This is a genomic window from Variovorax atrisoli (genome assembly GCF_014195185.1).
In the GTDB taxonomy this organism is placed as follows: Bacteria; Pseudomonadota; Gammaproteobacteria; order Burkholderiales; family Burkholderiaceae_C; genus Variovorax; species Variovorax atrisoli.
In genome coordinates, this window is record NZ_JACIBG010000004.1 from 113,902 (window position 1) to 226,228 (window position 112,327).

A 112,327-nucleotide genomic window follows, 5' to 3' on the forward strand; every position below is an offset into this window, starting at 1 on the left:
GCGCGCGTCGAAATCGGCGAGCACCGCGGGCAGCTGCAGTTCGCGCTGGGCCATGCGCCGGGCGATCAGCGGGTAGCCCAGCACGCGCTCCAGTTCGATGCGCATGGCGGCGGTGGCGAGCCAGCACAGCTCGCCGGCAGCCAGCCGGGCGGCCAGCGGGGCCCAGGCGGGGTCTTCGAAGACCAGCAGGTCGAGCGCGATGTTGGTGTCGATGACGACGGGGCCGGGTTCTGTCAACGTCATGGAATGTTCAGGAAACGCCGCCGATGTTGCACCATACGAGGTCGGCGTCAGGTCCATGTCGGCCCGGTACGCGAAAATACCCTCCTGGACACACCCTTCTTCGACCACGCCTTCCTTCATGAAACGAATACCGCTGCTTTGCCTTGTCCTGCTCGCCTCGGCGGGTGTCCGGGCCGAGTGGCTGACCCTCACGGGCACGCCCGGGGACGCCGCCAGCAGCTATGTACAGGTCGACCCGAGCAGCATCGAGGTGGACGGCTCGTACCGCACCGTGGCGCTGCGCATGAATCTGAGCGAAGGCCGCCTCAACCGTGACGGCGTCAGGTTCCGCTCTTTCCAGGGCGTCGCCATGGTCGATTGCGACGCCCGCAGCGCCCGTTATGTGAGCGCAAGCTACTTCTCGCTGCCCAATTTCGTGGGTGAACCGGTCCAGGTGAAGCATTTCGAGGAAGGCGACGTTCGCCCGGTAACGCTGCCCGGCGCGCCTGCCGAACTGGCCGCGCGCACGGTCAATGCGGCGTGCGCCGTGCGGCCGAAGCAGGCGCCCAGGTCCGAGGGCGGGGGCGGCGAATCACTTCCGCGCTGAGCCCGCGACCATGTCGAAGCGGAACAGGCGGCATTCGATGGGCCCGTTCCACATCGGCACGCGGCGCGATTCCTTCAGCCGCATCAGCTTCGGCAGCTTCAGGTCGGGCGTGAGCACCCAGGCGGTCCAGCCGGCGTAGTTCTTCTTCCAGTGGGTGGCGAGCTGCGGGAAGAAGTCGCCGCCGTCGCCCTCGGTGGACTGCGCGGCCTCGCGCGCGCCAGGGCGGCCTCCTCCCCCTGCGCCAGCGACGCCGCCCACGGCGATGCGCTCGCCGTACGGCGGATTGAGCATGATCACGCCGCCGCCCTCCACGGGCGGCATGCGCTGCAGGGCATCGCCGCCGCGGAACTCGACGCCCTGCGCCACGCCGGCGCGCTCGGCGTTGCGCTGGGCGAAGTCGACCATGCGGTGCGACACGTCGGAGCCGAACACCGGGGTGCCGCCGCCGGCCACGGCCCGCTCGGAGTCCGTGGCCTCCTGCCTGATCGCCGACCAGACGTGTGCCTGGAACGGCAGCAGCTTCTCGAAGCCGAAGCGCCGCAGCGATCCGGCCGCGATGCCGCGCGCGATCTGCGCCGCCTCGATGGCGATGGTGCCGCTGCCGCAGCAGGGGTCGTACAGCGGCTGGCCCGAGACTTCACCGGTCTCGGGGTTCCACCAGCCGCTGGCAGCGAGCATGGCGGCGGCCAGGGTTTCCTTCAGCGGGGCGTCGCCCTTGTCCTGGCGCCAGCCGCGCTTGAAGAGCGGCTCGCCGCTGGTGTCGATGTAGAGCGTGCAGGTGTCGGTGGTCAGGTGGGCGAACACGCGGCAGTCGGGCCACTGGGTCTCGATGCTCGGGCGCACGCCGTTGGCCTTGGCGCGGAAGCGGTCGGCGATGGCATCCTTGATGCGCAGGGTGGCGAAGTTCAGGCTCTGCAGCGGGCTGTGCTGGGCGGTGGTTTCGATCTTGAAGGTCTGCTTGGGCGTGAACCAGATTTCCCAGGCCACGCCGCTGGCGAGCGCATAGAGGTCGTTCTCGCTGCGATAGGGCCCGTGGGCCAGCTCGACCAGCACGCGCTGCGCGAGGCGGCTGTGCAGGTTGAGCTTGAGGCCGTCGCGCCAGCCGGCGCGCACGCGCACGCCGCCGCGCAGGGAGAGCAGGTCTTGCCCGGCGCGGCCGGTCAGGGCGTGCACCTCCTGGGCGAGGAATTCCTCGACGCCGGCGGCGCAAGGCAGGAAGAAGGAGAGATCGTTCACGGAAAACTGGCACCGGGGAGCCCGAAGCCCGACTAGGGGACTCCATTGTCGCCGCGTCACGGGCCTTCTCTATATAGTCGATTCGCCGATGACTCCCACCCCCGCCCCTTCGCCCGCACCGGCCGCCTCCGGCAGCGGCGACCGCTTCGCGATCCAGTGCGAGGTGCTGCGGCTGTCGATCCGCCCCATCGGCCCGGTGCTGCTGGCGCAGTACCTGCTGAACTGCGGCGTGGCGGCGCTCTTCGCCTGGCAGGTGTCGCTGGCGCGCGCGCTGGTGTGGATCGCGCTGATCACCGGGGTGACGGTGATGCGCGGCTTCTTCCCGCAGCGGCTGCCGGAGCCCTTCACGCCCGCCACCCTGCGCGAGGCCCAGCGCACGCACACGCTGCGCACCGCCGTCTGGGAGCTGGCGCACGGCCTGGCCGGCGTGCTGCTGTTCGACCCCACCCGCGCCGACCTGCAGCTGCTGCTGGGCCTGATCGTCATGGGCATGACGCTGTCGTCTGCCTTCTCGGTGTCGTTCTACACGCCGGCCACGCAGCTGGCCATCACGCTCCTGCTGGCGCCGATCATCGTCGTCGGCCTCTGGCTGGGGGCGCCGGTGATGGCTGCGGTGGCCGTCATCGGCATCGGCCTGACCGCGATGATGTGGAAGCTGGTGGCCGAGCGCTCGCGCCAGCTCGAGGAGAACATCGGCCTGCGGCTCAACGAGCACCGCCTGCGCGAGCAGGCCCTGGCCGGCCTGCGCGCCTCCGAGCAGGCGCAGGCCGAGCGGCTGCGCTTCTTCTCGGCCGCCAACCACGACCTGCGCCAGCCGGTGATGGCCATCGGCCTGCAGGCCGAGGTGCTGCGCCAGCAGCTGGACAGCGGCGCCGGCATCGAGGCGGTGCAGCGCACGGTGGGCTCCCTGGCCCGCGCCCAGCAGGCGCTGGAGGGGCTGACCAACCAGCTGCTGGAAATCGGCAGGATCGAGGCCGCGGTCGATCCGCTGCGCCCATCCAGCGTGGCGCTGGCGCCGCTGCTGCACGAACTGGCGCGGCAGGCGGGCGAGGGCCGGGTGCTGGTGCGCTGCCCGCCGGATGCCCTCGCCTGGAGCGACGCCGTCTCGCTGCGCCGCGTGCTCGCCAACCTGGTCGACAACGCGGTCAAGTTCACGCCACGAGGGCGCGTGCTGCTGGCGGTGCGGGAACGCAGCCGCGACACCGGCCGCGCCTGGCGCGTGGAGGTGCGCGACAGCGGCATCGGCATTGCGGCCGAGGCCCAGCAGCGCGTGTTCGACGACTTCGAGCAGATCGGCAACGTCGAACGCAACCTGCAGCGCGGCCACGGCCTGGGGCTGGCGATCGTTCGGCGGCTGGCGGCCCACCTGGGCATCGAGGTGACGCTGCGCTCGGCGCCCGGGCGGGGCTCGGTGTTCGGCTTCGAGCTGCCGGCCGCGCCCGAGGGAGCGGTGGCGGCCCCGTCGCCGACCGTGCCAGACAACGACAGGGCCGATGCCAATGCGGCCAGCCCGCTGCGCCCCGGCCTCGCCGTGCTGGTGGTGGAAGACAACGCGGTGGTGGCCGACAGCCTCACCGCGCTGCTGCGGCAGTGGGAGGTCGAGCCGCGCGTCTACGCCAGCGCGGCCGAAGCGCTGGCGCTGGCCGACCTGCAAGCGCTCGACGCTGCCCTGTGCGACATCCGCCTGCCGGGCACGCTCGACGGCATCGCGCTGGCCGAGAGGCTGCAGCGGCAGAAGCCCTCGCTCACGATCGCGCTGATCTCGGCCGACATCAACGAGGCGACGCAGCGGCTGGCGGCCGAACGCGGCTGGCATGCGCTGCGTAAGCCGGTGCAGCCGCAGGAACTGCAGCGCATGCTGCTGCGCGCACAGCAGCAACAGCAGCTACCGCAACAGCAACGGGCGCACGGCTGAGGCCGCCGCAGCGGTGCGATCTGGCACAACGCGTGCTCCGTGCTTCGGGATATGCTCCGCGCACAGGCCGCCGCCCTGCCCCCGATGTCCACCGACATGCCCTCCCCCTCTCCTGCCGCCGGTACGCCCCGCCTGCGCTACGACCCGTTCGCGATCGCGCTGCACTGGCTGCTGGCTGTATTGATCGTCGGCTCCTTCGGCGTGGGGCTCTACATGACGGGGCTGCCGTTCTCGCCGCTGCGGCTGAAGGTCTACAACTGGCACAAGTGGGCGGGCGTGACCATCCTCGCGCTGTCGGCGCTGCGGCTGCTGTGGCGGCTCGGGCACCGGCCGCCCGCGCTGCCGGCGGACATGCCGGGCCTGCAGAAGGCCGGCTCTCGGATCAGCCACACGCTGATGTACCTGCTGTTCTTCGCCGTGCCGCTGTCCGGATGGGCCTACAGCTCGGCCATGGGCATGCCGGTCTCGTGGTTCGGGGTGCTGGCGCTGCCCGACTTCATGGCCGTCGATCACGATCTTGCCGAGGCGGTGCTGCAGCCGCTGCATCGCAACTGCGCCTTCGCGCTCGCGGGCATCACGCTGCTACACGTGGCGGCGGCGCTCAAGCACCACTGGATCGACCGCGACGGTCTGCTCAAACGGATGTGGCCGGGGCCACGACAGGAATCTGCCGGATCATGAACTCACTTCCTTCCCGCCTTCTTTGCCGCGGTCTTTCGCGGCTTCTTCCCCCGCTGCTGGCGCTTGTGGCGGCATTGCCGGCCGGCGCCGGCCCGGCCGCGCCCCCCGCCGCGAAGCTGGTCGCCGACAAGAGCCAGATCGTGTTCGTCACCAGGCAGATGGGCGTGCCCGTGGAAGGCAGCTTCAGGAAATTCGACGCGCAGGTGGCCTTCGACCCGAAGAAGCCCGATGGCGGCAGCGTCGCGCTGCAGATCGACACCGCCAGCGCCGGTTTCGGCGTGCCGATGAGCGACGCCGAGCTGCCCAAGCAGCCCTGGTTCGACGCCGCGCACTTTCCGCAGGCGAGCTTCCAGTCGAGCGCCATCAAGGCGCTGGGCGAAGGCAGGTTCGAGATGGCGGGCAAGCTCACCATCAAGGGCGTTGCCAGGCAGGTGACGGTGCCGGTCAGCATCGCGCCTGCACCGGGGAGCAACTACTCGGTGGCCACCGGAAGCCTTACGATCCAGCGGCTCGACTACAAGGTGGGCGAAGGCGAATGGACCGACACCTCGGTGGTCGGCAACGAGGTGCAGGTGCGCTTCAGGTTCACCCTCTCGGGGCTCGGGCCGCTGTGAAGCCGCAGCCCCATCCTTCCTCGCGCGGACATTCCGGATTTCTTCTTTCCTCTCTTTCATGACTCAGGCAGACAACGCCATGAAAAAGCTCCTCCTCGCCACGGCCCTGTCGGCCGCCGCATTCACCGGCATCGCCAACGCACAACAACAAGTGCAGCTGCCATCGGAATTCGCGCCAGCCGCCGCCGCCAAGCCCGCGGGCGGTCCGGCCAGGAACGCCAACTACGTGATCGACCCGACCCACACCTTCGTCATGTACGAGATGGGCCACTACGGCACCACCACCAACCGCGGCCGCTTCAGCACCAAGGACGGCTCGGTGCAGATCGACGGCACCGGCACCAGCGGCAAGGTCGACATCACCATGGACATCAGCTCCATCAACACCGGCGTCGACCTGCTCAACCGACACGTGCAGAGCAAGGACTTCTTCAACGTGGCCGAGTTTCCGACCGGCCGCTTCGTGGCCGACCGCATCGACTTCTCCGGCGACAAGGTGGTCGACGTGCCCGGCAGGCTCACGCTGATGGGCCAGACCCGCCCGGTGACGCTGAAGGCCGTGCGCTTCAACTGCTACCTGAGCCCGCTGATCAACCGCCAGGTGTGCGGCGGCGACTTCGAGACCACCGTGGAGCGCAGCGACTGGGGCATCACCTGAGGCCTGAACTTCGGCTTCGAGAACAAGGTGAAGCTGCTGGTGCAGGTCGAGGCGGTCAACGTGCAGTGACGGCCTCGCGCCGTACGAAGAAGCAGAACGAAAAGAAGGAGACACGGCCATGATCGACACCACCCTCGCCCTGCTCGGCATCGCCGGCGCCATGACCGTGGGCGCGATGAGCCCGGGCCCCAGCTTCGTGATGGTGGCGCGCACCGCGGTGACCTCGCGCGCCGACGGCCTCGCCGCCGCGCTCGGCATGGGCGCGGGCGGGCTGGTGTTCGCGATCGCGGCGCTGGCGGGGCTGCAGGCGGCGTTCCTCGCGGTGCCGGCGCTCTACCTGGCGATCAAGGGACTCGGCGGGGCGTACCTCGTGTACCTGGGCGTGCGCATCTGGCGCGGCGCGCGGCAGCCGCTGGCCGTGGCGCAGGAGGCCGGCGATCCGGCGCAGCGCCTGCAGGGACGCGGCAGGCGCACCTTCCTGCTGGGCCTGGCCACGCAGGTGAGCAACCCGAAGACCGCCGTGGTCTACGCGAGCATCTTCGCGGCCTTCCTGCCGCGCGAGGTGCCGCTGGTGCTGGCACTCGCCGTGCCGGCGGTCATCTTCTGCATCGAGGCGGGCTGGTATTCGATCGTGGCGCTGGCGCTCTCGTCGGCGGCGCCGCGTTCGGCCTACCTGCGCTACAAGGTCTGGATCGACCGGGCGGCAGGCGGCGTGATGGGACTGCTGGGCCTGCGGCTCGTGTGGTCGGCCGTGCGCGGCACCTGAGGCTGCGCGGCTACAGGAGGCTCTCCGGCGTCAGCGGGGCCAGTATCTCGAGCATGGTCCGGTCCCAGAAGCGGGAATCGGGCTCCTCGGTCAGCACCGTGAGCTTGCCCGCATCGTCGCTGACCCATTCGATGCGCGACTCGTTGCTGCCCTCGGCGAAGCGCAGCCTATAGGCGCCCTGCTGCTTGAGCACGTCGATGAGCTTCAGCGCCTGCTGGGCCATCTCGGGGCTGCGGATGAAAAGGCCGATCTCGGTGTTGTGCGTTTCCGAGCGCGGGTCGAAGTTCATCGAGCCGACGAACAGAATGCGCCGGTCGATCACCGCCGACTTGGCATGCAGCCTGCCCACCGAGGTGCCGAAGAGGCCCAGCCTCACGCTGCTGCGGGTGCGGTTGGTGCTCAGTTCATAGAGGTCGGCGCCCAGCTTGAGCATGTCGGGCCGGTAGCGGCGGTAGGCGGTGTGCACCAGCGGCTCGTCGGTGGCGGCGAGCGAGTTGGTGACCACGCTGATCTTCACGTTGCGCCCTCGGATCTCGCGCATCACCTCCAGCCCCGAGGCGCCGGGGATCAGGTAGGGCGAGACGATCGTCACTTCCGAACGCGCGCGCCGCATCTGCTCGACCACGTTGTAGCGCACGCTGTCGACGTCCAGCAGCGGCACGCCGCCATACGAGGCGGTCTTGCCGATCACGCGCTCGGGCGAATCGGCATAGGCTTCGGCGGTGGTCCAGATCAGGCCGAGCTTGCCGGCGTCCAGGTCCTCGGCCATCGGGCTGTAGCCCAGCAGGTCGTTGGGGGCGGGCTTGGGCGGCGGGGGCGTGGTCTCGGGGCCGGTGGCGAGCTCGAAGCGCTGCTGAAGCTCCTCGCGCGAGAGGCTGCTGCCCACCACCGACTGGATAGGCCGCACGTAGACGCTGTTCCAGTACTGGTCGAACAGGCTTCCAAGGCGCGGGACCAGCGCGCCGGTGACGAAGGTGTCGAGGTCGATGAAGTTCTCGCCCGAGGTGCGCCTGAAGTACTGGTTGCCGATGTTGCGCCCGCCCGCCACCGCCATCGCGCCATCGGCGATGAACAGCTTGTTGTGCATGCGGCGGTTGACGCGGCTGAAGTCGAAGAGCGAGGCGGTGAAGCGCTTCAGCAGGCTGCCGCGGCCTGCCGGGAAGGGGTTGAACAGGCGCAGCTCCACGTTGGGCGTGGCGGCCAGGCCCAGCAGCAGTTCGTCCTCGCCGGAGGTATAGAGGTCGTCCATCAAGAGCCGCACGCGCACCCCGCGCTGGGCGGCGTCGCGCAGGGTGCGCAGCAGGTAGCGGCCGGTCTCGTCGTTCTCGATCTGGTAGTACTGCACGTCCAGCGTGCGCTGCGCGCGGCGCGCGAGCTGGATGCGGGTGTCGAAGGCGAAGTCGCCGCCGGGCATCAGGCGGAAGCCGCTCAGGTCGGGGTCGGGCTGGGAGGCCAGCGCGATCCTGCCGAGCGCCGTGTCGGCCGAGACGGCGATGGTCTTGGTGGGCGGGCGCGGGGCCTCGTCGGGCAGCGTGGCGCAGCCCGTGACAAGCAGCACGAGCAGGGCGAACACCGCAGCCACCATCCAACGCCACGCGAGCCCATTCCAGGAACACCGCGGAACCGGCTCCGCCGGTCCGCAGGTGTTGCCCCCTGCAAGGGGGTTGGCGAAGCGACACGAAGTGCGCATAGCCTGGGGGTGTGCCAGTTACAAGGCTTTGCGCAGGTTGGCGGGCGCGATGCGCAGCGCCTCGCGGTACTTGGCGACGGTGCGGCGCGCGCACTCGATGCCCTGCTCCTTCAGCATCTCGGAGATCTGGCTGTCCGACAGCGGCTTCTTCACGCTTTCGGAACCGACGAACTGCTTGATGAGCGCGCGCACCGCGGTGCTCGACGCGTTGCCGCCGGTCTCGGTGCCCAGCGCCGAGCCGAAGAAGTACTTGAGCTCGACCGTGCCGAAGGGCGTGGCCATGTACTTGGCGGTGGTCACGCGCGAGATGGTCGATTCGTGCAGGCCCAGCTCGTCGGCGATCTCGCGCAGCACCAGCGGGCGCATGGCGAGCTCGCCGTGCACGAAGTAGCTCTTCTGCCGCTCGACGATGGCGTTGCTCACGCGCAGGATGGTGTCGAAGCGCTGCTGGATGTTCTTGATGAACCAGCGCGCCTCCTGCAGCCGCTGCGACAGCGCCTGGCTGCCCTCGCCCTTGTGCGACTTCAGCGCGCCGGCATAGATGTCGTGCACCCGCAGGCGCGGCATCACGTCGGGGTTGAGCATCACGCGGAACTTCACGTTGGTGCCGCGGCCGGTCTTGGTGACGATCACGTCGGGCACGATGACGTTGCGCTCCACGTCGACGAAGCGCCGGCCCGGCTTGGGCTCCAGCCGCGCGATGACCTGCAGCGCCGAGCGCACCAGCTCCTCGCTGCTGCGGGTGAGCGTGGCCAGGCGCTTGAAGTCGCGGCGCGCGAGCAGCTCCATGGGCTGCTTGCAGATGGCCAGCGCCGTCTTGCGGACCAGTTCCTCTTCCTCGGTCTCGTCGTCGCTCGCCATGGCGCGCAGCTGGATGCTCAGGCATTCGCCGAGGTCGCGCGCGCCGACGCCGGCGGGCTCCAGGCTCTGCAGCAGGCCCAGCGCCACCTGGAAGTGGTGCACGAGGTCGTCGAATTCGTCGTTGTCGTCGCCCGCCAGGCCCGAGGCCAGCGCGGGCAGCGAGTCTTCGAGGTAGCCATCCTCGTTGAGCGATTCGATGAGGAAGCGCAGCGCGGCGCTGTCGCTCTCGTTGAGCCGCAGGCTCAGTGCCTGGCGGTGCAGGAAGGACTGCAGCGACTCCTGGCTGCGCGCGAGCTCGGTGGCATCGGCGCGCTCGTCGTCGCCGGCGTTGTTCTGGCGCGCGGGCGCGTCGCTGCCCCATTCGCTGTCGTCAGGCGCCATGTCGACGGTGCCATCGCCTTCCCAGTCGGGCTCGCGCTCGGCGATCTCGGCGGCGGGGCCGTCGGCGTCGGCGACTGCCGTGCCTTCCGTGGAAGAAGTCGCGCTGCTGCTGCTCGCGGCCGAGGGGGCGAAGTCGCCCTCGCCGTCGGCGCCATCGCCGCCGTCATCGCGAGGGACCGGCGCGTCGGCGGTGTCGAGCCCGAATTCCTCGCGCACGGCCTCCTCGGCGGTGCGCTCCAGGAACGGGTTCTCGTCGAGCATCTGCTCCACTTCCTGGCTCAGCTCGAGCGTGGAGAGTTGGAGCAGCCTGATCGACTGCTGCAGCTGCGGCGTGAGCGCCAGGTGCTGCGAAACGCGAAGGGACAACCCCTGCTTCATGAGAAGACGGCTCCCCCCGAGGCAGCACGCCGCGCGCCACGCCAGTTCCCTGCCGGGAGCGGGCCGGCCGCTTCGGGCGGCCGTGCACACCAGCCCTCGCGAAGGGGCTCCACGCGCATGGCGACCACGCTTGCCGTTGACCCTCGCAACATGATCACATCCGGAAGTGCTCGCCCAGGTACACCCTGCGTACCTCGGCGTTGTCGACGATCTCCGAAGGCGTGCCTTGTGCCAGCACGTGCCCGTCGCTGATGATGAAAGCGTGGTCGCAGATGCCCAGCGTCTCGCGCACGTTGTGGTCGGTGATGAGCACGCCGATGCCGCGCTCCTTCAGGAAGCTGATGATGCGCTGGATCTCGATCACCGCGATCGGGTCGATGCCGGCGAAGGGCTCGTCCAGAAGAATGAAGCGCGGCTGCGTGGCCAGGGCGCGCGCGATCTCGACTCGGCGGCGCTCGCCGCCCGACAGCGCCATCGCGGGCGAATCGCGCAGGTGGTCGACGCGCAGGTCGACCAGCAGGTCGGTCAGGCGCTCCTCGATGTGCTCCTTCGACAGGGGAACCAGCCTGCCTTTCGCGTCGGGCTCGCTCTGGAGCTCGAGCACGGCGCGCACGTTCTCCTCGACCGTGAGCTTGCGGAAGATCGAGGCTTCCTGCGGCAGGTAGCTCAGCCCCATGCGGGCGCGGCGGTGGATCGGCATGTGCGCGATCGGCTCGCCGTCGATGGAGATGTCGCCGGCGTCGGCGCGCACCAGCCCCACGATCATGTAGAACGAGGTGGTCTTGCCCGCGCCATTCGGCCCGAGCAGCCCGACGACTTCGCCCTTCTGCACGTCGAGCGAGACGTCCTTCACGACGGTGCGGCTGCCGTAGCTCTTCTTCAGGCCGCGCGCGACCAGGCGGCTGCCCGGTGTGCCGCTGGCGTCCTGGGTTCCTGCGGATTCGATCACTTGCGCGTGTCTCCCTGGTCACTGAGCGTGGTGCTCGGGCGCAGGCCGGCGCCGGGAGCCGGGGTGGGCGCCGGCGCAGGGGCCTTGGCACCGCCGGCCGGAGCCGGAGCGCCCGGGGCCGGCGCGGTGGCGGCCTTGGGAGTGAGGATGGTCCGGACGCGGCCGCCAGGGGCCGAGGCGTTGACGGCGGTGTTCGGCGGCACGGTCGAGCCGTTGACGGTGTAGGTGTCGTTGCTCTGGTCGTAGACGATCAGCGCGCCCTGGCTCTCGTCGTTGGGCGTGGCGCCCAGCAGGCGGCGCATGACGGCGTTGCGGATGAACTTGACGTTGTCGGCGCGGCTGTCGTACTCGATGACTTCCGACTCGCCCTCGATCCACTCGTCGGGCGCATTGCGCTTCTGCTTGTAGTAGGCCCGCTTGCCGGGCGCCGCAGTGACCACGCCGTACTGGTAGCCCTCGGCGTCCTGGCGCACATCCAGCCGCGCGCCACGGATGATGATCGTGCCCTTCGTCACCAGCACGTTGCCGGTGAACACGCTGGTCTGCTTCAGGTCGTCGTAGCGCATCGCGTCCGACTCGATGTTCATCGGCTTGGAGCGGTCGGCGGTCTCGGCCACGGCGCCCGACGCGAGGCCTGCCAGCAACAGGGCGCCGGCGGCCAGCCGGCCGATGCGACGCAGGAAGGAGGTGGTGGGGTGAGAGTGCAATGTCATAGAGGCACGAAACTTGCTCGGCATTGTATGCGGCTGCGTGCTCCTGCCCCGCCCGCACAGATGAAAAAGCCCGCCTAGGCGGGCTTGACTTTCTTCCCGGCTTCATGCCCGAACACCGCGGAACCGGCTTCACCGGGCCGCCGGTGTTGCCCCCTGCAAGGGGGAAGGCGCGCGACACGAAGTGCGCGAAGCCTGGGGGTCAGCCCTTCTTGGCCTCGCCGATGAGATAGTTCACGACCTGAAGCACCTTGGTCATGTTGCCGGCGGTCTCGCCGTCGACATACCAGCGGCCGGCCACGGCCATCGCCGGCACGCCCGCCACCTTGTAGGCGTCGGTCAGCTGCGAGGCGCGCTTGGCCTTGCTGGCCACGCCGAAGGAGGTGAAGGTTTCCTTGAACTTGGCGGCGTCCAGGCCGTTGGCGGTGGCCCAGGCGATGATGTTGGCGTCGCCGTTCACGTTCTGGCGCTGCGCGTGGATCGCGTTGAACACCTTCGGCTGATACTCGTCGACCTTGCCCATGGCTTCGAGCGTGTAGTACAGGCGCTGCTTGGCCTCGACGTCGTTGCCCACGAAGGGAACGGGAATGCGGCGGAAGGAGACTTCCTTCGGGATCGTCTTGAGCCAGGCCTCCAGCGACGGCTCGAAGTCGTTGCAGTGCGGGCAGTTGTACGAGAAGAACTCGACCACCTCGACCTTGCCGGCGGGCGCGTCGACCGGCACGCGCTTGTCGAGCACCAGGTACTCGGAGCCGGCCTTGGGCACACGCGCCTGGGCGTGGGCCGGGTTGACGCCCAGGGACAGCAGCCCGAGCGAGGTTGCGGCCAGCGAAAAGTCACGACGTTTCATTGAAAGAGCTCTCCAGTTATTACGGCAGACTGAGCCGGCGCGCGGCGGGGAGTTCCCCCGCATCCGGCGCGCCCGAGGCTGTGGATGGTGGCGGCAAACGCCGCGCGGCGAAGTTTGGGGGCTATTCGTGTCGGTTGCCGGGCAGATGACGCCGCTCAGCGCTGCACGCGGACCAGCGCCGAATCCATGCCGCCGCCGTCCAGCCGTTCCTTGAGGCGGTCGGCGTCGTCCTTCTTGTTGAAGGGGCCGGCGCGCACGCGGTAGACGGTGCGGCCCGCCTGCTCGCGCTCGGTGACCTTGGCCTCGACGCCCATGAGCGACAGCTTGGCGCGCTGGGCCTCGGCATCCTCGGTGGTGCGGAAGGCGCCGGCCTGCACGAAGTACATGAAGGGATCGAGGCCCGAGCCGCTGCTGCCGGCGTTGCTGCCACTGCTGCTCGGCGCGGCCGACGCGGTGGTCGTGCTGCCGGAGCCGGAGACGCTGCCCGACCGGGCTCGGGCCAGGTCGCCCAGCGGGTCGTTCGACGGCGGCAGGGCGTTGGCCTCGGCCGGCGTCGGTGCGGTGCGCGGCGGCTTGGGCGCCACCACCACGGGCACCGGCGGCGCGGTGCCGGGCGAGGCGCCGCCGGGAGCGGCGGCGGTGTTGCCGGTGGCGGGCTCGCCGGTGATCGGGTTGACCGGGCCTGCCGGGGCGGCCGGCGTCGCCGGCTTGGGTGCGCCGGCCTTGCCGGCCAGCGGCGCGTTCGGGTCCCAGTCGCGGTTCTTGCGGGCCTCGGCCTCGTCCTGCTCGGCGCCGCCGCGCTGCGTCTTGGTCACGAACGGGATCGGCACCTTGGTCACGTAGACCGCGATGCCCAGCGCGACGCCCAGGCCGAGCACCAGCCCGATGATCAGGCCGATGACGATGTTGCCGCGTTGACTTCTTGTCTTCTTCATGGTGAGGGGGTTCACATCTTGCTCGGTGCACTGACGCCGAGAATCGCGAGGCCATTGTGCAGCACCTGCGCGGTCGCGGCGACCAGCGCCAGGCGGGCCAGCTTCACCTTCTCGTCGTCGACCAGGATGCGTTCGGCGTCGTAGTAGCTGTGGTAGCTGGCGGCCAGTTCGCGCAGGTAGAAGGTCACGTCGTGCGGGGCGAAGTCCTTCGAGGCGGCCGTCAGCATGGCCGGGTATTTGGCCAGCACCAGCATCAGCGCCTGGGCGGCCGGGCTTTCCAGCGGCGACAGGTCGACGTCCTTCAGCGATGTTGCGTCGCCGCCCCAGCCGGCAAGCACCGAGCAGATGCGCGCATGGGCGTACTGCACGTAGTAGACCGGGTTGTCGTTGTTCTTCGTCACCGCGAGGTCGACGTCGAAGGTGTACTCGGTGTCGGGCTTGCGGCTCAGCAGGAAGAACCGCACCGCGTCGGTGCTGGTCCACTCGATCAGGTCGCGCAGCGTGACGTAGCTGCCGGCGCGCTTGCTGATCTTGACCTCCTCGCCGCCCTTCATCACGCGCACCATGGTGTGCAGCACGTAGTCGGGGTAGCCCTCGGGGATGCCTTCGCCCACGGCCTGCAGGCCGGCGCGCACGCGGGCGATGGTGCCGTGGTGGTCGGTGCCCTGGATGTTGATGACCTTGTGGAAGCCGCGCTCCCACTTGGCGATGTGATAGGCGACGTCGGGCACGAAGTAGGTGTACGTGCCGTCCTGCTTCTTCATCACGCGGTCCTTGTCGTCGCCGTAGTCGGTCGACTTCAGCCACAGCGCGCCGTCCTGCTCGTAGGTCTTGCCGGCGGCCACGAGCTTGCGCACGGCGTCCTCGACGCGGCCGCTGGTGTAGAGGCTGGACTCGAGGTAGTACTGGTCGAAACGCACGCGGAAGGCCTGCAGGTCCAGGTCCTGCTCGCGGCGCAGGTAGGCCACGGCGAACTCGCGGATGGCGTCGATGTCCTCGATGTCGCCGCTGGCGGTGACTTCGCGGTCTTCCGACTTGACGGTCTTCTTCGCCTTGAAGTCGGCCGCGATGTCGGCGATGTAGTCGCCGTTGTATGCAGCCGCCTTCTCGCCGCTGGGCCACTCGGGGTCGCCCGGCTTGAAGCCGCGCGCGCGCAGCTGCGTGCTGTTGGCCAGGGTCTGGATCTGCACGCCGGCGTCGTTGTAGTAGTACTCGCGCCAGACGCTCTCGCCCTGCGAGGCGCGCAGGTTGCAGATGGCGTCGCCCAGCGCCGCCTGGCGGCCATGGCCCACGTGCAGCGGGCCGGTCGGGTTGGCCGAGACGAACTCCACCAGCACCTTCTCGCCGGTGGCCGGCTGTTGGCCGAAAGTATTCCCGGCCGACAGCACCTCGCGCACGATCTGCTGCTTGGCAGCCGTCTTCAGGCGGATGTTGAGGAAGCCGGGCCCGGCGATCTCGATGGCGTCGACCCACTGGGCGAACGCGGGGGTCGCGAGCAGTGCGGCGCGCAGCTCCTCGCCCAGGTCGCGGGGCTTGCGCCCCAGCGGCTTGGCGAGCTGCATGGCTGCCGTACAGGCGAAATCGCCGTGCGCGGCCATCTTGGGCGACTCGAACGCGGCCTTGGGGCCGGCGCCGGGCGAGAGGGATTCGAGCGTGTTCGCGAGCGCCGCGAGCAGCTCCTGTTTGACCAATAGCATCCTGAAATTTTACCGGGGGCAAACCCGGGATCAGTTGACGATGGTCATCCGATCGTTGCCTTGCGCCGTTACGATGGTCGGCCCCGAGGCGGGGAACCTGTCACAACTCAACCTAGCGAGGACACATCACCATGAAGAAGCTCCTTTCCCTGCTTGCACTCGGTGCCTGCCTTTCCTTCGGTGCAGCACAGGCTCAAGACAAGGCCGCCGCGCCGGCCGCCGCACCCGCGGCAGCAGCCCCCGCCGCCGGCGCAAGCTGCGAAGCCAAGGCCGTGGACAAGAATGGCAAGGCCCTCGCCGGTGCCGCCAAGGCCAGCTCCATCAAGAAGTGCGAGAAGGAAGCCAAGGCCGCCGCCGCTCCCTCCTGCGAAGCAAAGGCCGTGGACAAGAACGGCAAGCCGCTGGCCGGCGCCGCCAAGAACAGCTTCGTCAAGAAGTGCACCGCCGACGCGGCAAAGGCCTGATCGGCACCGCGCTGGCTGCAAAGCCATGAAGGAAGGCCCGCGAAAGCGGGCCTTTTGCTTTGCGCGGCCGATCCCGGGCTACTTGCCGAAGCCGCGCGCCAGGAACACCGCCACCAGCGGGATCAGCGCGATCAGGTGCGCCTGGACCATCACCAGCTTGCGCGTCTTGACGATCTCGGCCTCGGGCGGCAGCTTGCCGGTGGCGCGCAGCGTCTTGCGCCAGCGGAAGTACGTGAGCGTCGGGAAGATCGACAGCACGCCCACGATGATGAAGAGCCCCAGCTTCACGTGCAGCAGCGGGTTGGTCCAGTACCAGGCCGTGCCCTTCACGCCCCACCAGGTGCGCGCGATGCCGGTGGCCAGCACCGCGATGGCCGCGATGCCGTAGACCATGTCGACCTTGGCCAGCCGCTCGACCACCGCCGCGTTGAGCCACTGCACGCGGCACAGCGCGGCCTCGCTGGAGATGAAGACGACCATCGTGAGGATGGCGAGCAGGTGAAGGTACGCAAGGATGGCTTCCAGGGTCATCGGTGGAGCTTTCAGGATGGCTCGCCCCCAAGGCTGCGCGCACTTCGTGTCGCTTCGCCACCTCCCATCCGGGGGCGACACCCGAGGCCCGGCGAAGCCGGTTCCCCGTTGTTCCGCGAAGGACCTCGGCGGCTGTCAGCGTGGGGGCGTATCAGCCGGATTTCAAATGTGAACAGATTGTGCAGCCGTTGGCTGAACTCAGGCCCTTCCGCCCCAGAAATCCGGGTTGCCGTACTGCTCCTTGAGGAAATCAAGCCACAGCCGCACCCGCAGCGGCATGTGCTTGGCGCCCGCGAACACCGCGTAGATGCCGTTGGGCGGCGCCGCGAATTCCTCCAGCAGCGGCACGAGCAGGCCGGCATCGATCTCGGCCTCGACCTCCCAGGTGCTGCGCCACGCGATGCCGTGGCCGGCGAGGCACCAGTCGTGCAGCACCTGGCCGTCGGAGCAGTCGAGCGGGCCGCTGGGACGCAGGTGGATCAGTTCCTGGTTGCCCTCCTCGTTGACGACGCGAAAGGCCCAGCCGCGCGTCTGCGAGGCGTCGCTCGACAGCGTGAGGCAGGCGAAGCGCGAGAGCTCGCCCGGGTGCTTCGGCTTGCCGTGGCGGCGCACGAACTCCGGCGTGGCGACGCAGCGGCGGCGGTTGTCGGCGAGCCGCACGCTCACCAGCGACGAATCGGGCAGGTCGCCCACGCGCACCGCGCAGTCGAAGCTCTCGCCGGTGACGTCGACCACGCGGTCGCTGAGGTTCAGCGAGATCGTCACCTCGGGGTGCAGCGCATGGAAGCGCGGCACCAGCGGCGCGACGTGGCGGCGGCCGAAGCCCGCGGGTGCCGTCACGCGCAGGTGGCCGCTGGCCCTGAGGCCGCCGGCGCTCACGCTGGCCTCGGCATTGGCGAACTCGGCCAGCAGGCGCTGGCAGTCTTCGAGGAAGGAGCTGCCTTCGTTCGTGAGCGTGATGCGGCGCGTGGTGCGCACCAGCAGCTTGACGCCCAGGCGCTCCTCCAGCGCATCGAGCCGGCGACCCATGATCGCGGGCGCCACGCCCTCGGCCTTGGCCGCGGCCGTGAGGCTGCCGCGCGTCGCGACCGAGACGAAGGATTCGAGTTGCTTCAGGCGGTCCATGGGGCGGGAACTATATCGCCCGCCACCCGGAGAGCGCCTGCCTATTCCGGCCGGACGCCCGCCTCGCGGACTGCCGCACCCCAGCGCGCATGCTCGGCCTTGATGTACTGCGCCGCCTGCTCCGGCGTGCCGCCCACGGGCGTGCTGCCCTCGGCCAGCAGCTGCGAGATGGTCGCGGGCTTGGCCAGCGCCTTGTCGACGGCGGCGCTGAGCTTCTTCACGATGTCGGCGCTGGTGCCGGCCGGGGCGACGAGCGCCTTCCAGTCCACCGCCTCGAAGCCCTTGTAGCTCTCGGCCACGGTGGGCACGTCGGGCATCACCGGCAGGCGCTTGGCCGAGGTGACGGCCAGCGCGCGCAGGCGCCCGCCCTTCACCATCGAGAGCGCGCCCTGCGGCGTGGCGAACATGTAGTCGGTCTGGCCGCCGAGCAGGTCGGTGATGGCAGGAGCCGCGCCCTTGTACGGCACGTTGAGCACCTTGAAGCCCGCGCGCTTGGCCAGCACCTCGCCGGCCATGTGGCCCAGCGTGCCGGTGCCAGCGAGCGCCTGCCGGATCTCGCCCGGCCGGGCCTTGGCGGCGGAAACCAGGTCGGCCAGCGTCTTGAACGGCGCGTCGGCGCGAACCACCAGCACCACGGGTTGCGACGCCACGACCGACACCGGTACCAGGTCCTTCAATGCGTCGTAAGGCATCTTCGGGAACAGCGTCGGGTTGATCGCGAGGTTCGCGGTCTGTCCCAGGCCGATGGTGTAGCCGTCGGGCTTGGCCTTGGCCACCACGTCCATGCCGATGTTGCCGTTGCCGCCCGCGCGGTTGTCGACGATGAAGGTCCACTTGGTGTCGTCGGCGAGCTTCTGCGCGACCAGCCGCGCCACGATGTCGGTGGCGCCGCCGGGCGTGTAGGGAACGATGAGCCGCACCGGCTTGTCGGGCCAGGCGGTGTCGGCAAGGGCGGGGGCGGCGTTCAGCCATGCGGCGGCCGCGGCGCACGCCAGCAAGGCGCGCCGTGCATTGAAAAACATGAGGTCAGTCTCCGAGTGTGATGTGTCTTGCCTGGAGCGCAGCGATGTCCTCGTCGCTGTAGCCCACTTCCTTCAGCAGCTCATGGCCGTGCTCGCCGATGCGCGGCGGCTGCAGCCGGATGCCCGGGCGTTCGCCGTCGAGCGTGAACGGCATCAGCGGCACGTTGGCCATGCTGCCGTCGTTCATGCGCACCGGCGCGAGGCCGCCGGTGGCGTTGAGGTGCGGATCGTCGAACAGCTCCTGCGGCCGGGTGATGGGCGCGAAGGGCAGCTCGTTCTTCTCGAACACCGCGGCGAGCTCCGCGGCGCTGTGGTTCGCGAGGTGCGAGCGCAGGATGGGCATCATCCATTCGCGCGCCAGCACGCGGTCGTTGTTGGTCTTCAGGCGCGGGTCGGCCAGCATCTCGTCCAGGCCGAAGGCCTTGCAGAAGATGGCCCACTGCTTGTCGCTCACGGCCGCCAGGAAGATCTGCTCGCCGTCCTTCACGGTGAAGACGTCGTACACCGCCCAGGCCGAGATGCGGCTGGGCATCGGGTCGGCCGCCTTGCCGGTGGCGGCGAACTGCATCATGTGCTGCGCGACCAGGAACACGTTGTTCTCGAACAGCGCCGACTGCACCTCGCAGCCCTTGCCGGTGATGTCGCGCTGGCGCAGCGCGGCCATCGCGCCGATGGCGCCGAACATGCCGCCCATGATGTCGTTCACGCTGGTGCCCGCGCGCAGCGGGTCGCCAGAGCGGCCGGTCATGTAGGCCAGGCCTCCCATCATCTGCACCACCTCGTCGAGCGCGGTGCGGTGGTCGTAGGGGCCGGGCAGGAAGCCCTTGTGGCTCACGTAGATGAGGCGCGGGTTGAGCTTGCTGAGCGTGTCGTAGTCGAGCCCCAGCTTCTTCATGGTGCCGGGCTTGAAGTTCTCGCTGACGATGTCGGCAGTGGCGATGAGCCGCAGCGCGGCCTCCACGCCCTCGGGCTGCTTCAGGTCGAGCGCGATGCTCTTCTTGTTGCGGTTGAAGGTCGGGAAGAAGCCCGAGCCCGAACCCAGCAGGCGGCGGGTGTTGTCGCCCTCGATGGGCTCGACCTTGATGACCTCGGCGCCGAGGTCGGCCAGCAGCAGGCCGCAGGTCGGGCCCATGACCATGTGGGTGAACTCGACGACGCGGACGCCGGCGTACGGCAGGGGGTTGGCTTCAGACATGTTGTGCGTTGTGTTCCTGGACGAAGCCCTTGGGCAATCCGGCTTCCGGGGTCATGCCGTAGACCGGCTCGCCGGGCAGGCCGGCCATGAGCGGCGCGCGCGCCGCGATGAGTTTCTGGATGTCGATGCCGGTGCGCACGCCCATGGCCTCGAACATGAAGACCAGGTCTTCGGTGACCGCATTGCCCGAGGCGCCCGGCGCGTAGGGGCAGCCGCCGAGACCGCCCAGCGAAGCGTCGAAGGTGCGCACGCCCTCCTCCCAGGCCGCAAGGCAGTTGGCGATGCCGAGGCCGCGCGTGTTGTGCATGTGGGCCGCACCGGCGTGGCTTCCGATCTCCGCGCGCAGCCGCCTGAACAGGCGGCGCACCTGCGCGGGGTTGGCGTAGCCCACGGTGTCGGACAGGCCCGATTCGTCGGCACCCGCCTCGATGCACTGCGCGGCCAGGCGGATCACGTCGTCCTCGGGCACCAGGCCCTGCAGCGTGCATCCGAAGGCGGTGGAGATGCCGGCCTCCAGCTTCACCTGCGGCGCGATCTCGCGGCGCAGTTCGGAGATGGCGCGCACCTCATCGACCATCTCGGTGGGCGTCTTGCGCACGTTGGCCAGCGAATGCGCCACGCTGGCCGACACCGGCATGGTCAGCTTGTGCACGCCGGCCTCGAGCGCGGCCTGCGCGCCCTTGCGGTTGGGCACCAGCGCCATCACCACCAGGCCCGGCAGCGTGACGGCGTGGCGCACCACCTCGGCGGCGTCGGCCATCTGCGGCAGCAGCTTGGCGGGCACGAAGGAGGCGACCTCGATCTCGCGCACGCCGGCCGCGTAGAGCGCGTCGATCCAGCGCAGCTTGTCGGCCGTGGGCATGGTGGCCTTGACCGACTGCAGGCCGTCGCGCGGGCCGACCTCGCTGATGAGGACGTCGGGGGTTGTCATCGGATTTCGTCTCCTTGGGCTTGACTGTTCCGTCTTACAGAACTACATTCCATTAAACAGAATTAGACCGTCGATCCGCCTCGACTGTCAAGCCGAGCCATTCCCTGCGCCTTCCTGCCATGCCCCGCAAAGCCCAGACCGAATCCGTCTCCGATCTCAATGCCGCGCCAGGCGGCGCGGCCGCGGTCGACCGCGCGCTGAGCCTGCTGTCGGCCTTCCGGCCGGGCGACGAGGCGCTGTCGCTCGCGCAGTTCGCCGAGCGCACGCAGCTCTACAAGAGCACCGTGCTGCGGCTGCTGGCCTCGCTGGAGCATGCGCGGCTGATCCGCCGGCAGGACGACGGCCGCTATGCGCTGGGCATGGAGATCGCGCGGCTGCACGGCCTCTACACGGCCTCGCAGTCGCTCGACCGCATCGTGCTGCCGGTGCTGCGCGCGCTGGTCGCGGCCACCGGCGAGAGCGCGGCGTACCACGTGCGGCAGCCGCAGGGCGACAGCTGGGTGCGGCTTTGCCAGTTCCGCGTCGATTCGTCGCATGTGGTGCGCGACCACGTGCGCGCCGGCGACCTGCTGCCCAACGACCGCGGCGCGGGCGCGCGGGTGCTGATCGCCTTCGGCCCGCAGGACGAGCTGCCGCGCGGCGCGAAGGAGCGCAAGCTCTACGACACCATCCGCGCGCAGGGCTGGTGCGCGCTGGTGGGCGACCGCACCGCCGAGCTGGCCGGCATCTCGGCGCCGGTGCTCCATGCCGACGGCAGCCTCGCGGCCGCGGTCACGCTCACCATGCCCACGCACCGCTACGACGAGGGCTACATCGAGCCGGTGCGTGCGGCAGCGAAGGAGCTCAGCGGGCAGGTCTGAGCAGGCGACCGGTCAGCGCAGCGCGGCCAGCACCGCGCGGTTCTGCTCGGGCAGCCCGATGCTGACGCGCAGCCACTCGGGCAGGCCGTACGGTCCGAGCAGCGAGACCTCGATGCCGGCGGCCAGCAGGCGCGCATGCACCGCCTGCGCATCGCCGACACGCACCATCAGGAAGTTGCCGGACGAGGGCACGTATTCGAGGTCCAGCGCCTCGAAGCCGGCGGCGAGCTGGTCGCGCCCGGCCGTGTTGAGCTCGTAGGTGCGCGTGAGGAAATCCGCGTCGCCCAGCGCGGCCACTGCGGCGGCCTGGGCCGGCGTCGTTACGTTGAAGCGCGGGCGCTGCGCGTTCATGCGCGCCGTGAGCCCCGGCTGCGACACGCCGTAGCCGATGCGCAGCCCCGCCAGCCCGAAGGCCTTGGAGAAGGTGCGCGCCACGATCAGGTTGGGCAGGCGCCGCACCCATTCGATGCTGTCGTAGCGCTGCGCGGGCGCGAGGTATTCGGTGTAGGCCTCGTCGAGCAGCACCGTCACGTGCGCGGGCACCGACTGCAGGAAGGCCAGCAGCGGCGCGGCGTCGATGAAGGTGCCGGTCGGGTTGTTGGGGTTGGCGACGAACACCAGCTTCGTGTCCTCGCCGATGGCCGCGCGCATCGCGTCGAGGTCGTGGCCGAAGTCGCGCGACGGCACGACAGTTGCGTGCGCATGGGCATGCGCGGCGGCCTGCGCGTAGACGATGAAACCGTACTGCGAATAGACGACGCCCTCGCCCGGCTTCAGGCTCACCTGCGCCGCGAGCTCCAGGATCTCGCTCGAACCGCTGCCCAGCGTGATCCAGTCGGCCGGCACGTCGAGTCGGGCGGCCAGCGCGTTCTTCAGCGCCGTGCCGTTGCTGTCGGGGTAGTTGCCGGCGCCCGCGAGCGCTTCGGCCGCGGCGCGGCGAGCCGACTCGGGCATGCCCAGGGGGTTTTCGTTGGAGGCCAGGAGGATCATGGAGGCTGGGCGCTGAAATCGCGGATTTATTTAAGAAGTTAAATATATCCGGCAGCTTCGGCCTTCTTATCAGTGCCTACCCTTTGCACTCCTTGGGGCCGTCCGTCGATTACCTCTATTTTTGTCACGGATAAATCCCGATTCAGGCTCTTACTCGCCAGCAAAGTATCGAATAAAGTTCATCCCAGGATTGCATCTTTCTCAAGGAGAAACCCACATGACCGCCCGCACCAACGCCCACGGCCTCCAGGTCGCGACCGAGCTCCATCGCTTCATCGAGGACAAGGTCCTCCCCGCCAGCGGCGTGGCCAGCGACGTCTTCTGGAAGGGCTTCGACGCCATCGTCCACGACCTCGCGCCGAAGAACATCGCCTTGCTCGCCGAACGCGACCGCCTGCAGGCCGAGCTCGACGCCTGGCACAAGAAGAACCCCGGCCCCATCGCCGACATGCCGGCGTACCGCGCATTCCTCGAGAAGATCGGCTACCTGCTGCCCCAGCCCAAGGGCGTGAAGGCCACGACCGCGAACGTCGACTCCGAACTCGCCCTGCAGGCCGGCCCGCAGCTGGTGGTGCCCATCCTCAACGCGCGCTATGCGCTGAACGCGGCCAACGCCCGCTGGGGTTCGCTGTACGACGCGCTCTACGGCACCGACGCCATTCCCGAGACCGGCGGCGCCGAGAAGGGCAAGGGCTACAACCCGGTGCGCGGCGCCAAGGTCATCGAGTTCGCGCGCAACGTGCTCGACCAGGCCGCACCGCTGGTCAACGGCTCGCACAAGAACGCCACCGGCTACAGCGTGAAGGACGGCAAGCTGGTCGTCGCGCTGCAGAGCAGCAGCACCGGGCTGGCCGACCCGTCCCAGTTCGTCGGCTACCAGGGCGACGCCGCCGCACCGTCGTCGGTGCTGCTCAAGCACAACGGCATCCACCTCGACATCCGCATCGACCGCTCCACGCCCATCGGCAAGAGCGACGCCGCCGGCGTGAGCGACCTGGTGCTCGAGGCCGCGCTCTCGACCATCCTCGACCTGGAAGACTCGGTGGCCGTGGTCGACGCGGCCGACAAGGTGGTCGCGTACTCGAACTGGCTGGGCATCGTCGAAGGCACGCTGACCGAGGAAGTCACCAAGGGCGACAAGACCTTCACGCGCGGCCTGAACCCCGACCGCGAATACACCGGCGCCGACGGCAAGCCCCTGAAGCTGCACGGACGCTCGCTCATGTTCCTGCGCAACGTGGGCCACCTGATGACCAACCCGGCCGTGCTGTACGAAGGCGGCAAGGAGATTCCGGAAGGCATCCTCGATGCCGTGGTCACCACCACCATCGCCACCATCGACCTGAAGCGCAAGGGCAACTCGCGCACCGGCAGCATCTACATCGTCAAGCCGAAGATGCACGGCCCCGCCGAAGTGGCCTTCGCCAACGAACTGTTCGGCCGCGTCGAGCAGCTGCTGGGCCTGCCCGCCAACACCGTCAAGCTGGGCATCATGGACGAGGAGCGCCGCACCAGCGTGAACCTGAAGGCCTGCATCGCCGAGGCCGCCGCGCGCGTGGCCTTCATCAACACCGGCTTCCTCGACCGCACCGGCGACGAGATGCACACCGCCATGCAGGGCGGCCCGATGATCCGCAAGGGCGACATGAAGTCGAGCGCGTGGATCGGCGCCTACGAGAAGAACAACGTGCTCGTCGGCCTGTCCAGCGGCCTGCGCGGCAAGGCCCAGATCGGCAAGGGCATGTGGGCCATGCCCGACCTGATGGCCGCCATGCTCGAGCAGAAGATCGGCCACCCCAAGGCCGGCGCCAACACCGCCTGGGTGCCCTCGCCCACCGCCGCCACGCTGCACGCTCTGCACTACCACCAGGTCAACGTGACCGCGGTGCAGCAGGAGCTGGAGAAGATCGACGCCGACGCCGAGCGCGACAACATCCTCAACGCGCTGCTGCAGGTGCCGATCGCCGCCGAAGCCAGGTGGACCGCCGAAGAGCGCCAGCAGGAGATCGACAACAACGTGCAGGGCATCCTCGGCTACGTGGTGCGCTGGATCGACCAGGGCGTGGGCTGCTCCAAGGTGCCCGACATCCACAACGTCGGCCTGATGGAAGACCGCGCCACGCTGCGCATCTCCAGCCAGCACATCGCCAACTGGCTGCTGCACGGCGTGGTCACCAAGGCTCAGGTCGATGAGACCTTCCAGCGCATGGCCAAGGTGGTCGACGAGCAGAACGCCGGCGACCCGCTGTACCAGCCGATGGCCGGCCACTTCGACACCTCGGCGGCCTACAAGGCGGCGCAGGACCTGGTGTTCAAGGGCATCGAGCAGCCGAGCGGGTACACGGAGCCGCTGCTGCATGCATGGCGCCTGAAGGTGAAGGGCGAGGCCTGATCTCCTTCGCCGGGCCGGCGTCGCGCCGGGCCTGACGCACGCACGAACGGCGCCCTCGGGCGCCGTTCTGCATGATGGGCAGCCTGCCGTTAGCATCGACGAGGTCCTCTTCGCCTCCCGCCCTTCCTCCCCGATGAACACGAACGCGGCATCGCCGCCTCCGCCGCGCTGGTCTTCCTCCGCGGCCGCCATGCTCGTGGCCCTGGCCACCGCCTTCGCCCTGAGCCAGGCCTTCCGCACCGTGGGCGCCATGATGGCCACGCCGCTCACCAGCCACTTCGGCCTCACGCCGCAGCAGCTCGGCACCTGGGCTGGCACCTTCCATTTCATGTTCGGGATCATGCAGCTCGCGATGGGCGTGTCGATCGACATCTTCGGCGTGAGGCGCACGGTGCTGACGGCCTTTCCGCTGGCGATCGCGGGCGCGGCGCTGTGCGCGATGGCGCCAAACTTCCACGCACTGTTGCTGGGTCAAGCCCTGGTCGGCGTGGGCTGCGCGCCAGCCTTCCTGGCCTGCACGGTGTTCATCGCGCGGCACTTCGATGCGTCGCGCTTCACCGCGATGTCGGGGCTGGTGATGAGCCTGGCGGGGATGGGCATCCTGTTCACGGGCACGCCGCTGGCGCTGCTGATCGAGGCTTCGTCATGGCGCGTGGGCTACGCGGTGCTGGCGTCGTTCGCGGTGCTTGCGTGGATGCTGATCTTCTGGCGCGTGCGCGAACCTGCGCGCGCTGCAGACCACGTGCCCGCGGGGCGGGCCGAGCGCCAGTCGCTGCGCAAGGCCGTGCGCGAACTTCTGCCGCTGTTCGCGATGCCGCACACGCTGGGGCTGCTGTGCTTCGCCTGCGTGTCGTACGCGGCCTTCATCACGCTGCGCGGCCTGTGGCTCGGCCCGGTGCTGCACGAGCGGCACGGCCTCTCGCTGGTGGCGAGCGGCAACGTCGCACTCGTGATGACCGTCGCCGGCATGATCAGCCCCACGCTCTTCGGCCGCATGGACCCGGGCGGCGCGCGGCGCACGCGCTGGATGATGGGCTGCGCGCTCGCGGGCACGCTGATGTTCGGCGCGATGGCGCTGACGCACTCGCGCATGGTCGACATCGGCCTGCCGATCGTCTACGGCCTTCTCTCGGGCTACAGCGTGCTGCAGTACGCGTACACCAAGAACGCCTACCCGGCCGCGATGACGGGACGCGCGATGGCGCTGATGAACATGGCGATGTTCCTCGGCGTCTCCCTGATGCAGTGGACCACCGGCGTGGCCGCGTCGTGGGCCGTGGCGAATGGCGCCGAGCCGTTCCGCGCCGTGTTCCTCACGGTGGCGGGCATGCTGGCTGCGGGCAACCTGGCTTTCTTCCTGCTGCCGCGTGCATCCGCACGGCCGGCGGCGCAGCTCAGCGCTTGATCGCCAGCATCAGCACGCCGCCCGCGATCATCGCCACGCCCGCCCATTCGCGGCCGGAGGGTCGCTCGCCGAGGAACATCACGGCGAAGAGCACGACCAGCACCACGCTGAGTTTGTCGACCGGCGCGACGCGCGAGGCATCGCCCACCTTGAGCGCGCGGAAGTAGCAGACCCACGACGCGCCGGTCGCGAGCCCCGAGAGCACGAGAAAGAGCCAGGTGCGCGGCGACAGCTGCAGCGGATTGGTCCACTTGCCGGTGGCGTTCACGAACACGAGCAGCACCGCGAAGATGACCACGGTGCGCACCAGCGTCGCCATGTCGGAATCGACGCCGGCCAGGCCGAGCTTGGCAAGAATGGCCGTCAGCGCGGCGAAGACGGCCGACAGGGCGGCCCAGAGAAACCAGTTGGAGGCGGCGAGATTCATCGTGCTTTCTTTCATCGGTGATGGCGCGAGCGCCTGCATCATGCGCGATGCGACTTTGCCGCTACCTGACGAACCGCTTCAGGCGTCTTCGCCCAGGCGCGCGCGAATCTCCTTGCGGCTGAGCTGGCGCTTGGTTGCGGCATAGACGTCGTCGCGCCCGTACATGGCTCGGTTGCTCGATGAGCCGAACTCCGGCCGGCCCCATGCACACGTGGTCCTGACGAAGCAGCGTCGCAGCACGTCGAAACGCTTGTCCCAGACACCCGGCGCCTTCATCGGCGGCGTGGTTGCCAAGGTGATCTCGAACCAGTCGCCGTTCACGCGGTGCCATTGCGTGAGTTCGTCGATCACGACGAACGAAAGCTCTGCCTTCGTGCCGCCGTGCTCACGCCGTCGAGCCTGTGAGAACCGGCGGTTGGGCAAGAGGATGCCGGTGACGGGGTGCACGAAAAGCTTCACACGCGAAGCCTCCTCCAGCGGCACCCGCTCACCGCGGCCCCACCACCCCGCACGCACCAGCACCTGCCCTCCATGCATCACCGCATCGCGTTCGACGAAGTCGTCGATGTGCTCGAAGATGTGCGCCTGCACGACGCTGCGTCGATCGATGCCGCTGCACAGTTCCGAATACACCTTGTCCCAGGGCCGGTGCACCTGCTTGTGCAGCCAGCGCTTGAGAGGCGCGAGGTTCTCGTTGAGTCCCTTGGGGTAGTCGTAGCCCTGCCTCATGCCCAGCCGCGAGCCGCGCTCCTTGCTGTTGCGCCACTTGCGCCCATCGCCCTGCACGCCGCCACCGCGTCGCGGCCGCTCGACGATGACCTTGTCCATGTCCTCACGCATCGTCAGTCCTCCTGCACGATGTTGCGCGCTGCCTTCTGCAGCGCCACCTTCTGCGCGCGCCGTTCGGCGCTGTGGGTGCGCAGGTGGCGGCCCGCCTTCTGGCTTGCTTCGCGGCGTGCCAGCGCGGCCACCACGGGGTTGCGAGGTGCCGCGTTCGGCACCGAAAAATAGAACCGGCCCAGACGCTTGTCGTCGTCGCGGGCCCTTCGTTGAGCACTCATGTGCACACACTCCGAAAAACAAAAAGGCCCCGGCGAATGGCTGCGCGGGGCCTTTGTCGATGGGCCTCGGCGGATGCATGGATGCACGTCCGGCCGGGGCGGTCGGTGTGCGGATCAGGTGTTCAGGAAACGGTTCATTGGATTGGTGCTGCGTCCGGGAGGTCGATCGTCGCCGGGCGCGATGTGAGCAAAGACTGTTGCTGAAAAACGAAGGGCGGATTCTGTCGAGCACGCGTTCGATGCGCAAGTGCCGCGCATCGCTTGTGTGGCGCAAAGCCTACGTGCAAGCCGATGAATCCAATCGCGCGAAGGCGACGTATCAGGTTCAAGCGCAACGCGCCTCCGAGCTGTTGGCGGTTTCCACAGAGAGCCTCGAGAACCATCCATCACCTTTCCAGGAGACTTCAATGAAGAAACTCGTGATCGCAGCCAGCGTCTCTGTCCTCCTCGCAGCCTGCGCAGGCGGCATGGGCATGAGCGGCAGCAGCAGCGGCGCATCGAACCCGATGGTCGGCGGCGCGCCGATGTACCCGACGAAGGACATCGTCGACAACGCCGTGAATTCGAAGGACCACACCACTCTGGTCGCCGCCGTGAAGGCCGCCGATCTCGTCGGCACGCTGAAGAGCCCCGGCCCCTTCACCGTGTTCGCACCCACCAACGCGGCCTTCGCCGCGCTGCCCGCCGGCACGGTGGACACGCTGCTCAAGCCCGAGAACAAGGGCACGCTGACCAAGGTGCTGACCTACCACGTGGTGCCCGGCAAGCTCGACAGCGCGGCGCTCATGAGCGCCATCAATGCAGGCGGCGGCAAGGCCATGCTCAAGACCGCGAGCGGCGGCACGCTCACCGCGACGATGAGCGGCGGCAACGTGCTGGTGACCGACGCCAAGGGCGGCACGGCGACGGTGACGATCGCCAACGTCTACCAGTCCAACGGCGTGATCCACGTCGTGAACAAGGTGCTGCTGCCGGGCTGATCGGCCGCGCTCCCGGTTTTCTTCAGCTGCGCTGCGCGGCCTCGGCCTCGTCGCGCAGCCACTGCGCGAACTCCTGCGCGTCGCGGTTGCCCGCGGCGCGCCTGGACATCTCGATGAAGTAGCCGCGGTGCGAGGCGACGCCCTCGCCCAGCGGCGCCACGAGCCGGCCGTCGCGCACCAGCTCGCTCAGCAGCGGCAGCCGGCCGATCACGACGCCCTGGCCAGCCACTGCGGCAGATACCGCATCGGCGTACTGCGTGAAGCGCAGCGTGCTCTTCATGCGCAGGTCGTCCAGCCCCATCACCTTGAGCCAGGGCTCCCAATCGGCGGTGGGGGCCTCGCTGTGGTCGGGGTACTCGACGGTGAGCAGCGTGAGCTTCGAGAAATCGGAAAGCTCGCGCAGCGATGCCGCGAGCTGGGGCGAGCACAGCGGGATCACAGACTCCTCGAACAACGCCGCCCCCACGCCGCGGCCGATGGGCACGAAGCGCACCGCGAGGTCGATTCGGCTGCTCTCCAGGTCGAGCACGTCGAGCGTGGCCGATACGCGCACGTCGACCTGCGGATGGCTGCCGGTGAAGCGCGCCAGCTTCGGTATGAGCCAGATCGACGCGAAGCCCGGCGTGGTGGTGATCGCCACCTGCCGCGGCGCGGAGCTCGCGCGCACCCGCGCGGTGGCGTCGCGCAAACGCTCCAGGCTGTCGGTGACGGCGCGCTGCAGCACGCCGCCGGCCTCGGTGAGCGACAGCGCGCGGTGGCGCCGCTCGAACAACAGCACGCCCAGGCTGGCCTCGAGCTGCTGGATCTGCCGGCTCACGGCCGACTGCGTGAGGTGCAGCTCGGTGGCCGCCAGCGTGAAGCTCAGCCGGCGCGCGGCCGCCTCGAAGCTGCGCAGCAGTTCGAGCGGGGGGAGTTCGCCACCGATGGCGCCGGGGGCTTTCGCATTCTCTGGACGCATGCAACGAGTTCCGAATGACCGTGTGCAATGGAGGGTTCATCTCACTATATTCATTCGCATAGTGAATGCAATGGAGCTTGCCATGAGCACCTCTTCCTCCCCTTCCTTCTCTTCCCCGTCTCCTTCCTTTCCAACGGTGACCTTCTCATCCATCGCCTCCCGCTTCCACGTCAGCCTGCCGAAGCGATCGGTCTTCGCCGTGCCCGACGGCGCGGGCGTGGGCATCGAATGCCGCAGCGGCTCGGTGTGGATCACCATCGACAGCGACACGCGCGACATCGTGCTGGAGCCCGGCGAGCGCTTCGAGGGCGACGACCACCGGCGCGTGCTGGTGTCTGCGCTGGAACCGTCGTGCATCACGGTGTCGGACGCGCAGCCGGCAGCGATGCCGCTGCGCTCGCGCACGGCCGGCGCACGGTCGCCATGGCGACTGCGGCCCCACGGGTTGTCCCCGGCTTGACCGGGGCCCATGCGCATCGAACCATCGATGCCATGAGTTCCGACACCACCGCACAACCCTTCATCCTCCAGGAGCTGGCCGACGGCATCGCGACGCTGACGTTGAACCTGCCCGCCAAGCTCAACCCCATCGCGCGCGACCTGCAGGTCGAGCTGCGCGACGCGCTGGAGCGCATCCGCGACGACCGCTCGGTGCGCGCCGTGATCCTCACGGGCGCCGGCAAGGCCTTCTGCGTGGGTGCCGATCTGAGCGCGATGGCACCGCCCGAAGAGGGCAAGTCGCTCGGCACGCAGACCGCCGAGTGGATGCAGAGCCTGAGCAACCCGCTGATCGAGACGCTGCGCACGCTGCCGGTGCCGGTGGTCGCGGCGGTCAACGGCCCGGCTGCCGGCGCGGGCGTGGGCCTCGCGCTCGCGGCCGACGTGACCATCGCGGCGCGCAGCGCCTACTTCTACCTGCCCTTCCTGCCGAAGCTCGGCATCGTGCCGGACCTGGGCTGCACCTGGGCCATTCCGCGCCGCGCGGGGCGTGCGCGCGCCATGGGCATGGCATTGCTCGACGAGCGCGTGGGCGCAGGCCGCGCGGTGCAATGGGGCCTCATCTGGGCCTGCGTGGACGACGAGCAGCTGCTCGAGGAAGCCAGAAGCATCGCGCAGCGCCTGGCCCGCCTGCCGGCACACGCCGTGATCGAGGCACGCGAGGCCTTCGAGGCTTCCGAACGCCACACGCTGAATGAACAGCTGCACTACGAGAGCGAGCGCCAGCGCGAGTTGATCGACCGGCCCAGCTTCCGCGAGGGCGTGAGCGCCTTCCTGCAGAAGCGCCCGCCGGTCTTCGAAAGCCGCTGACATCCCGACACCGGCGTCCACTGGCGCCGGCCCGGGGGCTGCAGGACAATGCCGCGCATGTCCATCCCCAACGCCTTCTACGCCCAGTCGGGCGGCGTCACCTCGGTCATCAACGCCTCGGCCTGCGGCGTGATCGAGACGGCGCGCCGGCATCCCGACCGCATCGGCAAGCTGTACGCCGGGCGCAACGGCATCATCGGCGCGCTGGCCGAGGAGCTGATCGACACCGGCGCCGAGACGGCCGAGGCCATCGCGGCGCTGCGCACCACGCCGTCGGGAGCCTTCGGCTCGTGCCGCTACAAGCTCAAGTCGCTGGAGAAGAACCGCCGCGAGTACGAGCGGCTGATCGAGGTGTTCAAGGCGCACGGCATCGGCTATTTCTTCTACAACGGCGGCGGCGATTCGGCCGACACCTGCTTCAAGGTGAGCCAGCTCTCGCAGTCGATGGGCTATGCGCTGCAGGCCATCCACGTGCCCAAGACCATCGACAACGACCTGCCGCTGACCGACTGCAGCCCCGGCTTCGGCTCGGTCGCGAAGTACGTGGCGGTGTCGACCATCGAGGCCTCTTTCGACGTGCGCTCGATGGCGGCCACCTCCACCAAGGTGTTCGTGCTCGAGGTGATGGGGCGGCATGCGGGCTGGATCGCGGCGGCCGGCGGGCTGGCCGCCGACCAGGGCATTCCGGTGGTGGTGCTGTTCCCCGAGATCGAGTTCGACAAGGCGCGCTTCCTCGCGCGCGTGGACGAACTGGTGAAGCGGCACGGCTACTGCTCGGTGGTCGTGTCCGAGGGCTGCCATCACCCCGACGGGACCTTCCTCGCCGAGCAGGGCACGCGCGACGCCTTCGGCCATGCGCAGCTCGGCGGCGCGGCGCCGGTGGTAGCGCAGATGGTCAAGGACGCGCTGGGCCACAAGTTCCACTGGGCGGTGGCCGACTACCTGCAGCGCGCGGCGCGGCACATCGCATCGGCCACCGACGTGCGGCAGGCCTACGAACTGGGGCAGCGCGCGGTCGAGCTCGCGCTGGAAGGCCGCAACGCGGTGATGCCGACCATCGAGCGCATCTCCGACGCGCCCTACGCCTACCGCCTGGGCAGCGCGCCGCTCGAATCGGTCGCCAACGTCGAGAAACCGATGCCGCGCGACTTCATCTCCGACGACGGCTGGGGCATCACCGAGAAGTGCCGCCGCTACCTGCTGCCGCTGATCGAGGGCGAGGACTACCCCGCCTACAGCGGCGGGCTGCCGGTGTACGCGACGCTTCGCAACGACATCGTCGCGAAGAAGCTGCCGGCCTTCGAGATTTCATGATGGCCACGGAGGCCGTCCCCGGCCTGATCGACGCCACGCGCTGCCCGCTGTGCGGCGAGCCGAACCGCTGCGCGATGGAGATCGAGCGCGAGACCGGCCAGGCGCAGCCGCCCTGCTGGTGCATGCAGGTCGACTTCACCAACGCGCCGCTCACCAACCTGCCGGAAGAGATGCGCGGACTCGCATGCATCTGCTTGCGCTGCGCGACCGGCCAGCAGCCTGCTCCGACTGCCAGGCCGTCTTCTCAAGACGACGCCTGAGGCTGAGGCTCGGGCTGGGCGGGGCTCTCGCTGCCCGGTTCCTGCTCCTGTGTCGGCTCCGGCTCGATGTCGGCGGCCATCACCATCGAGGGCGCATCGCCGGGGCGCTGCTGCGTGACCACACGGTGGATGAACTGCAGCTTGCCCACCGCCGCGCGCGGCATCACGAAGGGGTAGTAGTCGGGCTGCCCCATGCTGCGCGACAGCTCGTTGAGCACGTTGGTGAGCAGCACCCAGCCGTTGACGAAGTCGAGGAAGCTTCCCGCGTCGGGGTCGTCGGGCTGCCAGAGATCGTCGAGCGTGAAGAGGTCGCTCGTGAGTTCGACGTTGGTCGCGTCGACGCCGAAGCTCATCGCGGTGTCCGCGGTGTCGGCCATGTGCAGGTAGTGGGCCCAGGTCTCGGCCCAGTCTTCCCACGGGTGCGTGCTTGCGTAGCTGCTCACGAAGCGGTCGGCCCAGTCGGGCGGCGGGCCCTGCTCGTAGTGCGTCTGCAGCGCGGCGGCATAGTCGGCGCGCTCGTCGCCGAAGAGGGCGCGGAAGTCGTCGATCCACTGCGTGGGCTGCACGAGCAGGTCCCAGTAGTAGTGGCCGATCTCGTGGCGGAAGTGGCCCAGCAGCGTGCGGTAGGGCTCGCGCATCTCGGCGCGGATGCGCTCACGCACGGCATCCTCGGCCTCCTCGGCGTTGAGGGTGATCACGCCGTCCTGGTGGCCGGTCATCACGTGCGGGCCGCCGGGCGTGTTGCTGAGGAAGTCGAAGGCCAGCCCGTGGACCGCATCGGCGTGGCGGCTGACCACCGGCAGGCCCAGCGCGAGCAGCTGAGAGATCAGCCTGCGCTTGGCGGTCTCGAGCTTGAGCCACAGCTCGCCATTGCCTTCCACCGACAGATCGGGAATGGTGCGCGTGACGCTGCAGGCCAGGCAGTAGCCGGGCGCGAGGCCGTGGGTGTCGGGCGGCAGCTGTTCGCCCTCGCGCGCGGCGGGCACCATCCAGTTGCAGCCGGCCGGCGTCAGGAAGTTCACGCAGCGGCGGTAGGTCTTGCCGTGCGGATCGCCGAACACGGTGAAGGTGTCGGGCTGCGCGCCGCCGCCCTCCGCAGGCGCGAGCGGCACCACGCCGAGCCGCTCGATCACGTAGCCCAGCGGCGTGTGGCAGGCCAGGCATTCGCTGTTGCGCAGGAACACGGGACGCTCGCACTGGCAGCGGTAGGCGCGGCTGACGGTGGGTGCGGCCAGCTCGGCGGCGAGGGTTGGCGCAGCCGGCTCGGCGGAAAGGATCGGCGTGGTCGCTCCTTCCGCTTCTCCAGGAGCGGCGGGCTGGGCATCGGCTTGTTCGCCGGACGAAGCGTTCACGCTGTTGTTGTCTTGGTTCATCTTCTTGACGCGGAGGGGACAGCGAGGGGATTCTGGACCTGCACGCTGCGATTCCCGCCGTGCAAAGCCCGATATGCTTGTAGGACGACGGACCCGAGACATTCCGCCGCCCCCATGACCTCCCCTCCGACCCCAGAAGCCGCGAGCACGCCGGCCCCGCCCTCCATCGGCACGCTGCGCCAGCGCTATGGCGAACGCTACCGCTGGTACCTGCTGCTGTCGGTGATGGTGGGGACGATGGCGTCGATCATGTCCTCGACCATCGTCAACGTGGCGATCCCTGGCATGAGCCACCACTTCTCGCTCGGCCAGGAACGCGCGCAGTGGGTGAGCTCGGGCTTCATGGTGGCGATGACGGTGTCGATGCTCACCACACCGTGGCTGCTGTCGCGCTACGGCTACCGCCGCACCTACGTGGGCACGATGCTCCTGCTGCTGGTGGGCGGCATCGTGGGCGGCATGGCCAACGACTTCTCGCTGGTGCTGTTCGCGCGCGTGGCCGAGGGCCTGGCCGCTGGCGTGGTGCAGCCCATCCCGGCCATCATCATCCTGCGCGCCTTCGAGCCGCACGAGCAGGGCCGCGCGAGCGGCATTTTCGGCATGGGCGTGGTGCTGGCGCCGGCCGTGGGGCCGAGCATCGGCGGCGTGCTGGTCGACCTGTTCGGCTGGCGCTCGATCTTCTTCATGGTGGTGCCGTTCTGCCTCGCGTCGCTGTGGCTCGCCTACAAGTTCGTGCCCAAGACCGCGCCCGGCGGCGTGGCGGCCGCGCGCGGCGACGGACTGGACGCACGCGGACTGGCGCTGGGCACGGTCGGCACGCTGTGCCTGCTCAACGGCCTCGTGGCGCTGCGCGGCGATTCGCCGCTGCAGGCGGCGCTGCTGCTGGCGGGCGCGCTGGCATCGTTCGGCGTCTTCGTGTGGTGGCAGCGGCGGCTGGCGGCCTCGGGCGGCACGCCGCTGATGAACCTTGCGCTCTTTCGCTACCGGCAGTTCGCGATGGGGAGCGTGGTGGCCTTCATCTACGGCACGGCGCTCTTCGGCTCGACCTACCTGCTGCCGGTGTACATGCAGGTGGGGCTGCATCTGTCGGCCTCGCACGTGGGCACCATCCTGCTGCCGGCAGGCGTCGTGCTGGCGCTCACCATCTGGGGCGTGGGCCGGCTGGCCGACAAGCACCCGACCTGGGTGCTGGTGACCATCGGGCTCGCGCTGCTGGCGGCCTCGTTCGCGCTGATGATGGTGCTGCGGCTCGACAGCGCGCTGTGGCTGCTGGTGGCGTTCGCGATCATCGGGCGCATCGGGCTGGGCTTCATCCTGCCCTCGCTCAACCTGGGCTCGATGCGGCCGCTGGCCAAGCCGCTGATCCCGCAGGGCGCGAGCGCGATCAACTTCGTGCGCATGCTCGGCGGCGCGGCGGGGGTGAGCCTTTGCGCCATCGTGCTGGAGTGGCGCCTCGCAGCGCACGGCGATTCGCTGGCCAACCCGATGACCAGCCCGGCGCGGCTCGCAGCCTTCGACGAGGTGTTCGCGATGCTGGCCGGCCTTTGCGCACTGGCCGTGTGCGCGGCCTGGCAGCTGCGCCAGGCCCCCCCGGACGCGCCACGCAAGACGGGGTAAACCCCGGAGGCGGAATGCAGGCCTTTCGCATTCAATTGTTATAAGTTGTATCGCAATCAGGCCTCATGCACCGCAGACACTTCATCGCCGCCTCCGCCTCCGCCGCGGCCGTGGCCGGCTTCGGCCCGCTTTCATCCGCCCTGGCTGCCGAGAACGGCGTCACCGACACCGAGATCGTCCTCGGCCACACCGGCATCCTGAGCGGCCCGCTGGGCGTTCCGATCAAGGTGGTGATGGCCGGCGCGGGTCTGGCCTTCGACGCCGTCAATGCCCAGGGCGGGCTCGCCGGCCGGAAGATCAGGCTGGTGTCGCTCGACGACGAGCTCAAGCCGGAAAAGGCCGTCGCCAACTACGAGCAGTTGCTGGGCGAGCACCGCGCCTTTGCCTTCTTCGGCTGCGTGGGCTCGGGCACCACCGCGGCCGCAGCCAAGCTGCTGAGCCAGAGCGGCGCGCCGCTGGTGGGCGCCTACGCGGTGTCCGACTCGGCACGCGAGAAGGTCGGCGGCTCCGGCTATTTCGTGCGCGCCACCTTCGCGCGCGAGGCCCAGGCACTGGTACAGCACCTGACGACCATCGGCGTCACGCGCATCGCGGTGGCCTATCTCGACAATCCGGGCGGTGCCGAAGTCGCACAGCTTGTCGGCGAGGCGCTGACGGCGCTGAAGCTCAAGCCCGAGGCGGCGGTCGCCGTGAAAGGCGACGGCAGCGCCAACGAAGCGGCCGGCAAGGCGCTGGCCGACAGCAAGGCGCAGGCCGTGATCATGTACCTGGGCGGCGCCATCGGCGGCGAGGTGATGAAGGCCGCGTGGGCAGCGGGCGGGCGCCAGATGTTCTACGGCATGTCGATCGTGCCCGGCGACGTCACGGCCAGGCTGGTGGGCGACAAGACCAGCGGCCTGGCCATCTCGCAGATCGTGCCGTACCCCTGGAGCGAGGTCGACGCCGGCGCCAAGGAATACCGCCAGCTCGCCGAGCGCGCCAAGGTGGACATCGGCTACCTCAGCTACGAGGGCTACGTGAACGCGATGGTGATGATCGAGGCGCTGCGCCGCACCGGCCGCGACCTGACCCGCGCGAAGCTGCACGCCACGCTCAAGGCCATGAAGCTGCGCGTGAGCAACATGGAGATCGACTTCACCGGCGCCAGCAACACCGGCTCGCGCTTCATCGAGATGGTGCGGGTGACGAAGGAAGGCCGGTTTCTTCGGTAACGCTGCACGGTCCGGGCACTCGGGTTCAGGGCGCGGCGCGCCAGCGGCTGCGCGAATCGCGGTCTAATCGCAGCCATGTGCCAATTGCTAGGGATGAACTGCAACACGCCGACCGACGTGACCTTCAGCTTCACGGGTTTCGCGCAACGCGGCGGCCGCACCGACCACCATGCCGACGGCTGGGGCATCGCGTTCTTCGAGGACCGGGGGCTGCGGCACTTCGTCGACCACCAGCCGGCGAGCGAATCGCCGGTGGCCGATCTGATCCGGCGCTACCCGATCCAGAGCCGCAACGTCATCGCCCACATCCGCAAGGCGACGCAGGGCGAGGTCAACCTGCAGAACTGCCACCCCTTCGTGCGCGAGCTGTGGGGGCGCTACTGGGTGTTCGCCCACAACGGCGACCTGAAGGAATTCCGCCCGCGCCTGCACGGCAACTTCCACCCGGTGGGCAACACCGACAGCGAGCACGCCTTCTGCTGGATCATGCAGGAGCTGGCCAAGTCGCACGCGGGCGTGCCGAGCATCGAGGAACTGACGCTCACCCTGCGCGAACTGGCGCCGCAGCTCGCGAGCCATGGCACCTTCAACTTCATGCTGTCCAACGGGCAGGCGCTCTGGGCGCACGCCTCGACCAACCTCTGGTACGTGGAGCGCCGGCACCCCTTCGTGACGGCACAGCTGTCGGACGAAGACCTGGAGATCGACTTCGCGCAGCACACCACGCCCAACGACCGGGTCGCCGTGGTGGTGACGGCGCCGCTCACCACCAACGAGACGTGGACCCAGTTCGCACCGGGCGAGCTGCAGGTGTTCGTCGACGGGCAGCACGTCGGGCGCTGAGGCCGAAGCCGGTCTTTGGCCCGACGCTTTTTGGCGACATTGCAAGAAAGTATCGACGGGCAGGTTCAGAAAAGTAAACAATAACGGTTCTCATTTGCAAATTGAACCGTTCATGCCCGCTTCCTTCTTCCCTCTCCGGCCGACCGTGGTCGCAACGCTGCTCGCGCTGAATGCCGCGGCGGCCCTGGCCCAGCAGACAACCGCCACAGAGCCTGCGGGGCCGGTGGTCTCGAGCGGCGGCACGCTGTCCACCGTGACCGTCGAAGCCAGCGCCGACGCCTCGGCCGAAGGCCTGACCAAGCCCTATGCCGGCGGGCAGGTGTCGCGCGGCGGGCGGGTCGGCATCCTGGGCAACCAGGACATGATGAGCACGCCCTTTTCCAGCACCAACTACACCAACGAGCTGATCCAGGACCAGCAGGCCAAGAGCGTGGCCGACGTGCTGCTCAACGACCCCTCGGTGCGCCAGGCCCGCGGCTTCGGCAACTTCCAGGAGCTGTACGTGGTGCGCGGCTTCCCGGTTTATTCCGACGACGTCGCCTACAACGGCCTCTACGGCATGCTGCCGCGCCAGTACATCGCCTCGGAATTCTTCGAGCGCGTGGAAGTGTTCCGCGGCGCCAACACCTTCCTGAATGGCGCGGCCCCCGGTGGCAGCGGCATCGGCGGCGCGATCAACCTGCTGCCCAAGCGCGCGCCCAACGAGCCGCTCACCCGCGTCGGCTTCGGCGTGCAGACCGGCGGACAGGGCTACGTCAACCTCGACCTGGCGCGCCGCTTCGGCCCCGACGACAGCCTCGGCGTGCGCGTGAATGCAGTGCGCCGCGAAGGCGGCACCGGCGTGAAGAGCGAGAGCCAGCAGCTCAGCGCCTTCAACGTCGGCCTCGACTGGCACAACCGCAACGTGCGCCTGTCGGCCGACTTCGGCTACCAGGACTACGACCTGAAGGACGGCCGCCCGAGCCTGACGCCTTCGTCGGCGCTGCCGCTCCCGCGGGCGCCCGACGCCCGCACCAACTTCGCCCAGCCCTGGAGCTATTCGAAGGAAAAGGACAAGTTCGCCACCTTTCGCGGCGAAGTCGACATCACCGACAACATCACGGCCTGGGCCGCCGGCGGCGTGCGCCGCAGCGACGAGGACAACGTGCTGTCGAACCCGACGCTCGCCGACGCCTTCGGCAACACCAGCAACACGCGCTTCAGCAACACCCGCAAGGACCGCATCGGAACGGCCGAGATCGGCGTGCGCGGCAACTTCGCCACCGGCCCGGTGAAGCACACGGTGGTGGTCTCGGCGGCCAAGTACAGCAACGATCGCGACAACGCATACACCACTTCGTCGGCTCTCGCCCCCCTGCGCAACAACCTCTACGCGCCATACGCATCCCCCTATCCAGTCGCAAACAACGTTACAGCCAACACGCTGGACAACCCGCGCCTGACCGACAAGATCGACACCTCGAGCGTGGCCGTCGCCGACACGATGTCCTTCATGGACGACCGCCTGCTCGTCACCCTCGGCGCGCGCCGCCAGACCATCGAGCAGACCAGCTACGCCTACACCACGCTCAAGCAGTCGAGCACCTACGACAGGAGCAAGACCACGCCGGTGGCCGGCGTCGTGTTCAAGATCACGCCGACCGTCTCGGCCTACGCCAACTACATCGAAGGCCTCGTCAAGGGCAACGTGGCACCGGGCACGGTCAACGGCCTGCCCGTCACCAATGCGGGCGAGATCTTCGCGCCGTACCAGGTCAAGCAGAAGGAAATCGGCGTCAAGTACGACGGCGGCACGCTCGGTGCCAGCGCGGCGTTCTTCACCACCGACCAGCCCACCTACTACTACTCGGGCCAGACCTACGGCCTCTACGGCAAGCAGCGCAACCAGGGCCTGGAGCTGTCGGTGTTCGGCCAGCCCGCCAAGGGCCTGCGCCTGCTCGGCGGCCTGACGCTGCTGGACGCCAAGCAGAAGAGCACGCAAGGCGGCGCCACCGATGGGCTGAACGCCATCGGCGTGGCCAGGCAGCAGGCCAACCTCGGCGCCGAATGGGACGTGCCCGGCGTGCGCAACCTGTCGCTCAACGCCCGCGTGCTCTACACCTCGAAGCAGTACGCCAACGCCGCCAACACGCAGTCGGTGCCGTCATGGACGCGCTTCGACGTGGGTGCGCGCTACCTGGTCGACCTCGGCAACGGCCGCCTGCTCACGCTGCGCGCGCGCATCGACAACCTGTTCAACAAGTCGTACTGGGCCTCGGTGGGCGGAACGCAGGGCAGCAACTACCTGGTGCTGGGTGCGCCGCGCACCTTCGCGGTGAGCGGCACGATCGACTTCTGATCGATCGCCGCGGCGCGCCCGGCAGCGGCCCTGCTAGCGCAGGGTCGCCTCGAGCGCGTCGATGAACATCGCCGGCACGTCGAAGCCGGTCTGTTCGGTGATTTCCTGGAAGCAGGTCGGGCTGGTCACGTTGATCTCGGTGACCGAGTCGCCGATCACGTCGAGTCCGATCAGCAGCAGCCCGCGCGGTGCGAGCGCGCGGCCCACGGTCTCGGCGATCTCGCGGTTGCGCGGCGTCAGCGGCTGGGCCACGCCCTTGCCGCCGGCTGCCAGGTTGCCGCGCACCTCGGTGCCCTGCGGAATGCGGGCCAGCACGAAGGGTGCGGGCTCGCCGGCGATGATGAGGATGCGCTTGTCGCCCTGCGAGATCTCGGGCACGAAGCGCTGCACCATGATAGTTTCGGCGCCGTCCTTGTTGAGCGTCTCGACGATGGAGCCGAGATTCAGCGCGTCCTGCTTCACGCGGAAGATGCCCATGCCGCCCATACCGTCGAGCGGCTTGAGGATGATGTCGCCGTGCTCGGCGTGGAAGTCGCGCACGGCCTGCGCGCTGCGCGTCACCAGCGTGGGCGTGACGAACTGCGGAAACTCCATGATCGCGAGCTTCTCGGGGTGGTCGCGCAGCGCGCGCGGCTTGTTCACCACGTGCGCGCCCTCGCGCTCGGCCTGCTCCAGCAGGTGGGTGGCGTAGATGTACTCGGCGTCGAAGGGCGGGTCCTTGCGCATGAGCACGGCGTCGAAATCCTTCAACGCCTTGGCCTCGGCGATGTCGACGCGGTACCAGTCCTTCGCGTCGCCGGTAAGCGTGATCTGCTGCACCGTGGCCGTGACCACGCCGCCCGACTTCCACTGGATGTCCTGCGGCAGGCAGGCCGCGATACGGTAGCCGCGGCGCTGCGCCTCGCGCATCATCGAGAAAGTCGTGTCCTTGTAGATCTTGAAGTGATCGAGCGGATCGGCGACGAAGAGGATGTTTTTCATCAGGCGTTCTTTCTTGCGTTGCCGGGGCGCGGCGGCCGTTGGCATGGGTATCGGGGCGCGATGTTGCCGGAAGCGGCGATGTCCTTGCCGGCGGGGGCTTTTTTCTCTTCGGCCCGCCGCGGCCTGCCCGGCCGGGCAACGCGCGTCGGGGGCGATTGTGCCGGGAGCCGGAAAGCGCAGGATGGTCAACAATCCGAGCCCGATAAAGTCAACCATCCGGCACGGGAATTGCGAGTCTCCACCTCCGACAACTTCCGGAGAACCTCGTGGACACATCCATTTCGCAGGGCAGCCCTGCCCTCGATCCCGCCGCCGTGGTCGACGAATTCCTGCGCCTGGTGATGATCCCGGACCCGCAGTCGGCCTCGCGCTTCACCGCGCCCGACATCCGCATCCGCTTCACCGGCAACCGCCCCATGCACGCGCCGGCCGACACCTCGGCCTTCAACGCCAAGCGCTACGCCTGGGTCAAGAAGAAGATCGAGCGCACCGAAACGGTGGCCGGCGGCACGCCGGAGGAAACGGTGGTCTACAGCCTCGGCACGCTCTACGGCGCGTGGCCGGACGGCACGGCCTTCGAGGGCAACCGATACGTCGACCGCTACGTGGTGCGCCACGGCCTGATCGTGCAGATGGATGTCTGGAACGACAGCGCCGAATGGCTGCTGGTGCGCGCCGGCCTCGCCGTGCTGTGAGGCCACCCGCATGAGCACGCGCTGGCCCGACCGGCTCCCCACGCACGACCGCTTCGACTACCGGCCCATCACCCGGCGGCCCGACTACGCGTGGCCGAACGGCGCGCGGCTGGCGGTGTACATCGGCTTCAACGTCGAGCATTTCGCCTTCGGCGACGGGCTGGGCGCATGCATCGGCCCGGCCTCGCCGCAGCCCGACGTGCTCAACCACGGCTGGCGCGAATACGGCAACCGCGTCGGCGCGTGGCGCTGTCTCGAACTGTTCGATTCGCTCGCGCTGCCGACCGGGGCGCTCGTCAACACCGCGCTGTACGACCACTGCCCGGAGCTGGTCCAGGCACTCGTGGCGCGCGGCGACGAGCTGATCGGCCATGGCCACAGCAACGCCGAACGCCAGGGCGTGCTGGACGAGGAGCACGAGCGGGCGCTGCTGATTCGCTGCCGCGAGCGGATGCTGCGCGAGAGCGGGCAGGCGCCCGCGGGCTGGCTCTCGCCGTGGATCTCCGAGAGCGCCGTCACGCCCGACCTGCTGGCGGAGACCGGCTACGGCTACACGCTCAACTGGTGCCACGACGACCAGCCGCTGCGCATGCGCACGCGCGGCGGCGGATCACTGTGGTCGGTGCCGTACCCGCAGGAGCTCAACGACATCCCGATGATCGTCGGCCGCCTGATGGACGCGAAGGATTTCAGCGCGATGGTGATCGACAACTTCGAGGAAATGCTCGAACAGTCGCGCGCGCAGCCGCTGGTGATGGGCGTGGCGCTGCATCCTTACATCGTGGGGCAGCCCTATCGGCTGCGGCACCTGCGCACGGCGCTCGCACGGCTGGCACAGGCACGCGACCGGGGCGATATCTGGTTCACCACGCCGGGTGCGATCGCCTCGCACGTGGCGGAGCTCGAGAAGGAGCGGCCGGGGGAATTCGACTGAGCCGCGCCCGGGCTCAGATCTCGATCTTCGACCCCAGCTCCACCACCGCGTTGTTCGGCAGCCCCAGGAAGGCCGCCGCGCCGCTCGCGTTGTGGTGCATCTGCGCGAACAGCTTCTCGCGCCACGGCGCCATGCCGCTGCCCAGCGTGGGAATGACGACGTCGCGCGACAGGAAGTAGCTCGTCGTCATCTGCTCCAGCTGGCAGCCGCGCATGCGCGCGTTCTCGAGGGCGCGCGGCAGGTCGATGTCGTTCTTGAAGCCGTAGTGGACGGTGATCTGCCAGCAGTGGTGGCCCAGCGGCTCGATCTCGATGCGCTTGTCCATCGGGATCCACGGCACCTCGTGGTTGCGCACGGTGACGAACATGTTCTGCTCGTGCAGCACCTTGTTGTGCTTGAGGTTGTGCAGCAGCGCGTTGGGCACCACGCCCGGCTCGGCCGTGAGGAACACCGCCGTACCGTCGACGCGCACGGGCGGGCTCACGAACACCGAGTCGAGGAAGGACTTCAGGTCGATGGCGTCGGCGTGCTGCGCCTCGCCCATCAGGCGGCGGCCTTCCTTCCAGGTGATCATCAACGTGAAGACGAAGCCGCCGATCAGCAGCGGGAACCAGCCGCCCTCGAACAGCTTGAGCAGGTTCGACGCGAAGAACAGGAAGTCGACCACGAAGAAGACCGCGGTGGAGGCGATGCACAGCGCCAGCGGCAGCTTCCACGCGTAGCGGATCACGAAGAAGGTCAGCACCGTGGTGATCAGCATGTCGGTGGTCACCGCGATGCCGTAGGCCGCGGCCAGGCTGCTCGACGAGCGGAACATGACCACCGCCAGCACGATCGCCACGAACAGGCCCCAGTTGACCAGCGGGATGTAGATCTGTCCGGCCGTGCGCACGCTGGTGTGCTCGATGTTCAGGCGCGGCAGGTAGCCCAGCTGGATCACTTGCCGCGTGACGCTGAAGGCGCCGGTGATGAGTGCCTGCGACGCGATCACGGTGGCGGCGGTGGCCAGCAGCACCAGCGGAATCAGCGCCCACTCCGGCGCCATCATGAAGAAGGGGTTCTTCACCGCCTCGGGGTTCTCCAGCAGCAGCGCGCCCTGGCCGAAGTAGTTGAGCGTGAGCGCCGGCATCACCACCGAGAACCACGCGATGCGGATCGGGCTCTTGCCGAAGTGGCCGAGGTCGGCGTAGAGCGCCTCGGCACCGGTCACGCACAGCACGGTCGCGCCCAGCAGGATGAAGCTGGTGCCCGGGTTGTCCCACATGAACTTCAGCGCGTAGAACGGGTTCAGCGCCTTCAGGATCTCGGGGTGGTGCAGGATCTGCGACACGCCGAGCACCGCGATCGCGAGGAACCAGGTCAGCGTGATCGGCCCGAAGAACTTGCCGATGCCCGCGGTCCCGCGCTTCTGCACCACGAAGAGGCAGAACAGCACGACCAGCGTGAGCGGAATGACGTAGTGCGTGAAGTGCGGCGACACCACCTCCAGGCCCTCGACCGCCGAGAGCACCGAGATGGCCGGGGTGATGACCCCGTCGCCATAGAAGAGCGAGGTGCCGAAGATGCCGACCACCAGCAGCAGGTGGCGCAGCCTGGGCTTGTCGTGCACCGCGCGCGAGGCCAGCGCCAGCATCGCGACCAGGCCGCCCTCGCCTTCGTTGTCGGCCCGCAGCACGAGCACGACGTACTTGATGGAGACGATGACGGTGAGCGTCCAGAAGAACATCGACAGGATGCCGTAGACGTTCTCGACGGTGAAAGGCACGTGGCCGTGCCCGAACACTTCCTTGACGGCGTACAGCACGCTGGTGCCGATGTCGCCATAGACGACGCCGATGGCGCCGACGATCAGGCCGGCTGAGAGATTTTTGGGGGCTGACACGAAGTCGATGGGAAAAGGGACAGGCTGCGATTCGGCGTGTCAGGCACGCCGGGGGGTGTGACAGATGTGAACTTTAGTCCACCTGCAGGACCCTCCCGCCCTTTTGTTTCCGTTGCTGTGGGGCCGCTATTTTGCCGCCGGCGGCCATCGCCGCAAGCGGCCCCCGGGAATCATTCGTAGATTTCGGCGTCCGGATCGGTCGCTTCCATCTCGTAGCTGGCGGCCACCATCGCGAGCCGGCCGACCACCCCGTACATGTAGAAGCGGTTCGGGGCGCTGGCACCAGGCTTGGCGCCCGGCTGAGGCAAGTGCGCACTTTCGGAGAAAGCCAGCGGCACGAAGCTCGCGCCCGGCAACTTCAGGTTCTCGTCGGCGGCGCGCTCGGCATGGACCCGGTAGAAGCCGCCGACCACGTAACGGTCCATCATGTAGACCACCGGTTCGGCCACGCCGTTGTGCACGCGCTCGTTGGTGAGCACGCCCTCCTGCACGATCAGTTCCGTCGGCTCCCGCAGGTCGCGGCCGGCGGCGTTCCGCGCGGATGCCGCAGGAACGCTGGCGCCGGCGCTGCCGCGCGGCTTGCCGATCAGCGCCTCCACGTCCTTGGCGTCGCGCACCGTCACCACGCCGGGGCTGCCGCTTCCGCTGTGGCCGCCCTTGACGACCACGAAGGGCTTCTCGTTGATGCCGTATTCCTTGTACTTGCGGCGCACCTTGGTCAGCACCGCATCCACGTGGCTGGTGAGCACGTCGATGCCGCGGCCGCCCGCCACGTCGACACCCTCGGCGCGCGCGTAGATCGGGTTGATGAGCCACGGATCGATGCCCAGCAGCTTGCCGAAGCGCTTGGACAACTCCTCGTAGCTGTGCAGGTGGTTGCTCTTGCGACGCACCGACCATCCTGCGTGCAGCGGCGGCAGCAGGTACTGCTCGTGCAAATCCTCGAGGATGCCGGGAGTTCCTGCAGAAAGCTCGTTGTTGAGCAGAATCGTGCAGGGATCGAAGTTCTTGAGCCCCAGGCGGCGCTTGGTGCGCACCACCGGCTCCAGCGTCACCGTCTCGCCGTTGGGCAGCTCGATCTTCTTGGGCGACTTGATGGCCGGATCGATCGACCCGATCCGCACATTGAGGCCCGCCATGTGGAAGATGCGCACGAGTTGCGCGACGTTGGCGAGGTAAAAGGTATTTTTGGAGTGGTTTTCCGGAATGACAAGCAGGTTGCGCGCCTCCGGACAGATCTTCTCGATGGCCGCCTGGGCGGCCTGCACCGCCAGCGGCAGCATTTCCTTGGTGAGGTTGTTCCAGCCACCCGGAAAGAGATTGGTGTCGACCGGAGCCAGCTTGAAGCCCGCGTTGCGGATGTCGACGGCGCTGTAGAACGGCGGCGTGTGCTCCATCCACTCGAGTCGGAACCAGCGCTCGATGGCGGGCATCGAGTCGAGCACCCGCTGCTCCAGTTCGTTGATCGGGCCGGTCAGGGCGGTGACTAGATGCGGAACCATGCAGCGGCCTTGTTGGTTTTGTGCTTAAAGGTGGAGTGGAATTGTAGGATTTGGGGCTGGTCGCCCCAATGACAAGACCGCGCGCGGGCGCATCGGATCGACCGCTCCCATGAGAACCATCAGGTCCGGACTTCGCCCTGCCCCAGCACCACGTACTTGAGCGAGGTCAGTCCTTCGATGCCCACCGGGCCGCGCGCATGGAACTTGTCGGTACTGATGCCGATTTCAGCACCCAGCCCGAACTCGAAGCCGTCCGCGAAGCGTGTGCTCGCATTGACCATCACGCTGGCCGAATCGACCTCGCGCAGGAAGCGCTGGGCATTCACGTGGTCGCGCGTGACGATGGCGTCGGTGTGGTGGCTCGAGTAGCGGTTGATGTGGGCGATGGCCTCGTCCACGCCCGCCACCACCTTGATGCTGATGACCGCGGCGAGGTATTCCTCGTACCAGTCGGACTCCACCGCATCGACGATCTTCGCCGGCGGGTTGGCCGCGCCCAGCGCCTCGCTCTCGCGCAGGATGGCCGCGGCCGCCGGGTCGCAGCGCATTTCCACGCCCTTGGCCGCGAAGATGGCGGCGATCTCGGGCAGGAAGTCTTCGGCCACCGCGGCCGACACCAGCAGGCCTTCGGCGGCGTTGCAGGGGCTGTATTTCTGGGTCTTGGCGTTGTCGACGATGCGCAGCGCCATCTCGAATTCGGCCGTGTCGTCCACGTAGACGTGGCAGTTGCCGTCCAGGTGCTTGATGACCGGCACCTTGGCGTCGCGGCTGATGCGCTCGATCAGGCCCTTGCCGCCGCGCGGAATGATCACGTCGACGAATTCCGGCATGGCGATCAGCTGGCCGACTGCCTCGCGGTCGGTGGTCTGCACGAGCTGCACCGCATCGACCGGCAGGCCGGCCTCGCCGAGCGCCTCGGACACCAGCAGCGCCAGCGCCTTGTTCGACTCGATGGCTTCCGAGCCGCCGCGCAGGATGGCGGCGTTGCCGCTCTTGATCGCCAGGCTCGCGGCCTCGATGGTCACGTTGGGCCGGCTCTCGTAGATCATGCCGAAGACGCCGATCGGCACGCGCATCTGCCCCACGCGGATGCCGCTGGGCTGCTGCTTCATGCCGATGATCTCGCCGATCACGTCGGCCATGCCGGCGAGCTGCTCGCAGCCCTGGGCGACGGTCTCGATGACCTTGGGGGTGAGCTTCAGGCGGTCGACCATCGGCGCCGGCAGGCCGGCGGCGGTGGCGCGCTCCAGGTCCTTCTGGTTGGCCTCGGCGAGCGCCGGGCCGGCTTCGCGCAGGCGGCGGGCCAGCGCCTTCAGCGCCTTGTTCTTGCTGGCCGCATCGGCACGGGCCATGAGGAATGCGGCGGTCTTGGCTTGCAGACCCAGGGTCTGCATGTGTTCGCTTACGTTGAACGCGTTCATCGAGCTATTTTCCCACGCCGACCCGCCGCCCGGCTGGCGCAGGCCTTTTGGCGGCTGAAGCCGCCAGCCCGCTTCGACCGGAAAGCCTTCAGGCGCGCCGCGGCGTGCCGCCCGCGCTGCCGCAGGCGCGGCACAGCATCAGCGCCAGCCGCTGCAGGGCCTGCCAGCCGCTGGCGGGCCAGTCGGGCTGCTTCAGCCCCTTCACGATGCCGTCCACCACGTGCGCGGCGCGCAGCAGGCGGGCGAGCATGCGGTCGTCGAGGCGCGGCAGCACCCGCTCGAAGGCGCGCTCGCGCGGGCCCCAGATGCGGTTCTCGCGCAGCGCCATCGGCAGCGGACGGCCGGCTGCCATGGCGTCCTTCACGCGCTTGAGGGCGCGGATGTCCTCCGCGATGGCGTAGTGCACCAGCACTTCGGCCTCGCCCTCGGCCTGCAGCCCGTCGAGCATGCGCGCCACGCGCTGCGGATTGCCGGCCAGCACCGCCTCGGAGAGCTTGAACACATCGTAGCGCGCCACGTTGTTGACTGCGCCTTCCACCTGCTCCCAGCTCAGCTCGCCGGCCGGATGCAGCAGCGCGAGCTTCTGAATCTCCTGGTGTGCCGCGAGCAGGTTGCCCTCCACGCGGTCGGCGAAGAACTGCAGCGTGCGCTGGCCTTCGTCGCCCGGCATCACGCGCTGTCCCTGCTGGCCCAGGCGCTGCGCTATCCACTGCGGCAGCGCGTTGCGCTCGATGGGATCGACCTGGATGCTCGCGCCGTTGTTCTCCAGCGCCGAGAACCAGGCGCCGGTGCGCGTGGCCTTGTCCAGCCTGGGCAGCATCACCAGCGTGAGCGTGCTGTCGTTGCCGGCCGCCGATTCGGCCAGCTGCTGCAGGGCCGCGCTGCCGTCCTTGCCGGGCTTGCCCGAGGGAATGCGGATCTCGACCATCTGCTTGTCGGCGAACAGCGAGAGCGAGCCCCCGGCCGCGAGCACCGCGCTCCAGTCGAAGTGCGCGCCGGCCACGGTGTACGAGCTGCGCTCAGTGTAGCCCTGCGCGCGCGCCGCGGCGCGGATGGCGTCGGCCGCCTCCTGCGCGAGCAGCGGCTCGTCGCCGTGGATCGTGTAGAGCGGCTTCAGGCCCTTCTGCAGATGGGCCGCGAGCTGTGCGCTGGCGAGTTGCATGGAAGAAGCGAAGGCGACTGCCTCAGATTTCCTTGACCGCCGCCAGCCGGCGCATCAGCTGCTGCGCGATGTCCGACTGCATGTCGCGGAACAGCAGGTCGGCCTCGCCTTCCTTGGCCAGCGCGTTGGTCTCGTTGAAGCTCAGGTCGCGCGTCTGCGAGACGTCTCCGGCGGTCAACAGGTCCTTGCCGGCCGGCGTGCGCAGACGGAAGCGCACCCTCAGCTGCAGCTGCAGCTCGCGCACGAGGCCGGCCGAATTGGTCGAGATCACGATGCGGTTGCGGTCCTCGCCCAGGACCTCCAGGATGACGTCCGCCTTGGACGCATCCTCGGGCGGCAGCACGGTCACCGTGCCCGTGGCCCTCAGCTCGCGCCGGATCTGGTTGATCATGGCCGAGTTGCCCGACACCGACAGCGACTTGAACGCGAAGACGGGCGCCTCGCGCAGCTTGAAGCCGCAGCCGGCCAGGCCCATCGAGGCACCGGCCGCCAGCCCGAGGAGGAGGCCGCGGCGCGGCAGCGAGACATTGCGAGTGTTCATGCTTGCTTGGTTGATTGAGCCGTTCGTCCGGCGATTCAGATGACCACGTTGACCAGGCGGCCCGGAACCACGATCACCCGCTTGGCCGGCGCGCCTTCGGCGAACGCGACGAAGTCGTCGCAGGCCAGCGCGAGCTTCTCGATCTCGTCCTTCGAGGCGCCGGCCGGCACGCTGAGCTTGCCGCGCAGCTTGCCGTTGACCTGCAGCATGAGCTCGATCTCGTCCTGCACCAGTGCGTCCACGTCGACCACGGGCCAGGGCGCGTCGAGCAGGCCGCCCAGGTCCTTGTCGTAGCCGAGTTCGTTCCACAGCTGCTGGGCGATGTGCGGCGTGGCCGGGTACAGGCAGCGCAGCAGGATGCCGAAGCCCTCGCGCACCGCAGCGGCGTCGCCCGCGCTGCCGTCGGGCTTGAAGCCTTCCAGCGCGTTGAGCAGCTTCATCGCACCCGACACCACCGTGTTGTATTGCATGCGCTGGTAGTCGTAGTCGACCTGGCGCAGCACGGTGTGCACCTCGCGGCGCAGCGCCTGGGCGTTCTTGCCGAAGGCCTGGCCGGCCACGGCCACCGGAGCCACGTCGGCCTGCGAGACGCCGAAGTTCCACACGCGGCGCAGGAAGCGGAAGCTGCCCTCGACGGCCGCGTCGTTCCACTCGAGCGTGGCCTCGGGCGGCGCGGTGAACATGGTGTACAGGCGCGCGGTGTCGGCGCCGTACTTCTCGATCAGGTCCTGCGGGTCGACACCGTTGCGCTCGCTCTTGCCCATCTTGCCGACGCCGCCGTATTCGACCTTCGTGCCGTCGGCGGTGGTGCCGCCGACGATGCGGCCCTGGGCGTCGAGCACCGGCGTGACCTCGGAGGGCGGGAAGTAGTCCTTGCCGCCCTTCTCGTTGCGCGCGTAGAAGATGTGGTTGAGCACCATGCCCTGCGTCAGCAGCTTGCTGAAGGGCTCGTCGGCCTTCACCAGGCCGAGGTCGCGCATCACCTTGGTCCAGAAGCGCGCGTACAGCAGGTGCAGGATGGCGTGCTCGATGCCGCCGATGTACTGGTCCATCGGCATCCAGTAGTCGGCGCCGCCGGCCACCATCGCCTCGTCGTTCTTCGGGTCGCAGTAGCGCATGAAGTACCACGACGAGTCGACGAAGGTGTCCATCGTGTCGGTCTCGCGCCGCGCGGGCTTGCCGCACACGGGGCAGACCACGCCGGCGTGGAAGCCTTCATGCTTGTGCAGCGGGTTGCCCGAGCCGTCGGGCACACAGTCGGTGGGCAGCACCACCGGCAGGTCCTTCTCGGGCACCGGCACCGCGCCGTGCTCATCGCAATGGATGATCGGGATCGGCGTGCCCCAGTAGCGCTGGCGGCTCACGCCCCAGTCGCGCAGGCGCCAGGTGGTCTGCATCTCGCCCAGGCCCTTCTGGCCCAGCGCGTGCGCCACGGCGGCCACGGCCTCCTTGTAGGTCATGCCGCTGAAGTTGTCGGAGTTGATGGTCACGCCGCGCTGCTTGTCGGCGTACCAGTCCTGCCACTTGTGATAGTCGAAGTGCGGCTCGTCGTCGACCAGCACCACCTGGATGATCTCGATGCCGTACTTGTTGGCGAAGGCGAAGTCGCGCTCGTCGTGCGCGGGCACGCCCATCACGGCGCCGTCGCCGTAGCTGATCAGCACGTAGTTGCCGACCCACACCGGCACCTGCTCCTCGGTGATCGGATGCGTCACCGTCAGGCCCGTGGGCACGCCCTTCTTCTCCTGGGTGGCGAGCTCGGCCTCGGTGGTGCCGCCGCTCTTGCACTCCTCGATGAAGGCCGCGACCTTGGGGTCGAGCGTGGCGGCATGCGCGGCCAGCGGATGCTCGGGCGCCACGGCGCAGAAGGTCACGCCCATGATGGTGTCGGCACGCGTGGTGAACACGTACATGCGGCCGTCCTGGATGAGCTTGCCGTCGGCGCCCTTGATGTCGTGCGTGAAGGCGAAGCGCACGCCCTCGCTCTTGCCGATCCAGTTCTCCTGCATCAGCTTGACGCGCTCGGGCCAGCCCGGCAGCTTGTGCTGGGTGTGCTCGAGCAGTTCCTCGGCGTAGTCGCTGATCTTCAGGTAGTAGCCCGGGATCTCGCGGCGCTCGACCGTCGCGCCGGTGCGCCAGCCCTTGCCGTCGATCACCTGCTCGTTGGCCAGCACGGTCTGGTCGACCGGGTCCCAGTTGACGACCTGGGTCTTGCGGTAGGCGATGCCCTTCTCGAGCATCTTCAGGAACAGCCACTGGTTCCACTTGTAGTAGCTCGGGTCGCAGGTGGCGATCTCGCGGCTCCAGTCGATGGCCAGGCCCATGGCCTGGAGCTGGCCCTTCATGTAGGCGATGTTCTCGTAGGTCCACTTGGCCGGCGGCACGCCGTTCTTCAGCGCCGCGTTCTCGGCCGGCAGGCCGAAGGCGTCCCAGCCCATGGGCATCAGCACGTTGTAGCCGCTCATGCGCAGGTAGCGCGTGAGCATGTCGTTGATCGTGTAATTGCGCACGTGGCCCATGTGCAGCTTGCCGCTGGGGTACGGCAGCATCGAGCAGGCGTAGTACTTCTTGCGGCTCGCGTCCTCGGTCACGCGGTAGGCATCGGCGGCGCTCCATTGCGCCTGGGCAGCGGACTCGACGTCGCTGGGTTTGTAGCTGGGATTCATGGCGGTTCGGCAAGAGCCCGGCGCAAGGCGGCCGGGAACGCGGGATTATCGCGCCGGACTAGACTCGCCCCCAGGCCGCGCTCACTTCGCGTCGCTTCGCCAACCCCCTTCCGGGGGCAACACCTGCGGCACGGCAAAGCCGGTTCCGCGGTGTTTCGCGAAAAATGCATGCCCCCCGTTACACGCCGCGGACGAAAACACACCATGAAACTGCGCCTGAAACACCTCGCCCTGGCCCTCGCGGCCGCCGCCGGCCTCGCCGCCACACCCCTTTGGGCCCAGCAGAACGACAAGCCCCTGCGCATCGTCGTGCCCTTCGCCACCGGCGGCGCGCAGGACGTCATCGCCCGCTACCTGGGCGCCAAGCTCACCGACAAGCTCGGCCAGCAGGTCATCATCGACAACAAGGCCGGCGCCGGCGGCATCGTGGCCGCCGATGCGGTGGCCAAGGCGACCGACGGAGCCACGGTGCTGCTGGCCACCGGCGGCGCGGTCACCATCGCGCCGCACCTGCAGGCCAAGCTGCCCTACGACCCGGTCCACGAGCTGGTGCCCGTCGCCCTGGTGGGCGACACCCCCATGACGCTTTCGGTGCGCGCCGAAAGCCCCTACAAGACGGTGGCCGACGTGCTGCGCGACGCCAAGGCCAGGCCCGGCCAGGTGACCTACGCATCCACCGGCAACGGTACCGTCTCGCACCTGACCGGTGCGTTGCTGGCGCAGGCCGGCGGCGTGAACCTGCTGCACGTGCCCTACCGCGGCGCCGCGCCGGCCCTCACCGACCTGCTGGGCGGCCAGGTGGCGACCATCGTGACCAGCGTGGCCTCGATCGAGCCCATGGTCGCCAGCGGCAAGGCCCGCGTGCTGGGTACCTTCTCGCGCGCCGCGCTGCCGGGCATGGGCTCGGCCCCGACCATCGGCGATGCCACCGGCCTTCCGGGCATGGAGGTGCCGGTCTGGGTCGGCGTGATGGCGCCAGCGCGCATGCCGGCGGCGAGCGTCGAGAAGCTTTCCGCTGCGCTGGTCGAGGTGTGCAACCTGCCCGAGACGAAGCAGCGCTTCGCCCAGTTGGGCGCGGTCAACACCTGTGGCGGCGCATCGGCGCTGGGCAAGGTCGTGACCGAGGACAGCCAGCGCTGGGCCAAGGTCATCAAGCAGGGCGGCATCAAAGTTGAATAGGCTGGCTCTCCCCCAGGCTTCACGCACTTCGTGTCGCTTCGCCGGCCCCCCCGCCGGGGGCAGCAACGGTGGCCCGGCCGAGCCGGTTCCACGGCGTTCCCGAATGGAGAGGCGGCGTTGACGGTCGCGGCGAAGCGGTATCGCGTCGGCATCGCGGGCGCCGGGGCGATCGCGCTGGCCAGCGCGGCCTGGCTGCGGCGGGCGGGCCATGGCGTCACGATCTGGTCGCCGGGCGGCCGGGGGGCGGATGCCCTGCGCACGCAGCCGCTGGAAGCCGGCGGCATCGAGTCGTTCTCGGTGGGCGTCGAGGTCGCCGATGACGCGGCCGGGCTCTGCGCCGCCTCGGACGTGCTGCTGGTCGCCCTGCCGGTCAACGGCCACAGGCGCGTGATGGACGCGCTGCTGCCCTTCCTGCGCGACGGCCAGACGGTCATCGTCAGTTCGATGGCCTCGCTGTCGTCGCTCTACCTGCACGAGGCGGCGGTGCGCGCGGGCTTGCAGCGTCTCACCGTCGCCAGCTTCGGCACCACCGTGCTGACGGCGCGCCGCGAGTCGGGCACCCGGGTCCGCGTGATGACGCGGCGCAAGGCGGTCGGCGTCTCCGCGCTGCCCGGCGCACGTGTCGACGAGGCCGTCGCGCTGTGCACCGAACTCTTCGGCGAAGGCTTCTCCGCGCAGGGCAGCGCGCTCGCCAGCGCCCTGGCCAACGTCAATCCGCAGTCGCACGGGCCGCTCGCGGTCTTCAACTGGACACGCATCGAGCGCGCCGAGAACTGGCCGCAGTACCACTGCATGACGCCCGGCGTGTCGCGCGCGATCGAGGCGCTCGATGCCGAGCGCCGCGCCGTGGCGGCCGCCTTCGGCATCGAGCTCGGCCCCATCGAGGCGCACTTCGCGCGCTCCTTCGGCACCACCTCCGAAAAGCTCGCCGACATCGCCGCCGAGCTGCACGCCAAGCGCGGCGGTCCGCCCGGCCCCACGCAGACGGACACGCGCTACCTGAGCGAGGACATGCCCTACGGCCTGGCCTTCGTCGAGGCGCTGGGGGCCATCGCCGGCGTGCCCACGCCCGCCACGCGGACCATCGTGGACGCGGCCTCGCTGGTCAACGGCATCGACTACCGCCGCGAGAACGACCTCGTCGGGCCGCTGGGCCTGGCGGACGAGACCGTCGCCGGCCTGCTCGGGCGCCTATGAGGCCTCGGAGGCGTCGGTCTCGGGGAACACGGGCTCCCCGAGGTTGAGCATCAGCCGGTTGGCCCAGGCGAAGATGGCCACCGAGTGGATCAGGTCGAGGATCTCCAGCTCGCCCAGCCCCACCTCCTTGAGCTTGCGCACGTCGTCTGCCGAAACCTTGTCGGGCTCGGCGCCCAGGCGGATCGAGAACTCGACGATGGCCTTCTCGCGGTCCGTGGTGCCGGCGCCCTCGGGCTCCTCGAACACCTGCGATATCACGTCGTTGCGCTTTGCCAGCTGCTCGAAGCGCTGCGCATGCACCGAGGCGCAGTACACGCAGCCGTTGACGCGCGACTCCACCGTGGCGCCCAGTTCACGCTCGGCGCGCGGCATGCCGCCCGGCGCGAACATGATCGCGTTGAAGGCGATGGAGCGCTGCAGCAGTATCTCGGGCTGGTGCGCCAGCACCAGGAAGTAGGGCGAGGTGCGTGCCTGCGGGCTCATCTCGTCCAGCGCCGCGAGCTGCTCGGGCGTGGCGGTGTCGACGTCCACCGTGTCGAGCCACGGCTTCCACTTGAGCACTTCGTTGGTGAAGCCCTTGATGCGGATCGGAGCGCTCATTGGAATACCTTCGTGCTTCGCACTGCGGTGCGAGCTTGCTTGGGGCGGCCCGGCGCGGCGCTCATGCAGCAACCTCCAGCGCGGCCAGCGCCTTCAGGCCCGCGGCGACGCGGATCTGGTAAGACAGGTAGGCGATCAGCTGGCTCATCGCCACGATGGCCGGCGTCGACAGGCCGCTTTGGGCCAGCGACTGCACGGCAGCCTTGTCGCCCTCGATGGGGCGCTCGATCAGCTTGCCGGTGAAGGCCAGCACCGCCTGCAGGCGCGCGTCGGCCACGGGCTTGCCGGCATCGACGGCCGCGATCACGGCGGCGTCGGCCCCTTCGGCCACGAGCCGGTCGCGGTAGTGCCCGGCCAGGCTGTCGGCCTTCGAGACGCGGCAGGCGTGCAGCGCCACGAACAGCCGCTCGGCCACCGAGAGGCCTTCGACCGCAGGGGAAAACATCGCGTCATAGCTGCCCTGGGTCGCGGCCAGCACCTTCTCGCGCTGGCGGCGCAGCGCCCAGGTGGGCTGGTCCGGCGCCAGGGGGACGACGGCATCGATCACATCGGAAACGGGTGTGCTTGTCATGGTTCGCGGTTTCTCATGGGTCTTTTATCGGTCTCTTGTCGGCTTCTCATCGATTTCTCTCCTGGGGCGGCAGCGCGGGCGTCCATTCGTCGCCGAAGAGTTCGGGCTCCGCGAACTCCTGGAGGTAGGCCCAGTGCTGGTCGAAGTCCTCGCGGTAGAAGAGGCTCGCGATGCCGCTGGCCAGTCGCTTTGCGCCATCGCTGATGGCGGGAATGTCGCCCGACACCGTGCCGTGCGAGAGCGCCGCCGGATAGCAGAAGCAGTGGATGCGTGCGAGCCCCGGGCATTCGCCGGGCGAGCGCTCCTTGAACTCGAAGGCGGGGCCGAGGTCGGGGGAATCGGCCAGTTCCTGGTCTTCGTCGCCGGGGGCGGGCGTGAAGCGGTCCTTCCAGGTGCGCACGTGGGGCGCGATGGCGGCGAACTCGGGGCGGTTCGGCCAGTCGACCTTGAAGCCGGTGGAGACGATCAGGAAGTCGAATTCGAAATCGCCCCTGGGCGTCGACACCACCATGCCCTCGCCCTTCGGTTCGACCGACAGCACCGGGCAGCCGAAGTTGAAGAAGGCATTGGGATGGCGCGACACCCGCAGCGTGCTGCCGTGCGGCGGCGGCACGTTCAATACGTTGATGTAGTGGCGGATGCGCCACTTGAGCTCGTCGGGCAGGTCGTAGTGTCCGTGCGTGAGGCCAGGCACGCCCGCGCCCTTGCCCTTGTTGACGCGCGGCAGGTCGGGGCGGCGGATCAGCAGTTCGACGCTGTGGGCGCCGGCTTCGAGCGCGGTGGCGGCGCTGTCCATGGCCGAGGAGCCCGCGCCGATCACGCCCACGCGCAGGCCCCTGAGCCGGCCGTAGTCCATCTCGTCGGAGGAATGCGCCCATTTCGAGCGCGGCAGGGCGTTCACGAAGGCCGGCACCGCCGGGCCGCCGAGGCCGTCGCGCCCGGTGGCCAGCACCAGGCGGCGCGCCAGCACGCTGCTGCGTTCGCCATCGCCGGAGCGCAGTTCGAGGCGCACGCCGGCCGCGTCGGGCAGGGGCTGCACGGCGGTCACGGCCATGCCGTTGCGCACGTCCACGTTCATCACGCGGCGGTACCAGACGAGGTAGTCCATCCACTGCAGGCGCGGGATCTTGTCCAGCGCGGTCCAGGCCTCCAGCCCGAACTGGGCCTCGAACCAGGCGCGGAAGGTGAGCGCGGGCAGGCCCAGCGCGGGCCCGGTGAGCTCCTTGGGCGAGCGCAGCGTCTCCATGCGGGCCGTGGTGGCCCAGGGGCCTTCGCTGCCGGCTGGCGAGCGGTCGAAGATCACGGCGCGGATGCCCAGCTGCGCCAGCGCCACCGAGGCGGCGAGGCCGGCCTGCCCGCCGCCGATGATGGCCACGTCGATCATGGTTTCGCCACCGGCGGCCTGCCGAGCGGGCATCCAGTTGCGGGCGGGCCAGCCTAGGTAGGCGAGGTCCTGGGCGAGCCGGGCCTCGAGCGCGGCCAGGGAGGAAGGTGGGGAAACGGGATCGGGAATCGTCATTTTGAAAACCGGGAACGGCGCCCAGTGTAGAAAGCTTCGCGAAGCCCCACGCCGCGCTGCGCCGCCCCGCATGGCCGCCCCACCCGGCAGCATCACCGGCCCCACTGGCCCGGATTTCGCATGCCACAATGATTTCAGACCACAGGGACCGGCATGGCCAGCAGCAAAACCGACGGCAGCAACAGCGAATGGTGGCGCGGCGCGGTGATCTACCAGATCTACCCGCGCAGCTTCATGGACAGCAATGGCGACGGCATCGGCGACCTGCCGGGCATCACGTCCCGGCTGGAGCACGTGGCCAGCCTCGGCGTCGATGCGATCTGGGTGTCGCCGTTCTTCCGCTCGCCGATGAAGGACTTCGGCTACGACGTGTCCGACTACCGCGCGGTCGATCCGCTCTTCGGCACGCTGGCCGACTTCGACGCCATGCTGGCGCGCATGCACGAGCTGGGCCTGAAGCTGGTCATCGACCAGGTGCTCTCGCACACCTCCGACCAGCACGCCTGGTTCGCCGAAAGCCGCAGCTCGCGAGACAACCCCAAGGCCGACTGGTACGTCTGGGCCGACCCCAAGCCCGACGGCACGCCGCCGACCAACTGGCTGTCGGTGTTCGGCGGCCCGGCCTGGCAGTGGGACTCGCGCCGTCGCCAGTACTACCTGCACAGCTTCCTGGCCGAACAGCCCGACCTGAACTTCCATTGCCCCCAAGTGCAGGAGGCGCTGCTGGGCGAGGTGCGCTTCTGGTGCGAGCGCGGAGTGGACGGCTTCCGCTTCGACGCCTGCAACCACCAGTTCCACGACGCGCTGCTGCGCGACAACCCGCCGGCCACGCTGGCCTCCATCGGCGAAGTCAGCACGGTGCGCGCCGACAACCCGTACGCGATGCAGCAGCACCTGTACGACAAGAGCCAGCACGAGAACCTGGCGTTCCTCGAAGGGCTGCGCCGGCTGCTCGACGAATACGGCGCGGTGGCGCTGGGCGAGGTCGGCGACGAGAACGCGCCGCCGGTCATGGCCCAGTACACCGAGCTCGGCAAGCGCCTGCACCTGGCCTACAGCTTCAGCCTGCTGACGGCCGATCACAGCCCCGCGCACCTGCGCCACCAGGTCGAGGCGCTCGACACAGCGCTCGCGCACACCGGCGGCTGGGGCTGCTGGGCGATCTCGAACCACGACGTGCCGCGCGTCGCCACCCGCTGGAGCGGCGGCGGCGCGCCCGACACCCGCCGCGACCGGCTCTGGCTCGCGCTGCTGCTCTCGCTGCGCGGCAGCGCCAGCATCTACCAGGGCGAGGAACTGGGCCTGCCCGAGGCCGAGGTGCCCTTCGAGCTGCTTCAGGACCCGTACGGCCGCGCCTTCTGGCCCGAGTTCAAGGGCCGCGACGGCTGCCGCACGCCCATGCCCTGGACCCCTGAAGCACCCAACGGCGGCTTCACCACCGGCACGCCCTGGCTGCCGGTGTACGGCCCGCACCTGCCGCTGGCCATCGAGCGCCAGGCCGCCGACCCCGACTCGATGCTCGCCTTCAGCCGCACCCTGCTGCACTGGCGGCGCACCCAGCCGCTGCTGCGCACCGGCGCCATCCGCTTCTTCGACACGCCGGCGCCGCAGCTGCTGCACTTCGAGCGGCACGGCGACGGCGCTTCGTCGATGCAGGCAATCTTCAACTTCGGCGGCGAGCCGGCAGCGATACCGCTGCCCCACGGCATTGCTCCTGTTGTCGGACAGCCGCTGGCGGAGACATCCGTCATCCACACCGCGGACGGAAAGCGCATGCTGCAGCTGACGCCGTACGGCGTCTTCTTCGGCGCGCCCGCCGGCGAAGAACCCAGCTGAGCCCATCCAACATGCCCGTCAAGCCCCTTCCGGAGTCCGAAATCCACGCGCTGATGCGCGCCGAGCACGGCGACCCGTTCGCCGTGCTCGGTCCGCACGAGACGCCCGAGGGCCTGGTCGTGCGCGCCCTGCTGCCCGGCGCGCAGCACGTGGCGGTGGTGCATTCGCGCACCGGCTGGCCGCTGTCGATACTCACGCGCCATCCCGAATCCGACCTCTTCAGCGGCCTCGTGCCCGCCGCGGAGGCCCGCATGGGCTATTCGTTCCAGGTCGACTGGGACACCCACACCTCGCGGCTCGAAGACCCCTACCGTTTCTCCTTCGTGCTCGGCGAGACCGACGTGTGGCTGCTGGCCGAGGGCACGCACCTGCGGCCGTGGGAGCGGCTGGGCGCGCACCTGCGCGAGATCGACGGCGTGAAGGGCGTGGCCTTCGCGGTCTGGGCGCCGAACGCGAAGCGCGTGTCGGTGGTCGGCAGCTTCAACAACTGGGACGGCCGGCGCCACATGATGCGGCTGCGCCGCGAGTGCGGCGTGTGGGAGATCTTCGCGCCGCACGTGTCCGTGGGCGACAGCTACGAATTCGAGATCCTGTCGGCGCAGGGCGAAGTGCTGCGCAAGGCCGACCCCTTCGCCTTCTCGGCGCAGCTGCGCCCCGACACCGCCTGCGTGGTGCAGCCCCTGCCCGCGCCGGTGAAGATGCCCGGGGGCCGCGCCGCCGCCAACGGACGCGACGCGCCCATCAGCATCTACGAAGTGCACCTGGGCTCGTGGCGCCGCAAGAACGGCCACGAGTGGCTGGACTACCGCGAGCTGGCCGACACGCTGGTGCCGTACGCGCGCGACATGGGCTTCACGCACATCGAGCTGCTGCCCGTGAGCGAACATCCCTTCGACGGCTCGTGGGGCTACCAGCCCATCGGCCTCTATGCCCCCACCTCGCGCTTCGGCACGCCGGGCGACTTCCGCCATTTCGTCGAGGCGGCGCACGAGGCGGGGCTGGGCGTGATCCTCGACTGGGTGCCCGCGCACTTCCCCACCGACGCCCACGGCCTGGGCCGCTTCGACGGCACCGCGCTGTACGAGTACGCCGACCCGCGCGAAGGCTTCCACAACGACTGGCAGACGCTGATCTTCAACTACGCGCGCACGGAAGTCCGCAACTACCTCGTCGGCAACGCGCTGTACTGGCTGGAGCGCTACGGCGTCGACGGCCTGCGCGTGGACGCCGTGGCGTCGATGCTCTACCGCGACTACAGCCGCAAGTCGGGCGAGTGGATACCCAACGCGCTCGGCGGCCGCGAGAACCTGGAAGCCATCGAATTCCTGCGCCGCATGAACCGCGTGGTCGGCATCGAGCGGCCTGGCGCAGTGACCATCGCCGAGGAATCGACCAGCTTTCCCGGCGTCACCCGCCCGCCCGAGGACGGCGGCCTGGGATTCCACTACAAGTGGAACATGGGCTGGATGAACGACACGCTGGCCTACGCCGGCACCGACCCGGTCTACCGCAAGCACCACCACCGGCAGATCACCTTCGGGCTGATGTACGCGCACAGCGAGAACTTCGTGCTGCCGCTGTCGCACGACGAAGTGGTGCACGGCAAGGGTTCGATGATCGGGCGCATGCCCGGCGACGAATGGCAGAAGTTCGCGGGACTGCGCAACCTGTACGGGTACCTCTGGGCCTATCCGGGGAAGAAGCTGCTCTTCATGGGCGGCGAGTTCGCGCAGTACGCGGAGTGGAATGCGGATCGCAGCCTTGACTGGCATCTGCTGGAGCATGCGTCGCACCAGGGTGTGCGCAGGCTGGTGCGCGACCTGAACAACGTGTATCGGCACTTTCCGGCCCTGCATGAGCTCGACCATGAGGCGCGGGGGTTCGAGTGGATCGTGCATGACGACTCGGACCAGTCGGTCTTCGCGTTCGTGCGCCGGGCTCGCGACGGGGGGTTTGTGGTGGTGGTCTGCAACTTCACGCCTGTGCCTCGGATGGGGTATCGGCTCGGTGTTCCCTCTGCGGGGGCTTACCGGGAGATCATCAATACGGATGGGGTCGTGTATGGGGGGAGCGGTGTGGGGAACGGGGTTGTCGAAAGCTCGGCTGTTGCCTGGCATGGGAAGGCGGATTCGGTTTCTGTGGATGTGCCGCCGTTGGGTACTTTGATGTGGGTGCTGGTTTGATTTTTGGGGTTGGGTTGCTTTTCGGGGGGCTGCTCGTTGCTCTGGCTTCGTGAGACTCTGTTTGGCGGTTGCTTCCCGAGGCCGGGTCTCGGCCCGGCGGCCGACCTACTTTTCTTTGCTTCGCCAAAGAAACGTAGGCAAAAGAAAGGCGACCCTGCTGTCTGCGTCCCTTCGCTTCGCTACGGGCAACCTGCGGTGCTCGACGTAGGAGGGGGTCCGCAGAACTCGCTCCACTGCGTTGCGCTCAGACAGCTGCGGCCCTTGTCCCTCCTACGTCTGCGCTCCTCGGCGCAGCCAGAAGGGAGTTGGGCACCAAACAGGCCATCGCTGCGCTCGGCCCTTGAACAGCACGGACTGGCCTTCGCTTCGCTCGGCCACGCATCGAACCCCTGCGGTTTCACCAAACTTGACGATCCGTTCCAAGCACAGCAAGCGCGAAGCGCTTGCTGTGCCTTGGTGGCCGAGCGAAGCAAAGGCCCGTGCGTCTCCCCTCCCCTCTGGCTGCGCCGAGGAGCGCAGCGTTTCGCGGATCAGGGCTCGCAGCTGTTTGAGCGAAGCGAGTTCTGCGAGACCCCGCGAAACGCGAGCACCGCAGGTTGCCCCGTAGCGCAGCGAAGGGGTCGCAGACAGTGGGGTCGCCTTTCTTTTGCCTACTTTTCTTTGGCGAAGCAAAGAAAAGTAGGTCGCCCGCCGGGGCGAGTCCCGGCCTCGGGAAGCAACCCCCATCGAGAGCAAGCACGATGCTGAGCCCAGGCAATCAGTACCCCCTAGGCGCAACCCCCTCGCAACAGGGCGTCAACTTCGCAATAGCAGCCCCCACAGCAGAAGCCGTAGACCTCTGCATCTTCGACACCACAGGCAAGAACGAACAACAACGCCTGCGCCTCCCCACCTGCACAGACGGCATCTGGCACGGCCACCTGCCCAGCGGCAAGCCAGGCCTCGTCTACGGCTACCGAGTCCACGGCCCCTGGAACCCGGGAGCAGGCCAGCGCTTCAACCCGTCGAAGCTGCTCCTGGACCCCTACGCCCGCGAAATCGCAGGCACCTACGACGGCAGCGACCTCTTCCTCGGCCACGACCCGGCGCATCCCGAAAAGCGGGACACCCGAGACAACGCCGCCATCGCCCTCAAGGCCCGGGTAGCGGCTCCCCGCCCCTTCGCAGCACCGGGCCACGCCCGCATCGCAGCAGGCGACCGCGTCCTCTACGAACTCCACGTCAAGGGCCAGACCAAGCTCAACCCCGCGGTCCCCGCACCGCTGCGCGGCACCTACGCCGGCCTCGCCGAGCCCGCCGTGCTCGACCACCTCCAGCGCCTGGGCATTACCACGCTGAGCCTCATGCCCGTGCAGCACCGCGCCGACGAGCCCCGCCTGCTGCGCATGGGCCTGAGCAACTACTGGGGCTACAACACCATCGGCTGGTTCGCGCCCGAGGCCCGCTACTGGAGCGGCCGCCCCGGCACCACGCCCGCGGGCGAGTTCCGCGCGATGGCCGACGCGATCCACGCGCGCGGCATGGAGCTGGTGATCGACGTGGTCTACAACCACAGCGCCGAGAGCGACGAGCTCGGCCCGACGCTGTCGATGCGCGGCATCGACAACGCGCTCTACTACCACCTGCGCGAAGACGACCGCTCGCTCTACGAGAACTGGGCCGGCACCGGCAACTGCCTGAACCTCGGCGAGCCGCGCGTGCTGCAGCTGGTGATGGACAGCCTGCGCTTCTGGGCCTGCGAGATGGGCGTCGACGGTTTCCGCTTCGATCTCGCCCCGGTGCTCGGGCGCGCCGACGCACAGCGCGGCTTCGATGCGCGCGCGCCCTTCTTCGCCGCCATCGCGCAGGACCCGGTGCTGTCGCGCACGCTGCTGATCGCCGAACCCTGGGACATCGGCCCCGACGGCTACCGCCTCGGCGGGTTCCCGCCGGGCTGGCTCGAATGGAACGACCGCTACCGCGACACGCAGCGCGGCTTCTGGCTGCGGCAGGCGCATGCCGATGACCGCGCCGGGCTGGGCAGCTTCGCGCATCGCTTCACGGCCTCCAGCACCGAGTTCGCGCATCGTGGCCGCGCGCCGACGGCCAGCGTCAACTTCATCACCGCGCACGACGGCTTCACGCTGCGCGACCTGGTGAGCTACGACGAGCGCCACAACCTCGCCAACGGCGAGGACAACCGCGACGGCCACGGCCACAACCTCAGCAACAACTGCGGCGTCGAGGGGCCGAGCGACGACCCCGCGGTGCTGGCCATGCGCACGCGGCTGCAGCGGGCGCTGCTCGCCACGCTGATGCTGTCGCAGGGCACGCCGATGCTGCTGGCCGGCGACGAACTCGGCCACAGCCAGAAGGGCAACAACAACGCCTACTGCCAGGACAACGACACCACCTGGCTCGCCTGGATCGGCACCTCCGCCCCCGGCAGCGACCCGGCCGTGCTGAGCGCCTTCGTCGCGCGCCTGGCCGCGCTGCGCCGCGAGGCCCCCGCCCTGCGCAGCACGCACTGGTGGCCGGCCGAAGCGCCGCCCGACGGCTCGTTCCCCCGCATCCGCTGGCTGCGCCCCGACGGCGAACCGATGACGCCCGACGACTGGAACGGCACGGGCACGGCCCTTGCAATCCACTTCGTCGATGGGACAACAACGACGACGACAACCGCAACGACAACCTCGACGACAGCGCAGGCCGGCGATGCGATCTCATGGCTGGTGATGGTGAACGCCGGGCCGCAGGCCGTGTCGTTCACGCTGCCGCCGGGCGCGTGGCGTCTCTGCCTGGGCACCGATCCGCAGGCGGATCCGGGCGAGCACCCCCAGGCGCTGGACGGCACTGCGCAAGTGCCTTTCTCGAGCATCGGGGTTGCAAGAACGTAGAAGCCAGCCGCCCGGCACGGTGCTAGTCTCGATGCAGAAGAAACTCTGAATCACGGCGCATTCCGGCCTGGCGAACACCCAACGAACGAACAAACGAACGGAGACTCAGGATGGACAAGCCCACACCGCAAGCGCTGCCTTCGCAGCCGCAACAGCAAGAGCTTCAGGCCCACCAGCTGGTACGCCGCACCATCGCCCTGGTGCTGGCCGGCGGGCGCGGCTCCCGCCTCAAGCAACTGACCGACCGGCGCGCCAAGCCGGCGGTGTACTTCGGGGGCAAGTTCCGCATCATCGACTTCGCGCTGTCGAACTGCCTCAACTCGGGCATCCGGCGCATGGCGGTGGTCACGCAGTACAAGTCGCACTCGCTCATGCGCCACCTGCAGCGCGGCTGGAGCTTCCTGCGCGCCGAGCTCAACGAGATGGTCGACGTGCTGCCCGCGCAGCAGCGCATGGGCGACGAGAACTGGTACCGCGGCACGGCCGACGCGGTGTTCCAGAACCTGGACATCATCCAGACCCGTTCCACCAAGCACGACTACGTGGTGGTGCTGGCCGGCGACCACATCTACAAGATGGACTACTCGCTGATGGTGAAGGACCACGCCGAGCGCGGCCTGGGCTGCACGGTCGGCTGCATCGAGGTGCCGCGCATGGAGGCCACGGCCTTCGGCGTGATGGCCGTGGACGACGACCGCCGGATCACCGAATTCCTGGAGAAGCCCGCCGACCCGCCCGCCATGCCCGGCAGACCCGACACGGCGCTGGCGAGCATGGGCATCTACGTGTTCGACTCCGAATACCTCTACCGGCTGCTCGAGGAGGACAACGCGAACCCGAATTCGAGCCACGACTTCGGCAAGGACATCATTCCCCGCGCCGTGGCCGAGGGCCGGGCGCTGGCGCATCCCTTCGGCATGTCGTGCGTCACGCGGGCCTCGCGCGGGCCGGAGGCCAAGACCTACTGGCGCGACGTGGGCACGATTGATGCATTCTGGGCAGCCAACCTCGACCTGGCCTCCATCACCCCGGAGCTCGACATCTATGACACGGACTGGCCCATCTGGACCTACCAGCGGCAGCTGCCGCCGGCCAAGTTCGTGCTCGACCGCAACGGCCACCACGGCATGACGGTCAACACCATCGTCTCGGGCGGCTGCATCGTCTCGGGCTCCAAGGTCAGCAGCTCGGTGCTGTTCTCGGGCGTGCGCGTGCATTCCTTCTGCGAGATCAACGAGGCCGTGCTGCTGCCCGACGTGGAGGTGGGCCGCGGCGCGCGGCTGAACCGCGTGGTGATCGACCGCGCCTGCGTGATCCCCGACGACATGGTGATCGGCGAGGATGCCGAGGCGGACGCCGCGCGCTTCGAGCGCACCGAGAACGGCGTCGTGCTGGTCACCCGGGAAATGCTCAAGCGCCTCGCGGCCACCTGACCCGAGAGCACCCACTGACAACGATGCGAATACTCCAGGTCAGCGCAGAACTCTTTCCCCTCCTCAAGACCGGCGGACTGGCGGACATCGCCGGCGCCCTGCCCCTGGCGCTCACCGCCGCCGGCCAGGACGCGCGCGTGCTGCTGCCGGGCTTCCCGGCCATCGTGGCCGGCGTGCGCGACCTCGCGCCGGTGGCCTCCTTCGAGGCGCCCTGGGGCGAAGGCTTCGGGCTGCGGCTCGGGCACATCGACATCGACGGAACGCCCGGCATCGCGGCCTACGTGATCGACGCGCCGGCGCTCTACGGCCGGCCCGGCAACCCCTACGAGGACGCCTCGCGCCAGCCCTACGGCGACAACCACCGCCGCTTCGCGCTGCTCGGATGGGCGGCCGCGCAGCTGGCGCAGGGCCTCGATCCGCAGTGGCAGCCCGAGGTCGTGCACGCGCACGACTGGCATGCCGCGCTCGCGCCGGCCTACCTGCACTTCGCGCGGCAGTCCGGCGCGCCGCACGTGGGCAGCGTCTTCACCGTGCACAACCTGGCCTACCAGGGCATCTTCGCGCCCTGGCATTTCGCGGAGCTCGGCCTGCCGGGCAGCGCGTTCCAGATGGACGGCCTCGAGTACCACGGCCAGATCTCTTTCATGAAGGGCGGCCTGTACTTCGCCGACCGCCTCACCACCGTGAGCCCGACCTACGCGCTGGAGATCCAGACGCCCGAGCAGGGCTGCGGGCTCGACGGCCTGCTGCGCCAGCGCAGCGCAGCCTTGAGCGGCATCCTCAACGCGGTCGACGACAAGGTCTGGAACCCCGCCGCCGACGCCGCGCTGGTGCAGGGCTACCACACGCCCGAAGGCCGCCACATGGCGGGCAAGGCGCGCTGCAAGTCGGTGCTGCAGCACCAGCTGGGCCTGGCCGAGCGGCCGGACGCGCCGCTCTTCATCGTCGTGAGCCGGCTCACCGAGCAGAAAGGCCTGCACCTGGTGCTCGGCGGGCTCGACGCGCTGCTCGCCCAGGGCGGGCAGCTCGCGCTGCTGGGCAGCGGCGAGGCCTGGCTGGAGGAAGCCTTCCGCCAGCGCGCGGCGGCCGCGCCGCAGTCGGTGGCCGTGACCATCGGCTACAACGAGACGCTGGCCCACCAGATGTTCGGCGCCGGCGACGTGACGCTGGTGCCCTCGCTCTTCGAGCCCTGCGGCCTCACGCAGATGTACGGCCTCAAGTACGGCGCGCTGCCGCTGGTGCGACGCGTCGGCGGGCTGGCCGACACGGTGGTCGACAGCTCGCTGGAAGACCTCGCCAGCGGCGAGGCCACCGGCTTCGTGTTCGACCGCTTCGACGCCGCGGACTACGCCCGCGCGCTGCGCCGCGCCTTCGCGCTCTACGACCGCGGCCCCGACTGGCGCCGCGTGCGCGGCAACGCCATGCGCCGGCCGGCCGACTGGGCCACGGCCGCCGCGCAATACATCGACGTGTACCGGCAAAGCATCAAACAACCCTCTTCCGGGAGTGCCCCATGACGATCAAGGACTTCGCCTACGACCACCCCGACCGCGACGTCGCGGCCTTCAAGCGCGCGGTGGCCAACAAGCTGATCTACGCGGTCGGCAAGGACCCCGTCGCCGCCAGCCAGGACGACTGGCTCAACGCCACCTCGCAGGCGGTGCGCGACCAGCTGGTCGAGCGCTGGATGATGACCACGCGCGCCAACTACGCCCAGGACCTGAAGCGCGTCTACTACCTGTCGATGGAATTCCTGATCGGGCGCACATTCACCAACGCGCTGCTGGCGGTGGACCTGTACGACACCGTGCGCGAGGCGCTGGCCGACTTCGGCGTGGACATGGCGGCGCTGTCCGAGCGCGAACCCGACGCGGCGCTGGGCAACGGCGGCCTGGGCCGGCTGGCGGCCTGCTTCCTCGACTCGATGGCCACGCTGGGCGTGCCGGGCATGGGCTACGGCATCCGCTACGAGTACGGCATGTTCCGCCAGCGCATCGTCGACGGCCAGCAGGTGGAGACTCCCGACTACTGGCTCACGCGCGGCAACCCGTGGGAGTTCCAGCGGCCCGAGGTGAACTACCGCGTGCGCTTCGGCGGCCACGTGCAGAAGCGCGAAGGCGCCAGCGCCGCATCGGGCGCGGCCGACTGGGTCGACACGCACGACGTGCTGGCGGTGGCCTACGACACCATCATCCCCGGCTACGGCACGCAGGCCACCAACACGCTGCGGCTGTGGTCGGCGCGCGCCACCGAGGAGATCGACCTCTCGGCCTTCAACCGCGGCAACTACATGCAGGCGGTGGAGAGCAAGAACCACTCGGAGAACGTCTCGCGCGTGCTCTACCCCGACGACTCCACGCCTTCGGGCCGCGAGCTGCGCCTGCACCAGGAGTACTTCTTCTGCAGCGCCAGCGTGCAGGACCTGCTGCGCCGCTACCTGCGCAACCACAAGACCTTCGACCAGCTCTCCGAGAAGGTCAGCATCCACCTGAACGACACGCACCCGGTGCTGGCCGTGCCCGAGCTCATGCGCCTCTTGCTCGACGAGCACGGCATGCCGTGGGACGAGGCCTGGGCGCACACGCAGAAGGTGTTCAGCTACACCAACCACACGCTGATGCACGAGGCGCTGGAGACCTGGCCGGTGGAGATGCTCGGGCGCATCCTGCCGCGGCACCTGCAGATCATCTACGACATCAACGCGAGGTTCCTCGCCACGGTGACGCAGAAGGTGGGCAACGACGTGGACCTGATGCGCCGCCTCTCGCTGGTCGACGAGACCGGCGAGCGCCGCGTGCGCATGGCCTACGTGGCGGTGCTCGCGAGCCACTCGGTCAACGGCGTGTCGGGGCTGCACTCGGAGCTGATGAAGCAGTCGATCTTCTCGGACTTCGCGAAGATCTTTCCCGAGCGCTTCAACAACAAGACCAACGGCGTCACGCCCAGGCGCTGGCTGGCGCAGGCCAACCCGCCGCTGGCGGCGCTGCTCGACCAGCGCATCGGCAAGGGCTGGCGGCGCGACCTCTCGCAGCTGGAGGCGCTCAGGCCCATGGCCGCGCAGCCGGCCTTCGTGCGCGCCTTCCGCCACGCCAAGCGCGAGAACAAGCTGCGGCTGGCCAACTGGGTGGAACAGCACCTGAAGATCGACATCGACACCGACGCGATGTTCGACGTGCAGGTCAAGCGCATCCACGAGTACAAGCGGCAGCTGCTCAACGTGCTGCACGTGGTGACGCGCTACCACCGCATCCTCGACGCGCAGGCCGCGGGCACGCCGATCGACATGGTGCCGCGCGTGGTGGTGTTCGCGGGCAAGGCGGCGTCGGCCTATGCGATGGCCAAGCTGGTCATCAGGCTCATCAACGACGTGGCCGCCACCATCAACGCCGACGCGCGCGTGGGCAAGCTGCTGAAGGTGGTGTTCCTGCCGAACTACAGCGTGAGCCTGGCCGAGGTCATCATGCCGGCGGCCGACCTGTCGGAGCAGATCTCCACGGCGGGCACGGAAGCATCGGGCACCGGCAACATGAAGTTCGCACTCAACGGCGCGCTCACCATCGGCACGCTGGACGGCGCGAACGTCGAGATGCGCGAGAGCGTGGGGCCCGAGAACATCTTCATCTTCGGCAACACCGCGCCCGAGGTGGCCGACATCCGCGCACGCGGCTACCAGCCGCGCGACATCTATGAGGAGAACGCCGAACTCAAGCGCGTGCTCGACGCGATCCGCGACGGCGCCTTCTCGCCCGGCGAGCCCTCGCGCTACCAGGGCATCTACGACGCGCTGGTGAACTGGGGCGACCACTACCTGCTGCTGGCCGACTACGCGAGCTACGTGGCGAAGCAGGCGGAGGTCGACGCGCTCTACCGCGATTCGGACGCGTGGACGCGCAAGGCGATCCTCAACGTGGCGGGGATGGGGGTGTTCTCGTCGGACCGCACGATCGCGCAGTACGCGCACGAGATCTGGCGTACGAAGCCTGTGGTACTTGGCTAACCCCCAGGCTTGCCCACTTCGTGTGGCCGCCCACCCCCTTGCAGGGGGCGACACCTGCGGCCCGGCAAAGCCGGTTCCGCGGTGTCCACGAAAAAAGAGTCAGATCAGCGAGGCAGCTTCTGCGGCGCCGGCTCCGCCTCGGTCACGAAGCCGATGCGGCTGAGCCCCGCCTTGTTCGCGATACCCATCAGCGCCACCACCTTGCCGTAGGGCACGGTCTGGTCGGCGCGCAGTTGCACCTCGGTGTCCTTGCTGTCGGCAGCGGCCTTCTCGAGTTGCTGCGCCAGTTCCTCGTCGGTCACGGCCTTGTCGTTGAGGAAGACCTTGCCCGAGGCGTCGACCGACAGGCTCACGAACTTGGGTGCGTCGTTGGGCTGGCCGGCGTCGGTCTGCGGCAGGTCGAGCTTGATCGAGCTGGCCATCAGCGGCGCGGTGATGATGAAGATCACCAGCAGCACCAGCATCACATCGACCAGCGGCGTGACGTTGATGTCGGACAGCGGCCGCTGCGCCCCGCCGCCCATGGCGCGTCCGCCGCCGCCGGCGGCGCTGCCCAGTGATGTGCGACCGAAGGCCATGGTGGTGTGCCTCGCCGTGTCGGGCTAGACCGGCATCGGCCGCGCGGGCGGCGCGGCAGGCGCCGGCGCAGCGCCGAAGCTGCCCAGCAGGTCGTGCGCGAAGCCTTCGAGCTCGGCCTCGATGCGGCCGATGACGCGACCGAAGACGTTGTAGGCCAGCACGGCCGGAATGGCCACGGCGAGACCGAAGGCCGTCATGATGAGCGCCTCGCCGACCGGGCCCGCCACCTTGTCGATGGTGAAGCCGCCGGTCTGGCCGGCGATGCCCGTCAGCGCGCCGTAGATGCCCCAGACCGTGCCCAGCAGCCCCACGAAGGGCGCGGTGGCGCCGACGGTGGCCAGCAGGATCTGCCCCGCCTGCAGCCGGCGCAGCGCACCGTGCAGGGCGTCGCGCAGCACGCGCGTCAGGCGCTGGTTGCGGTCGACCGCGGCACCCAGCGTGCCGGCCGGCTCGCCCGCGGCCACGCTGCGGATGGCGGAGACTGCGGGCGACACCAGCGTGGCGCGGTCGAAGGCCTTGAGCTTGTGCTCGGCGTCGGCCAGCGTGGACGACTGCCAGAACGCCGCGATGCTGCGCAGCACGTCGCGCGTGCCGCCGCGCAGCAGCCACGCCTTCCAGAGGATGATGACCCAGCTCGCGATCGACATCGCGAGCAGCAGCGCGGCCACCGAACGGCTGACGCCGTCGCCGTGGGCCAGCAGTTCGAGCACGCTCATCGGCGGTCCTTGGTTGGTGCCGCGCGCTCAGCGAAGACCGAGCACGTCGTACATGTCGAACAGGCCTGCACGCTGGCCGGCCAGGAAGCGCACCGCGCGCAGGCTGCCCTGGGCGTAGGTGGTGCGGCTCGACGACTTGTGGGTGATCTCGATGCGCTCGCCGGTGCCGGCGAACAGCACGGTGTGGTCGCCCACGATGTCGCCGCCGCGGATGGCCGAGAAGCCGATGGTGGACGGGTCGCGCTCGCCGGTGATGCCTTCGCGGGCGTACACCGCGCAGTCCTTGAGGTCGCGGCCCAGCGCGTCGGCGATGACCTCGCCCATCTTGAGCGCGGTGCCCGAGGGCGCGTCGACCTTGTGGCGGTGGTGCGCCTCGATGATCTCGATGTCGTAGCCCGTCGCCATGGCCTTGGCCGCCATCTCCAGCAGCTTGAAGGTGACGTTGACGCCCACGCTCATGTTGGGGGCCATCATGATCGCGATGTCCTTCGCGATCTCGGCGATCTCGGCCTTCTGCGCGTCGCTGAAGCCGGTGGTGCCGATCACGGCCTGCACGCCCAGTTCGCGGCAGACCGCGAGGTGCGCGAGCGTGCCTTCGGGGCGGGTGAAGTCGATGAGCACCTGCGCGTCCTTCAGGCCGGCGCGCAGGTCGGACACGATGGACACGCCGCTGTCGAAGCCCAGGAAGGCACCGGCATCGGTGCCGAGCGCCGGGCTGCCGGCGATGTCGAGGGCGCCGGCCAGGCGCATGTCGGGCGCGTTGCGCACGGCCTCGATCAGCATGTGGCCCATACGGCCCGAAGCCCCGGCGATGGCGACGCGGCGCGGCTCGGAGGCGGAATTGGTGGCGGGGGTGGAGGTGGATTCGGTCACGCGGATTCAGTCAGTCTTCGAGGATTTTCGAAACGGCCCGAGGCGGTGAGGAACGGCCGGGGAACATCGATCGACACGAACGAAACGGACCGGCCCGGCGGCACCGCCCGCTGCCGCCGATGACCCTGGCGCGCTCAGCGCGTCGCTTCGAGCGGGGGGTAGGCGGCCGGCAGCGGCGGCAGCGAAGCCGACGCGGAAGCCTTGTCGGCATCGGCTTTCTTCTTGCCGTCCTTGGGCGCGTATTTCTTGAGGTCGTCTTCCGAGGCCTCGAGCGTGGGCACCCTGCCGGATTTCTTGCGGGTGTCGAGCGTGGCGACGAACTCTTCCTCGCTGGGCATCTCGTCGCCCTCGAAGCGGTCGAGCAGCTCGCCGTTGAAGAACACCGTGAGGTGGCGCTCCTGCGGGTCGACGCCCTGGCGGCGGATGGTGAAGACGTAGTCCCAGCGGTTGGCGTGGAAGACGTCGTTCAGCAGCGAGGTCCCGAGGATTTCCCGCACCTGCTGGCGGGACATTCCTGGCTTGAGCGCCGCGACCTGTTCCTTCGACACGAAATTGCCCTGAACCACCTCGACTTTGTAGGGGGTTACGGCAGCCAGCGCGCCACGCGTGCGCTCGGTGAAACCGCTGCAGGCACCGAGGCCGAGCGTCGCCGCGACGGCGGCAGCCAGCAGCCAGGGCCGGCGTTGGAAGATGGCAGGCATGGGAGGAAAAGGGGTAGCGATATGATCGGCCATTGTAGCGGCTGGCCTTTTCGGGGCCTTTCGCCGCGGCCCCGCCAGGGGCGCAGGAACCACCATGGCCAACATCGACGAACTCAAGAACACCGGCCTCAAGGCCACCCTGCCGCGCCTGAAGATCCTGGAGATCTTCCAGACCGGCAGCCAGCGGCACATGACGGCGGAAGACGTGTTCCGCGTGCTGCTGAACGAACATTCCGACATCGGGCTGGCCACCGTCTACCGGGTGCTGACGCAGTTCGAGCAGGCCGGCATCCTGGAGCGCAGCCACTTCGAGAGCGGCAAGGCGGTCTACGAGCTGAACGAAGGCACGCACCACGACCACCTGATCTGCACCTCCTGCGGCAAGGTCGAGGAGTTCTACGACGCCGAGATCGAGCGCCGCCAGCAGATGATCGCCAAGGACAAGGGCTGGATCCTGCAGGACCATGCCATGTCGCTTTACGGCTTGTGCGGGGACTGCGCGAAGAAACGTTGACCCCCCGGCTTTTCACTTCGCTTCGCTGCGTGTAACTCCACCCCCCGAGGGGGAGGCGCGGTCCGCCTTGGGGCGGCCCGGCGGCGGCCGCATTCCCTGGTCATTCAATCCCCGTCGCGGGAGTTCTCCATCGCCTTGTGGTGCCGCGCCACGAAGTCGGCATACGTGTCGATGCCGCGCAGCTGCAGGATCGAATTGCGCACCGCGGCCTCCACCAGCACCGCGATGTTGCGCCCTGCCACCACCTGGATGATGACCTTGCGCACCGGGATGCCCAGCACGTCCTGCGTGAGCGGCGCCGAGGGCATGCGCTCGTAGTCGCGCTCGAAGCTGTCGCGCCGCACGAGGTGCACGATGAGCTTGAGCCGCATCTTCCGGCGCACCGCCGTCTCGCCGAAGATCGCGCGGATGTCCAGCAGGCCGATGCCGCGCACCTCCAGCAGGTTCAGCAGCAGGTCGGGGCAGCGGCCCTCGATAGTGTTCTGGTTGATGCGGTAGAGGTCGACCGCGTCGTCGGCGACCAGGCCGTTGCCGCGCGAGATCAGCTCCAGCCCGAGCTCGCTCTTGCCCAGGCCCGACTCGCCCGTGATCATCACGCCCATGCCCAGGATGTCCATGAACACGCCGTGCATCGATGTGCGCTCGGCGAAATGCTTGGACAGGTAGGCGCGCAGCAGGTCGATCACGAAGGCCGACGACTCGCGCGTGGCAAAGAGCGGCAGCTGGGCGCGCTCGCAGATCGAAAGCAGTTCGTCGGGTGCGGCCTGGCCGTCGGCCAGCACCAGCATCGGCGGCTCCAGCGTGACGATTCGGGCGATGCGCCGGGCGCAGTCTTCCTCGCTGCCGCGCGTCAGGTAGGCCACCTCGCGCGCGCCGAGGATCTGCACGCGGTACGGGTGGATGTAGTTGAGGTAGCCAACGAGGTCGGCGGCCGACTGCGCGCGGCTGATGACCTCCGCATCGAACTGGCGCTCCGATGCCCCGAGCCCCGCGAGCCATTCCCAGCGGAGCGAGCCACGGAACTCCTCGAACATGGCGTCGGCGCTGATGACGGTCGGCTTCATGCGGTCAGGAGGTGGCGCTCACGCACCGGAGTTGGGAGCAGGCCAGAATACCGCGGAACCGGCCCTGCCGGGCCGCTGGTATCGCCCCGGAAGGGGAAGGCGTGCGCGACGCGAAGTGCGCGAAGCCTGGGGGCGAACACCGTTACGCGACCTGGGTGGACTGCCAGCCGGCGATCAGGTCGTGCAGGGCCGTGGCGTCGGTGCTGGACTTGATCTGCTCGCGCAGGCTGGCGTCGCTCAGCAGCTCGGCGATTTCGGAGAGGATTTCGAGATGCTTCTGCGTGGCCGCTTCGGGCACCAGCAGGAAGATCAGCAATGCGACGGGTTGCTCGTCGGGGGCGTCGAAGCCGATGGGATTGGCCAGCTGGAACACAGCGGCCATCGGCGACTTGAGGCCCTTGATGCGGCCATGCGGAATGGCGACGCCGTGGCCCAGACCGGTGGAGCCGAGGCGCTCGCGCGCGAACAGGCTGTCGGTGATGAGGGCACGGCCCAGACCGTGAAGGCTTTCGAACAGCAGGCCGGCTTCTTCGAAAGCACGTTTCTTGCTGGTAGCGTCAACGCTCACAAGCACTTGAGCGGGCGGCAGGATGGACGCGAGGCGATTCATGGTGGGTGCAGAGCGGGGGCGATTATGCACCCGCTTGGTAAAAACCCCCAGTCCCCCTATTTACTTTCTGTCTACACGTTGCCTGAAGGGCCCTCGGCCCTCTCTGGACGGCTGCCAAAAACCCTAGCTCCGTAGTCGGGAAAAAGAAAAAGGCCGCCCCTGGGCGGCCTTCGCTGCGAGCCTCGTCGGGCCCGGGCTCTTTCTTACATCAAGCGCTTGGGCGCAGCGTGATGGTGGTCCTGCAGGCGGTCCTTGTGGCGCACCACCTGGCGGTCGAGCTTGTCGACCAGTTCATCGACCGCAGCGTAGAGATCAGCGTGGCTCGACTCCGCGAACATGTCATTGCCCTTGACGTGGATGTTGCACTCCGCCCTTTGGCGGCGTTCCTTTTCCTTCTGCTTTTCCACCGTGAGGATCACCTTCACATCGACCACCTGGTCGAAATGTCGGATGACCCGGTCCAGCTTGCTCGTGACGTAGGTGCGCAAGGCAGGTGTGACGTCGAGGTGATGACCGCTGATCGTCAAATTCATGAATGACCTCCTGGAATTGACGGTTGGGGAAATGGCCGCACCGCGGAATGCGGCTTGGCCGGCGAAACGAAAACGGGAGTTCTCTTGGGGGTCTTGAGAAAGAAAAAGAGGGGGTGGGAAGAGGGGGAAAGAGGGAAGGTCGATTCACTATGCCCAAGCTGTCACGGTATTGCAATACCTGAGTTGCCCGGGGTTTTGCCGCCTCGCGAACGGCCTCTCGGACGCTAGCGAATCGATAGCTGCGGGCACGCACAGGGCAGGCGATGCCGCAGTTCGAAACAAGTGTTTTCAGAGCTGGCCAGCCGGTGACCCTGCCGGCGAAAGGGCCTGCTCGTGCCTCGCCTTCTCAGCGCCAGGCGGCTCGCATCCTGTTGCGCAGGTCGATCACCGAGCTGGGCGGCGGCACGGCCGGCGGGCGCTCCGGCGGAGGCGGCCATGTCTGCTGCTCGAAGCCTTCCAGGTCGGCATCGGCGATGAAGCGCGTGCGGTTGGCATACAGGTGCCGGTCGCCGCGCGCCGCCTGCTGCGTAACGTGGAAGCGCTGCGGCACCAGCAGGTGCAGGTGGTCGCGCGCCCGGGTCATCGCCACGTAGAGCAGGCGCCGCTCCTCTTCCAGTTCGTGCGCGCTCTGGGCCACGTCGGCCGGCAGGCAGCCGTCGACCACGTTGAGCACGTGCACCGAATTCCATTCCTGCCCCTTGGCCGAATGGATGGTGGAGAGGATCAGGTAGTCCTCGTCGAGCAGCGGCGGCCCCGGCCGGTCGCTCGTGGCCTCGGGCGGATCGAGCGTGAGCTCGGTGAGGAATCGTTCGCGCGAGCCGTATCCGGCCGCGAGCCGCGCGAGCTGCTCCACGTCGGCGCGCCGCACGCCGGAGGTGTCCTCGTACAGCCGCTCCAGGTGCGGCAGGTACCAGTCCATCGCGAGCTCGACGTCGGCGGGCCATTTCAGCGCCGGCGCGCGCAGGGCCTCGTAGGCCTTCGCGAAATCGGCCCATTGCGCACGAGCGGCGGAAGGCGGCACGAACTCGCGCACCACACGGGCCGGATCGGACGCCTGCTCCATCGCGTCGAGCAGGCGCGCGCTCGTGGCGGGGCCGATGCCCGGGATGAGCTGCGTCACGCGGAAACCCGCCATGCGGCCGCGCGGGTTCTGCGCGAATCGCAGCACCGCGAGCAGGTCCTTCACATGCGAGGCTTCAAGAAACTTCAGGCCGCCGAACTTCACGAACGGGATGTTGCGCCGCGCCAGCTCCAGTTCGAGCGCAGCGCTGTGAGACGAGGTGCGGAACAGCACCGCCTGCGACTTCAGCGCCAGCCCGCCCTCGCGGTGCGCAAGCACCTTGTCGGCCACCCAGCGCGCCTGCCCCGCCTCGTCGGGCACGAGCACCAGCAGCGGCTTGCCGGCCGAGGGCTTGTCGGTCCACAGCGTCTTGGCATGCCGCTCGGCGGCCTGCGCGATGACGCGGTTCGACACGTCGAGGATCGGCTGCGTCGAGCGGTAGTTGCGCTCCAGCGTGACCACGCGCGCGGGCTGCGTGAACTGCGAGGGAAAGTCGAGGATGTTGCGCACCGTGGCGCCGCGGAAGGAGTAGATCGACTGCGCGTCGTCGCCCACCACGGTCACGCCGCGCCCGTCGGGCTTGAGCGCCAGCAGGATCGCCGCCTGCAGCAGGTTGGTGTCCTGGTACTCGTCGACCAGCACGTGGTCGAAGCGCGCGCCGATGTGCGCGGCCAGCGAAGGCTCGGCCGCCATCTCGGCCCAGTAGAGCAGCAGGTCGTCGTAGTCGAGCACGTTCTGCCGCTGCTTGGCCTCGACATACGCGCCGAACAGCTTCTTCAGCTCGGCCTCCCACTCGCCGCACCATGGAAAGGCCTCTTTCAGCACATCGGCCAGCGGCGCGCGGGTGTTCACGCAGCGCGAGTAGATCGACAGGCAGGTGCCCTTGCGCGGGAAGCGGTTGACGGTGGAGGAAAGCCCCAGCTCGTGGCGCACCAGCCCCATCAGGTCTTCGGCGTCGCCGCGGTCGTGGATGGTGAAGTTCTCGTCGAGGCCGATCTGCGGCGCGTACTCGCGCAGCAGCCGAGCACCGATGCCGTGGAAGGTGCCGGCCCACGGCAGCGCGGGCGGGGCATCGGACTTCAGTCCGAGCACCTGCGCCAGCACCCGGCCGGCGCGGCGCTCCATCTCCTGCGCGGCACGGCGCGAGAAGGTCAGCAGCAGCAGGCGCTGCGGATCGACGCCGCCGGCGATGAGGGTTGCGACGCGGTGCGCCAGCGTGCTGGTCTTGCCCGAGCCGGCACCGGCGATGACGAGCAGCGGCCGCTCGTCCAGGCCGGCGGTGGCCGCGCTCACGCCGTGCTCGACCGCCGCACGCTGCGCCTCGTTGAGCGAGGCCAGCGCCTGCGCCAGGCGCTCTGCCTGGCTCCTGGGCGCAGCGGAAGGAACGGGAAGCGCAGTGCTCTGCATGCCTGCGACTTTACTGTATGCCCGTCCAGTCCGGCCGCCTTGCCGACATATGGCCGGTGACATAATCGCGCCTCGCTGCAACCCGGAGATTTTTCCAATGGAAACCGACCCGTCTCGGCAGCTTTCAACTCCCTTTCACTGACGCCTTTCTTCGCGCCTCTCGCGCACGTCGGGCAGGGAATTGAAAGCGCCCCCCTCCCTCGCCCATCGTCCAGTCCGTCATTCCAGGGAGTGAGCCCCATGCTCAACATCTTCACGCTCGCCAACGGCCGCCTCGTACAGGAAGAAATCGAGGCCCTCGAAGAGCTCTCCAGGTTCCAGCCGATCTGGGTCGACCTCGAGTCGCCCACGCTCGAGGAAAAGCGCTGGATCAAGCAGTACTACGGCCTGTCCATCCCCGAGGATGCAATGGACGAGGACATCGAGGAATCGGCGCGCTTCTACGAGGAAGACAACGGCGAGCTGCACATCCGCTCCGACTTCCTGATCGACGACGACGAAGCCCCGCGCGCGGTGCGCGTGGCCTTCATCCTCAACCAGCACAACACCGACCTGCGCAGCCGCGGCGTGCTGTTCTCGATCCACGACGAGGACGTGCCCGTGTTCCGCCTGCTGCGCATGCGCGCGCGCCGCGCGCCGGGGCTGATCGAGGACGCCAAGGAAGTCATGCTCAAGCTCTTCGACGCCGACGCCGAATACTCGGCCGACTCGCTGGAGAACATCTACGACGAGCTCGAGGCGGCGAGCAGGAAGGTGCTGTCGGGCAACGTCAGCGACGAGCTGGCCGGCGAGGTGCTCGGCGCCATCGCGCGGCAGGAAGACCTGAACGGGCGCATCCGCCGCAACGTGATGGACACGCGCCGCGCCGTCAGCTTCATGATGCGCAGCAAGATGCTCAACGCCGAGCAGTTCGAGGAAGCGCGCCAGATCTTGCGCGACATCGAGTCGCTGGACAACCACACGGCCTTCCTCTTCGACAAGATCAACTTCCTGATGGATGCGACCGTCGGTTTCATCAACATCAACCAGAACAAGACCATCAAGATCTTCTCGGTGGCCAGCGTGGCGCTGCTGCCGCCGACGCTGATCGCCAGCATCTACGGCATGAACTTCAAGTTCATGCCCGAGCTCGACTGGGCCATGGGCTACCCCTACGCCATCGTGCTGATGGCGGCGAGCGCGCTGGTGCCGATGTGGTACTTCCGCCGGCGCGGCTGGCTCAAGTAGCGGCCTGCCGACGGGCGCTCGCGGGGCGCCCGGTGCTAGAGTGGCTTTCGGCCCGAGCGCCGACTGGAGAGCCACCTTGCGCAGAATCCGCTTCCTCACCCACCGCCACCGCGCACCCTCGACCAACACCGCGCTGGGCCTGCTGCTGGCCTTCAATGCCGGCGCCATCAACGCAGGCGGCTTCCTCGTGCTGCACATGTACACCTCGCACATGACGGGCTTCGCCTCGCAGCTGGCCGACGGCATGGTGCTGGGCAACGTCAAGCTGCTGCTGAACGCGCTGGGCGCGATCCTCGCCTTCCTGACCGGCGCGGCCGTGTGCGCGGTGCTCGTGAACTGGGGCCGCCAGCACCGCATGCACGGCGTGTACGCACTGCCGCTGATGCTCGAGGCGGCGCTGATGTTTCCCTTCGGTCTCATGGGCGCCATCACGCTGACCTGGGCGACGCCCTTCGCGGTGCCACTCACCGTGCTGCTGCTGTCCTTCATCATGGGGCTGCAGAACGCGGTGGCCTCCAAGACCTCGGGCGGCAGCATCCGCACCACGCACATGACCGGCAACATCACCGACATGGGCATCGAGATCGGCAAGATGCTCTACTGGAACCGCCGCTCGAAGTCGCAGCAGGACCATCCCCTGCCCGTGCGGCACGACCGCAGCCGCATGCGCCGCGCGGGCGGGCTGGTCGGCATGTTCGTGCTTGGCGGCGCCGCGGGCGCGCTGGGCTTCAAGTACGTGGGCTTCGTCTGCGTGGTGCCGCTGGCGGCGCTGCTGCTGGCGCTGTCGATCCCGCCGCTGCTGCGCGACATCCCGCGCCGCCGCACGCCTTCTCTCGGCTGAATTCAGCCAAGTTCGGCCGGCAGCGAAGCCAGCCACGCATCGACGAGCGCGAGGCTGTAGCGGCTCGCCACCGCAGCGACGAAGCGCGAGAAGTCGCCGTGCGCGGCGTCGTCGGCGCGGTCCGAGATCGTGCGCATCGCCGCGAAGGGCACGCCGTAGTCGTGACACACCTGCGCGACCGAGGCGCCCTCCATCTCCACCGCGAGCGCATCGGGCAAGGCGCGCTGAAGCGCCGCGCTCTCGGCCGTGGTCGAGACGAACCTGTCGCCGCTCACCAGCAGGCCGCGATGCACCTTCGGCGAACGAAGGCCGAATTCGTCGACGGCCTGCTGCCCCACCAGCGCCACCGGATCGCGCAGCGTCTGCCGCGCGACCTCCGCCAGCGCATCGCCGATGGCCGCGTCGGCAGCGAAGCGCGACAGCCCCATCAGCGGCACTTCGTACTTCGGGAAGATCGGCGAGGCGTCGAGGTCGTGCTGCAGCAGCTGCGTCGCGACCACCACGTCCCCGACGTCCACGCCCGGCGCCAGTCCGCCCGCGACGCCGGTGAACACGATGGCCCTCACGCCGAAGCGCTCCAGCAGCACCGTGGCCGTGATCGCCGCCGCGACCTTGCCGATGCGCGACAGCACCGCGACCACCGGCCGGCCATGCAGATGGCCTACCCAGAAGTCGCGGCCCGCGACGCGCACGCGCTGCTCGTCGGGCATCAGCGCGAGAAGCGCGCCCAGCTCCTCGTGCATCGCCGCGACGATGGCGATGGGCGCGGTTGACAGAGAGCTCAAGCTACTTCTCTTTTCAGGAACACCGAGGAACCGGCTTCGCCGGGCCTCTGGTGTTGCCCCCTGCAAGGGGGTTGGCGCAGCGACACGAAGTGCGCGAAGCCTGGGGGTTTACTTGATATCCACGCCGTAGAAGGTGTGGCGGCCGAAGGGGCTCAGCTTGAAGTCGACCACCTCCTTGCGCACCGGCTTCAGCTGCACCGCATGCGCGATGGTGAACCACGGCGCCTGCTCCTTGAAGATCAGCTGAGCCTTCTTGTAGAGCGCGTCGCGTTCGGACTGCTTGGTCGCGCTCTTGGCTTTCAGCACCAGGTCTTCGTACGGCTGGTAGCAGAACTTCGAGATGTTGCTGCCGCTGGCCGACTTGGCAGAAGCGCAGCCCAGCAGCGTGTAGAGGAAGTTGTCCGGATCGCCGTTGTCGCCGGTCCAGCCCAGCATGCCCATCTGGTGCTCGCCGGCCTGCAGGCGCTTGCGGTACTCGCCCCACTCGAAGCTCTTGATCTCGGCCTTGACGTTGATCTTGGCGAGGTCGGCCTGCATCAGCTCGGCGATGCGCTTGGCGTTGGGGTTGTAGGGGCGCTGCACCGGCATGGCCCACAGGTCGGTGGAGAAGCCGTCGGGGAAGCCGGCCTGTGCCAGCAGCTTCTTCGCGGCCTCGGGGTCGTACGGATCGTCCTTCACCGCATCGTTGTAGGACCACATGGTCGGCGGGATCGGGTTCTTCGCGGCCACGCCGGTCGAGAGGTACACGCCGTCGATGATGGCCTTCTTGTTGATCGCCATGTTGATGGCCTTGCGCACGCGCACGTCGTCGAAGGGCTTCTTCGTCGTGTTGTACGAGAGGTAGCCCACGTTCAGGCCGGGCTGCTCGAGCACCTGCACGTTCGGGTCCTTGCGGATCGCGTCGAGGTCGGCCGGGTTCGGGTACGGCATGACGTGGCACTCGCCCTTCTGCAGCTTGGCCCAGCGCACCGAGGCGTCGGGCGTGATCGCGAACACGAGGTCGTCGATCTTGGCCTTGCCGCCCCAGTACTGCGGGAAGGCCTTGAAGCGGATGATCGCGTCCTTCTGGTACTGCACCAGGTAGAAGGGACCGGTGCCGATCGGGTCCTGGTCGACCTTCTCGGGCGTGCCGGCCTTCAGCATCGCGATGGCGTATTCCTTCGACTGGATGCCAGCGTACTGCATCGCCAGGTTCGCGAGGAACGGCGCCTCGGCCTGGTTGAGCGTGATCTTCACCGTGTAGTCGTCGATCCGGTCGACCGACTTCAGCAGCTTGGGCATGCCCATGTCGTTGAAGTAGGAGTGGTTCTGGCTCGTGACCTTGAAGAAGGGGTCGCTCTCCTTCCACTGGCGCTCGATCATGAAGATGAAGTCGTCGGCGTTGAAGTCGCGCGTGGGCTTGAAGCTCTTGCTGGTGGTGTGCCACTTCACGCCCTTGCGCAGGTGGAAGGTGTAGACGGTGCCGTCGGGCGAGATGTCCCATTTCTCGGCCAGGCCGGGCACGACCTTGGTGCCGCCGCGCTCGAACTCGACGATGGTGTTGTAGACCTGCGTGGTCACGTCGAACGAGGTGCCGGTGGTGTTCATGCCGGGATAGAAATTCTCGGGACTGCCCTCCGAGCAATACACCAGCGTCTTGGCAGACACCGCGCCGCAGGCCAGGGTAAGGGCTGCAAGCGCTGTCGGTGCCAGGAGCGCCAGGCTTCGTGAGCGGCGCGAAACGATGGGCTGGGTCTTCATGTGGACTCCTTGATACACGGTTGAAGGAACTGCGAGAACGGGAAACGCAACGGAAACCGAAGGAACGCTAGGGATTCGCCGCCACGGCGGCGGCGGGCGGAACGTCGGCGCGCACGAGCGGCGCGCCTTCGAGGAACTTCTCCGCGTAGTGGCAGGCCACCTGCCGCTCGTCGAGCGCGCGCAGCAGCGGCCGCTCTTCGCGGCAGCGCTGCTGCACGTGCGGACAGCGCGTGCTGAACACGCAGCCCGAAGGCGGGTTCAGCGGCGAAGGCAGCTCGCCCTTGAGCACGATGCGCTGGCTGCTGAGCCCCGGCGTGGACGCCAGCAGCGCTTGCGTGTACGGATGCAGCGGCCGCGCGAAGATGCGCGACTTCGGGCCCTGCTCCACCGCATGGCCGAGGTACATCACGAGCACGTCGTGCGCGATGTGCCGCACCACGCCCAGATCATGCGAAATGAAGAGGTAGGCCAGCCCCAGCTCGGCCTGCAGGTCGGCCAGCAGGTTCAGCACCTGCGCCTGGATCGACACGTCGAGCGCCGACACCGGCTCGTCGGCCACCAGCAGGCGCGGGCTCAGCATCAGCGCGCGCGCGATGGCGATGCGCTGGCGCTGGCCGCCGGAGAACATGTGCGGATAGCGGTTGGCGTACTCGGGCCGCAGGCCCACGCGCGCGAGCATGTCGCGCGCCTTGGCCGCGCGCTCCTGCCTGCCGAGACTGGTGTTGATGGCCAGCGGGTCCTCCAGCACCGTCGCGATCTTCTTGCGCGGGTTGAGCGATCCGTAGGGGTTCTGGAACACCAGCTGCACGGCCTGGCGCAGCTCGCGCTTGCGCTCGGCCGGTGTGTCGACCGCGTCGGCGCCGACCAGCGTGAGCCGGCCCGCCGTCGGCTTCTCGATCAGCGCGACCATGCGCGCCAGCGTCGACTTGCCGCAGCCCGATTCGCCCACCACCGCCAGCGTGCGGCCGCGCTCGATGCGAAAGGAGATGTCGCCCACCGCGCGCAGCTGCGAGGGCGCACGGAACAACCCGCGGCGGATGTCGTAGGTGCGCTGGAGGTTCTTCGCCTCGACCACCACTTCGCCGGATGCGCTTGCCGATGCCTCGCTCATGCCGCGGCCTCCACCGCTCGGTGCTTCGGCGGATCGCTCGCGATGGCTTGCGCGCGGCCCGGATCGCCGAGCGGAAAGTGGCAGCGCACCTCGGCGCCGTGCGACTCGCGCAGCGCCGGACGCACCTGGCAGGCGCGCTCGGTGACGTAGCTGCAGCGCGGCGCGAACAGGCAGCCCGCAGGCCGGTCGTGCACGCCGGGCACCACGCCGCTGATGGTGGCAAGGCGGCCCTCGGGCGCGGCACGCTCGGGCAGTGCCGCCAGCAGCGCCTCGGTGTAGGGATGCTGCGGCTGGGCGAAGAGCCGGTCGACGCGCTGGTGCTCCATCACCTGGCCCGCGTACATCACGGCGATGCGCTGCGCCATTTCGCTGACCACGCCCATGTTGTGCGTGATGAGCACGAGCGCCATGCCGCGCTCCTTCTGCAGGTCGCGCAGCAGGTCGAGGATCTGCGCCTGGATGGTCACGTCGAGCGCCGTGGTCGGCTCGTCGGCGATCAGGAGGCGCGGATTGCAGGCGATGGCCATCGCGATCATCACGCGCTGGTTCATGCCGCCGGAAAGCTGGTGCGGGAAGCTGCCCAGGCGCGACGACGCGGCCGGAATGCCGACCTGCTCGAGCAGCTCGGTCGCGCGCTTCTTCGCTTCGCGCTTGTCGAGCTTCAGGTGCAGCCGCAGCGTCTCCATCAGCTGGAAGCCGATGGTGAAGCAGGGGTTGAGGCTGGTGGTCGGCTCCTGGAAGATCATCGCGACCTCCTTGCCGACCAGCGCGCGGCGCGCCTTGTCGGAAATGCCGAGCAGGTCGTTGCCCGCGAAGCGCATGTGCTGCGCGCGAACCCGGCCCGGGAAGCCGACGAGCCCCATCAGCGCCATCATCGTGACGCTCTTGCCCGAGCCCGATTCGCCGACGATGCCGAGCACCTCGCCTTCCTCGAGGCTGAGGCTCACGCCGTCGACCGCATGAAGCACGCCGCCCTGCGTAGGGAACTCGACGTGCAGGTCCTTTATTTCCAACAGGGGCATCTCAGTGACTCCGGCCCGAAAGGAATCTTCCAGGAACACCGCGGAACCGGCTTTGCCGGGCCGCCGGTGTCGCCCCCCGCAAGGGGGTTGGAGGCCGCACGAAGTGGGCAAGCCTGGGGGTGTGCTTCATGCTAGCGTTTCAGTTTCGGGTCGAGCGCATCGCGCAGCCCGTCGCCCAGGAGGTTGAATGCGAGCACGGCAGCGAGGATGGCCATGCCGGGGAATGTGACGACCCACCACGCGCGCAGCACGAACTCGCGCGCGTCGGCCAGCATGGTTCCCCATTCGGGCGAGGGCGGCTGCGCGCCGAGGCCGAGGAAGCCGAGTGCCGCCGCGTCGAGGATGGCGGTGGAGATGCCGAGCGAGGCCTGCACGATCAGCGGCGCGGCGCAGTTGGGCAGCACCTCGCGGAACATCAACCGCAGCGTGCCGGCGCCGCTCACGCGCGCTGCGGTGACGTAGTCGCGCGAGACCTCGGCGATGACGGCCGCGCGCGTGATGCGCACGTAGTGCGGCAGCACCACGATGGCCACCGCGAGCATCGCGTTGACGAGGCCCGGCCCGAGGATCGCGACGATCACGATGGCCAGCAGCAGGCTGGGCAGCGTGAGCACGATGTCCATCAGCCGCATGATCGCGATCTCGAGCACGCCGCGGAAGAAGCCCGCGACGAGACCGAGCACGATGCCGACGACCACCGACAGCGCCACCACCGCGACGCCGATCGACAGCGACAGGCGCGCGCCGTACATGAGCCGCGAAAGAATGTCGCGGCCGATGGCGTCGGTGCCCAGGAGGTAGCTCATCGAGCCGCCCTGCTGCCACGCGGGCGGCTGCAGGAAGGCGGCGCTGTTGGTCTCGTTGGGCGCATGCGGCGCGATCCACGGCGCGAGCAGCGCGACCAGCAGCAGCACGACGATGGTGGCGAGCCCGATCACCGCGCCCCGGTTGGCCGAGAAGGCCGTCCAGAATTCGCGCCAGGGGCCGGGAGGTGCGGTGCTCTTGCCCGCACCGTCGGAAACGGTGATTTGCGTGGTTGTCGCCATGGGGAAGCTCAGCGCCTGATCCGCGGGTTGATGACGCCGTACGCCACGTCCACGAGAAGGTTGACCAGCATCACGATGCCGCCGAGCAGCAGCATGCCGCCCTGCAGCACCGGGTAATCGCGCCGGCCGATGGCCTCGATGAGCCACTTGCCGACGCCGGGCCAGGAGAAGATCGTCTCGGTGAGGATTGCGCCCGTGAACAGCACGCCCACCTGCAGGCCGATGACTGTCACCACCGGAATGAGCGCGTTGCGCAGCGCATGCAGCCCCACCACGCGAAAGCGCGACAGGCCCTTGGCGCGCGCGGTTCGGATGTAGTCCTCGCCCAGCACCTCGAGCATGGCCGAGCGCGTCATGCGCGCGATGACCGCGAGCGGCACCGTGCCAAGCACCACGGCCGGCAGCACGAGGTGGTGCAGTGCCGACCAGAAGGCGTCGGTATCGCCAGCGCGCAATGCGTCGATCAGCAGGAAGCCGGTGTCGGGCTCCACGTAGTACTGCACCGCGATGCGGCCCGACACGGGCGTCCACCCGAGCTGCACCGAGAAGAACAGGATGAGCAGCAGCCCCCACCAGAAGATCGGCATCGAGTAGCCGGTGAGCGAGGTCGCCATCACGCCGTGGTCGAAGATGGAGTTGCGCCGCACCGCCGCGAGGATGCCCGCGGGCAGCCCGAGCAGCAGCGCGAAGAGGATGGCGCACACCGCGAGCTCGACCGTGGCCGGGAAGAGCGAGAGGAACTCGCTCATCACCGTGTCCTGCGTGATGAGCGACTTGCCGAGGTCGCCGTGCAGCACGCGGGCGATGTAGATGCCGTACTGCACGATCACCGGCTTGTCGAAGCCGTAGGCGGTGCGCAGCTCGGCGTGGCGCGCGGGGTCGATCCCGCGCTCGCCGGCCATGGTCTCGATGGGGTCACCCGGCACCAGCCGGATGAGAAAGAAGGCGAGCAGTGTCATGCCGAAGAAGGTCGGCACCAACAGACTCAAACGGGTAAAGACAAACCTGAGCATCGACCCGCGAATATGCAAGATCGATGCCTCGGCCCCACCCGGGCCGAACCCTTACTTCAGCGCACGCTTGCGCACTTACTTCTTGGCGTCGCGCAGCTCGCGGCGAAGGATCTTTCCGACCGGCGTCTTCGGCATGTCGGTACGAAACTCTACGATGCGCGGCTGCTTGTAACCCGTAAGGTTTGCTCTGCAGTATTCGCGCACCTGAGCCTCCGTGAGCGAAGGGTCTTTCTTGACGATGACGAGCTTCACTGCCTCGCCGGTCTTGTCGTCGGGCACGCCGACCGCTGCGCATTCGAGCACGCCCGGAATGAGTGCGACAACGTCCTCGACCTCGTTCGGATACACGTTGAAGCCCGACACCAGGATCATGTCCTTCTTGCGGTCGACCACCTTGAAGTAGCCGCGCTCGTCGACCACGCCGATGTCGCCGCTCTTGAAGTAGCCGTCGGCCGTCATGACCTTGGCGGTCTCGTCGGGGCGCTGCCAGTAGCCGGCCATCACCTGCGGGCCCTTGATGGCGATCTCGCCGCGCTCGCCCGCGGGCACCTCGTTGCCTTCGTCGTCGAGCAGCTTGAGCCAGGTGCTCGGCAGCGGCAGGCCGATGGTGCCGGTGTAGGCGGTGCTGTTGGTCGGGTTGCAGGTGGCCGAGGGCGAGGTCTCGGAGAGGCCGTAGCCCTCGCAGATCGGGCAGCCCGTCTTCTCGAGCCAGAGCTTCGCCACCGCGGCCTGCACCGCCATGCCGCCGCCCACCGAGACCTTGAGGTTCTTCCAGTTGACGGTGTTGAAGTCGGGGTGGTTCGCGAGCCCGTTGAACAGCGTGTTGACGGCCGGGAAGCTGTGGATCGTGTGCTTCGACAGCTCCTTCAGCACGCCGGGGATGTCGCGCGGATTCGGGATCAGGATCAGCTTGCCGCCCGTGCGCATGCTCAGCATCATGCCGACCGTGAACGCGAAGATGTGATACAGCGGCAGCGCGCACACGCCCGTGGGCTGCTCGTTGGCCGGCACCTTGTTCATGACCGGCTCGTTCCACGCCTCGGACTGCAGCACGTTGGCGATCACGTTGCGGTGCAGGAGCACGGCGCCCTTCGACACGCCGGTGGTGCCGCCGGTGTACTGCAGCACCGCCACGTCGTCGGGCCCGATGGCCGCGGGCTTGAACGAGGCACCCGCACCCTTGTCGAGCGCGTCGTTGAATCGCACCGCGCCCGGCAGGCTGAAGGTGGGCACCATCTTCTTGACGTTGCGCACCACGTAGTTGACGAGCGCGCCCTTGAGGAAGCCGAGGCGGTCGCCCATGGAAGCCAGCACGATGTGCTTGACCGGCGTGCTCGCGATGCATTGCTGCAGCGTGGTGCCGAAGTTCTCCATGATGACGATGGCCTTCGCGCCCGAGTCCTTGAGCTGGTGCTCCAGCTCGCGCGGCGTGTACAGCGGATTGACGTTGACCAGGATCAGGCCCGCGCGCAGGATGCCCGCCACCGCGATCGGGTACTGCGGGCAGTTGGGCATCATCACCGCGACGCGGTCGCCCTTGGCGAGGCCCAGGCCCTGCAGGTAGCCGGCGAACGACTTGCTCTGCCTGTCGGTCTCGCCGTAGCTGATGTCCTTGCCCATGAAGCTGTAGGCCGTGCGGTCGGCGTACTTCGTGAAGCTCTCCTCCATGAGCGCGACCAGCGAGGGGTAGTGCGAGGCATCGATATCGGCGGGCACGCCCTGCGGATAGCTGCTGAGCCAGGGACGATCGGTCATTGGATTTGTCTCCTCCGGGAGTCGGACTGTTGAAAACGAAAACGGCGCACGAAGTGGCGCCGCGAAGAACTCGTCCGCTGCGCGGACGGGGACCTTCGGCCTATTCGATGGCCTTGACCATATCTTCCACTACTTTTTTAGCATCGCCAAAGACCATCATCGTCTTGTCCATGTAGAACAGCTCGTTGTCCAGGCCGGCGTAGCCCGCGGCCATGGAGCGCTTGTTCACGATGACGGTCTTGGCCTTGTAGGCCTCCAGGATCGGCATGCCGTAGATCGGGCTGCCCTTGGTGTGCGCGGCCGGATTCACCACGTCGTTGGCGCCCAGGATGATCGCCACGTCGGCCTGGCCGAACTCGCCGTTGATGTCCTCCATCTCGAACACCTGGTCGTAGGGCACCTCGGCCTCGGCCAGCAGCACGTTCATGTGGCCGGGCATGCGGCCGGCCACCGGGTGGATGGCGTACTTCACCGTGATGCCCTTCTCGGTGAGCTTCTGCGCAAGCTCCTTCACCGCGTGCTGGGCACGGGCGACGGCCAGGCCGTAGCCCGGCACGATCACCACCGTCTCGGCATTGCCGAGCACGAAGGCCGCGTCGTCGGCGCTGCCGCTCTTCACCGGGCGCTGCTCCTTCGCGCCGCCGGTGGCCGCGGCCGCCTCGCCGCCGAAGCCGCCCAGGATCACGTTGAAGAACGAGCGGTTCATGGCCTTGCACATGATGTAGCTCAGGATCGCGCCCGAGGAACCCACCAGCGAGCCGGCCACGATCAGCATCGCGTTGTTCAGGCTGAAGCCGATGCCCGCGGCTGCCCAGCCCGAGTAGCTGTTGAGCATCGACACCACCACCGGCATGTCCGCGCCGCCGATCGGGATGATGATGAGCACGCCCATCACGAAGGCCAGCGCCAGCATCGCGAAGAAGGCCGTCCAGCTCTCGGTGAACACGAACACCAGCCCCAGGCCGATGGTCGCCAGGCCCAGCACGAGGTTGAGCATGTGCTGGCCGGAGAACTGCACCGGCGCGCCCTGGAACAGGCGGAACTTGTACTTGCCCGAGAGCTTGCCGAAGGCGATGACCGAGCCGCTGAAGGTGATGGCACCGATGGCCGCGCCCAGGAACAGCTCCAGCCGGTTGCCGGGGGGAATCGCGTAGCGCACGAAGCCGTCGAGAATGACGGCGCCGTCCGGCGTCTGCGCGCCGATGAGCGCAGCGGCAGGCGCGGCGGTGATGCCGAAGGCCCATGGCTCGGCCACCGCGGCCACCGCGATGAACACCGCCGCCAGGCCGATCATGCTGTGCATGAAGGCAACCAGCTCGGGCATCTTGGTCATCTCGACCTTGTTGGCCATGTAGGCGCCCAGGCCGCCGCCGACGACGACCGCGGCCAGCACCCAGGCGATGCCGGTGCCGAAGTCGACGTTGAGCGAGCGCGTCAGCCCGTGGATCAGCGCGACGGTGGTCAGCACGGCGATCGCCATGCCGGTCATGCCGAAGATGTTGCCGCGGATGGAGGTGGTGGGATGGCTCAGGCCCTTGAGGGCCTGGATGAAGCAGACGCTGGCGACGAGGTACAGCAGCGTGACGAGGTTCATGCTCACTTGGCGGCTCCCTCTTCAGCCTTCGGTGCGGCCTTCCTGTCCTTCTTCTTGAACATCTCCAGCATCCGCCGCGTGACGAGGAAGCCGCCGAAGACGTTCACCGCGGCCAGCGCCACGGCCAGAACGCCCATGGTCTTGCCCAGCGGCGTGGTCGTGAGCGCGGCCGCCAGCATGGCGCCCACGATCACGATGGCCGAGACGGCATTGGTCACGGCCATCAGCGGCGTGTGCAGCGCCGGCGTGACGGTCCACACGACGTGGTAGCCGACGTAGATCGCCAGCACGAAGATGATCAGGTTGATGACGGTGTGAGAGACGATGTCCATGTTCTTCTCCTCGACGGGCGTTGTTACTTCTTCGTGACCTGGCCGTCCTGCGTGACGCGGCAGGCGGCGACGATGTCGTCCTCGAGGTCGATCTTCAGCGCGCCCTCCTTGGTGACGATGAGCTTGAGGAAGTCGAGCACGTTGCGCGCATAGAGCGCCGACGCATCCGCCGCCACGAGCGCGGCGAGGTTGGTCTCGCCCACGATGGTCACGCCGTGCTTCACGACGGTCCTGTCGGCCTCAGACAGCGGGCAGTTGCCGCCGACGCCACCATCGGGATTGACTGGGCCCTTGCCCGCCGCGATGTCGACGATCACCGAGCCCGGCTTCATCGACTTGACCATGTCCTCGGTGATGAGCGTGGGCGCGGCGCGGCCCGGGATGAGCGCGGTGCTGATGACCACGTCGGCCAGCGCCACGCGCTTGGCGACCTCGGCCTGCTGCCGGGTGAGCCAGCTCGCGGGCATCGGCCGCGCGTAGCCGCCGACGCCTTCGGCCGCGTCTTTCTCTTCCTGGGTCTCGTAGGGGACGTCGATGAACTTGCCGCCCAGCGACTCGATCTGCTCCTTGACGCTCGGGCGCACGTCGGACGCCTCGATGACGGCGCCCAGGCGCTTGGCGGTGGCGATGGCCTGCAGCCCCGCCACGCCCACGCCCAGGATGACGACGCGCGCGGCCTTCACCGTGCCGGCCGCGGTCATGAGCATGGGGAAGAAGCGCTGGTACTTGTCGGCCGCGATCATCACGGCCTTGTAGCCGGCGATGTTGGCCTGCGAGGAGAGCACGTCCATGCTCTGGGCGCGGGTGGTGCGCGGGGCGGCCTCGAGCGCGAAGGCGGTGACGCCGGCTGCCGCCAGGCGCTGCAGGCCGGCGGCGTCGAAGGGGTTGAGCATGCCGATGACGACAGCGCCGGACTTCAGCAGCGCGGTCTCGGCCTCGGTGGGTGTGCGGACCTTGAGGACCATGTCGGCGGAGAAGGCGCCGGCCTGGTCGGTGATCTCCGCGCCTGCGGCCTGGTAGGCCGCGTCGGTCACGCTGGCTGCCACGCCCGCTCCCGCCTGTACCCGTACGGTGTGCCCTGAGGCGACCAGTTTCTTCACCGTCTCAGGTGTAACAGCCACGCGGGTTTCGCCTGCCAGTGTCTCGGCGGGCACGCCTATCAGCATAGAGATCTCCTCAGAGCAAGGGGCACAGGGGGAATGTGCCGGCAGCTTACAGCAAGATTACAGCCGGGAGCTGTCGCCGAAACGCTCTGTCGTTTTCATCCCAAAGCGTGGAGGAGCTTATGGATACTATAACTTCAGCTATTCAATTGATAGCGAATTGGGGTATTCGCTAGCGGGACGGACCATGGAGCGGCACCCCGCGCTGCCAGGCGACGTGCGGAACCGAGCCGCGAAGACGTCCGCAACGCCATCGCTCGAAATCTCTATTTGTATCCAACTGTCGCCAATTTCGTTAACAAGCAATCAGAAATCCACGATTTGCGTGCATTAGTTGCAATCCCAAAAACTTTACCTTAGTCGCAGATAGATACACTTCTGCCCAAGAATCGCCAGTTCACGGAAGCTGACGAAGGGAGGAAAAAAGGGGTTTGGAATGCGAATCGCGGTACTCGACGAAGGTGTAGACCACTTCAGGCGGATCAATCAAACCATGGCGGCGCTCGAACATGAGTGCCATCCCTACACGGAAGGAAAGGCGCTGCTGCAGGCGATGCGCCGCCAGACCTTCGACCTGCTGATACTCGGCTGGGATCTCCCCGACATGAAGGGGCCCGAGGTGGTCGCGACCATCCGCAGGGATCTCAACAGCCGCGTTCCCATTCTTTTCGTCTCCGACAAGCCCGGCGAGGCCGACATGGTCGAGGGCCTCAATGCGGGAGCCGACGACTTCATGGCCAAGCCCACGCGCTCCGGCGAACTCGAAGCCCGCGTCAACGCCTTGCTGCGACGGTCCTACCCGGCCCAGCACGAGAGCGAACTGGTCTTCGGCCCCTATCACTTCTACCCGCCTTCGCGCGTACTGAAGGTGCGGGGTGTGCAGGTCGAGCTGAAGAACCGGGAATACGAACTCGCGCTCTTCCTGTTCCAGAACCTCGGCCGGCTGCTCTCGCGCGAGCATCTGCACGAAGCCGTCTGGGGCCTCGGCATCGAGGCGCTGTCGCGCTCGCTCGACACGCACATCTCGCGGCTTCGGACCAAGCTCGACCTGCGCCCGGCCAACGGTTTCCTGCTGCTGGCCATCTACGGCCTCGGCTACCGCCTCGAAACCATCGAGGCCGATGCGCTGCCCAGCGTGGTCGATGCCCGCTGAAGTCGGGTTTCAGGCCGAGCTACAGTAGTCTCTGAAACGGCGCGCCCGGCGTGCGCCGCACCGAGGAACGAGACGAATGAATCCGATGATCCGGCTGCTGCTCGCCATCACACTGCTCTGGAGTTGGCTCGGCCCTGCCACCGCCGGGGAAGAGGTCGAAGCCAGCGACATGGTGCGCGGCGGCATGCTGGCCATCCAGATGATCGACCAGGGCCGCGCCGGCGAACTGTGGGACGGCGCCACGCCTGCCGCCCGCAAGCGCGTCTCCCGCGCCGACTTCGTCAGCCAGGTCAGCCGCAGCCGGTCGACCATCGGTGCGCCGCAGATGCGCACCTGGGTGGCAGTCAATCGCCAGGTCGTCGCGGACGCCGATCCCGACACGGCCGGCCAGTACGTCAGCGTCGAGTACGAATCCCGCTTCGCGAACAAGCCTGAAGGCTCCGTGCGCGAACTCGTGAGCTTTCACCTCGACCAGGACCGCATCTGGCGCTTCAGTGGCTATGTACTGAAATAAGAGGGGCAAAAGATGGCAACTTCGCGCTGGAAGCCCAATGTCACGGTCGCCGCGGTGATAGAGCGCGAGGGGCGCTTTCTTCTCGTCGAGGAAAACACGCCCGACGGCCTGCGCCTCAACACGCCCGCCGGCCACCTCGACCCCGGGGAGTCACCGGCCGAGGGCTGCGCGCGCGAGACGCTGGAAGAAACGGCTCATCATTTCACGCCAACTGCGCTCATCGGCATCTACATGGCCCGTTCGCGCCCGCTGGCCGAGCGCGGCGAAGACACCACCTACATGCGCTTCGCCTTCACTGGCACCCTGGGTGCCTTCGAGGAAGGCCGAGCGCTCGACGAAGGCATCGTGCGCACCGTGTGGATGACGGCCGACGAGATCCGCGCGAGCGTGCAGCGGCACCGCAGCCCGCTGCTGCTGCGGTGCGTGGAAGACCACCTGGCCGGCAAGCGCCACCCGCTCGACGTGGTGCACGTCGACGAATCGGTGTGGTCGCAGCCCTGAATCGAAGAGTGAGGGGCTCCGGTGTCAGTCAGACGATGACGCCGCCGCCCAGGCAGCGTTCGCCGTCGTAGAGCACGGCCGACTGCCCCGGCGTCACCGCCCACTGCGGATCGCCGAACCGCAGGCCGAAGACGGCGGGGTTCGCACCGCCTGCCACCGTTTCCATCTCGCAGGCCGCGTCGGCCTGCCGGTAGCGCGCCTTGGAGCCGTAGGCGCCCGGCACCGGCGCCTCGCCGGAAATCCAGCTCGCGTCGTCCGCCTTCAGTTCCGAGGACAGCAGCCACGGATGGTCGTGCCCCTGCACCACCCACAGCGTGTTCTTCTCGACGTCCTTGCGCGCCACGAACCAGGGCGAATGGTCGCCCGAGCCGCGCTGCGCGCCCTTTTCCTTCACGCCGCCGATGCCCAGCCCCTGCCGCTGCCCCAGCGTGTAGAAGCTCAGGCCCTGGTGCTCGCCCAGCTTGCGGCCGCGGTCGTCCTTGATCGGGCCCGGCTCCTTGGAGATGTAGCGGTTGAGGAACTCGCGGAACGGCCGCTCGCCGATGAAGCAGATGCCGGTCGAGTCCTTCTTCTTGGCGTTGGGCAGGCCGATTTCCTCGGCGATGCGGCGCACCTCGGTCTTGTGCAGCTCGCCGATCGGGAACATCGTCTTCGACAGCTGCGCCTGGTTCAGGCGGTGCAGGAAGTAGCTCTGGTCCTTCGACGGATCGAGCCCCTTGAGCAGCTCGTGCCTGCCGGTGGCCTCGTTCAGCCGCACGCGGGCGTAGTGGCCGGTGGCGATCTTCTCGGCACCCAGGCGCATGGCGTGGTCGAGGAAGGCCTTGAACTTGATCTCGGCGTTGCACAGCACGTCGGGGTTGGGCGTGCGGCCGGCCTTGTACTCGCGCAGGAACTCGGCGAACACGCGGTCCTTGTAGTCGGCCGCGAAGTTGACGTGCTCGATCTCGATGCCCAGCACGTCGGCCACGCTGGCGGCGTCCACGAAGTCGATGTTCGACGAGCAGTACTCGCTGTCGTCGTCGTCTTCCCAGTTCTTCATGAAGATGCCGACCACCTCGTGCCCCTGCTGCTTGAGCAGGTGCGCCGTCACCGCGGAATCCACTCCGCCGCTGAGTCCCACAACGATCCGATGCTTTGCCATAAGCCCCCTATTGTCCCAGCCCCGTGGAAGGGGCCTGCGGCGTGTGGGAAATCGGGAAAACCCGTGTCGCCGGTTTGTCAGCCCGACGGCCATCGACAGGAGGGCCGGCGCTAAAGTGATTCCGGACGAAGGCGGCAGCAAGACCCGCCACGCCATTCACGAGACGACAAACGCAAGCGGAGACAAGACGCATGGCTACACCTTCGACCGCCGCCACCGCCGGCGACATCCTCCCCTGGACCCGCACCTATCCCGAAGGCATGCGCTGGGACGCCGAACTGCCGGTAAAGCCGGTGCAGCAGATGCTCGACGAGGCCGTCGAACGCTGGCCCGGCCAATCCGCCGTCGAGTTCATGGGCCAGGCCATCACCTACCGCGAACTCGGAGCTGCCGTCGAGCGCGCGGCCAAGGGACTGCAGGACCTGGGCGTGAAACCGGGCGTGCACGTCGGCCTCTACCTGCCCAACACGCCGCACTACCCGATCGCCTTCTTCGCTGTGCTGAAGGCCGGCGGCACGGTGGTCAACTACTCGCCGCTGGACGCCGAGCGCGTGCTGGCACACAAGATCGAGGACAGCCGCACCGACATCCTCGTCACCCTCGACCTCGTCAACCTCTACCCGCAGATGGCGCGCCTGCTCGACAGCTCGCGCCTGAAGACGCTGGTGGTCGGCAGCCTCGGCGACTACGGCGCCATGGGCGACAAGGTGCAGGCCCAGCTGCAGGGCGCCGGCCAGATCGCCCCGGTGCCGGTGGACGACCGGCACGTGCGCTTCACCGACCTGCTGAAAAGCGAAGGCACTCACAAGACCTACCCGCTGGGCGACCTCGCCGAAGAGATCGTGGTGCTGCAGTACACCGGCGGCACCACCGGCCTGCCCAAGGGCGCGATGCTCACGCACGCCAACCTCACCTCCGCCTCGGCGCAGTACTACGAGTCGACCCGGGGCGAGCCGCCCATCCTGGATGAAGGCAAGGAGCGCTTCCTGGTGGTGCTGCCGCTCTTCCACATCTTCGCGCTCAGCGCCGCGATGCTGCTCGGCGTGCGCCTGGGCGCGGCGCTGGTGCTGCACACGCGCTTCGATGTCGATGCGGTGATGAACGAGCTCGCCGCCAGCCGCATCAGCGTGTTCCCCGGCGTGCCGACGATGTACACCGCGATCCTCTCGCACCCCAAGGCCAGGGAGATGGACCTGCGCTCGCTCAAGTTCTGCGGCTCGGGCGGCGCGCCGCTGCCGGTGGAGGTGGAGCAGCGCTTCTTCGAGCTCACCGGCTGCCATCTGAACGAAGGCTGGGGCATGACCGAGACCTCGCCCGTTGGCACCTTCACCCCCGCGCGCGGCCTGCGCAAGGCGGGGTCGTGCGGCATGCCGCTGCCGCAGGTTCGCATCAAGCTCGTGAGCCTGGACGACCCGGCGAAGGACATCACCACTTTCGGCGAGGCCGGCGAGCTCTGCATCAAGGGCCCGAACGTGATGAAGGGCTACTGGAACAACCCCAAGGCCACGGCCGATTCGATGACGCCCGACGGCTACTTCCGCAGCGGCGACGTCGCGAAGATGGATGCCGACGGCTACCTCTACATCGTCGACCGCACCAAGGACATGCTGCTGTGCGGCGGCTACAACGTCTATCCGCGCGTGCTGGAGGAGGCGGTGTACGAGCACCCCTCGGTGGCCGAGGTCTGCGTGATCGGCATCCCGGACGAGTACCGCGGCCAGTCGCCCAAGGCCTTCGTGAAGCTCAAGGACGGCACGCCCGAGCTGACACTCGACGAGCTCAAGGCCTTCCTGAAGAACCGCCTTGGCAAGCACGAGATGATCGGCGCGCTCGAGATCCGCGCCGAGCTGCCCAAGACGCCGGTGGGCAAGCTCTCGAAGAAGGACCTCGTCGACGAGGAAGCCCGCAAGCGGGCGGCATAGCAGCCGAGCGGCACCCGGCTTTTTCGTGGAACACCGGGGAACCGGCTTCGCCGGGCCTCAGGTGTTGCCCCTGGTAGGGGTTGGCGCACGCGGCACGCAGTGCGCGAAGCCCGGGGGCGAGCCTAGTGAAAAGCTCCGGCGAGCAGCTCGTAGGAACGCAGCCGCGCCACGTGGTCGAACACCTGCGAGGTGATCATGAGCTCGTCCGCGCCGGTGCGAGCGACGAAGGCTTCCACGCCCTTCTTCACCGTCTCGACCGAACCGACCGCCGAGCACGACAGCACCGAGTCGAGCAGCGCGTTCTCCGCCGGGCCGATCTTCTGGCGATAGCCCTCCACCGGCGGCGGCAGGCGGCCCGGGCGGCCGCTGCGCAGGTTCACGAAGGCCTGCTGCCACGAGGTGGCGCGGAACTCGGCCTCCTCGTCGGTGTCGGCCGCGAACACGTTGAAGCCCAGCATCACGTACGGCTTCTGCAGTTGCGCCGAAGGCCTGAAGGTCTCGCGATAGATCTGGATGGCCTGCATGATCTGCTGCGGCGCGAAGTGCGAGGCGAAGGCGTAGGGCAGGCCCAGGTGGGCGGCCAGCTGCGCGCCGAAGGTGCTCGATCCGAGGATCCACACCGGCACCTCCAGCCCCGCGCCGGGCACGGCGCGCACCGGCTGCTGCGGGTTCTTCGACATGAAGTCCATCAGCTCGATCACGTCCTGCGGGAACTGGTCGGCGTCCGACTCCAGGTTGCGCCGCAGGGCCCGTGCGGTGCGCTGGTCCGAGCCCGGCGCGCGCCCCAGGCCAAGGTCGACGCGCCCCGGGTACAGCGATTCGAGCGTGCCGAACTGCTCGGCGATCACCAGCGGCGAATGGTTCGGCAGCATCACGCCGCCGGCACCGATGCGGATGGTGGATGTGCCCGCCCCCACGTAGGCCAGCAGCACGGCGGTGGCCGCGCTTGCGATGCCCGGCATGCCGTGGTGCTCGGCCAGCCAGTAGCGCGTGTAGCCCAGCTTCTCGCCATGCTGCGCCAGCGAGAGCGAGTTGCGGAACGACTGCGCGGCGTCGCTGCCCTCGGTGATCGGGGAAAGGTCGAGGATGGAGAACGGAATCATGGGCGCGATCATGGCCCCAAGCGCCCATTTCCGTCGCCGCAGGGGCTATTCGGTTTGGTATAGCGTGGTCACGCTGGCGAAGTCGCGGCCGTTCTGCTCCACGCTCGCCTGGAAGGGCACGCTCTCGCCCGGCGCGATGGCCGGCAGGTTGTCCACCAGCTTGAAGCCCGTGAGCTGCCCGGTGCGGTCGCGCAGGCTCACCCACAGCCGCACCTTGCCGACGATGCCCGTGCCCGGGTTCTTCACGCTGCCGCTGACCACCACGTACTTGTACGAAAAGCGCTGGCTGAAGTTGAGCAGCACGCTGCCGATCTCGGCCTTGGTGCCCGTCACCTTCACCTCCAGCGGCTTGCGCGGGCCGGGCAAGGCGGCGCGGCGCATGGGCTTCCACTCGATGCGCGTGTCGGTGATGCGCTCCATGTCCTGCGGCTCCAGGTAGATGGGAAAGCGCTCGCCGGGATACAGGTAGGCCAGCCCCGAGATGGTGGTCGTGCCGTGCGCCTTGCTGCCGCTGAAGCGCGAGATCACGCCGCCCGGCGCGAGCACGACAGCGTCGGTGCTGCGGTTGACCAGTTCGCCCAGGAAAAGCCGCTGCTGGATGTTGTTGCGCCCGTCCACCAGCGGCAGCAGCTCGAGCTGCTTCTCGTCGAAGCGCTCGCTGTCGTCGGCCAGCAGGTCGTCGGTGCCCAGGCGCAGCTCGGGATTGAAGCTCTCCGCTCCGCCTGCGGTGCGGACCACGCGCTCCGCATTCAGCACCGGCGTGCGTCCGCCCGAGGCCTCGACGACGCTGTAGCCGATGCGATAGTCCCACGCCGCGATGGCCGCCGCGCGGCCGAAGCGCGAGATGCTCACGTCCACCGAGGTCCGCCCGCCGGGCTGGATCTCGTTGGCCTGCCCGTAGCCGTGGCCGAAGCCGATCACCTGCCCCGCGTCGTCGTACAGCGTGGCCAGCACCTCGAAGCCGCCGAGCGTGGTGGCGTCCTTGCGGTCGTTGACGATGCGGCCCACCAGCCGCACCCGGTCGCCCTGCTGCACCAGCCGCACGCGCGAGAACGCCATGCGCGGCCCCTTGACCGCGCTGTAGGGCTCGGCCAGCTTCTGCACGCGCAGCTCCTGCCGCGTGACGTTCTTGCCGCTGGGCATGTCGACCAGCACGGGGGCGCTTTCGCCGGGCTCGAGCACGGCCACCGGCAGCGTCTCGCTGCGCTCGTCGAGCTTGTTCTCGCCGTCGTAGTACACGGCGCGGATGCCTGCGCGCGACAGCGGCTTGCCCGTCTCGTTGCGCGCCACCACCAGCAGCTTGGGGGTGGCCGAGCTGCCGCCGCCCACGAGCACCTGGCGCGGCTCGTCGAGCTTGAGACCTTCGACGGGAATGGTGCGGTCGATGGCGGCGGCCACGCGCTGCGAAGCGCCGCGCGTGTCGGCATTCCTGTTGCCGAGGACCACGCCGATCACGCCGAAGAGCACCACCGCGGCCACCGCCACGCCGACCGCGATGCCGAGCTTGCGGAGCATGAGCGCCTGCTTGCGCGCCTCCTCGGCCGCAAGCCGCCGGCCGGCTTCGTTCTTCACCTGGTTGAGCACGCGCTCCAGCCGGTCGGAGACGTTGTCCTCCACCAGCGTGACGGAGCCGCAGTGCTCGCAGGTGTATTCGTTGAGGCCGGTGCGCTTGAGCACGCTGCTGCCGCATTCGCCGCACTTGAGCGTCTGGAGATCGATGGTCATGTCTGAAAACTGCTCCCGTCTTTTCTTTTGCTGCGCCTCTCGGCCCGCTACCAATCGAAGGCGTCTGCGATTCCCTCGGCCCGGTCGGCCCCCACGAGCGGCGCGAGCCGCTCGACGAGGCGCGCGCGATGCACCGGGTTCACCGAGAAGTCGTCCATGAAGATGTCTTCGCCCGCCTCATCCCAGACCTGGCCGATGGTGCCGAGGCACGCGGCCATCTCCAGGATTTCGGCGAAGAGGGGCTCGTCGTCCTCCCACCTGCCCGCGCCGTGCCGGGCGAACTGTATCGCGCCGCTGCGCAGGTCGAAGACGAAGGGATCGCCGCCCTGGTCGGCCACCACCAGCCAATGATCGGGCCATGAGTCGAGACGTTCACCGGTGATGCCGTGCCACCGGTACCCGGCCTGCAGCGACCACAGCCGTGCCAGCGGCGGAATGCTGAACGGGTTGCCGGCCGTGGCGACGGTGAGGCCCGCGTGGCCCACGCGCTCGTTGATCCAGTTGCCCAGCGGGCCGACCTGCTCGTAGAAGGCCGCGACCGCTTCGGGCAGCGCGATCTCGCCGCGCCAGTGTTCGGCAGCGAGTTGCGGCGCCAGCGCGCCGTGCGGAGCCAGCGCCGCGCGAGCCTGTTCTGTCGATGCCACGTGATTTCCTCCGCTTTCAGGACTCACAGGCCGCACGCAGCGCGGTGCGAAGCGCTGCCACGTCGCCGGCCGCGGTCTCGCGCACGCCGGGCAGCGCGCCCAGGCCGCAGGCCGTCGATGCGACCACCGGCACGCCCGCCGCCACGGCACGCAGCAGCGCACGCGGCGCGTGCTCGACGTGCGCGGGCAGCACGACCACGGCGGCGCCTGCGAGCCAGTCGCCCTGCCAGTTCATGTGCCCGACATGGCCGATGCCCTGCCAGAGCCCATCGTCGTCGGATGCGGAGCCCAGCACGCGCAGCCGGCAAGGCCAGCCCTGCAGGGCCGCGGCCAGCTCGCGCGCGCCCTTGCGCGCCAGCGCGCTCGCCGCGAAGACGACGAGCGGCAGATCGGCATCCGCGCGAACTACGGCCCCTGCCTGAGGCAGCGCCCATTCGAGCCTGCGCAGTTGCGCCTGCGGGGCCGGCGCTGCCAGCCGCCGGGCGACTTCGGCATGCGGCGTCACGATGGCCGAGGCGCGGGCCAATGCCAGCGACTCCGCACGCACCAGCGACGCATCGGCGCGGAAGTCGCGCAGGGTGGCGTCATCGGGCCAGCGCCGGGAGGCTTCGTCGAGCCGCCGCTCGATGTCGGCCATCGGCAGCGCGCCGGCCAGCACCACCACGCCGCGGCCATCGAGCGCGCCGAGGCGCTGCAGGTGCGGCAGCAGCGACTGCTCGACCACCAGTTGCGTGTGCTCCGGCCTCAGCCGCGCCGCGAAAGCCTGCGCGAGCCAGCGCTGGCCATCGATCAGGCTGGCCTGCCGCCGCCCCGCCCGCCGGGCCCACAGCCGCTGCCACAGGGCGCGGCGCAGGCTCGCGGTCCACGGTGCCTGCGGGGCCAAGGCCGCCGGCTCGCGGTGCCAGCCCGTCGCGGGCCTGCGCCAGAAGGCGAGTCGCATCGGCACCGGCTGCATGCGCTGCGCGCGCGGATGCTCTTCGCGCAGGTAGCGCGCGAACTCCGGCGTCCAGGTGTCGAGCAGCGCGACGGTGAGACCCTGCGGGCCGACATCGACCTGCGGGCGATGGCGGAAGCAGGCGGTCTGGTCGCAGCTGAGGCAGCCGCGCGCCACCGGCGGCGCGGCGTTCGCGTCTCCGCTCGAGTCATCGTTCGTGCGGCGCACAGTGACTGGCACGAAAGGCACGGTCGAGGCGCCGCGGCCGCGGATGCGCAGCACCAGCTCCGAGCCGGTCAGCTCCACTTCGAGCCGCCACGCCTGCCTGGCGCGCACCTTCAGATCGATGTAGTTCCAGAACACCGTCGCGTCGACGGCATCCGGGCCCGGCTCGCCGGCCTGCTCGATGCGTGCCGTGTGCCCGTGCCGCTCCACCAGGTCGAAGCCCGCACGCGACGCCACGGTGGCGAGCGCGTTCGACAGCTGGCACAGCCCGCCGGCCAGCGTCGGCACCACGCAGCCGCCGCGCAGCTCGCGCCCCTGCACGAAGCCGCGCCATGCGGCGGGCCTGCCCAGCTGGCGCCAGAAGCTCAGGACCTCGCCGGCCGGCACCTCGACGGCATCGAAGGCGCGGCGCGCGACACGCAGGTTCTGCACCTTGCCGGCCACGAGCGGGAATTCGTCGGCGCGGCCGTCGGTCCACAGGGGTGTGCGGCAGTGGGCGAGCACCGGCGCGTCGGCCAGCGCACCGCTGCCTTCGGTCCACCGGCGGGCCGAGGGCCGCAGCGTCTCGCGCAGCGCGTGGGCGGTGGCCAGGAGCCGCGAGCGCAGCCAGAAGTCGATCGCGTCGATGCGGCGCGGCGGCTGCCAGGCCTGCACCCTCACGCGGAGGGGCCTCGCTTGCGCCATTGGCCGAGGTCGGCCTCGATGCGCTCGTCGATGTTGCCGCTCCACTGCACGCCGAAGCCGGCGGCGCGCAGCAGCTCGACGATGCGGCGGCCCACGACCACGGTGTTGGCTTCGCGCTGCTCGATCTCGGGAATCATCCCGCCGCTGAAGGCCAGGTGCAGGCGGCCGGTGCGCACCGCCCGGTCGAGATCCTGTGCGTGATAGAAGCAGCAGCCCCGGATGCCCGATTCCATGCGGCCCGCGGCACGCCATTGCTCGCGCACGTCGTCATGGCCGTCGGCGAGCGTGTTGCCGGCGCGGTGCAGCGCGATGATCTTCTCGCTGCGCAGCTGGGCGAACACGGCCTCGAGCCGGTCGTATTCGGTCTGCTCGGGCCATTCGGCCTCGGCGGCGCGCTTGGCGGCGCATGCACGGGCGGCCTCGGCCTTGACCCAGGCGCGGTCCTCGTAGGTGAGCTCGTCGGGGTCGAGGTACTCGTCGGTGATCATCCACTCGACATCGGCATCGGGATGAAAGCCGCTCCACACCAGGTCGTGGATGCGTCCGCGCGTGTCTTCGGGGTCGAGTGTGAGTGCCATGCGTGTTGGGCTGCCGCCTCGGCGGCAGCGGGTCATGCTTTCTTTTTTCCTGGCGGAAGCGTGCTGGTATTTTCACCCGGGCGCACCACGATGGCGCGTTAATGCGAAAGCATGATGTCCGGCGGACACCCCTTCCGAATCGCACCATCATGAAGGATGCGACATGGCAAGGCAATGCGCCTTATGGCGCAGCCGGCTCCTCCACATGGCCGGGTTTGCCGGGACTGCTGGCTATGCTTGGCGGCTCTCCATGCCGCAGCCACACCGCCTTCCAGACCCCGCCCCCGCATCGGCCGACGAGCGCCTGCCCACCTCGTGGACCTCCGCCATGCCGCAGGCCACGGAGCGCATGCCAAGGACGGCCGCCGACCGGATCGCCTGGCTGGTCGCGCTCGCGGTGCTGGTCTTCATGGCCGTCTTCGGCCTGCAGGCGATGCGCTGGTCGCTGGCCGGCGGCTGGCAATGGCTCTGGATGCTGGTCGGCTTGCCGTTCTTCGGCATCTTCTCGGTGCTGTCGGTGCTGGCCGTCGTCACGAGGCTGCGCGAACGCCGCCGGGTGCGGGTGGCGCTCGAGAACATGTCGCTGGAGCGCGGGGAAGGCTTTCGCGCAGGCGAGCCGCTGGAACTGCGCCTGCGCGCGGCGGTGCCGGCCGCACAGGAGGGCGAGCGCACGGTGGCGCCGGAACGCATTTCGATGCGCCTGATGCGGCACCGCACCGCCGATGCAGCCGGGGAATGCTGCTGCGAAGCCGTCGCCTCGCGCGAGGAGGCACGCGACGGCCGGGTGCTCTATGCCTGCGAACTGCGCGCGGACGCCGGGCTCGATGCGGCGCGGTGGTCCGTCGAACTGCACGAGGCCCCGGACGGCAGCGGCGCGCCCATCCTCACCGCACAACTAAGGCTGCTGCCCGGCCGCTGATCGGCAAGCGGACGCAAAAAGGCCGGGCCATGCATCGCGCATGGCCCGGCCTTCAAGTCTTCAGCTCTGCGGCGGATTACAGCGGCAGTGCGTCGCCGTGGGCGGCAGCGCGGGCTGCGGCACGAACCGCGGCGCGGTCCACCGAGCTGGCCACGATCGGGGCCACGCCGGACGAAGCGCCTTCGGCGTACGGGTCAGCGCTGTGGGCGGCGGCCACGGCTTCGGAACGGACGGCAGCGCGGCTGGCGGTCGAGACGATCACCGGGGCCGGGCCGGCGTTGGCACCGGTGGCGTAGGGGTTGGCGCTGTGCGCGGCGACCACGGCCTGGCTGGCGACGTCGGCGCGGCTGGCGGCCGAGGTCAGCGGGTGCACGCCTTCATAGGTTTCGGCGTGGGCGACACCGGCAGCGGCCAGCAGGGCGAGGGAAACGGCGGAGAGGAGCTTCGAGGCGGTCATTTGGATGTGTCCTTCAATTAATTCGGGTTCTGGTTCTTGGTCTGGATCAGCTGAAGGGCTGGTCCATGGGAAGAATTGTGCGCCCGTTATCTAAGTAAAAACCCTTAGACAATGGAACCACGGTGTTCACACCCTGGAAACAATCAACCGCCAAGAAGGCGCATCACCGCCTGTCGTAGAGTCCCCGCATGAGCCAATCAGCCCCCACCCTTTCACCCCATCCGACCGTCTGGGGAAGCCCCGACACCGTGTTCGACCGGCTGGCGGGCGAATGGCGCCTGCAGCGCACCATCGAAGGCCAGGCCACCATGAGCGGCGTCGCCAGGTTCACGTTGCTGGAGGCCGGGGGAATGCTCAGGTACCGCGAGGAAGGCCGCATCCGCCTGGCCGACGGCAAGGAGTTCGACGGGCACCGCGAATACCTCTTCGAGCGAGCGCCCGGCGGCTTCGTGGTGCATTTCGCCGAGACGCCGCCGCGCCTGTTCCACGCCATCGCCATCGTGCGCGACGGCGACGTGCTCGCCGGCTCGGCCACGCACCTGTGCACGCCCGACACCTACGACAGCAGCTACCGCTTCCTGCCCGACGGCTCCTTCGGCATCCGCCACGTGGTGCACGGCCCGCGCAAGGACTACCTCTCGGACACGGTCTTCAGCCGCCTGGGCTGAACGCGGCCATTCAGTCGCGGTCGAGCCGCCAAGCCGGCATGCCGCGCACCACCGTCTGCACGAGCATCGCGCAGATGCCGCACTTGATGAGGTCGCCCGGAATGAACACCAGCATGGCCACGGCGGCCTGCGACAGCGACATGTGGGCGATCCACGAGAGCCCGACGATGCCGAAGCCGTAGACCACGCCGATCCCGCCGACCAGCGCGGAGAGGAAGGCCGCCGCCAGCAGCGGAAGGCCCGTCGCTCCGCCGATGCGGCGCACCGCCAGGCGCATCAGCAGGCCGCAGGCGAAGGCGCCGAACATCCAGCCGAACAGGAAGCCGCCGGCCGGCGCCACGAACACGCTCAGGCCGCCGCGGCCGCCGGGCAGCAGCGGCAGGCCCAGCGCCACCGCGAGCAGGAACAGCGCGATCGCCAGGAAGCCCCGGCGCGGCCCCAGCAGGCAGCCCGCGAGCATCACGCCCAGCGACTGCAGCGTGATCGGCACGCCGAACGGCAGGTCGATCTTCGGGATCAGGCCGAACACCGCCATCAGCGCTGCGAAGAGCGCGATGTACGCCAGCGAGCGGGAGGAAGCGAGGGAGCCTGAAGTGGTGGTCATGGCGATGGCAATCGAAAAGAAAGAAGAGAAGACAGGAAGATCGATTCAGCGCCCGAGCCGCGCGGCCAGCGCATCGGCCACGCGCTCCGCCGTCTGCAGCGTGCGGATGGTCAGCGGCGCCAGCAGCCGCAGGCCGCCACCGTGGCCCGAGCGAGCGCGGTAGGCATCGTCGAGGCGCTGCCACTGCACGTAGAAATTTTCGGCGAAGCGCAGCATCAGGCCAAGGCCGAGCGCGATCCGCTCGGTCGGCACGCCAAGGCGCTGCAGCGGATGCAGCACGGCCTCGAGCACCGCCAGCAGGTCTTCGAAACGGGTGGTCAGCGTGAGCATCAGCGCGAGCGTGGCGGCACTGGCCAGGCGCAGCGCGCTGGCCACGCCCAGCAGCGTGGTGCCCATCGCCCAGTGGAAGCCGACGATCAGCCCGCCCGCGACGGCCACGCCGAGCAGCATGCGCACGCGCCGCCACGCCGGTCGGCCGAGCGATGCGAACACCAGCAGCACCACCGCGCAGGCCGCCGCCAGGTGAGCGGGCCGCTCGACCAGCACCAGCAGCGTGCCGCACACCGACAGCACCGCGAGCTTGATCCATGCCGCGATCGCATGCAGCCAGGTCGGCTGTTCCGAATAGAGGCTACGCATGGCGCCCCCGCTCGGCCGCCGCGCGCTCGCGCACGTCCTCGGCATAGGCCTCGCAGATCTCGCGGCCCGGTCCGTCGGCGCGCACCCTGCCCTGTTCGAGCCACAGCACGCGCTCGAAGTCGTAGACGTGCTCGAGCAGGTGCGTGGACACGAGGATCTGGTGGTCGCTCTCTTCCAGCTGCGCGGCCAGGCGCGCCTGGCTCAGCAGGTCGAGGCTGGCGAAGGGCTCGTCGAGCAGCAGCGTGGCCGGCTCGCTGATCTGCAACGCGAGCAGGCACACCTGCTGGCGCTGGCCCTGGCTCAGCTCGCTCACTGCGCGCCCGGCCCAGGCTTCCAGCCCGCGACGCGCGAGGAACTCGCGCGCCTGCTGCCGCGCCGCCTGCCGCGTCTCGCCGCGGGCGGTGAGGCTGAAGGCCAGTTCCTCGGCCACGGTCGGGAAGATGATCTGGTCGTCGGGGTTCTGGAACATCAACCCGACGTGCTTTGCGAGCTGGCTGCGGTCGATCTGCGTGTCGCAGCCATGCACCACCACGCGCCCCTGCTCGGGCTGGTCGAGCCCGCTGACGAGGCGGAACAGGCTGCTCTTGCCCGCACCGTTGTCGCCGACGAGGCCGATGCGCATCTCCTGCAGGTCGAGCGTCAGCCCCTCGAACACGCGGTGGCTGCCGCGCACCAGCGTCACCGCTTCGAGGCGGATGCTGTGCGAAGAATCGGTATCTGACGGGCTGGGCTGCGGCAAGGGGCGCCCACTGTACCCGAAGCCGTCCGGCCGGCGCGAGGCTCAGGCCGTGGCGGGAAAGAGCGCGGTGAGCTCGCCGACCGACAGCATTCCCTCGCCCATCGTGCCGAAGCGGCCCTGGTCGAAAGCTTCGGCAGCGATGCGGTTCACCAGCCCCAGCGCGGACTGCAGCGGCCCGCAGCCCAGGCTGATGCGCCGCGCCCCGGCCCGCGCGAAGGCATCGGCCGACAGCGCACCCGCATAGCCCGCGTACACGTTGAGCGGCAACTCGAGCGCACCCGATAGCCGCGCGATCTCCTCGGGGCTGGACATGCCCGGCACGAAGATGCCGTCCGCGCCCGCCGCCGCATAGAGCTTCGCGCGGCGCAGCGCCTCCTCGAAACGCGCCGCCGGGTCTTCCCATGGCACGAAGTAGACGTCTGTACGCGCGTTGATGAAGAAGCGCGCATCCAGCCCGCGGATGGCCGCGATGCGCTCGCGCAGCACCTCGGGCGATGCCAGCTCGCGCGTACCGGGCAGGGTGCCGTCCTCGATGTTGATGCCGGCCGCGCCCATGCCGATCAGTTCTGCTGCGACTTCGCGCACCGCCTGCGCGCTATCGCCGAAGCCGCTCTCGATGTCCACGCTCACCGGCACGCTCGCCACGCGGCAGATGCGCGCGCTGGCAGCGAGCAGTTCGTCCACCGGCATGCGCTCGCCGTCGGCGTAGCCCAGCGACCAGGCCATGCCCGCGCTGGTGGTGCCGATGGCTCTGGACCCGGCGCGCTCCACGATGCGGGCGCTGGCGGCGTCCCAGGCGTTGACGAGCACCAGCGGCGCGGGGCCCTCGTGCAGTCGGTGGAATGTCTCTGTCTTCTGCTGCGCGTCGCTGGCTCGCATGGTCATTCGTTGGGCAAGTTGAGGAATGACTGCAGCTTAGGAACGGCGCGCCGCGCCGGCTTGGAAAAAACTGCTATTTCATTTCACGCCGTAGCCGCGCGCCGCCCGCAGCGCGATCAGGCTCACCACCACGCCGAAGCCCACGTAGAACGCCGGGGCGATCTTGCTGCCCGTGGCCGTGATGAGCCAGGCGCTGATGAAGGGCGCGAAGCCGCCGAAGATCGCCACGCCGAAGCTGTAGCTCACCGACAACCCCGTGCCGCGCGTGGCCGCCGGGAACAGCTCCGACATCGCCGCCGAGATCGGCCCCCAGTAGGCCGAAGCCACCACGCCCATCGCGGTGAGCGCGAGCATCAGCGCCGGCACCGACGGATGGTTCACCAGCAGGTAGAACAGCGGCACGATCATCACCAGCATGACCAGCGCCGCGGCGCGCATCACGGGAATGCGCCCCACGCGGTCCGACATGCTGCCGAACAGCGGCACCAGCACGAACTGCAGCACGCCGAACCAGAAGGTGCCCGCGAAGGCCATCGACGGCGGCAGGCCCAGCTGCCGCACCGCGAAGGTGGGCATGAAGAGCCCCGTGTAGGCCACGATGGTCGCGAGGATGATGAGCCCCATCGCCGCCAGCGTGCGGCCGCGCTGGTCGACCAGCGTGGCGCGCACGGGCGCGGCTTCCTGCGCGGCGCGCTTGAACTCCAGGCCTTCGTCGAGGTGGCGGCGGATGTACAGCCCCGCCGGCCCGATCAGCAGGCCGAAGAAGAACGGAATGCGCCAGCCCCACGACAGCAATTGCTCGGGCGTGAGCAGTGCGTTGAGCCCCATGCCGAAGCCGGCCGCCAGGAAGGTGGTGACGCCCTGGCTCGCGAACTGCCAGCTCGAGAAGAAGCCGCGGCGGCGCGGATCCTGCTCGGCCAGCAGCGCGGTGGCGCTGCCGAACTCGCCGCCGGCCGCGAAGCCCTGCAGCAGCCGCGCGAGGATCACCAGGCCCGGCGCCCACAGCCCGATCTGCGCGAAGGTCGGCGCCACCGCGATCAGCAGCGTGCCGCACAGCATCAGCGCCATCGAGAGCGTCAGCGCGTTCTTGCGCCCCCTGGCGTCGGCGTACGCGCCCAGCACCAGCGAGCCGATGGGCCGCATCACGAAGGTCACGCCGAAGGTGCCCAGCGTGATGAGCAGCGAGACGGTGTCGTTCTCGGCCGGGAAGAAGAGCTTGGAGATGGTGACGGCGAGAAAGCCGTAGATCACGATCTCGAACCACTCCAGCGCATTGCCGATGGAGATGGCGGTGATGACCCGCAGCGTGCTCTGCCGGGAGGCCGGTCCGGCGGGTTCTGAAAGGTCGGCGGTGCGTGGGGCGAGTGTGCTCATGGTGCTGCGTGCTCCAGGGATGGTTGATCTGCAAGGTCCGCGCCCGTCGCGGGCCGGACGCCGAAGTGGTGCAGCACGTTGCGCAGCAGCCCTTCGAATGAGGGGTCGGCGCCGAGCACCCAGCTCGCGCCGACGGCGCCTGCGTTGAACACGCGGCCGCCTTGCGGGCGCTCCCAATAGATCATCTCGGCCGAGAGCCCGCCCAGCGAATCGGTCGGCTGCGAGTAGTAGTCGAGGTAGGCGTCGAGCCGCCCGGGGCGCTGCCTGCGCCCCTCGGCGATGACCTGGATGCCGCGATGCGGCTCGGGCAGGCGCTCGCCCGCGGGCAGCGTGCGCGTCATGCGGCGCAGCGTCGCGACGCTCAGGTCCCACTCGTGGCCGATGGCCCTCGGCAGGCCACCGCCCGGCGCATGGCCGAAGGTGGAGCCTTCTTCGAGCCCCAGCGGATGTGGCTGCGTGAACAGGAAGTGCCCCGGCTGCGTCGCGTGGTACACGCCGAAGTCGTCGCCGTCGGCGAAGGCCCAGCCGGCCGACTCCAGTCCGATGAGGTCGGCGCACGAACGCCCGGCCTGCCTGAACTGGCCGCCGCGCGCCCAGTCCTGCGAGTGGTACTGCTCGCCGTAGGGGCCGGCCGGCGGGCGCAGTTCCACCGATTCGGCGCCGTCCTCGTCGCCGGGGCCGCGCACCTTGCGCTGCTCCATCACCGTGCATTCCTCGTCGTAGCTCACGCGCAGGTACATGGTGTTGCCCGACAGCACGATGGCGGTGCCGCCGTTCGAGAGGTAGTCGTCGAGCCCGTCGCAGGCCGGCTGCGACCAGTATTCGCTGTGGCCATTGATGAAGACCGTGCCGTAGGCCTTCAGCAGGCCCGGGTCGCGGTGCAGGTCGAGGTCGCTCGCCACGTCGTAGTCGTAGCCGCAGCGATCGAGCCACACGTGCAGGCGGCGCTCCAGCCGGGTCCACTGGCTGAAGCCGGCATCGGCCGGGTCGTACAGCGCATTGGGGCTGGCGTTGGGCCAGGGCATGCGCAGGCCGACCTGGTAGGTGGGCTGGCCGCCGCGGTGGTAGGTGTAGCTGCAGAAGGCCGGCGCCTCGGGGTGGCTGTTCTGCAGGCCGGCCGAACGGCGCGGCCACACCGGGTCGCTCGCGACGTTCTTCGCGAAGGGCGTGGCCGCGTAGGCCAGCCAGCTGTTGGTGGCGCACAGCACCAGCACGGGTGCCGGAGCGCGGTTCGCAGCGCGCCGCACGATGAAGGTGATGTCGTATTCGGCGCTCCGGCCGTCGAGCAGGAAGCTCACGCGGCCCACGTACACGCCCGACTTCGCATCCGCCGGCATGCGGAACGCATGGCTCTCGGGCCAGCGGCAGTCGTAGAGGTCGTCGCTCGCCAGGCGCAGGCCGTGGCCGCGCGTGGGGTCCGTCAGCGGGTCGTAGCCGTCGTCCGAGAACTCGTTCACCCGGTGCGGCTCGAAGGCGGGGCCGACGATCATCCAGGTGCCGTGGTTGACGATGCGGCCGGTGCGCTGGTGGCCGCTGGCATCGGCCACCACGTCGCCGCGCTCCTCGCGCAGCGGCCAGCAGGCGAGCACGGTACGGCCGCGCGGCGTGTGCAGGCCGCGGTCGGCGAAACGGGCCTTGACCTCGTCGGCCTGCAGCGCGTGCGAATAGATCGCCGGCATGACGATGTCGCCCTCGAGGAACGCGTCCGCCAGGCCGTCGATGCCGCTGCTGCCCAGGCGCAGCGGCGCGCGTCCCGGCTGCAGCGGGCCGTCGAAGCGGCCGCGCGCGACGGCTTCTCCGTCGAGCCACAGCACCGTCTCGCTGCCGTCCCACGTCGCGACGACGTGGTGCCAGCGCCGAGGCTGCAGCGCACCGCCCGAGAGCTGCCCCTCGGCGCGGAATGCGCCGCCGTCGCCCAGGTGGAACACCGCGCGCCCGTCCTCGTCGATGAAGAGCCCGTAGCCGCAGGCGCCCGGCAGGTCGAACTGCCCGATCACACTCTGGCGCGTGCCCAGGCTCCACACCTGCACCCAGCATTCGAGCGTGAGCGCGCGCAGCGGCTGGTCGAGCCCGCGCTCGACGCGCACGTAGGAGCCGGGGTGGATCGGGTGCACGCGCGGCGCCGAAGGCTCGAAGGTGTGCAGCACCGTGTCGTCCGTGCGGCCCTCGGTGTCGGAGCCGAGCTGGCACACGGAGAGCGTGTAGGGCACGTCGCTGCTGATGTGGAAGCGCACCACCTCGCCGGCGGCCACGCTCTTGCGGTCGGTGTAGCCGTGCACGCCGGACACCTGCAGGCTGCGGTGCGGGGGGAGGATCTTCTGCTGCTGCATCGTCATGCCGCGGTGGCCAGGCCCTTGGCCGCGATCTCGTCGGCCAGGCCGTGCAGCGAGCGTTCGAGCAGGTCCGCCAGTTCGTCGATCTCGGCCGCCGTGATGGTCAGCGGCGGCGTGATCATCTGGAAGTCGCCGAAGGCGCCCAGGTTGGCGCGCCGGTTGTACAGCGCGATGCCGTGCTTCAGGCCGTGCTCGGTGAGCCGCGCCGGCGCGTTGAAGCTTGCCGGCAGCTGCCGCTTCGTCGCCTTGTCGGCCACGATCTCGATGGCGGTGAAGAGCCCCTTGCCGCGCACGTCGCCCACGATGGGCGAGCGCGCAGCCACCTCGCGCAGGCGCGCCATCAGCAGCTCGCCCATGTCGCGTGCGCGCCTCACGAGATCTTGCTCGATCACCTCGCCGAGCACCGCATTCGCCACCGCGCATGACAGCGGGTTGGTGAAGTAGGTGTGGCCGTGCACGAAGCCGCCGCTGCCCGCGACCGCGTCGACGATGCGGTCGGGCACCAGCAGCGCGCCCAGCGGCGTGTAGCCCGCCGCCAGCCCCTTGGCGAGTGTGACGAAGTCGGGCCGCGCGCCGGCCCAGTGGTGCGCCGCGAGGAAGGCGCCGGTGCGGCCCGCGCCGCTCATGATCTCGTCGTAGATCAGCAGCACGCCGTGGCGGTCGCAGATGGAGCGCACGCGCTCGAAGTACACGGCGGGCGCCACCGCCGCGCCGGTCGAGAGCCCGCCGATCGGCTCCATGATGAAGGCCAGCACCGTGTCGGCGCCCTCGCGCACGATGGTGGTCTCGAGCTCGTCGGCGCAGGCCAGCGCGTGGCTCTCGGCGGTGTGGCCGGCGGGAATGCGATAGGACAGCGGCGCGCTCACCTTCGGCATCTCTCGCACCATCGGCCCGTAGATCGACTGGGTGTGCGCATCGCCCGTCACGGCCAGCGCACCCAGCGTGGAGCCGTGGTAGCTCGGGTTGCGCGAGATGACCTTGGCGCGCTTCGGCTGGCCCATGACCACCGCGTACTGCCGCGCCAGCTTGATCGCCGACTCGTTGGCCTCGGAGCCGCCCGAGACGAAGAAGGCCCGGTCGAAGCCCTCGCCCGCCAGTGCGCAGACGCGGTCGGCCAGCTCGATGCTCTGCTCGCTCTCGAAGAAGCGCGGGTAGGCGAAGGTGACGCGCGCCGCCTGCTCCTGCATGGCGGCCAGCACGCGCGGATTGCCGTGGCCGATGTTGGCGACCACCGCACCGGCCGTGGCGTCGAGGAAGCGGTGCCCGCCCTCGTCCCACAGGTAGACGCCCTCACCGCGCGCGATGCGCGGCGGCCGCGGCGTGCCCTTGGCGGCGTAGAAGCCGAGCACGGAACCGCCCTTGGGCGTGTCTCCCACGGTGCGGGGGGTCTTGTCTTCGGTCGTCGAGGCGCTCATCGGCGGGTAATCCATTCGTTCGCAGGTCTTGAAGGCCCCAGACGATAGGCACGGCCGGCCCTTGCGGGTAGACGTATGGTCCGATGAAGTGCTATACGTCTGGCGCATGAAGAACACCCACGACCGCCTCGACCTGCTCCAGACCTTCATCCGCATCGGCGAGAGCGGATCGCTCAGCAAGGCGGCGCGACTGCTGGACACCACGCAGCCCACGGTGAGCCGCCGCCTGCTGGAACTGGAGCGGCTGCTGGGCGTCAAGCTGGCGATCCGCAACACGGCCAATTTCTCGCTCACCGACGAAGGCCGCTCGCTGCTGGCCGAGGCGCACGACCTGACCGACCGCTGGTCGGGCCTCTCGCAGCGGCTGCAGGGCGGCCAGAGCCGGCCGGAGGGCACACTGCGCGTGATCGGACCCTCCGGCTACGGCACCGGCTTCCTCACCGACGCGGTGACCGACCTGCGCGCGGCGCATCCGCAGCTGCGCGTGGAGCTCACGCTGACCGACCGCGTGGTCGACCTCGCAGCATCCGGCGCCGAGTGCTGGGTGTGCGTGGGCGAAG

General features: G+C 68.8%; 99 protein-coding genes and 2 pseudogenes (2 of these 101 running past the window's edge). 39 read left to right on the forward strand and 62 right to left on the reverse strand.

Features of this window, described 5'->3' with window-relative positions:
- A protein-coding gene (locus FHY06_RS15735; protein ID WP_019655639.1) for a PIN domain-containing protein crosses the window boundary here: on the reverse strand, nucleotides 1-243 show its 5' portion. It extends 186 nt beyond the left edge of the window; only the first 243 of its 429 coding nucleotides appear in the window; the start codon lies at nucleotides 241-243; the stop codon falls past the left edge of the window.
- Nucleotides 244-361: 118 nt separating this feature from the next.
- Between FHY06_RS15735 and FHY06_RS15740 the strand changes: the two genes are divergently transcribed.
- Complete coding sequence (locus tag FHY06_RS15740; RefSeq protein WP_184605737.1) at nucleotides 362-829, forward strand: surface-adhesin E family protein; 468 nt, start codon at nucleotides 362-364, stop codon at nucleotides 827-829.
- Here the strand turns inward: FHY06_RS15740 and FHY06_RS15745 are convergent.
- Nucleotides 815-2,065 carry a THUMP domain-containing class I SAM-dependent RNA methyltransferase gene (locus FHY06_RS15745; RefSeq protein ID WP_019655637.1) on the reverse strand — a complete coding sequence of 417 codons (1,251 nt, stop codon included), beginning with the start codon at nucleotides 2,063-2,065 and terminating at the stop codon, nucleotides 815-817. The genes FHY06_RS15740 and FHY06_RS15745 overlap by 15 nt on opposite strands.
- Nucleotides 2,066-2,153: 88 nt before the next feature.
- Here FHY06_RS15745 and FHY06_RS15750 point away from each other — a divergent pair, with 88 nt between their 5' ends.
- From FHY06_RS15750 to FHY06_RS15770, 5 genes and pseudogenes are all read left to right on the forward strand, one after another.
- Complete coding sequence (locus FHY06_RS15750) at nucleotides 2,154-3,980, forward strand: ATP-binding response regulator (protein ID WP_184605738.1); 1,827 nt, start codon at nucleotides 2,154-2,156, stop codon at nucleotides 3,978-3,980.
- 84 nt (nucleotides 3,981-4,064) lie between these two features.
- Nucleotides 4,065-4,661: a cytochrome b gene (locus tag FHY06_RS15755; protein ID WP_405054316.1), complete on the forward strand. Its 597-nt coding sequence runs from the start codon at nucleotides 4,065-4,067 to the stop codon at nucleotides 4,659-4,661.
- A complete protein-coding gene (locus FHY06_RS15760; protein ID WP_126183969.1) occupies nucleotides 4,658-5,275 on the forward strand; it encodes a YceI family protein in 618 nt (205 codons plus the stop codon). Before FHY06_RS15755 ends, FHY06_RS15760 begins: the two co-directional genes overlap by 4 nt.
- A 79-nt stretch (nucleotides 5,276-5,354) precedes the next feature.
- Nucleotides 5,355-6,002 (forward strand): annotated as a pseudogene (locus tag FHY06_RS15765) (YceI family protein).
- A 49-nt stretch (nucleotides 6,003-6,051) separates the two neighbouring features.
- On the forward strand, nucleotides 6,052-6,699 hold the full coding sequence (locus FHY06_RS15770) for a LysE family translocator (protein WP_019655632.1): 648 nt from the start codon (nucleotides 6,052-6,054) through the stop codon (nucleotides 6,697-6,699).
- 10 nt (nucleotides 6,700-6,709) lie between these two features.
- On the opposite strand, the gene FHY06_RS15775 is transcribed toward FHY06_RS15770, so the two are convergent.
- The 7 genes from FHY06_RS15775 to argS form a co-directional block, all read right to left on the reverse strand.
- Nucleotides 6,710-8,284, reverse strand: a complete 1,575-nt coding sequence (locus FHY06_RS15775) for a phospholipase D family protein (protein ID WP_184605739.1) — start codon at nucleotides 8,282-8,284, stop codon at nucleotides 6,710-6,712.
- Between the two features lie 123 nt (nucleotides 8,285-8,407).
- Entirely contained in the window at nucleotides 8,408-10,009 is a 1,602-nt protein-coding gene (gene rpoN / locus FHY06_RS15780; RefSeq protein WP_132802492.1) for an RNA polymerase factor sigma-54, read from the reverse strand.
- A 154-nt stretch (nucleotides 10,010-10,163) separates the two neighbouring features.
- Nucleotides 10,164-10,958 carry an LPS export ABC transporter ATP-binding protein gene (lptB, locus tag FHY06_RS15785; RefSeq protein WP_019655629.1) on the reverse strand — a complete coding sequence of 265 codons (795 nt, stop codon included), beginning with the start codon at nucleotides 10,956-10,958 and terminating at the stop codon, nucleotides 10,164-10,166.
- Entirely contained in the window at nucleotides 10,955-11,671 is a 717-nt protein-coding gene (gene lptA / locus FHY06_RS15790; RefSeq protein ID WP_019655628.1) for a lipopolysaccharide transport periplasmic protein LptA, read from the reverse strand. Before lptA ends, lptB begins: the two co-directional genes overlap by 4 nt.
- Nucleotides 11,672-11,870: 199 nt before the next feature.
- Nucleotides 11,871-12,518: a thiol:disulfide interchange protein DsbA/DsbL gene (locus tag FHY06_RS15795; RefSeq protein WP_019655627.1), complete on the reverse strand. Its 648-nt coding sequence runs from the start codon at nucleotides 12,516-12,518 to the stop codon at nucleotides 11,871-11,873.
- A gap of 155 nt (nucleotides 12,519-12,673) precedes the next feature.
- A complete protein-coding gene (locus FHY06_RS15800) occupies nucleotides 12,674-13,453 on the reverse strand; it encodes an SPOR domain-containing protein (protein ID WP_184605740.1) in 780 nt (259 codons plus the stop codon).
- Between the two features lie 11 nt (nucleotides 13,454-13,464).
- Entirely contained in the window at nucleotides 13,465-15,150 is a 1,686-nt protein-coding gene (argS, locus tag FHY06_RS15805) for an arginine--tRNA ligase (protein ID WP_184605741.1), read from the reverse strand.
- 131 nt (nucleotides 15,151-15,281) lie between these two features.
- Here argS and FHY06_RS15810 point away from each other — a divergent pair, with 131 nt between their 5' ends.
- Entirely contained in the window at nucleotides 15,282-15,614 is a 333-nt protein-coding gene (locus FHY06_RS15810; protein ID WP_019655624.1) for a hypothetical protein, read from the forward strand.
- Nucleotides 15,615-15,692: 78 nt separating this feature from the next.
- On the opposite strand, the gene FHY06_RS15815 is transcribed toward FHY06_RS15810, so the two are convergent.
- From FHY06_RS15815 to FHY06_RS15835, 5 genes are all read right to left on the reverse strand, one after another.
- Nucleotides 15,693-16,145, reverse strand: a complete 453-nt coding sequence (locus FHY06_RS15815) for a DUF2214 family protein (RefSeq protein WP_019655623.1) — start codon at nucleotides 16,143-16,145, stop codon at nucleotides 15,693-15,695.
- A 198-nt stretch (nucleotides 16,146-16,343) separates the two neighbouring features.
- Nucleotides 16,344-17,270: a LysR family transcriptional regulator gene (locus tag FHY06_RS15820; RefSeq protein WP_184605742.1), complete on the reverse strand. Its 927-nt coding sequence runs from the start codon at nucleotides 17,268-17,270 to the stop codon at nucleotides 16,344-16,346.
- Nucleotides 17,271-17,311: 41 nt separating this feature from the next.
- A complete protein-coding gene (locus tag FHY06_RS15825) occupies nucleotides 17,312-18,292 on the reverse strand; it encodes a Bug family tripartite tricarboxylate transporter substrate binding protein (protein WP_019655621.1) in 981 nt (326 codons plus the stop codon).
- A gap of 4 nt (nucleotides 18,293-18,296) precedes the next feature.
- On the reverse strand, nucleotides 18,297-19,487 hold the full coding sequence (locus FHY06_RS15830; protein WP_126183977.1) for a CaiB/BaiF CoA transferase family protein: 1,191 nt from the start codon (nucleotides 19,485-19,487) through the stop codon (nucleotides 18,297-18,299).
- On the reverse strand, nucleotides 19,480-20,418 hold the full coding sequence (locus tag FHY06_RS15835; RefSeq protein ID WP_126183978.1) for a hydroxymethylglutaryl-CoA lyase: 939 nt from the start codon (nucleotides 20,416-20,418) through the stop codon (nucleotides 19,480-19,482). The genes FHY06_RS15830 and FHY06_RS15835 overlap by 8 nt, the downstream gene beginning before the upstream one ends.
- A 119-nt stretch (nucleotides 20,419-20,537) precedes the next feature.
- Between FHY06_RS15835 and FHY06_RS15840 the strand changes: the two genes are divergently transcribed.
- Nucleotides 20,538-21,278: an IclR family transcriptional regulator gene (locus tag FHY06_RS15840; RefSeq protein WP_126183979.1), complete on the forward strand. Its 741-nt coding sequence runs from the start codon at nucleotides 20,538-20,540 to the stop codon at nucleotides 21,276-21,278.
- Nucleotides 21,279-21,290: 12 nt separating this feature from the next.
- Here FHY06_RS15840 and hisC read toward each other — a convergent pair.
- Nucleotides 21,291-22,274: pseudogene (gene hisC, locus FHY06_RS15845) on the reverse strand (histidinol-phosphate transaminase); the annotation flags it as partial.
- A 211-nt stretch (nucleotides 22,275-22,485) separates the two neighbouring features.
- Here hisC and FHY06_RS15850 point away from each other — a divergent pair.
- Complete coding sequence (locus tag FHY06_RS15850) at nucleotides 22,486-24,660, forward strand: malate synthase G (protein WP_019655616.1); 2,175 nt, start codon at nucleotides 22,486-22,488, stop codon at nucleotides 24,658-24,660.
- Nucleotides 24,661-24,793: 133 nt separating this feature from the next.
- Nucleotides 24,794-26,065: an MFS transporter gene (locus tag FHY06_RS15855; protein ID WP_184605743.1), complete on the forward strand. Its 1,272-nt coding sequence runs from the start codon at nucleotides 24,794-24,796 to the stop codon at nucleotides 26,063-26,065.
- Here the strand turns inward: FHY06_RS15855 and FHY06_RS15860 are convergent.
- The 3 genes from FHY06_RS15860 to FHY06_RS15870 all read right to left on the reverse strand — a co-directional run bounded on the left by FHY06_RS15860 (nucleotide 26,055) and on the right by FHY06_RS15870 (nucleotide 27,553).
- On the reverse strand, nucleotides 26,055-26,492 hold the full coding sequence (locus tag FHY06_RS15860; protein ID WP_184605744.1) for an EamA family transporter: 438 nt from the start codon (nucleotides 26,490-26,492) through the stop codon (nucleotides 26,055-26,057). The two genes, FHY06_RS15855 and FHY06_RS15860, sit on opposite strands and share 11 nt — an antisense overlap.
- A gap of 78 nt (nucleotides 26,493-26,570) precedes the next feature.
- A complete protein-coding gene (locus tag FHY06_RS15865) occupies nucleotides 26,571-27,332 on the reverse strand; it encodes a hypothetical protein (RefSeq protein WP_132752019.1) in 762 nt (253 codons plus the stop codon).
- 2 nt (nucleotides 27,333-27,334) lie between these two features.
- A complete protein-coding gene (locus tag FHY06_RS15870) occupies nucleotides 27,335-27,553 on the reverse strand; it encodes a hypothetical protein (RefSeq protein ID WP_126183986.1) in 219 nt (72 codons plus the stop codon).
- A 467-nt stretch (nucleotides 27,554-28,020) separates the two neighbouring features.
- Here FHY06_RS15870 and FHY06_RS15875 point away from each other — a divergent pair, with 467 nt between their 5' ends.
- The gene (locus FHY06_RS15875; protein ID WP_409327457.1) at nucleotides 28,021-28,533 is read left to right on the forward strand and encodes a fasciclin domain-containing protein; all 513 of its coding nucleotides are present in this window, start codon (nucleotides 28,021-28,023) and stop codon (nucleotides 28,531-28,533) included.
- 22 nt (nucleotides 28,534-28,555) lie between these two features.
- Here the strand turns inward: FHY06_RS15875 and FHY06_RS15880 are convergent, their stop codons facing one another.
- Nucleotides 28,556-29,491, reverse strand: coding sequence for a LysR substrate-binding domain-containing protein (locus FHY06_RS15880; protein WP_132802486.1), 936 nt, complete (start codon nucleotides 29,489-29,491; stop codon nucleotides 28,556-28,558).
- A 136-nt stretch (nucleotides 29,492-29,627) separates the two neighbouring features.
- Between FHY06_RS15880 and FHY06_RS15885 the strand changes: the two genes are divergently transcribed.
- The 4 genes from FHY06_RS15885 to FHY06_RS15900 are packed head-to-tail and all read left to right on the forward strand — an operon-like array spanning nucleotide 29,628 to nucleotide 32,373.
- Nucleotides 29,628-29,951: a DUF2917 domain-containing protein gene (locus FHY06_RS15885; RefSeq protein ID WP_132752017.1), complete on the forward strand. Its 324-nt coding sequence runs from the start codon at nucleotides 29,628-29,630 to the stop codon at nucleotides 29,949-29,951.
- A 32-nt stretch (nucleotides 29,952-29,983) separates the two neighbouring features.
- Nucleotides 29,984-30,799, forward strand: coding sequence for an enoyl-CoA hydratase-related protein (locus FHY06_RS15890; protein WP_184605745.1), 816 nt, complete (start codon nucleotides 29,984-29,986; stop codon nucleotides 30,797-30,799).
- A 57-nt stretch (nucleotides 30,800-30,856) separates the two neighbouring features.
- Complete coding sequence (locus FHY06_RS15895) at nucleotides 30,857-32,113, forward strand: 6-phosphofructokinase (RefSeq protein ID WP_184605746.1); 1,257 nt, start codon at nucleotides 30,857-30,859, stop codon at nucleotides 32,111-32,113.
- A complete protein-coding gene (locus FHY06_RS15900) occupies nucleotides 32,110-32,373 on the forward strand; it encodes a cysteine-rich CWC family protein (RefSeq protein ID WP_184605747.1) in 264 nt (87 codons plus the stop codon). The genes FHY06_RS15895 and FHY06_RS15900 overlap by 4 nt, the downstream gene beginning before the upstream one ends.
- On the opposite strand, the gene FHY06_RS15905 is transcribed toward FHY06_RS15900, so the two are convergent.
- The gene (locus tag FHY06_RS15905; RefSeq protein WP_184605748.1) at nucleotides 32,358-33,746 is read right to left on the reverse strand and encodes a zinc-binding metallopeptidase family protein; all 1,389 of its coding nucleotides are present in this window, start codon (nucleotides 33,744-33,746) and stop codon (nucleotides 32,358-32,360) included. The genes FHY06_RS15900 and FHY06_RS15905 overlap by 16 nt on opposite strands.
- Nucleotides 33,747-33,860: 114 nt before the next feature.
- Between FHY06_RS15905 and FHY06_RS15910 the strand changes: the two genes are divergently transcribed.
- The 4 genes from FHY06_RS15910 to FHY06_RS15925 all read left to right on the forward strand — a co-directional run bounded on the left by FHY06_RS15910 (nucleotide 33,861) and on the right by FHY06_RS15925 (nucleotide 39,755).
- A complete protein-coding gene (locus FHY06_RS15910) occupies nucleotides 33,861-35,363 on the forward strand; it encodes a DHA2 family efflux MFS transporter permease subunit (protein WP_184605749.1) in 1,503 nt (500 codons plus the stop codon).
- A gap of 65 nt (nucleotides 35,364-35,428) precedes the next feature.
- Entirely contained in the window at nucleotides 35,429-36,574 is a 1,146-nt protein-coding gene (locus tag FHY06_RS15915; RefSeq protein ID WP_184605750.1) for an ABC transporter substrate-binding protein, read from the forward strand.
- 75 nt (nucleotides 36,575-36,649) lie between these two features.
- Nucleotides 36,650-37,417, forward strand: coding sequence for a class II glutamine amidotransferase (locus FHY06_RS15920; RefSeq protein WP_019655602.1), 768 nt, complete (start codon nucleotides 36,650-36,652; stop codon nucleotides 37,415-37,417).
- A 112-nt stretch (nucleotides 37,418-37,529) separates the two neighbouring features.
- Complete coding sequence (locus tag FHY06_RS15925) at nucleotides 37,530-39,755, forward strand: TonB-dependent receptor (protein WP_184605751.1); 2,226 nt, start codon at nucleotides 37,530-37,532, stop codon at nucleotides 39,753-39,755.
- A gap of 33 nt (nucleotides 39,756-39,788) precedes the next feature.
- On the opposite strand, the gene gshB is transcribed toward FHY06_RS15925, so the two are convergent.
- A complete protein-coding gene (gshB, locus tag FHY06_RS15930) occupies nucleotides 39,789-40,736 on the reverse strand; it encodes a glutathione synthase (protein WP_132752009.1) in 948 nt (315 codons plus the stop codon).
- Between the two features lie 266 nt (nucleotides 40,737-41,002).
- On the opposite strand from gshB, the gene FHY06_RS15935 reads away from it, so the two are divergent.
- Together FHY06_RS15935 and FHY06_RS15940 are read left to right on the forward strand one after the other, a co-directional pair.
- A complete protein-coding gene (locus tag FHY06_RS15935; protein ID WP_019655599.1) occupies nucleotides 41,003-41,431 on the forward strand; it encodes a hypothetical protein in 429 nt (142 codons plus the stop codon).
- A 10-nt stretch (nucleotides 41,432-41,441) separates the two neighbouring features.
- Nucleotides 41,442-42,365 carry a polysaccharide deacetylase family protein gene (locus tag FHY06_RS15940; RefSeq protein WP_184605752.1) on the forward strand — a complete coding sequence of 308 codons (924 nt, stop codon included), beginning with the start codon at nucleotides 41,442-41,444 and terminating at the stop codon, nucleotides 42,363-42,365.
- Nucleotides 42,366-42,378: 13 nt separating this feature from the next.
- On the opposite strand, the gene FHY06_RS15945 is transcribed toward FHY06_RS15940, so the two are convergent.
- From FHY06_RS15945 to leuS, 6 genes are all read right to left on the reverse strand, one after another.
- Complete coding sequence (locus tag FHY06_RS15945) at nucleotides 42,379-44,247, reverse strand: potassium transporter Kup (RefSeq protein WP_019655597.1); 1,869 nt, start codon at nucleotides 44,245-44,247, stop codon at nucleotides 42,379-42,381.
- 170 nt (nucleotides 44,248-44,417) lie between these two features.
- Entirely contained in the window at nucleotides 44,418-45,749 is a 1,332-nt protein-coding gene (gene gshA / locus FHY06_RS15950; RefSeq protein WP_019655596.1) for a glutamate--cysteine ligase, read from the reverse strand.
- Between the two features lie 119 nt (nucleotides 45,750-45,868).
- Nucleotides 45,869-47,170, reverse strand: a complete 1,302-nt coding sequence (locus FHY06_RS15955) for a glutamate-5-semialdehyde dehydrogenase (protein ID WP_019655595.1) — start codon at nucleotides 47,168-47,170, stop codon at nucleotides 45,869-45,871.
- Between the two features lie 88 nt (nucleotides 47,171-47,258).
- Nucleotides 47,259-48,332: a DNA polymerase III subunit delta gene (gene holA, locus FHY06_RS15960; protein WP_019655594.1), complete on the reverse strand. Its 1,074-nt coding sequence runs from the start codon at nucleotides 48,330-48,332 to the stop codon at nucleotides 47,259-47,261.
- Between the two features lie 22 nt (nucleotides 48,333-48,354).
- Entirely contained in the window at nucleotides 48,355-48,873 is a 519-nt protein-coding gene (locus FHY06_RS15965; RefSeq protein WP_019655593.1) for an LPS-assembly lipoprotein LptE, read from the reverse strand.
- Between the two features lie 35 nt (nucleotides 48,874-48,908).
- Nucleotides 48,909-51,539: a leucine--tRNA ligase gene (gene leuS, locus FHY06_RS15970; protein ID WP_019655592.1), complete on the reverse strand. Its 2,631-nt coding sequence runs from the start codon at nucleotides 51,537-51,539 to the stop codon at nucleotides 48,909-48,911.
- Nucleotides 51,540-51,743: 204 nt separating this feature from the next.
- Here leuS and FHY06_RS15975 point away from each other — a divergent pair, with 204 nt between their 5' ends.
- Nucleotides 51,744-52,718, forward strand: a complete 975-nt coding sequence (locus FHY06_RS15975) for a Bug family tripartite tricarboxylate transporter substrate binding protein (protein WP_184605753.1) — start codon at nucleotides 51,744-51,746, stop codon at nucleotides 52,716-52,718.
- Nucleotides 52,719-52,835: 117 nt separating this feature from the next.
- Nucleotides 52,836-53,915: an NAD/NADP octopine/nopaline dehydrogenase family protein gene (locus tag FHY06_RS15980; RefSeq protein WP_019655590.1), complete on the forward strand. Its 1,080-nt coding sequence runs from the start codon at nucleotides 52,836-52,838 to the stop codon at nucleotides 53,913-53,915.
- On the opposite strand, the gene FHY06_RS15985 is transcribed toward FHY06_RS15980, so the two are convergent.
- From FHY06_RS15985 to FHY06_RS15995, 3 genes are all read right to left on the reverse strand, one after another.
- Nucleotides 53,910-54,515, reverse strand: coding sequence for a peroxidase-related enzyme (locus FHY06_RS15985; RefSeq protein ID WP_184605754.1), 606 nt, complete (start codon nucleotides 54,513-54,515; stop codon nucleotides 53,910-53,912). The two genes, FHY06_RS15980 and FHY06_RS15985, sit on opposite strands and share 6 nt — an antisense overlap.
- Before the next feature lie 61 nt (nucleotides 54,516-54,576).
- Nucleotides 54,577-55,086: a CMD domain-containing protein gene (locus tag FHY06_RS15990; protein WP_019655588.1), complete on the reverse strand. Its 510-nt coding sequence runs from the start codon at nucleotides 55,084-55,086 to the stop codon at nucleotides 54,577-54,579.
- Nucleotides 55,087-55,132: 46 nt separating this feature from the next.
- Complete coding sequence (locus FHY06_RS15995; protein ID WP_184605755.1) at nucleotides 55,133-56,605, reverse strand: NAD(P)-binding domain-containing protein; 1,473 nt, start codon at nucleotides 56,603-56,605, stop codon at nucleotides 55,133-55,135.
- Nucleotides 56,606-56,758: 153 nt separating this feature from the next.
- On the opposite strand from FHY06_RS15995, the gene FHY06_RS16000 reads away from it, so the two are divergent.
- The 6 genes from FHY06_RS16000 to FHY06_RS16025 all read left to right on the forward strand — a co-directional run bounded on the left by FHY06_RS16000 (nucleotide 56,759) and on the right by FHY06_RS16025 (nucleotide 68,930).
- A complete protein-coding gene (locus FHY06_RS16000; protein WP_184605756.1) occupies nucleotides 56,759-58,441 on the forward strand; it encodes an alpha-amylase family glycosyl hydrolase in 1,683 nt (560 codons plus the stop codon).
- Between the two features lie 11 nt (nucleotides 58,442-58,452).
- On the forward strand, nucleotides 58,453-60,624 hold the full coding sequence (glgB, locus tag FHY06_RS16005) for a 1,4-alpha-glucan branching protein GlgB (protein WP_184605757.1): 2,172 nt from the start codon (nucleotides 58,453-58,455) through the stop codon (nucleotides 60,622-60,624).
- A gap of 740 nt (nucleotides 60,625-61,364) precedes the next feature.
- Nucleotides 61,365-63,500: a glycogen debranching protein GlgX gene (glgX, locus tag FHY06_RS16010; RefSeq protein ID WP_184605758.1), complete on the forward strand. Its 2,136-nt coding sequence runs from the start codon at nucleotides 61,365-61,367 to the stop codon at nucleotides 63,498-63,500.
- 110 nt (nucleotides 63,501-63,610) lie between these two features.
- Entirely contained in the window at nucleotides 63,611-64,933 is a 1,323-nt protein-coding gene (gene glgC / locus FHY06_RS16015; protein WP_019655583.1) for a glucose-1-phosphate adenylyltransferase, read from the forward strand.
- A 23-nt stretch (nucleotides 64,934-64,956) separates the two neighbouring features.
- Nucleotides 64,957-66,450 (forward strand): glycogen synthase GlgA, encoded by a 1,494-nt coding sequence (glgA, locus tag FHY06_RS16020; RefSeq protein WP_184605759.1) that lies wholly within the window; start codon nucleotides 64,957-64,959, stop codon nucleotides 66,448-66,450.
- Nucleotides 66,447-68,930, forward strand: a complete 2,484-nt coding sequence (locus tag FHY06_RS16025) for a glycogen/starch/alpha-glucan phosphorylase (protein ID WP_126184007.1) — start codon at nucleotides 66,447-66,449, stop codon at nucleotides 68,928-68,930. Before glgA ends, FHY06_RS16025 begins: the two co-directional genes overlap by 4 nt.
- A 104-nt stretch (nucleotides 68,931-69,034) precedes the next feature.
- Here the strand turns inward: FHY06_RS16025 and FHY06_RS16030 are convergent, their stop codons facing one another.
- The 4 genes from FHY06_RS16030 to FHY06_RS16045 form a co-directional block, all read right to left on the reverse strand.
- Nucleotides 69,035-69,508 (reverse strand): ExbD/TolR family protein, encoded by a 474-nt coding sequence (locus tag FHY06_RS16030; protein ID WP_132799947.1) that lies wholly within the window; start codon nucleotides 69,506-69,508, stop codon nucleotides 69,035-69,037.
- 24 nt (nucleotides 69,509-69,532) lie between these two features.
- Nucleotides 69,533-70,225, reverse strand: coding sequence for a MotA/TolQ/ExbB proton channel family protein (locus FHY06_RS16035; protein ID WP_184605760.1), 693 nt, complete (start codon nucleotides 70,223-70,225; stop codon nucleotides 69,533-69,535).
- Between the two features lie 27 nt (nucleotides 70,226-70,252).
- Nucleotides 70,253-71,098, reverse strand: coding sequence for a 4-hydroxy-tetrahydrodipicolinate reductase (gene dapB, locus FHY06_RS16040; RefSeq protein ID WP_019655578.1), 846 nt, complete (start codon nucleotides 71,096-71,098; stop codon nucleotides 70,253-70,255).
- A gap of 134 nt (nucleotides 71,099-71,232) precedes the next feature.
- Entirely contained in the window at nucleotides 71,233-71,799 is a 567-nt protein-coding gene (locus FHY06_RS16045) for an outer membrane protein assembly factor BamE (RefSeq protein ID WP_184605761.1), read from the reverse strand.
- A gap of 94 nt (nucleotides 71,800-71,893) precedes the next feature.
- Here FHY06_RS16045 and fur point away from each other — a divergent pair, with 94 nt between their 5' ends.
- Nucleotides 71,894-72,313, forward strand: a complete 420-nt coding sequence (gene fur, locus FHY06_RS16050; RefSeq protein WP_019655576.1) for a ferric iron uptake transcriptional regulator — start codon at nucleotides 71,894-71,896, stop codon at nucleotides 72,311-72,313.
- A gap of 104 nt (nucleotides 72,314-72,417) precedes the next feature.
- On the opposite strand, the gene hprK is transcribed toward fur, so the two are convergent.
- The 4 genes from hprK to FHY06_RS16070 form a co-directional block, all read right to left on the reverse strand.
- Nucleotides 72,418-73,377, reverse strand: a complete 960-nt coding sequence (hprK, locus tag FHY06_RS16055; RefSeq protein ID WP_019655575.1) for an HPr(Ser) kinase/phosphatase — start codon at nucleotides 73,375-73,377, stop codon at nucleotides 72,418-72,420.
- A 142-nt stretch (nucleotides 73,378-73,519) separates the two neighbouring features.
- Complete coding sequence (locus FHY06_RS16060) at nucleotides 73,520-73,987, reverse strand: PTS sugar transporter subunit IIA (RefSeq protein WP_019655574.1); 468 nt, start codon at nucleotides 73,985-73,987, stop codon at nucleotides 73,520-73,522.
- Nucleotides 73,988-74,190: 203 nt separating this feature from the next.
- Complete coding sequence (hpf, locus tag FHY06_RS16065; RefSeq protein WP_019655573.1) at nucleotides 74,191-74,520, reverse strand: ribosome hibernation-promoting factor, HPF/YfiA family; 330 nt, start codon at nucleotides 74,518-74,520, stop codon at nucleotides 74,191-74,193.
- A gap of 346 nt (nucleotides 74,521-74,866) precedes the next feature.
- Nucleotides 74,867-76,987 (reverse strand): ATP-dependent helicase, encoded by a 2,121-nt coding sequence (locus FHY06_RS16070; RefSeq protein WP_260310466.1) that lies wholly within the window; start codon nucleotides 76,985-76,987, stop codon nucleotides 74,867-74,869.
- A 240-nt stretch (nucleotides 76,988-77,227) separates the two neighbouring features.
- Here FHY06_RS16070 and corA point away from each other — a divergent pair, with 240 nt between their 5' ends.
- Both corA and FHY06_RS16080 read left to right on the forward strand, forming a co-directional pair.
- Nucleotides 77,228-78,214, forward strand: coding sequence for a magnesium/cobalt transporter CorA (corA, locus tag FHY06_RS16075; RefSeq protein ID WP_019655571.1), 987 nt, complete (start codon nucleotides 77,228-77,230; stop codon nucleotides 78,212-78,214).
- Nucleotides 78,215-78,290: 76 nt separating this feature from the next.
- A complete protein-coding gene (locus FHY06_RS16080; protein WP_019655570.1) occupies nucleotides 78,291-79,055 on the forward strand; it encodes a YoaK family protein in 765 nt (254 codons plus the stop codon).
- 2 nt (nucleotides 79,056-79,057) lie between these two features.
- Here the strand turns inward: FHY06_RS16080 and FHY06_RS16085 are convergent, their stop codons facing one another.
- From FHY06_RS16085 to FHY06_RS16130, 10 genes are all read right to left on the reverse strand, one after another.
- A complete protein-coding gene (locus FHY06_RS16085; protein ID WP_240650022.1) occupies nucleotides 79,058-79,798 on the reverse strand; it encodes a 5'-methylthioadenosine/adenosylhomocysteine nucleosidase in 741 nt (246 codons plus the stop codon).
- Nucleotides 79,799-79,948: 150 nt separating this feature from the next.
- Nucleotides 79,949-81,580, reverse strand: coding sequence for an ABC transporter substrate-binding protein (locus FHY06_RS16090; protein ID WP_145760185.1), 1,632 nt, complete (start codon nucleotides 81,578-81,580; stop codon nucleotides 79,949-79,951).
- Between the two features lie 67 nt (nucleotides 81,581-81,647).
- Nucleotides 81,648-82,691 (reverse strand): dipeptide ABC transporter ATP-binding protein, encoded by a 1,044-nt coding sequence (locus FHY06_RS16095; RefSeq protein ID WP_019655567.1) that lies wholly within the window; start codon nucleotides 82,689-82,691, stop codon nucleotides 81,648-81,650.
- Complete coding sequence (locus tag FHY06_RS16100; RefSeq protein ID WP_126184013.1) at nucleotides 82,688-83,713, reverse strand: ABC transporter ATP-binding protein; 1,026 nt, start codon at nucleotides 83,711-83,713, stop codon at nucleotides 82,688-82,690. The genes FHY06_RS16095 and FHY06_RS16100 overlap by 4 nt, the downstream gene beginning before the upstream one ends.
- 131 nt (nucleotides 83,714-83,844) lie before the next feature.
- A complete protein-coding gene (locus FHY06_RS16105; RefSeq protein ID WP_132751995.1) occupies nucleotides 83,845-84,759 on the reverse strand; it encodes an ABC transporter permease subunit in 915 nt (304 codons plus the stop codon).
- A gap of 8 nt (nucleotides 84,760-84,767) precedes the next feature.
- Entirely contained in the window at nucleotides 84,768-85,772 is a 1,005-nt protein-coding gene (locus tag FHY06_RS16110; protein WP_126184015.1) for an ABC transporter permease subunit, read from the reverse strand.
- 75 nt (nucleotides 85,773-85,847) lie between these two features.
- Nucleotides 85,848-87,527: a long-chain-fatty-acid--CoA ligase gene (locus tag FHY06_RS16115; protein WP_019655563.1), complete on the reverse strand. Its 1,680-nt coding sequence runs from the start codon at nucleotides 87,525-87,527 to the stop codon at nucleotides 85,848-85,850.
- A gap of 100 nt (nucleotides 87,528-87,627) precedes the next feature.
- Entirely contained in the window at nucleotides 87,628-89,127 is a 1,500-nt protein-coding gene (locus FHY06_RS16120; protein ID WP_184605763.1) for an NAD(P)(+) transhydrogenase (Re/Si-specific) subunit beta, read from the reverse strand.
- Nucleotides 89,124-89,453 (reverse strand): NAD(P) transhydrogenase subunit alpha part 2, encoded by a 330-nt coding sequence (locus tag FHY06_RS16125; RefSeq protein WP_019655561.1) that lies wholly within the window; start codon nucleotides 89,451-89,453, stop codon nucleotides 89,124-89,126. Before FHY06_RS16125 ends, FHY06_RS16120 begins: the two co-directional genes overlap by 4 nt.
- 23 nt (nucleotides 89,454-89,476) lie before the next feature.
- Entirely contained in the window at nucleotides 89,477-90,619 is a 1,143-nt protein-coding gene (locus FHY06_RS16130) for a Re/Si-specific NAD(P)(+) transhydrogenase subunit alpha (RefSeq protein ID WP_132751993.1), read from the reverse strand.
- Between the two features lie 433 nt (nucleotides 90,620-91,052).
- Here FHY06_RS16130 and FHY06_RS16135 point away from each other — a divergent pair, with 433 nt between their 5' ends.
- From FHY06_RS16135 to FHY06_RS16145, 3 genes are all read left to right on the forward strand, one after another.
- On the forward strand, nucleotides 91,053-91,769 hold the full coding sequence (locus FHY06_RS16135) for a response regulator transcription factor (protein WP_184605764.1): 717 nt from the start codon (nucleotides 91,053-91,055) through the stop codon (nucleotides 91,767-91,769).
- A 76-nt stretch (nucleotides 91,770-91,845) separates the two neighbouring features.
- A complete protein-coding gene (locus FHY06_RS16140) occupies nucleotides 91,846-92,283 on the forward strand; it encodes a DUF4019 domain-containing protein (protein ID WP_145760188.1) in 438 nt (145 codons plus the stop codon).
- Nucleotides 92,284-92,295: 12 nt separating this feature from the next.
- Nucleotides 92,296-92,784, forward strand: a complete 489-nt coding sequence (locus FHY06_RS16145) for an NUDIX hydrolase (protein WP_184605765.1) — start codon at nucleotides 92,296-92,298, stop codon at nucleotides 92,782-92,784.
- A 28-nt stretch (nucleotides 92,785-92,812) separates the two neighbouring features.
- On the opposite strand, the gene mnmA is transcribed toward FHY06_RS16145, so the two are convergent.
- The gene (mnmA, locus tag FHY06_RS16150; protein WP_184605766.1) at nucleotides 92,813-93,925 is read right to left on the reverse strand and encodes a tRNA 2-thiouridine(34) synthase MnmA; all 1,113 of its coding nucleotides are present in this window, start codon (nucleotides 93,923-93,925) and stop codon (nucleotides 92,813-92,815) included.
- A gap of 191 nt (nucleotides 93,926-94,116) precedes the next feature.
- On the opposite strand from mnmA, the gene FHY06_RS16155 reads away from it, so the two are divergent.
- Complete coding sequence (locus FHY06_RS16155; RefSeq protein WP_184605767.1) at nucleotides 94,117-95,847, forward strand: long-chain-fatty-acid--CoA ligase; 1,731 nt, start codon at nucleotides 94,117-94,119, stop codon at nucleotides 95,845-95,847.
- A gap of 122 nt (nucleotides 95,848-95,969) precedes the next feature.
- Here FHY06_RS16155 and FHY06_RS16160 read toward each other — a convergent pair whose 3' ends face one another.
- From FHY06_RS16160 to FHY06_RS16180, 5 genes are read right to left on the reverse strand one after another with little or no spacing between them, the layout of a single operon-like run.
- Nucleotides 95,970-96,950 (reverse strand): LLM class flavin-dependent oxidoreductase, encoded by a 981-nt coding sequence (locus FHY06_RS16160; protein WP_132751987.1) that lies wholly within the window; start codon nucleotides 96,948-96,950, stop codon nucleotides 95,970-95,972.
- 45 nt (nucleotides 96,951-96,995) lie between these two features.
- A complete protein-coding gene (locus tag FHY06_RS16165) occupies nucleotides 96,996-98,675 on the reverse strand; it encodes an FxLYD domain-containing protein (protein ID WP_184605768.1) in 1,680 nt (559 codons plus the stop codon).
- 47 nt (nucleotides 98,676-98,722) lie between these two features.
- Nucleotides 98,723-99,319 (reverse strand): hypothetical protein, encoded by a 597-nt coding sequence (locus FHY06_RS16170; RefSeq protein ID WP_184605769.1) that lies wholly within the window; start codon nucleotides 99,317-99,319, stop codon nucleotides 98,723-98,725.
- A 16-nt stretch (nucleotides 99,320-99,335) separates the two neighbouring features.
- Nucleotides 99,336-101,138, reverse strand: coding sequence for a VanW family protein (locus FHY06_RS16175; RefSeq protein WP_311733701.1), 1,803 nt, complete (start codon nucleotides 101,136-101,138; stop codon nucleotides 99,336-99,338).
- Complete coding sequence (locus FHY06_RS16180; RefSeq protein ID WP_126184027.1) at nucleotides 101,135-101,740, reverse strand: DUF6891 domain-containing protein; 606 nt, start codon at nucleotides 101,738-101,740, stop codon at nucleotides 101,135-101,137. The genes FHY06_RS16175 and FHY06_RS16180 overlap by 4 nt, the downstream gene beginning before the upstream one ends.
- Before the next feature lie 250 nt (nucleotides 101,741-101,990).
- On the opposite strand from FHY06_RS16180, the gene FHY06_RS16185 reads away from it, so the two are divergent.
- Nucleotides 101,991-102,659: a hypothetical protein gene (locus tag FHY06_RS16185; protein ID WP_260310470.1), complete on the forward strand. Its 669-nt coding sequence runs from the start codon at nucleotides 101,991-101,993 to the stop codon at nucleotides 102,657-102,659.
- A 76-nt stretch (nucleotides 102,660-102,735) separates the two neighbouring features.
- Here FHY06_RS16185 and FHY06_RS16190 read toward each other — a convergent pair whose 3' ends face one another.
- Nucleotides 102,736-103,116: a hypothetical protein gene (locus FHY06_RS16190; RefSeq protein ID WP_019655549.1), complete on the reverse strand. Its 381-nt coding sequence runs from the start codon at nucleotides 103,114-103,116 to the stop codon at nucleotides 102,736-102,738.
- A 188-nt stretch (nucleotides 103,117-103,304) separates the two neighbouring features.
- On the opposite strand from FHY06_RS16190, the gene FHY06_RS16195 reads away from it, so the two are divergent.
- Complete coding sequence (locus tag FHY06_RS16195) at nucleotides 103,305-103,784, forward strand: DUF6314 family protein (RefSeq protein WP_132751982.1); 480 nt, start codon at nucleotides 103,305-103,307, stop codon at nucleotides 103,782-103,784.
- A gap of 10 nt (nucleotides 103,785-103,794) precedes the next feature.
- Here FHY06_RS16195 and FHY06_RS16200 read toward each other — a convergent pair whose 3' ends face one another.
- The 7 genes from FHY06_RS16200 to FHY06_RS16230 all read right to left on the reverse strand — a co-directional run bounded on the left by FHY06_RS16200 (nucleotide 103,795) and on the right by FHY06_RS16230 (nucleotide 111,767).
- Nucleotides 103,795-104,388, reverse strand: a complete 594-nt coding sequence (locus tag FHY06_RS16200) for a biotin transporter BioY (protein ID WP_026346485.1) — start codon at nucleotides 104,386-104,388, stop codon at nucleotides 103,795-103,797.
- A 45-nt stretch (nucleotides 104,389-104,433) separates the two neighbouring features.
- The gene (locus tag FHY06_RS16205) at nucleotides 104,434-105,027 is read right to left on the reverse strand and encodes an energy-coupling factor transporter transmembrane component T family protein (protein ID WP_126184029.1); all 594 of its coding nucleotides are present in this window, start codon (nucleotides 105,025-105,027) and stop codon (nucleotides 104,434-104,436) included.
- Nucleotides 105,020-105,766, reverse strand: coding sequence for an energy-coupling factor ABC transporter ATP-binding protein (locus FHY06_RS16210; protein ID WP_184605771.1), 747 nt, complete (start codon nucleotides 105,764-105,766; stop codon nucleotides 105,020-105,022). Before FHY06_RS16210 ends, FHY06_RS16205 begins: the two co-directional genes overlap by 8 nt.
- A 42-nt stretch (nucleotides 105,767-105,808) precedes the next feature.
- Nucleotides 105,809-106,651 (reverse strand): isocitrate lyase/PEP mutase family protein, encoded by an 843-nt coding sequence (locus FHY06_RS16215; protein ID WP_184605772.1) that lies wholly within the window; start codon nucleotides 106,649-106,651, stop codon nucleotides 105,809-105,811.
- A gap of 72 nt (nucleotides 106,652-106,723) precedes the next feature.
- Complete coding sequence (locus FHY06_RS16220; protein ID WP_019655543.1) at nucleotides 106,724-108,019, reverse strand: MFS transporter; 1,296 nt, start codon at nucleotides 108,017-108,019, stop codon at nucleotides 106,724-106,726.
- Nucleotides 108,016-110,355 carry a LamG domain-containing protein gene (locus FHY06_RS16225; protein WP_184605773.1) on the reverse strand — a complete coding sequence of 780 codons (2,340 nt, stop codon included), beginning with the start codon at nucleotides 110,353-110,355 and terminating at the stop codon, nucleotides 108,016-108,018. Before FHY06_RS16225 ends, FHY06_RS16220 begins: the two co-directional genes overlap by 4 nt.
- Nucleotides 110,352-111,767 (reverse strand): aminotransferase family protein, encoded by a 1,416-nt coding sequence (locus FHY06_RS16230; RefSeq protein WP_184605774.1) that lies wholly within the window; start codon nucleotides 111,765-111,767, stop codon nucleotides 110,352-110,354. The genes FHY06_RS16225 and FHY06_RS16230 overlap by 4 nt, the downstream gene beginning before the upstream one ends.
- A gap of 106 nt (nucleotides 111,768-111,873) precedes the next feature.
- On the opposite strand from FHY06_RS16230, the gene FHY06_RS16235 reads away from it, so the two are divergent.
- Nucleotides 111,874-112,327 carry the 5' portion of a LysR family transcriptional regulator gene (locus FHY06_RS16235; protein ID WP_019655540.1) on the forward strand. 464 nt of this gene lie beyond the right edge of the window, so only the first 454 of its 918 coding nucleotides appear in the window; the start codon lies at nucleotides 111,874-111,876; its stop codon lies beyond the right edge, outside the window.

What these genes read in the sequence shown, in the direction of transcription:
- FHY06_RS15740 (WP_184605737.1), top strand. Translation starts at nt 362, where the DNA reads ATGAAACGAATACCGCTGCTTTGCCTTGTCCTGCTCGCCTCGGCGGGT.
- FHY06_RS15750 (WP_184605738.1), top strand. Translation starts at nt 2,154, where the DNA reads ATGACTCCCACCCCCGCCCCTTCGCCCGCACCGGCCGCCTCCGGCAGC.
- FHY06_RS15755 (WP_405054316.1), top strand. Translation starts at nt 4,065, where the DNA reads ATGTCCACCGACATGCCCTCCCCCTCTCCTGCCGCCGGTACGCCCCGC.
- FHY06_RS15760 (WP_126183969.1), top strand. Translation starts at nt 4,658, where the DNA reads ATGAACTCACTTCCTTCCCGCCTTCTTTGCCGCGGTCTTTCGCGGCTT.
- FHY06_RS15770 (WP_019655632.1), top strand. Translation starts at nt 6,052, where the DNA reads ATGATCGACACCACCCTCGCCCTGCTCGGCATCGCCGGCGCCATGACC.
- FHY06_RS15775 (WP_184605739.1), bottom strand. Translation starts at nt 8,284, where the DNA reads ATGGTGGCTGCGGTGTTCGCCCTGCTCGTGCTGCTTGTCACGGGCTGC.
- rpoN (WP_132802492.1), bottom strand. Translation starts at nt 10,009, where the DNA reads ATGAAGCAGGGGTTGTCCCTTCGCGTTTCGCAGCACCTGGCGCTCACG.
- lptA (WP_019655628.1), bottom strand. Translation starts at nt 11,671, where the DNA reads ATGACATTGCACTCTCACCCCACCACCTCCTTCCTGCGTCGCATCGGC.
- FHY06_RS15795 (WP_019655627.1), bottom strand. Translation starts at nt 12,518, where the DNA reads ATGAAACGTCGTGACTTTTCGCTGGCCGCAACCTCGCTCGGGCTGCTG.
- FHY06_RS15800 (WP_184605740.1), bottom strand. Translation starts at nt 13,453, where the DNA reads ATGAAGAAGACAAGAAGTCAACGCGGCAACATCGTCATCGGCCTGATC.
- argS (WP_184605741.1), bottom strand. Translation starts at nt 15,150, where the DNA reads ATGCTATTGGTCAAACAGGAGCTGCTCGCGGCGCTCGCGAACACGCTC.
- FHY06_RS15810 (WP_019655624.1), top strand. Translation starts at nt 15,282, where the DNA reads ATGAAGAAGCTCCTTTCCCTGCTTGCACTCGGTGCCTGCCTTTCCTTC.
- FHY06_RS15815 (WP_019655623.1), bottom strand. Translation starts at nt 16,145, where the DNA reads ATGACCCTGGAAGCCATCCTTGCGTACCTTCACCTGCTCGCCATCCTC.
- FHY06_RS15820 (WP_184605742.1), bottom strand. Translation starts at nt 17,270, where the DNA reads ATGGACCGCCTGAAGCAACTCGAATCCTTCGTCTCGGTCGCGACGCGC.
- FHY06_RS15825 (WP_019655621.1), bottom strand. Translation starts at nt 18,292, where the DNA reads ATGTTTTTCAATGCACGGCGCGCCTTGCTGGCGTGCGCCGCGGCCGCC.
- FHY06_RS15830 (WP_126183977.1), bottom strand. Translation starts at nt 19,487, where the DNA reads ATGTCTGAAGCCAACCCCCTGCCGTACGCCGGCGTCCGCGTCGTCGAG.
- FHY06_RS15835 (WP_126183978.1), bottom strand. Translation starts at nt 20,418, where the DNA reads ATGACAACCCCCGACGTCCTCATCAGCGAGGTCGGCCCGCGCGACGGC.
- FHY06_RS15840 (WP_126183979.1), top strand. Translation starts at nt 20,538, where the DNA reads ATGCCCCGCAAAGCCCAGACCGAATCCGTCTCCGATCTCAATGCCGCG.
- FHY06_RS15850 (WP_019655616.1), top strand. Translation starts at nt 22,486, where the DNA reads ATGACCGCCCGCACCAACGCCCACGGCCTCCAGGTCGCGACCGAGCTC.
- FHY06_RS15855 (WP_184605743.1), top strand. Translation starts at nt 24,794, where the DNA reads ATGAACACGAACGCGGCATCGCCGCCTCCGCCGCGCTGGTCTTCCTCC.
- FHY06_RS15860 (WP_184605744.1), bottom strand. Translation starts at nt 26,492, where the DNA reads ATGAATCTCGCCGCCTCCAACTGGTTTCTCTGGGCCGCCCTGTCGGCC.
- FHY06_RS15865 (WP_132752019.1), bottom strand. Translation starts at nt 27,332, where the DNA reads ATGCGTGAGGACATGGACAAGGTCATCGTCGAGCGGCCGCGACGCGGT.
- FHY06_RS15870 (WP_126183986.1), bottom strand. Translation starts at nt 27,553, where the DNA reads ATGAGTGCTCAACGAAGGGCCCGCGACGACGACAAGCGTCTGGGCCGG.
- FHY06_RS15875 (WP_409327457.1), top strand. Translation starts at nt 28,021, where the DNA reads ATGGGCATGAGCGGCAGCAGCAGCGGCGCATCGAACCCGATGGTCGGC.
- FHY06_RS15880 (WP_132802486.1), bottom strand. Translation starts at nt 29,491, where the DNA reads ATGCGTCCAGAGAATGCGAAAGCCCCCGGCGCCATCGGTGGCGAACTC.
- FHY06_RS15890 (WP_184605745.1), top strand. Translation starts at nt 29,984, where the DNA reads ATGAGTTCCGACACCACCGCACAACCCTTCATCCTCCAGGAGCTGGCC.
- FHY06_RS15895 (WP_184605746.1), top strand. Translation starts at nt 30,857, where the DNA reads ATGTCCATCCCCAACGCCTTCTACGCCCAGTCGGGCGGCGTCACCTCG.
- FHY06_RS15900 (WP_184605747.1), top strand. Translation starts at nt 32,110, where the DNA reads ATGATGGCCACGGAGGCCGTCCCCGGCCTGATCGACGCCACGCGCTGC.
- FHY06_RS15905 (WP_184605748.1), bottom strand. Translation starts at nt 33,746, where the DNA reads ATGAACCAAGACAACAACAGCGTGAACGCTTCGTCCGGCGAACAAGCC.
- FHY06_RS15910 (WP_184605749.1), top strand. Translation starts at nt 33,861, where the DNA reads ATGACCTCCCCTCCGACCCCAGAAGCCGCGAGCACGCCGGCCCCGCCC.
- FHY06_RS15915 (WP_184605750.1), top strand. Translation starts at nt 35,429, where the DNA reads ATGCACCGCAGACACTTCATCGCCGCCTCCGCCTCCGCCGCGGCCGTG.
- FHY06_RS15920 (WP_019655602.1), top strand. Translation starts at nt 36,650, where the DNA reads ATGTGCCAATTGCTAGGGATGAACTGCAACACGCCGACCGACGTGACC.
- FHY06_RS15925 (WP_184605751.1), top strand. Translation starts at nt 37,530, where the DNA reads ATGCCCGCTTCCTTCTTCCCTCTCCGGCCGACCGTGGTCGCAACGCTG.
- gshB (WP_132752009.1), bottom strand. Translation starts at nt 40,736, where the DNA reads ATGAAAAACATCCTCTTCGTCGCCGATCCGCTCGATCACTTCAAGATC.
- FHY06_RS15940 (WP_184605752.1), top strand. Translation starts at nt 41,442, where the DNA reads ATGAGCACGCGCTGGCCCGACCGGCTCCCCACGCACGACCGCTTCGAC.
- gshA (WP_019655596.1), bottom strand. Translation starts at nt 45,749, where the DNA reads ATGGTTCCGCATCTAGTCACCGCCCTGACCGGCCCGATCAACGAACTG.
- FHY06_RS15955 (WP_019655595.1), bottom strand. Translation starts at nt 47,170, where the DNA reads ATGAACGCGTTCAACGTAAGCGAACACATGCAGACCCTGGGTCTGCAA.
- holA (WP_019655594.1), bottom strand. Translation starts at nt 48,332, where the DNA reads ATGCAACTCGCCAGCGCACAGCTCGCGGCCCATCTGCAGAAGGGCCTG.
- FHY06_RS15965 (WP_019655593.1), bottom strand. Translation starts at nt 48,873, where the DNA reads ATGAACACTCGCAATGTCTCGCTGCCGCGCCGCGGCCTCCTCCTCGGG.
- leuS (WP_019655592.1), bottom strand. Translation starts at nt 51,539, where the DNA reads ATGAATCCCAGCTACAAACCCAGCGACGTCGAGTCCGCTGCCCAGGCG.
- FHY06_RS15975 (WP_184605753.1), top strand. Translation starts at nt 51,744, where the DNA reads ATGAAACTGCGCCTGAAACACCTCGCCCTGGCCCTCGCGGCCGCCGCC.
- FHY06_RS15985 (WP_184605754.1), bottom strand. Translation starts at nt 54,515, where the DNA reads ATGAGCGCTCCGATCCGCATCAAGGGCTTCACCAACGAAGTGCTCAAG.
- FHY06_RS15990 (WP_019655588.1), bottom strand. Translation starts at nt 55,086, where the DNA reads ATGACAAGCACACCCGTTTCCGATGTGATCGATGCCGTCGTCCCCCTG.
- FHY06_RS15995 (WP_184605755.1), bottom strand. Translation starts at nt 56,605, where the DNA reads ATGACGATTCCCGATCCCGTTTCCCCACCTTCCTCCCTGGCCGCGCTC.
- FHY06_RS16000 (WP_184605756.1), top strand. Translation starts at nt 56,759, where the DNA reads ATGGCCAGCAGCAAAACCGACGGCAGCAACAGCGAATGGTGGCGCGGC.
- glgB (WP_184605757.1), top strand. Translation starts at nt 58,453, where the DNA reads ATGCCCGTCAAGCCCCTTCCGGAGTCCGAAATCCACGCGCTGATGCGC.
- glgX (WP_184605758.1), top strand. Translation starts at nt 61,365, where the DNA reads ATGCTGAGCCCAGGCAATCAGTACCCCCTAGGCGCAACCCCCTCGCAA.
- glgC (WP_019655583.1), top strand. Translation starts at nt 63,611, where the DNA reads ATGGACAAGCCCACACCGCAAGCGCTGCCTTCGCAGCCGCAACAGCAA.
- glgA (WP_184605759.1), top strand. Translation starts at nt 64,957, where the DNA reads ATGCGAATACTCCAGGTCAGCGCAGAACTCTTTCCCCTCCTCAAGACC.
- FHY06_RS16025 (WP_126184007.1), top strand. Translation starts at nt 66,447, where the DNA reads ATGACGATCAAGGACTTCGCCTACGACCACCCCGACCGCGACGTCGCG.
- FHY06_RS16030 (WP_132799947.1), bottom strand. Translation starts at nt 69,508, where the DNA reads ATGGCCTTCGGTCGCACATCACTGGGCAGCGCCGCCGGCGGCGGCGGA.
- FHY06_RS16035 (WP_184605760.1), bottom strand. Translation starts at nt 70,225, where the DNA reads ATGAGCGTGCTCGAACTGCTGGCCCACGGCGACGGCGTCAGCCGTTCG.
- FHY06_RS16045 (WP_184605761.1), bottom strand. Translation starts at nt 71,799, where the DNA reads ATGCCTGCCATCTTCCAACGCCGGCCCTGGCTGCTGGCTGCCGCCGTC.
- fur (WP_019655576.1), top strand. Translation starts at nt 71,894, where the DNA reads ATGGCCAACATCGACGAACTCAAGAACACCGGCCTCAAGGCCACCCTG.
- hprK (WP_019655575.1), bottom strand. Translation starts at nt 73,377, where the DNA reads ATGAAGCCGACCGTCATCAGCGCCGACGCCATGTTCGAGGAGTTCCGT.
- FHY06_RS16060 (WP_019655574.1), bottom strand. Translation starts at nt 73,987, where the DNA reads ATGAATCGCCTCGCGTCCATCCTGCCGCCCGCTCAAGTGCTTGTGAGC.
- hpf (WP_019655573.1), bottom strand. Translation starts at nt 74,520, where the DNA reads ATGAATTTGACGATCAGCGGTCATCACCTCGACGTCACACCTGCCTTG.
- FHY06_RS16070 (WP_260310466.1), bottom strand. Translation starts at nt 76,987, where the DNA reads ATGCAGAGCACTGCGCTTCCCGTTCCTTCCGCTGCGCCCAGGAGCCAG.
- corA (WP_019655571.1), top strand. Translation starts at nt 77,228, where the DNA reads ATGCTCAACATCTTCACGCTCGCCAACGGCCGCCTCGTACAGGAAGAA.
- FHY06_RS16085 (WP_240650022.1), bottom strand. Translation starts at nt 79,798, where the DNA reads ATGCACGAGGAGCTGGGCGCGCTTCTCGCGCTGATGCCCGACGAGCAG.
- FHY06_RS16090 (WP_145760185.1), bottom strand. Translation starts at nt 81,580, where the DNA reads ATGAAGACCCAGCCCATCGTTTCGCGCCGCTCACGAAGCCTGGCGCTC.
- FHY06_RS16095 (WP_019655567.1), bottom strand. Translation starts at nt 82,691, where the DNA reads ATGAGCGAGGCATCGGCAAGCGCATCCGGCGAAGTGGTGGTCGAGGCG.
- FHY06_RS16100 (WP_126184013.1), bottom strand. Translation starts at nt 83,713, where the DNA reads ATGCCCCTGTTGGAAATAAAGGACCTGCACGTCGAGTTCCCTACGCAG.
- FHY06_RS16105 (WP_132751995.1), bottom strand. Translation starts at nt 84,759, where the DNA reads ATGGCGACAACCACGCAAATCACCGTTTCCGACGGTGCGGGCAAGAGC.
- FHY06_RS16110 (WP_126184015.1), bottom strand. Translation starts at nt 85,772, where the DNA reads ATGCTCAGGTTTGTCTTTACCCGTTTGAGTCTGTTGGTGCCGACCTTC.
- FHY06_RS16115 (WP_019655563.1), bottom strand. Translation starts at nt 87,527, where the DNA reads ATGACCGATCGTCCCTGGCTCAGCAGCTATCCGCAGGGCGTGCCCGCC.
- FHY06_RS16125 (WP_019655561.1), bottom strand. Translation starts at nt 89,453, where the DNA reads ATGGACATCGTCTCTCACACCGTCATCAACCTGATCATCTTCGTGCTG.
- FHY06_RS16130 (WP_132751993.1), bottom strand. Translation starts at nt 90,619, where the DNA reads ATGCTGATAGGCGTGCCCGCCGAGACACTGGCAGGCGAAACCCGCGTG.
- FHY06_RS16135 (WP_184605764.1), top strand. Translation starts at nt 91,053, where the DNA reads ATGCGAATCGCGGTACTCGACGAAGGTGTAGACCACTTCAGGCGGATC.
- FHY06_RS16140 (WP_145760188.1), top strand. Translation starts at nt 91,846, where the DNA reads ATGAATCCGATGATCCGGCTGCTGCTCGCCATCACACTGCTCTGGAGT.
- FHY06_RS16145 (WP_184605765.1), top strand. Translation starts at nt 92,296, where the DNA reads ATGGCAACTTCGCGCTGGAAGCCCAATGTCACGGTCGCCGCGGTGATA.
- mnmA (WP_184605766.1), bottom strand. Translation starts at nt 93,925, where the DNA reads ATGGCAAAGCATCGGATCGTTGTGGGACTCAGCGGCGGAGTGGATTCC.
- FHY06_RS16155 (WP_184605767.1), top strand. Translation starts at nt 94,117, where the DNA reads ATGGCTACACCTTCGACCGCCGCCACCGCCGGCGACATCCTCCCCTGG.
- FHY06_RS16160 (WP_132751987.1), bottom strand. Translation starts at nt 96,950, where the DNA reads ATGATTCCGTTCTCCATCCTCGACCTTTCCCCGATCACCGAGGGCAGC.
- FHY06_RS16165 (WP_184605768.1), bottom strand. Translation starts at nt 98,675, where the DNA reads ATGACCATCGATCTCCAGACGCTCAAGTGCGGCGAATGCGGCAGCAGC.
- FHY06_RS16180 (WP_126184027.1), bottom strand. Translation starts at nt 101,740, where the DNA reads ATGGCACTCACACTCGACCCCGAAGACACGCGCGGACGCATCCACGAC.
- FHY06_RS16185 (WP_260310470.1), top strand. Translation starts at nt 101,991, where the DNA reads ATGCCGCAGCCACACCGCCTTCCAGACCCCGCCCCCGCATCGGCCGAC.
- FHY06_RS16190 (WP_019655549.1), bottom strand. Translation starts at nt 103,116, where the DNA reads ATGACCGCCTCGAAGCTCCTCTCCGCCGTTTCCCTCGCCCTGCTGGCC.
- FHY06_RS16195 (WP_132751982.1), top strand. Translation starts at nt 103,305, where the DNA reads ATGAGCCAATCAGCCCCCACCCTTTCACCCCATCCGACCGTCTGGGGA.
- FHY06_RS16200 (WP_026346485.1), bottom strand. Translation starts at nt 104,388, where the DNA reads ATGACCACCACTTCAGGCTCCCTCGCTTCCTCCCGCTCGCTGGCGTAC.
- FHY06_RS16205 (WP_126184029.1), bottom strand. Translation starts at nt 105,027, where the DNA reads ATGCGTAGCCTCTATTCGGAACAGCCGACCTGGCTGCATGCGATCGCG.
- FHY06_RS16215 (WP_184605772.1), bottom strand. Translation starts at nt 106,651, where the DNA reads ATGACCATGCGAGCCAGCGACGCGCAGCAGAAGACAGAGACATTCCAC.
- FHY06_RS16220 (WP_019655543.1), bottom strand. Translation starts at nt 108,019, where the DNA reads ATGAGCACACTCGCCCCACGCACCGCCGACCTTTCAGAACCCGCCGGA.
- FHY06_RS16225 (WP_184605773.1), bottom strand. Translation starts at nt 110,355, where the DNA reads ATGACGATGCAGCAGCAGAAGATCCTCCCCCCGCACCGCAGCCTGCAG.
- FHY06_RS16230 (WP_184605774.1), bottom strand. Translation starts at nt 111,767, where the DNA reads ATGAGCGCCTCGACGACCGAAGACAAGACCCCCCGCACCGTGGGAGAC.